This window comes from Eggerthella sp. 1_3_56FAA (assembly GCF_000185625.1).
GTDB classification, from domain to species: Bacteria; Actinomycetota; Coriobacteriia; order Coriobacteriales; family Eggerthellaceae; genus Eggerthella; species Eggerthella lenta.
Genome location: NZ_GL622581.1, coordinates 365601 through 479851, shown reverse-complemented (window position 1 = coordinate 479851; position 114251 = coordinate 365601). Strand labels below are relative to the sequence as shown.

Below are 114251 nucleotides of genomic sequence, written 5' to 3'. Positions count from 1 at the left end.
GCACGAGAAGACGGGCGACGAGCCGTTCTACGTGCTGTTGGGCGACGTGCTGGTGCCCGACAACAAGATGCTGCCGCGCATGCAGGAGGTGTCCGACGCACACGGCGGCGCCAGCGTCATCGCGGTCATGCCGGTTCCGGACGACCAGGTCAGCCGCTTCGGCGTCATCGCGGGCGCGGCCGTGGCCGACGACGTGTGGAAGATCGACGCGCTGGTGGAGAAGCCGGCGTTGGAGGACGCGCCGTCGAACCTGGCCGTGTTCGGCCGCTACCTCCTCAGCGCTCGCGTGATGGAGCTTCTGGCCGACGTCGAGCCCGGCGTGGGCGGCGAGATCCAGCTGACCGACGCGCTGGACGCCGTGCTGCGCGAGGAGGAGATGTATGCGCTGATTATCGACCCCGCCGACGGCTTCGACACCGGCACGGTGGAAAGCTGGCTGGAAACCAACAACGTGCTGTTCGGGCGCGCAGCCGAATAGCGAGAACAACCGTCGCCGAGCGTAACGGAGCGATTGCGAAAGCCTGCCGTCATCTGGCAGGCCTTCGAATAGTATAATGTCCTATGAGGCACGCGCGCGGCGAAAGAGGCATGATCGGGCTTGCGGCTGCCGTTGCCTCCGTGGTCATCGTCGCCGTTATAGGAGGAGCGCTGCTGGTCCACGCGTACTCGGACACGGTTCGCAATCTTACCCGCAAGGACAGCATCGGATACTTGGCTGATATATCCAGCCAGATCACCGAGAACGTGCGCACGGTCACCTCTCAGATATTCTCGGCGATGGAAACCATCGAACGCGGTCAGATGACGTTGGTGGAGAACGGCGCCACGCTCGACGAGCTGAACGGAGAAATGGCCGAGGATAGGGATCGGTGGAATCTGTCCCGTCTTGCTTATGTGGACGAGGACGGCGTGTGGTACTTCGCCGACACCACGCAGCGCTACACCAGGTCGCAGGACTATCTCAACAAGACGTTGCTTGAAGGCAAACGTTCCATCTCGGGTATCGAGACCATGGACGGCCAGGATGTGCTCGTGTTTTCAATTCCCGTGAACGCGGTCATCGATGGGCATCACATGAAGGCGCTTGCGGGCGTGTACGGGGTGGACGAGATGCTGCAGCTCCTGTCCATCGATTCGTTCGAAGGGAGAGGATACGCCTGCATCGTCAAGGACGACGGTTCGGTGGCGGTGCGTCCCGAGGATCAAACGGCCATCAGCGGCGAGTATAATATCGTGTCGGCTTTGGAGAGCCAGAACGCCGATGACGAAGAGCCGGTCCACGTTCTGCGGGCGGGGCTCAAAAAGGGGGAGCAAGGCGTCGTTCTTGCGAAGTACAACGGCGTCAGTTCGTATTTCTGCTATACGCCTGTGGGCGTGAGCGATTGGCATCTGCTGTCCATCGTTCCCAGCGATTACGTCGATCAGAGGACGAACAGCCTGTATCTGCTGACCGTGGCGGTGGGCGTTACGGTGGCGTTGGTGTTCGGCGTGATCATGCTGTTCATCGTGATCGTGCAGCATCGCAATCGTCGACGGTTGGAGGCCATCGCCTACGTGGATCCTGTTACCGGCGGAGACACGGCCGGCCGGTTTCGCGAGCGCTATTACGACGTCGTCCGAACGGATCCGCGCAACTTGGTGCTCGTGTACGCCAACATAGCCAAATTCAAGTCGTACAACGATCGCGAGGGCAAGGAGGGCGGAGACCGTCTGCTCAGGTCGGCGTACGACATGATAGAGCGGCAGCTGCGCGAAGGCGAGTTCGCGGCACGCGTCTCCGCAGACCATTTCGTCATTCTGTTGCGCGAGCCTGACGAGGCGTCGACAAAGGAGCGTCTAAACGAGTTCAGGCTCACATCCGAGAGCGTCGGCGAGCAAGTGCTCGTGTCGATGGACTTCGGCGCTTACATATTGGACGACGATGCGCTCGAGCAAGAGTTCACGCTTGTGACCGATGCGGCTAACTTGGCGCGTGCGAGCGCGGAGAAGCGGATGCTTCCAAGCGGCGCACGCGTTGGCTTCTATGATGATCGCCTCCGTCGGCGCTTCCTTCGAGAGAAGGAGCTCGAGGATCGCTTTCCCCATGCGCTTGCGAACGGCGAGTTTCATATGTATTTGCAGCCGAAGGTTGCGCTGCCCGAGCGCCGCATCGTCGGTGCCGAGGCGCTCGTGCGCTGGATCTCTCCGGAAGGTATGCTCTGCCCGAACGAGTTCGTTCCGCTCTTCGAGCGCGACGGCGTTATCGCCGAGCTGGATTTCTACATGTTTTGCCAGGTGTGCGCTTTGTTGAAGCGATGGGAGCGGGAGGGGAGGCCGCTTTTCTGCGTTTCCGTCAACGTCTCGCGCTCGAACTTCGACGTTTCGGATTTCTTCGCGCGCTACGAGCGCCATATCGCCGAGAACCAGGTTCCGGCTCGCTACCTGGAATTCGAGTTCACCGAGTCCGTCGTGTTCGATCGCACCGGCGAGATCAACCAAGTTATTCGGCGCATCCACGCGTTAGGCGCACGTTGCTCCATGGACGATTTCGGGAGCAGTTACTCCAGCCTCAACATGTTGCGTAGTCTCGAAGTGGATATCATCAAACTTGACCAGGGGTTCTTCCGCGGAGATACCGACATGGACAAGGCAAGGAGCATCGTCAACGGCATCGTGGGCATAGCGCGCGACATGCGTATCGAAACGGTTGCCGAAGGGATCGAGGATATGGGACAGGTGGATTTCCTCGAGAGCGTCGGCTGCAATGTGGTGCAGGGGTACGTGTTCGGAAAACCAATGCCTGCCGATGAGTTCCAGGATTTCAAACTAGACGATACGATGAGGCGAAACGGAGATCGCGGTGAAAGCGTTGAAGAGAGCCGGTAAGGCGGCGAAGACGTTCGCGTCGATCGTGCTAGCGGGGTCGCTGGTCGGCATCGGACTGGTCGGCTGTTCCGGCGAGGCTATGGGCAATGCGTCCGGACGCGACGATGAGATAGTGCTGACGGTATCGAAATGCCAGACCAAGGAGCTGCCGCAGGAGCTGTTGGACGAGATGACCAATCGCCACCCCAACCTGCGCTTCGAGTTCGATACGTATTCGAACAGCAACTATTCCGCGCAGATCGTCACCGAGCTCGAGCAGCGCGATATCCCCGATATCCTGATCAACACGCGCAATCAGGATCTGACCGAGGATTTGGAGCATAATCTGGTGGATCTCGCGGCGTACGATTTTTCCAGCGAGTACCTTCCCAGCGTTCTCGATCGCATGACCATCGACGGCAGTCTCTACTATCTGCCGGGTTACCTGACGCTTGCAGGGTTCTTCTACAACAAGGACCTTTTCGCCGAGCACGGCTGGGAGGCGCCTCAGTCGCTCGAGGAACTCATTGCCCTCAACGAGCAGGCGAAGGCGGAGGGCATTCGGCTTATGGCGTACTCGATGGAGCTGACGGGTCAGCGCTTCCTGCAGCTGACCAATATCGCTTCGGCGCAGTTTCTGCACACGCCGCAGGGGTCGTCTTGGGAACAGGATTATCTTGCGGGCGAAGCGAGCATGGTGGGCACGTTCGAGCCTTTCATGGACGAGTATCGGCTTTGGCTCGACAGCGGATTGATTTCGGCTGACGACCTTTCCCTGTCGAATTCGGACGCCGCGGAGATGTTCGCGAACGGTGACGTGGCCATGATCTACGGCGTTGCCAACAACGTGAAGACCACTGATTTCGACTTCGATTTGGGCCAAGCTCCGTTCCTTGCGAGAGGCGAGGGCGAAGATAACGGCTGGTACCTGTATGCGGTCAGCTCGTACTACGGTATTAACAAGAAGCTGGAAGAGCCGGGCAACGAGGAGAAGCTGGCCATAGCGCTGGAGATGTTCGACCTGATGAGCACCCCCGAGGGCCAGAGCATGTTCACGGATGGCGCGGAAGGGCGATATCCGGCCACGAGAAAGGCGGACGGCGAGCTCCACGCGCCGCTTTTGAGCGATTACCGCAACGTGGTCGACCGCAATAACCTTGTGGAGTTGGCGGCTTACACTGCTCCGCTCTTGCTGGGAGGAGAGGCGCTGGGCGGGTACATCGCTGGCACCGTCAGCGCCGAGGAAGCGTTGCAGGCCTGCGACGAGGCTATGAAGTCCAACAAGTCGGAAACCCAGATCGGCGACGTAGTGGCACATATCGAACGCGACCTGAGCCGGGAGGAGACCGTCCGATACTTCGCCGACGCGTTCAGGGAGTACGGGGGCACCGACCTGTGCCTTATGCTGCCTGGCGGCATGGCAGACGGGCAAATGCATCCTTATGGGATTTCCGGCAAGCTGTACGAAGGGGAGCTGCACGCCAATGAGCTGACCGTGCTCTTGCCCAATGCGGGGAAGCCGGTGCCCACGCTGGCCCCTGCGCGCATTTCGGGCGAAGACCTGCGCGCGGTGCTAGAGAGCGGGCGCACGTTCGAGCGGAAGGACGCGTCGAGGGAGGCCCTTGCTCCGTTCCGCTACGAGGTGTCGGGAGCCGAGGTGGACTATGATGCAGACCGCAAAGTGCGATCGCTCAAAGTGAACGGCGTTGAAGTCGCCGACGAAGACGTATTCACGGTGACGTATTTCGACGGGGCGGTCGAAACGTCCCGCTTGACCGATGCGGCGGTGTCGGACGTGAAGCCCGTCCCTGCGTTCACTGCTTGCAAGGCCGCGCGTTGATGCACTGCCGCCCGTCGTGCGACGGGCGGCAGAGTGAGGTGAAGCCGGGATGCCGCGGAAGCGGCCGGGTTCCGGGACGCAGTCGTACGTAGCCGTCTAATTCACAACGTTCTGCGGTGCACCCTCCACGAACGCGCCGACGTTAGCGGTCACGGTAGCCAGCAAGCGTTCGCGGGCTTCGTGGGTAGCCCAGGCAATATGGGGCGTTACGATGATGTTCTGGCCTTTCGCTTGCAGCAAGGGGTTGTCGGGTTGCATGGGCTCCACCGACACGACATCGGCTGCGAAACCCGCCAGCTTGCCGGATCGCAGTGCGTCCACCACGGCCTGCTCGTCCACCAGCGTGCCGCGCGCGGTGTTCAGGAGGTATGCGCCGTCCTTCATGCGGCCGATGGTCTGGGCGTTCATCATGCGGTCGGTTTCGGGCGTGGCCGGTGCGTGCAGGGTCACCACATCCGAAACGGCCAGCAGCTCGTCGAGGCTCACTTGACGCACGCCATCGCTTTCCAATTGGGGTTTTGCCGATCGATTCTCGAACACCACGGGCATGCCGAAAGCACGCGCGATGCGACATACTGCCTGCCCGATGCTTCCCATGCCGACGATGCCCATCGTCTTGCCTGCCAGCTCCACGAGCGGCGTGTTCCAGAACGAGAAGTCCTTGGCGCGCGTCCAGTCGCCTTCCATGACCAGATTGGAATGCTCTCCTACATGCAAGCACAGCTCCAGCAGCAACGCGAACGTCATCTGCGCCACGTCGGGCGTGGAGTAGGCGGGCACGTTCGATACGATCACGCCCGCATCGCGCGCTGCGTCGAGATCCACCACGTTGTAGCCGGTGGAGGTGAGTGCGATCATCTTGAGGCGAGGAGCCCAGCCGAGCGCCTCGGCGTTCCATTCCGTCTTGCTCGACACGACGATGTCGGCTTCGGCTACCCGAGTTTTCAGCTGGTCGCGCGACGTGCGGTCGTACACGGTGACGGTGCCGAACCGGTCGAGCGCGTCCCAGCTCAAGTCGCCGGGGTTGTTCACCTGTCCTTCGAGGACCACGATGTTCATAGGCGTTCCTTCCCGAGAAAAGGATCGGCCCGGGGAGAGGGGAGCTCCACCGGGCCACAAGGAGGGGATGATGCGGCACCTATTGGGTGCCGCTCTGCTTTAAGGGGTAAGCAGATGCAAACTGAAAAGGAGGGGAGCCTTTCGTTTGCTGAAGCTATTATAAAAGTTGACATTGAATATCATATGATGCACGAGTGCATGTTTTGTGAATTGGGGGCCTTGAAAGTAACAGATAGGTAAACATGACGCAAAACCCTAGGGAAAAACCCTGACGCGGAAGCTCGAGCTGATTGTCCAACGGAGCGCCGGGGGTTTGACGGCGAAAACGACGTCAAGCGGTAGGAATCGACCGGTTTGGCAATTCTGGCTAGGACCCGGCTGCGGCGCTTCGGGCTTGCCGAGCGCGATCGGAGGCGTTTCCCCAGCTCGGGTTCTCGAAACGTCAAGTGAAGCACTCGGCGGGATTACCAAACCGGTCGATTGCTGCCAAGAAGCGGGGGTCTTGCCGTCGAACCGAGGACGTCGCGGGCCTGTCGGGTTCGTGGTCGGGGATCGTCCGAAGCCGTGCGGTTCCACGTGGAGCTGCAGCCGGGATCCCGCCCCAAACCGTGGAGTCCCTCTTAGTGTTTCATGTGAAACGTTTGTACGCGCATGCTTGTTCGGCCGCACGGCTTCGCCATACGATGTGCTGCAAAAACGTCGGTTTGGCAGTCTTCGGCGGCCTTCGATCGCGCCCGACGCTCCTTCCCGAGGATCGGCGAGGCGTAATCCCAGTTCGCGCTTTGTCGCCGCCTCGGAACGCATCGCCAGATCGGGCCGGGACTGCCAAACCGGCGTTTTTACAGCACATAGGTTGGCGTTCGCTGTTAAACCGGGATTGACATAGCTCAGGTCGACCCGCCCCGCGAAAACTCGCCGGCGGCTCGGAAGCCCCCTTCGGCCATCGGCCGGACGCTCGCCTCGCCTGATCGCTAGCTGTCCGACAGAGGAAGCGGCATGCGGCGGTGCATGTCAATCCTGGTTTAGCAGCGTAGGTTGGCGAAATCGCGCGTTCGCAGCGAGGGACGTGACCGGGTGACGGCTCAGGCGGAGGTTCTGCCGCTCTGCCGTTCGGCTTGCGGCCGCTGCGTGGGCGCGGGCTCCATGCATTGTCTCGGCGGGTTCGACGAAGCGAGGGGCATGAAAACAGATCGGCCCGGGGAGAGGGGAGCTCCACCGGGCCACAAGGAGGGGGATGATGCGACGCTTGCGCATCGCTCTGCTTCTAAGGGGGTAAAGCAGAGGCAAACTGAAAGGAGGGGAGCCTTTCGTTTACAGCTGCTAGTATACGGGTCGTTCGCGCACATCGTATGATGCGGGCGTGCGCGTTTTGTGAAACGATGGGTCGCAGAGTAACGGTTCGTTAACAAGGATCAAAAGAGTCAGGAAAAGAAGTTTTCCGATAGGCGCCGCGCCGCAGAAATCTGGCGAGCGAAAGGTTGGCGAACGACATTGCCTCAAAGCGGCATCGACCTGAAGTAACATGTTCTACGATGATACGCGTTGGTCGATGATGCGGAAGCGGGCGTGTGCGGGTGCGAGAAACAGATCGGCCCGGGGAGAGGGGAGCTCCACCGGGCCACAAGGAGGGGGATGTGCGGCACCGAGGTGCCGCCACTGCTTTGTAAGGGGAAAAGCAGTACAAACTGAAAGGAGGGGATTCTTTCGTTTGCGAGACCAAGTATAAAAGTAAGCCTTGAAGAACACGTGATCGACTCATGTTCGTCCTGTGAAATGCCGCGAAGCGTCGGCGAGCGTCCATCCTCCTTCCTTCCGCCGCTCGAACTGCGCCGTTCGCGCGAGATGCTTCCGTCTCGGCGTGCGCGAGCGCATCGGCGCATTTCGACGGTCGCATGTCGGGGCTCTTTTCGGTATCATGGATCACCTGACGAAAGGAACTCCCCATGCCCGATATCGCGCTTCGTTTTCACAAGGACATGCTCGTGCTGTCCTCGCCGGTTGCCGTTGTACTGGCCCGGCAAGGGTTCGACGTGGAACACGATCTCGAATTCGCCAACCTTGTGGAGCCGGAGGCGGTGCGCGATGCGCTGCGCCTCAACAAGATGGCAGGCGCCCAGTGCCTCGTGGCGAACACGGAAGGCATCGCGCCTGCTCGTCTGGCGCATCGCGGCATGGAGGACCGCGCGGCGGAGATCGTGCGCACGGGCTTGTCCCTGGCGCGCGAGCTGAAGCCCCAGCACGTGCTGGTGGAGATCGGCCCGTGCGGCCTCCCCCTCGATGCCGCCAGCAAAAGCTCGCTCAACGAGAACCGCGACCAGTACGCCCGTGCCGCCCGCGCCTGCGATGGCCAGGAGTTCGACGCGTTCTTCCTCAACGGGTTCGCCAACCCAGCCGACCTCAAGTGCGCGCTCATGGGCGTGCGCCAGGTGAGCGGCGCGCCGGTGTTCGCGTCGGTGGACGTGGATGCCGACGGCATGCTGGCCGACGGTCGCCATACGCTCGAGGATGCGCTCGCCGTCATGGTGGACTACGAGGCCAGCGTGGTCGGCTTCGCCACGGCGGCTCCGCTCGATGCGGCCGTGACGTTCGCTCGCCGCGCCAGCGGGGCGGGGCGGCTGCCGGTGCTGGCTCAGCTGATCGTGCGTGAGCATAATCCGAAGCAAGGCGACGCTACGCACGAGAACCCGTATTACTGCCCCGATGTGCTGGTAGGGGCGGCCGTGCAGCTGCGTGCGGCCGGAGCCCAGTTCCTGCGTGCGGCCGGTGCCGCCACGCCGGCCTATGCAGGCGCGCTCGCGGCGGCCAGCGAAGGGTTCGACGTTGTGCGCTCGGATGTGGAGGAGTAGCATGGCAGGCTCTAACACGGTGCGCAGCCCGCATTACGGAGCGCTGCAGGATGTGGTGGATTCGCTGTACCTCGGGCTGGGGCCGAAGGAGAAGCTCCGCCGCCTCGACATCGTCGTGGCCGCCGAGGCCGCCGATCTTCCCGACGACCTGGCCGAGATCGTCAACCTGCTGCCGCCCGGCAGCTACACGCGCCAGCGCCTATGCGACCAGCTGAACTCGGCTATCGGCGGGCATGCGTGGGGGCAGGTGTACGGCACCGTCCAATAGCGCGTGGGGCGAGGCCGCAGCGACCGGCAGGGTGTCGGCGGTGCCGGGGCGCCCGTCCGACGCGAGGCTTCTCCACGCGAGGCGGCGGCCGACGCAACGTCTCTCGGGGGGCGTCCGCCCCGTCGGCGGCCGTAGGCAGGCTCCTCCTGCGTTCGCTCGCGGCACCCGTGGATATACTGTGAATCGCCCGCCGCGCCCCGTGTGGCCAATCGATACCCCCTTGCGCACGGCCTGCTCCGCTAGTACTATATGTTCACTTTCCTAACATCACCTACTACTACATATTGTGGAAAACATGGCGTAGATCGTGTGGAAACACTGCGCATAAACCAAGCGAAGCCACAGCTCGCAGCAGGAAAACGACGAAGCAAGAAGAAGCTCGAAGAGAGGATTGGCAGCATGGTCGAGACCATCATGAAGCGCGACGGCCGGACGGTGGAATTCAAGCAGGAGAAGATCGCCGAGGCGGTGGAGCGCGCTTTCCAGGCATGCGGGGCCATGCAGGATCGTGCGGCGGCCGAGGATATCGCGCAGCGCGTGGTGGACAAGCTGGAGAGCGGCGCCATCGAGGGCGCGCCCACGGTTGAGGGCGTGCAGGACCTCGTGGAGGAGACGCTCATCGAGTCCGGCTTCGTGCAGACGGCCAAGTCCTACATCCTGTACCGCGCCGAGCGCAGCCGCTCGCGCGACGTGAACAGCCGCCTCATCCAAACGCTCAAGGACATCACGTTCTCGAAGGCGTCGGACTCTGACATGAAGCGCGAGAACGCCAACATCGACGCCGACACCGCCATGGGCACCATGCTCAAGTACGGCTCGGAGTCGGCCAAGCAGTTCTATGAGATGTGCGTCATCGACCCGAAGTTCGCGCGAGCGCATCGTGAGGGCGACATCCACATCCACGACATGGACTTCTATACGCTCACTACCACATGCTGCCAGATCGAGCTGAAGAAGCTGTTCAAGAGCGGCTTCTCCACGGGTCACGGCGTGCTGCGCGAGCCCAACGACATCGCCAGCTACGCGGCGCTGGCCTGCATCGCCATCCAGAGCAACCAGAACGACCAGCACGGCGGCCAGGCTATCTGCGACTTCGACTACGGTCTGGCCGAGGGAGTGCGCAAGACGTACCGCCGCCTGTACAAGAAGCATCTGGCCGAAGCCGTTGATCTGCTGCTGGGCGATTCCGTGGACGACTCCCGCGCGTTCGCGCAGGACGCGCTCGCGCGCATCGAGGCGGAGACGGGCGTGTGGGCCAGCCTCGCCATGGACGAGGGCTTCGAGGCCGCCGTGCGCGCGGCGCTCGTGGAGGTCGGCGCCAGCGAGGAGGCCGCCGACAAGGCCGTGGCCTATGCGGCTAAGAACGCCCTGGGCGATACCGACCGCACGACGTTCCAGGCCATGGAGGCGCTCGTGCACAACCTGAACACCATGCACAGCCGCGCCGGCGCGCAGACGCCGTTCAGCTCGGTGAACTACGGCATGGACACCTCGCCTGAGGGTCGCATGGTGGTGAAGAACATGCTGCTGGCCACCGAGGAAGGCCTCGGCTCCGGCGAGACGCCCATCTTCCCCGTGCAGATCTTCCGCGTGAAGGAGGGCGTGAACTACAACCCCGAGGATCCGAACTACGACCTGTTCAAGCTGGCCATGCATTGCTCCGCGAAGCGCCTGTTCCCGAACTTCAGCTTCATTGACGCGCCGTTCAACGCGCAGTACTACAAGGGCACGCCCGAGACAGAGATCGCCTACATGGGCTGCCGTACGCGCGTCATGGGCAACGTGTACGATCCCGATCGCGAGATCGCTCCCGGCCGCGGCAACCTCAGCTTCACGTCCATCAACCTGCCGCGCCTGGCCATCCGCTCGAAGGGCGACCTCGATCTGTTCTTCGACCTCTTGGACGCGAAGCTTGCGCTGGCGGTGGGGCAGCTTGACGAGCGCTTCGAGATCCAGGCGCGCAAGCACGTGTACAACGCGCCGTTCCTCATGGGCCAGGGCGTGTGGATCGATTCCGAGAAGCTGGCGCCTACCGACGAGCAGCGCGAGGTGCTGAAGCACGGCACGTTGTCGCTGGGCTTTATCGGCTTGGCCGAGACGCTGGTGGCGCTGACGGGCAAGCACCACGGCGAGTCGAAGGCTTCGCAGAACCTGGGCCTCGAGATCATCGGCCATATGCGCAGCTACCTCGACCGCCTGTCGCAGGAGCGCGGGCTGAACTACGGCCTCATCGCCACGCCGGCCGAAGGCCTGTCCGGCCGCTTCGTGCGTATGGACCGTGAGCGCTACGGGTCCATCCCCGGCATCACCGATCGCGACTACTACACGAACGGCTTCCACGTGCCGGTGTACTACGACATCAGCGCCTTCGACAAGATCGAGATCGAGGCGCCGTACCATGCGCTGACGAATGCGGGCCATATCTCCTACGTGGAGCTGGACGGCGACCCCAGCGAGAACCTCGAGGCGTTCGAGGCCGTCATCCGGCACATGAAGGAGAGCGGCATCGGCTACGGTTCAGTGAACCATCCGGTGGATCGCGATCCCGTGTGCGGTTACAACGGCATCATCGGAGACGTGTGCCCCAAGTGCGGCCGCACCGAGGCGGAGCACGGCCAGTCGTTCGAGCGCATCCGCCGCATCACCGGTTACCTCGTGGGCACCCTCGACCGCTTCAACGATGCCAAGCGCGCCGAAGAAGGCGACCGCGTGAAGCATCAGATGTAACAGGTTGAACGTGACCCCTCCCGACACTATACGTCTTTACGGCACGGCTCCGGATTCCATCGTCGATGGGCCGGGGCTGCGCTATGCCGTGTTCGTGCAGGGCTGCTCGCACGGCTGTCCTGGGTGCCACAACCCCGACAGCCAGCCCTGCGCGGGCGGCACGGTGCGCGCCATCGCCGACGTGGTGGCGGAGATCGCTGCCAACAAGCTGGTGCAGGGCGTCACCATTTCGGGCGGCGAGCCGTTCGAGCAGGCCGCCGCGTGCGCCGCATTGGCGCGCCAAGTGCGCGAGCTGGGACTGGACGTGTGGACGTACTCGGGCTACCGCTACGAGCAGCTGGCGGAGGGCATCCCCGATCCGGCCGCGCGCGATCTGCTCGACCAGACCGACGTGCTGGTGGACGGCCCCTTCGTCCAGGCGCAGCATTCCTACCAGCTTCCGTGGCGCGGCTCCCGCAACCAACGGTTGATTGACGTTCCCGCCACCCGAGCCCGCGGTCGCATCGTTTTGTGGGAAACTCACGAAGACTTCCCTGTAAAGCCCCCATCGTGGTGAGGCGCCGTCTCCTTTCCTTGGCGACGGTATGGTCGACATGGTAGGATAACGGCATGGAACAGCTTCAAAACTACATCGACGCTATCGTGCGCACCGACTGGGTGACCACGGCCATCTCGGCGGTGGTCATTCTGGCGATCACGGCAGTCGTCGCGCGTCTGACGAGGCGCTTCCTGGGCCGCGTGCTTGCCATCAACGAAGAGCGCGATCTGCCCTCAAGCTCCATCTTCATCAACATCGCCCGCGGAGCCGTGTGGATCACCGGCGTGTGCATCATGCTGTCCACCTGCTTCCGCGTGGACGTGAGCGCCGCCATCACCGCGCTCGGCATCGGCGGCATCGCCATCTCGTTGGGCTTCCAGGACACGCTGTCGAACCTCATCGGAGGTTTGCAGGTCAGCCTGCTGCGCATCATCAAACCCGGCGACAACATCGAGGTGGGCTCGTCCACAGGCGTGGTGAAAGACATCACCTGGCGCCACACCACCATACGCAACGGCGCGGGCGAGGAAGTGCTCATCCCTAACTCCATCATCAGCAAAACCGCTCTCACGCACCTTCCGCCCACGAACCAAGTGAGCTTGGCCATCGTGGTCACCACGGAAGGCCAGCATCTCGACGAAGTGGCCGAGGCTATCGAGCGCAAGGCCGGCGAGGCGGCGGCCGGCATCGGCAAGGTGGTTAAACAGCCGAAGCTCACGTTCTCGGAGATCACCGCGCAGGGCTATGCGGGTTCCATCTCGTTCAGCATGGCCGACAGCCGTACCACGGGCCGTGCAATCGATGCGGTGCTGCGCGCCGTGGCGCCGCTGACCCGAACGGCGGCGCCCGATCGCGCGGAGCAGGTGCTGGAGGAGGCGCAGCAGGAAGCCGAAGAGGCCGCTGCGCAGGAAGCCGCCGGCCATGCGCCGACTAAGCCGAAGCCTAAACCGAAGCCGACTCCCAAGCAGAAGCAGAGGCCGAGCTTCCGCAAGCGCATGGCGCGGGCGCTGCGGCTTGGGAAAGAGGAGCAATCGTGAGCGAGGAGGCGATGAAAACCATGTCCGAAACGCGTTTGACCGAAGGCCCGCTGCACCACCTCGACGGCAAGCTCGCCGAATGCGGATGGGCCACGTCGCTTCTGCGCGCGTACGATCGCGACCGTATCAAGGCGCCGAAGCGCCGCATCAAAGAATGGGACTACTACCTGGTGAACGACGACGAGTTCGCTGTGGCGCTGACCGTCGCCGATATGGGTTACGTGGGGCTCATCTCGGCATCGGTGATGGACTTCGCGCAGGCCACGTCGCATACGGCCAGCGTGATCTCGCCGTTTCCGATGGGGCGCTTCAAGCTGCCCGCCACCTCGGCCGAGGGCGTGACCTCCTTCGAGAACAACCGCGTATCGTTCCGCTTCGAGGTTGCTGGCGGGCAGCGCCGCCTCAACGTGTGGTTCGCGGGCTTCGACGGCGGCGACGACCTGACGTTCGAGGCCGTGCTGGACGAGGAGCCGCGCGATTCGATGGTGATCAGCACGCCATGGGCCGAAGACCCGCTCGCGTTCTACTACAACCAGAAGATCGTCGCCATGCAGGCGAGGGGCAGTTTCAAGAAGGGGCTTTTGGTGCACGGGTTCTGCCCCGAGAACTCGTTCGGCCTGCTGGACTGGGGGCGAGGCGTATGGACGCGCGACAACACGTGGTACTGGGCCGTGGCGCAGGGTTGGCAGGACGGTCGTCGCTTCGGCCTCAACCTGGGCTACGGGTTCGGCGACACGTCGGCGGCTTCCGAGAACATGGTGTTCATCGACGGTGCTGCGCACAAGTTGCACCGCGTGGACTTCGGCATCCCCCAAAAGACGGGCGGCGCGCACGCGAAGAAGACGGCCGATCGCTACCAGCTCATGCAGCCCTGGCATATGACCGACGACGAGGGACGGCTCGACCTCGTGTTCACGCCGCTGCTCGACCGTGTGGACTGGATGGACTTCAAGCTGATCCGATCCGACCAGCACCAGGTATTCGGCCGCTTCGACGGTGCGGTGACGCTTGACGACGGCTCGACCCTGCCGGTGTCGAACCTGCTTGGCTCTGCCGAGGTCATCCACAACGTGTACTGATCAAGCACGGGACGGGCGCGCGAGAGCCGGGAATGAATCGGCGCGCGGAAGGCCGGGAAGGTTGCGTTCGAGCTTGCTTTTGCGCTGCCCGTTCGTATAATAGAGGCGAGCCGCAGGGAGCTGCTAACTCCCCACGGCTCTCGAATCGCTTCGGCGGTTTGGCTTCTTGTTACGGCTCCTTGTCCTTGCGGATCGGGAGCCGCTCCATTATCGCTGTCAAGAACCCCAGCAAACTGGAAGCGAACTCAAGGATCGCCGCTATCAAGGCCAAAACGGTCATGGCGTCCATTTCAGGCCATCGTAGCGGCTTCCGGCAAAGCGCACCATACGACCAGGCGCGCGCTCGCGCGCAACGAATCAGTGTAAAACAGCACATTTAGTGCTGTTTTTCCCTCCGTCGGTCCCTCTCTCGGGAGCATCTGGTGGAAAGGGGTGTGGTGCCGCGCCGCCTCTGCGCTTCGTACCTCTTAGTATAGCGACCGCGTATCATGCGCAGATGGCGCGCATCCAGCGCGGATCTTCCTCGATCTCGCGCGCTTCCAACGCGCTTCCAACGCGGATTCCATATTTCTTGCCAGTGTTTCCAACACGGTTTGAGCGTACGCCTGGCGTGGGTCTTGCGTCGATCTAGCGCCGGCACGAAAAAGACGGCCTCTCGAAACTTTACAGACTTTTGACCGGCATCCGACACGGTTCTGATGCTCCGTCTTCATCATGTTCCTTGCAGCGGGCCTCCGATGCCCGCGCTTCAGCGGAAAGCAATGCGCTCGCAAAGCGCATCGAAGGAAGGAAGAAGATGAAGAAGCGTTTGGCAATGGCGGTGAGCGCGGCGGTTCTGGCGCTGGGACTGTTCGGGCTGTTCGGCTGTGCGTCGGGCAACGGCGATGGTGCGAGCGGCGCAACCGACGGAGGAGCGTCGGCTTCGACCAGCCCGTCCGGCGAGGTCTCGGTCTATTCGCGCGAGGACGGCTCCGGCACGCGGGGTGCGTTCATCGAGCTGTTCGGCATCGAGGAAAAGGATGCCAACGGAGACAAGGTTGATCTGACCACTCCCACGGCCGCCATCACGAACTCCACGTCCGTCATGATGACGTCCGTGGCGGGCGACGCGAACGCCATCGGCTACATATCGCTCGGTTCGCTGAACAACACGGTGAAGGCGCTCAGCATCGACGGCGCCGAAGCTACGGCCGAGAACGTGAAGAGCGGCACGTACAAGGTGGCCCGTCCGTTCAATATCGTGACGAAGGACGGCGTGTCCGATGTGGCCCAGGACTTCATCGACTACATCATGAGTTCCGACGGTCAGAAGGTGGTCGAGGAGAACGGTTGCATCTCCGTTGCCGACAACGCGGGCTCCTATAAGGCTTCCGGCAAGTCCGGCAAGATCGTCATCGCCGGTTCCTCGTCCGTAACCCCGGTCATGGAGAAGCTGGCCGAGGCGTACAAGGCTCTCAATCCCGACGTCGCCATCGAGGTCAACCAGTCCGACTCCACCACCGGCGTGAACATGGCCACCGAGGGAACCTGCGACATCGGCATGGTCTCCCGCGAGCTCAAGGACTCCGAGAGCGGCGTGAAGGCCACGGTCATCGCCCAGGACGGCATCGCGGTTATCGTGAACCCGGATGCCTCCATCGACGAGCTTACGTCCGACCAGGTGAAGGGCATCTACACCGGCGAGCTGACCACGTGGGAAGATGTTGTTCCGTCGGCTTAACAGCCGCCGGAAGCGCTCGACGCTGCGAGGCGCCGATGCACCCCGCCTCGGCGCCTCTCGCTGACATAGCCAGACCAAGGAGTGTACATGTTCCACCTGCACATCAAAGAGGGCATAGCGAAGGCGCTGTTCGTGGCCGCCGCGGGGATATCGGTCCTCGCGGTGGCTCTCATCTGCGTCTTTCTCTTCGCGAACGGCGTGCCGGCCATCGCGCAGATCGGCCTTCCCGAGTTTCTTTTCGGCACTACGTGGCGTCCCGCCAACGATATCTACGGCATCTTCCCGATGATCGTGGGCAGCATCTACGTGACCGCCGGCGCCATCCTGGTCGGCGTTCCTACGGGGCTTTTGTGCGCCATCTTCCTGTCGCGGTTCGCCAGCGGCAAGATCGCGGCGTTCCTCAAGCCGGGCGTAGAGCTCTTGGCGGGCATCCCGTCGGTTGTCTACGGCTTCTTCGGCCTGGTGATGATCGTGCCGTTTATTCGCGACAATATGCCGGGCCGCGGCCTGTCGCTTCTGGCCGCTGCCGTACTGCTGGGCATCATGATCCTGCCCACCATCATCACCGTTGCGCAGAGCGCGCTCGATGCTGTGCCCAAGAAGTACTACGAGGGTGCGCTGGCGCTGGGTGCCGATCACGAGCGCTCGGTGTTCCGCGTTATCGTTCCCGCCGCCGTCTCCGGCATCATGGCCGGCATCGTGCTGGGCGTGGGCCGCGCCATCGGCGAGACCATGGCCGTCATCATGGTGGCCGGCAACCAGCCCATCGTTCCCGAGAGCATCTTCGAGGGCGTGCGCACCATGACCGCCAACATCGTGCTGGAGATGGGCTACGCGGCCGACCTGCACCGCGGCGCGCTCGTGGCCACGGGCGTGGTGCTGTTCGTGTTCATCCTGCTCATCACTATGTTGTTCAACGTTATCAAGAAGCGGGGTGAGACGAGGTAATGAGTCCCAAGCTGACGATCGCCTACGAATCGGTCGACGCCTCCCCGGCGCCCGCCGCCAACCCGGGCGATCGGATCGATGCGATGTTCGAAGCGGCGGAAGAGCGTCATCGCGCCGCACGCCGCGTGGTTTCCATGCTGCTGCGAGCGCTGGTGTATCTGGGCGCGCTGCTGACCACGGCGGTGCTGCTGTTCCTGGTGGGCTACATCCTGGTGAACGGCGTGCCGTACCTCACGCCCAGCCTGTTCGAGTGGGAGTACAACTCCACGAACGTCTCACTCATGCCGGCGCTGGTGAACACGCTGCTGATGGCGGCCCTCTCGCTGCTCATGGCGGTGCCGGTGGGCGTGGGATCGGCCATCTACCTGGTGGAATACGCGCCGCGCGGCAGTCGTTTCGTAGCTGTCGTGCGTACCACCGCCGAGACGCTGCAGGGCATCCCGTCCATCATCTACGGCCTGTTCGGCATGTTGTTCTTCGTGACGGCGCTGCATTGGAACCTGTCGCTTTTGGCGGGTGCCTGCACGCTGGCCATCATGGTGCTGCCCGTGGTCATGCGCACCACCGAGGAAGCGCTGCTGGCCGTTCCCGACGCGTACCGCGAAGGCGGGTTCGGTTTGGGCGCCGGCCGTTTGCGCACGGTGTTTCGCTGCGTGCTGCCTTCGGCCGTGCCCGGTATCCTGGGCGGCGTGATACTGGCGCTCGGCCGGTGCGTGGGCGAGGTGGCTGCGCTCATTTTCACGGCCGGCTCCATCGCCCAGATCCCGAACTTCGCCGGCGAGGGCGCCATGGCGGTGTTCGATTCCGCCCGCACGCTGGCCGTGCACATGTACGCGCTGGCCAGCGAAGGCCTGCACGTGAACGAGACCTATGCCACGGCGGTGGTGCTGCTGGTCATGGTGGTGCTTCTGAACCTCCTGGCCACGTTCGCCGCCAAGAAGATGAACAAGGGAGGCACCTATGACTAACGTCACGCTTGAGAGAACCGCTCCGACCCAGAACGCCCCGGCTACCTACATGCCCCAGGCGCAGGGTCAGGCGGCCGACCGCCGCATCAAGGAGAAGGCGCCCGTCGACGCGCCCGCCAAGATGGGCGTGCGCAACCTCGATCTGTACTACAAGGATTTCCACGCGCTGAAGGGCATCGACCTGCAGTTCCCCAAGAACCAGGTGACGGCGCTCATCGGCCCGTCGGGCTGCGGCAAGTCCACGCTGCTGAAAAGCCTCAACCGCATGAACGACCTGGTGGAAGGCTGCCGTATCGAAGGCGAGATCACGTTGGACGGCGAGGACGCCTACCGCTCCATCGACGTGAACAATCTGCGCCGTCGGGTGGGCATGGTGTTCCAGCAGCCCAATCCGTTCCCCATGAGCGTGTACGACAACGTGGCCTTCGGCCCGCGCACCCACGGCATCAAGAAGCGCGAGGATCTGGACGCCATCGTGGAGCAGAGCCTGCGCGACGCCGCCATCTGGGACGAGATGAAGGACCGCCTGAAGAAGAACGCGCTCGGGTTCTCCGGCGGCCAGCAGCAGCGCCTGTGCATCGCGCGCGCGTTGGCGGTGCGCCCCGAAGTGCTGCTGATGGACGAGGCCACCAGCGCGCTCGACCCCATCTCCACCGCTAAGATCGAAGACCTTGTGGGCGAGCTCAAGAGCAAGTACACGGTGATCATGGTGACGCACAACATGCTGCAGGCGCTGCGCGTGTCCGACAAGACCGCGTTCTTCCTGCTGGGCGAGATGGTGGAGGCCGGCTCCACCGACGACATCTTCACGAACCCGGCCGACCCCCGCACCGCCGACTACGTGGCGGGAAGGTTCGGCTAGGTCGGAGCGTTGTCATCCTGAGCGCAGCGCCGAAGTCGCGGCCTGTCATCCTGAGCGGAGGCGGCTAAGCCGCGTTCCCTCAGGATGACAAAGGGGCTTCCTTTCGGCTTTACGCAAATTTGACGTTGCCGCAAGCCCGTGGTTTTTCCTCCTGCTTTACAATAGGTTCGACGGCGGCGAAAGCGCGCTGCCGGCCGAAAGGACCAACCCATGATCTACTACGTTGAAGACGATACCAACATCCGCGACCTCACGGTGTACGCTCTCAAGCAGGCCGGATTCGAGGCGGCGGGCTTCCCGGCGGCGGGCGAGTTCTTCGCCGCGTGCAAGGAGCGCCTCCCCGAGTTGGTGCTGCTCGACATCATGCTGCCGGAAATCGACGGGCTCGAGATCCTCCATATGCTGCGCGAGAACCCGGCGACCAAGCATCTGCCCGTGATGATGCTCACGGCCAAGGGCACCGAGTTCGACACGGTGAGCGGCCTCGATGCCGGCGCTGACGACTATCTGGCCAAGCCTTTCGGCATGATGGAGCTGGTCAGCCGCGTGAACGCGCTCATGCGCCGCGCGTCGGCGCCTCCCGTCATGGCCGACGACGAGCTGTCTTGCGGTCCTATCGAGCTATGCGTGTCGGCTCACACCGTGCAGGTGGGCGGCGAGCCCATCACGCTCACGCTCAAGGAGTTCGACCTGCTGCACACGCTGCTGCAGAACCAGGGGCACGTGCTGTCGCGCAGCCAACTGCTGGAAGACGTGTGGGGTATGACGTACGTGGGGGAGACGCGCACGGTGGATGTGCACGTGCAGACGCTGCGCCAGAAGCTGGCCGCGGCGCAAGAAGGGGCCGACGCCCTCGTTCGTACGGTGCGCGGCGTGGGCTACTGCATCAAACCCTCCTCGTGAGCGCGCGCATGAGCCCGACGCATTTCAAGGTTAAGAGCCTGTCCGGCAAGATTTTCACGAGCGTGCTCGCGTTCACGTTGGCCGTCATCGTTGCGCTGTCCGTGACGATGACCACCATCTACTACCTGTCTTACGAGCACGACGCTGAAACCGAGCTTGCGGCCAGTGCCCAGGATGCGGCGCGCTATCTGAACGCCACTCCGTCGTCCGAGAATGCTCCCGCGCTGAAAGAGCAGTTCAGTGGACTGACGCGCTACACGCTCATCGATGCGGACGGCACGGTGCTGTTCGACAGCGCCGCCGACACCGATGCCATGGACAACCACGCCGACCGCCCCGAGGTGCAGGAAGCGGCAGACATGGGCGAGGCCGTCACCATGCGCTACTCTGAAACGCTGGGCACCGACACCGTGTATGCGGCGGTGAAGCTGGACGACGGCAGTATCGTGCGCCTGTCCGAGACGCGGCATTCGCTGCTATCGTTTCTCAGCGAGATGCTCATGCCCGTGCTCATAGCGCTCATCGTGGCAGTGGCGCTCGTGTTCCTGCTGTCGAAGATACTTACGAGCCGGATCATGAAGCCCATCGACGCGCTCGATTTCGCGAACCCCTTGGACAATGAGATATACGAGGAGATGGACCCGCTGCTCATCCGGATCGACGAGCAACAGCGCCAGCTCAAGCAGCAGAACAGCGAGCTGGCCGAAGCCGAGAACATGCGCCGCGATTTCTCCAGCAACGTGAGCCATGAGATGAAGACGCCCCTGCAGGTGATATCGGGCTACGCCGAGCTCATGAAGAACGACATGGTGCAGCCCTCCGACCGCCAGAAGTTCGCCGCGCTCATCTACGACGAGGCGCAGACCATGCGCTCGCTGATCAACGACGTGCTGACGCTGTCGAAGCTTGACGAGTCGGCCTTCGAGAACGACGGTGCGACGGCCATTAACCTGTACGCGGTGGCGCAGCGCGTGGCCGGGAGGTTGTCCAGCTTCGCGGACGACCAGGGCGTGCGCGTGCGGGTGGAGGGCGCGTCGGCGTGCATCGCGGGCAGCGAGACGTTGGCCGAGGAGATGCTGTACAACCTCATCGAGAACGGCATCCGCTACAACCACGAAGGCGGCCTCGTCACCATGAAGGTGGGCTCCGAATGCGTGGAAGGCGGGCTCGCGAACGCCGCGTACCAGACGGTCGTGCGCGTCAGCGACACGGGACCGGGCATCCCGGCCGAGTTGCACGACAAGGTGTTCGAACGCTTCTTCCGCGTGGACAAGAGCCGTTCGAAGGAAACCGGAGGAACGGGACTGGGTCTGGCCATCGTCAAGCATGCGGTTATGTACCACGGAGGCGTTATCGAGGTGGAGAGCGCCGAAGGGCAGGGCACCACGTTCGTGCTGCGTTTTCCCAGCGCTTGACCTCTCGGCTACTATCGAGCATGCACGGCTTTTTGCGCCCTCTCCGGAGGGCGCTGCCGTTCTTCTGGAGCTTGCGATCGGGCGCGCACGTTACTGAGAATATCGCTATACTAGGACGCAATACCAGTAACCGCGAAGCGCAAACGCCGGCATGTCCGTTACCGTGAACGAAGGCTCTCCATGGCTGAATACAACGACGATCTGAACTATCCCGATCCGTTCTACATCTCGGACATCGAGACGTACGAGCTTCTGCACGTGAACGAGGCGGGCCGCCGGCTTTTCAAGGTGCCGCTCGATGCCGATCTGGAGGGCGTCAAGTGCTACGAATTCCTGCAAGGGCGCGATGAGCCGTGTCCGTTCTGCACGAATCATCTGCTCAGCGTCGAGAAAAGCTACGTGTGGGAATTCACGAACCCTTTGACGAACCATCGTCATCTGCTGAACGATCGTCTGATCAACTGGGGTGGGAAGCTGGTTCGTCTTGAGGTGGGCTTCGACCTCACCGATCAAAAAGAAGAGGGTATGCGCTTTCGGAACCTGCATCGCAACGAGGAGGTCATCCTCGAGATCGCTAACGATCTGTATCGCGAGACCGATCCGGAGCGCGCGTCCGTGCGCATGCTCGAACGGTTGGGCGAGGAGCTTGGAGCCGAGCGTTCCTATCTGTTCTCGGCTCGCGGAGAAGGGTTCAGCAATACGCACGAGTGGTGTGCTGACGGCATATCCTCCCAGATCGAAAGCCTTCAGGATATGGACTACCGTTTGTTCGAGCGGTGGCTCGACCTGTTCGGTCGGGGGGAATGCGTGCTGATCGAGGATCTGGACGCCATCAAGGGCGTTGTCGATCCTCGGGAGTACGAAACGCTGCACGTGCAGGAGATCGCCAGTCTGGTCGTCGCACCCATCGAACGCGACGGGCGTCTCGTGGGCTTCCTCGGCATGGACAACCCTCCGGCCGACCAGATCCGCGACATCGCGCCGCTGCTGCGCACGTTGTGCTACTTCTACAGCATGACGTTGCAGCGTATCGAAAACGAGCGCCAGCTGGTGGCGATGAGCTATCACGATTCTCTGACCGGGCTGTACAATCGAAACCGCTACAACGAGGACGTGCGGCGCCTTGAGAAGCTGGCGCGCCCGTTCGGCGCGGTTTTTCTCGATGTCAACGGCATGAAGGAGATCAACGATCGCGGCGGCCATGCTGAAGGCGACCATCTGTTGCAAGCATGCGCTCAGACGATGCAGCGCGTTCTCGGAGAGGTTGCGCGGCTGTACCGTGTGGGCGGCGACGAGTTCGTGGCCACGGTCGTGGATACCGACGAAGCGGGCTTTCGGTCGCTTGTGGAGCGGCTGCAGAAAGCGTTCGACGAAGTTTCGTCGTGCGAGGTGGCTATCGGCGCGCAATGGACGCCGCGATCGAGTGAGATCGATAGAACGTTGTTCGATGCAGACGAGGCGATGTACCGCGATAAGCGCCGTTTCTACCAGAACAGGAGCACGTCGGACGTAGCGCCTTCTCGACGTGCTCGCGGCGACCGCTTCGACGAGCGCGAAAGGGCGAAGGCGCGAGATGTCGCGCAGGAAGGCACGCTCATGGAGCTGCTGGGCATCGGGTTTGCTCGTCATAGGTTGGATGAAGCTTTCACAACTCTCGAATCCAATGCTTGCTACAGTTTGGTGACGGGCGACGACGAGGAGGGGCGTCGAGCCGTCGGTGCGTTGGCCAAGGAGGCTCGCGAGGCGGGCGAGCGAGGCTTCGCCGGAACCGTGTGTGTGAATCGCGGCGGCGCTCCCGCACGGGTGCGAGTTTCAGGCGCTTTCGCAGAAGACGAGGCCGCGGGAGGTGCGGTGGCGCTCGCGTCCTACGTCGATGTCGAAGATGCGCTTGCGTCCATGGGAAAGGAAGCCTACAGGCCCTCGAACAGCTGACCCAGCGTCACGCCCAAGCCGAGCGCGACCTTCTCCATGAAGTCGATGGTGGCGTTGCGGTTGCCCGCCTCCACCTTGGCGAGGTACGACCGTCCTACACCCGTCATGAGCGCAAGCTGCTCCTGCGTCAGATTGCTCTCCTCGCGAAGCGCCCGGACGCGCTGTCCGAGGAGTATCCTGGTTGCTCGGGTCAAAAGGCTACAACCCTTTGAAGAATTCTTCCAAGGAAAGGCCGAGACCCTTGGAAATCTTCTCTATGCATTCGAGGCTCGGGTTTCGCTTCCCGCCTTCGATTTTTGCCAGGTAAGAGCGCTCGACGTTCACCATCAGCGCAAGCTTCTGCTGCGAGAGCTTCTGGCTTTTACGCAGTTCTCGGATTCGGTTGCCGACGAATGTTCTCGTTTCCTGTGACATGCAATCAGGGTATCCGGTGTCAAACACGCAATTGAGTTCTATGGAACCCAAAAGCGGACAATCGGGCTCGCCCTATGACGATGCGGATTGCGAAAAGAGAAGCCCTTGCTTGAAGTGCGCGGATAACCGCAGAGGAACATGCCGTTTACGAGCGTGGAAAAAGCCCTACCCCCGGCCAGAAGGATGAACCCACCTTAAAAGGTGGGTGCTCGCAGCCCGCTTCCTGGCTTTCGTGTCAACGGACACGAATCCCCATTTCACGCGCGATCTTGAGCTCCCTCATGTATCAGCATCGGTCCATCGCAAAGTATGGCTTCGAGGGCAGGACCTGCTTTTGAGTATATGGGTAGCATCGTTAAAATAAAGACTTGACATCCGGTTGTTTCGCCGATTACACAACCCGGTCTTCTACATGCCGAGCGGCTGCGGATCGAGCGACGGAATGCGAGGACGGGAGCGCGTTGTCGCCCGAAGGCCTCGTTTTCGGGCGCGATTCCGAGTTTTTCGGCCTACAATGCAACGTCCGCTAGGCAAACAAGCGTTCGCATGATACGATATATGGCATGGATACCTTATTTACCGAAATGGAAAACGAGCGGAAGTCGGAAGTGGCGCCCTTGGCAGTGCGCATGCGTCCGCGCACGCTTGAAGAAGTGGTCGGCCAGGACGAGGCGGTGGGCCCCGGCTCGTGGCTGCGCAACGCCATCGAGCAGGACCAGTTGAGCTCGGTCATCCTGTTCGGCCCGGCGGGCACGGGCAAGACCTCGCTCGCGCACGTCATCGCCGAGACGACGAAGGCTACGTTCGTGGAGGTGTCGGCCATCGGCGGCACGGTTTCGGATCTGCGCCGCGAAATCGATGCCGCCGACAAGCGCCTGTCGGCGTTCGGTTTGCGCACCATCCTGTTCGTCGACGAGATCCACCGCTTCAACCGCAGCCAGCAGGACGCGCTGCTGCACGCCGTGGAGGATCGCGTGCTGGTGCTGGTGGGAGCCACAACGGAGAACCCCTTCTTCGAGGTTAACTCGGCGCTGATCAGCCGCTCGCGCGTGGTGGAGCTGCACGGGCTGTCCGACGAGGAGATCGTCAGCCTCGTGGAGCGTGCGCTGGCCGACGAGCGCGGCCTGGGCGGCCGCTATCGGTTGGATGCCAAAGCGCGCGACGCCATCGTGCTGCTGGCGGGCGGCGACGGGCGCGCGGCGCTCACCACGTTGGAGCTTGCCGCTGGTATGGTGCAGCCCGGCACCTCGAAGAAGCCCGCGAAGATCACCGAGGACAACGTGCGCGCGGCCACGCCGCATCGCTCGCTGCCCTACGACAAGAACAAGGACATGCACTACGACGTCATCTCGGCGTTCATCAAGTCCATGCGCGGCAGCGACCCCGATGCCGCGCTGTACTGGCTCGCCCGCATGATCGATGGGGGAGAAGACCCGAAGTTCATCGCGCGCCGCATGTTCATCGCTGCGTCGGAGGATATCGGCAACGCCGATCCGCAGGCGCTGCTCATCGCTGAGGCCGCGTTCAAGTCGGCCGAGGTCATCGGCTATCCCGAGTGCCGCATCAACCTGGCGCAGGCTGCCATCTACCTGGCGCTCGCGCCCAAGAGCAACGCGGCGGAGGCGGGCATCGATGCCGCGCTGAACGAGGTGCGCAACGGGCCGTCTCGCAACGTGCCCGACCATCTGCGCGATCGGCACCGCCCCGGATCCGAGAACTACGGCGAGTACAAGTATCCGCACAGCTACCCCAGCGGCTGGGTGAGCCAGCGCTACCTGCCCGACGGTTTGGAGCGCGGCTGCTTCTACCGGTCGAGCGATCGCGGTTGGGAGGCCTACCGCAGCGACACGTTCGCGCGAGACCGTCTGGATTCCGGAGAAAACCCCACGTCGCGCGGAAGGTAACCGATTGTCTACTCCTGTGGAAGCAGGGTGAAAAGTTGACCTCGGCCTGTATATCATCCAAGGTGCTCGTGCTATAGTAATGGCTTCGGAAACAGGAGGCATACGGTGGATATCAGCGAAATTCTCAGCATAGCGTTGCCGGTGGTCTATGTGATCGTGGGCGCGGTGCTGGTGTGGCTCGTCATCGAGCTTGTCATGACCGTGCGCAAGACACGCAAGACGGTCGACGATCTGCAGAGGCAGGTCGAGCCTACGCTGGCAAGCGTGGAGCGTATCACGGCGTCGCTCGAGCCCGTCGCGGCGAAGGTGGATCCGCTGGTGGAGCGTGTGTCGCTGACGGTCGATGCCGCCAACCTCGAGATCATGCGCGTCGATCAGATTCTCGAAGACGTGAACGAAATCACCGACTCGGTGGCCTCGGCCGTCGAAGCGGTGGACACGGTGACCAATGCTCCGGTGGAATTGGTGAACAACGTGACCTCGCGTGTGCGCAACGCGTTCAAGTCGCGCCGCGCCAGCGACGAGTCGGTTGCCCTCGGCCAGGCGAAAGCCGAGCGCTCCGCCTCCCATGGTGCGAACGGAAACGGCACCGAAGTGCCCGTTTCGACCGCCGACGTCGTCAAGGGCGTGGTGACCACCTCGGTCGCGGCCGCGAAGGAGGCCGTTGCCGACCAGCGCGAGCAACGCGCCGAGCAGCGTGCCGAGCGAGACGAGAAGGCCGAAGCCAAACGCGTCGCCGCCGATAAGACGTCCGAAGTCGCCGCCACCATGGCCGATGCCGTGGCTACCGCCGCGAACGCCGATGCCGCAGCTGCGCAGCAGTACTTCACGTACGACGCAGACGAAAAAGCGAACCAGGGCAAGTAACGACAGCATACACGGCACGAAAGGGCGACTCGGTGGAGACTCCCAGCTCCGAAGCGACGAAAACCGACAAAGCGAAGCGAAGCTTTCTCATAGTCTGGACGATCGTGGGCGGCATTCTGCTCACGGGCGTTCTCGTTTACCTGTTCAATATCTTGAGCGTGCCTATCGGCATCGTCATCTGGTCCATCGTCATCGTATTCTGCCTGCGAGGACCGGTGAACAAGCTGGAGAAACTGGGCGTTCCCCGCGTGGCCGGCACGACGATCGCCTACGTCCTGATGTTCGTTGTTCTGGCTTTGGTGGGGCTTCTCATGTTCTCGCCGGCGTTCGGCGTGGGCGACCAGTTCACCAACCTCATCGAGAGCATTCCGGGCTACGTTCAGACCATCGCCGGGTGGGGCAACGACCTGTACACGCGCTACGCCGACGTGCTTCAGAACGACACGGTGCAAACGTGGATCAACAATGCGCTGGACGCCATCGTCTCATGGGCTTCGACGTTCGCCCGCGATAGCGCCAACGGCGTGGTCGCCATCGGGACGGGTCTGGTCAACACGTTCGTTGCGCTCGGGTTTGCGCTGGTGGTGGCTTTCTGGATCCTCATGGAGCTTCCGCAGCTTGGACGCGAATGCATGCGCCTCGTCAACCCGAAGCGCCACGAGGATCTGGAAATGCTGCACGTCACGTTCACGCGCGTCATGGGCGGCTACATCAAGGGCACGCTTTTGCAGTGCGCCATCATCGGCGTGGGCTGCGTCGTTCTGTTCGGCGCCATCGGCATCCCGAACTACGCGGCGCTCGGCGGTATCGCCGGCCTGTTGAACATCATCCCCATCGTGGGCCCGTGGCTCGGCGGTGCGCTTGCGGCCATCGTGGGCGTGTTCGTCAGCCCCTGGATCGCGGTCATCGCGCTCGGCGGCACCATTGCCATCCAGCAGATCGTCTATACGTTTATTTCGCCGAAGATCATGGCGAACTCGGTGGACGTTCATCCGGCGCTCACCCTCATCGCTTTGATGGCGGGCTCCGCTATAGGCGGCGCTATGAGCGGCTTCACGGGCTCGCTTGTGGGTATGTTGGCTTCCATTCCCGCCGTCGCGGTTGCGAAGTCGGTTTTCGTGTATTATTTCGAAAAGCGCATGGGGCGGCAGCTGGTAAGCGCAGACGGCGTGTTCTTCCAAGGCACCACCGCCTCGGACGGCACGCTCGATCCCATCGCCGATGCCACGTCGCCGCATCCCGACATCTCGGCGGCGTTCGAGCGCGTCGAGCAGCGCAAGGCCGAGGCCGATCAGAAGGCGCAGCATCGTAAGAAGCGTTGATCGGGCTTTGTTGGCCTGAGCGCGTGGGGGCGTGCGGGCGCACGTCGTTAGTGGAGCAGCGGGTCGTGCGAGGCGGCCCCCGAGGAGATAGAAAGACACGACTATGAAGTACATGACCAGCGCGGAGATCCGCGAGAAGTACCTGAGCTTTTTCGAGGAGAAGGGCTGCAAGCGCTGGCCCTCGTCATCGCTCATTCCCGACGACCCGTCGTTGTTGCTGACGAGCGCCGGCATGGTGCAGTTCAAGCCGTATTTCCTGCAGCAGAAGCACCTTGAAGCCCCCTACATCGGCACGACGACGGTGCAGAAGTGCGTGCGCACGAACGACATCGACATCATCGGCACCACGGGCCGTCACCAGAGCTTCTTCGAGATGTTGGGCAACTTCAGCTTCGGCGAATACTTCAAGGAGGAGATGTGCGCGTGGGCGTACGAATTCTCCACCGAGGTGCTGGGCCTGCCGGCCGAGCGCCTGTACTTCACCGTGTATCTCGACGACGACGAGACCATCGAGATCTGGAAGAAGCTGGGCGTGCCCGACGACCATATCTCGCGCCTGGGCGAGGATGACAACTTCTGGCGTGCCGGGCCTACGGGCCCCTGCGGCCCCTGCTCGGAGATCTACTTCGATCAGGGCGAGGACTTCGGCTGCGGCAGCCCCGACTGCGCGCCTGGTTGCGACTGCGACCGCTTCCTGGAGTACTGGAACCTCGTGTTCACCCAGTACGACGGACAGGAAGACGGTACGTTCGTGCCCCTTCCGAAGAAGAACATCGACACCGGCATGGGCCTCGAGCGCATCGCGGCCATCCTGCAGGGCGTCCAGTCCAATTACGAGACGGACGTGCTGCGCAGCCTCGTGGCGGTGGGCGAGAAGCTGACCGGAACGACGTACGGCGAGGACGCGGCCATCGACCTATCGCTGCGCATCATGGCCGATCACAGCCGTGCCGTGGCATTCATGATCGCCGACGGCATCCTGCCCTCCAACGAAGGCCGCGGCTATGTGCTGCGCCGTCTGCTGCGTCGCGCCGTGATGAAGGGCCATCTGCTGGGCCTCGACAAGCCGTTCCTCAACGATTACGTCGACGAGATCGTGAACCTCATGGGTCACGTGTACCCTGAGATCGTGGAGAACCGCGAGCTCACGCGGCGCGTCATCCTGTCCGAGGAAGAGCGCTTCGGCTCAAACCTGCGCCAGGGCCGCGCGTTCCTCGACGAGGCGCTGGCCGAGCTCGAGGGCGAGGTGCTGCCGGGCGACCGCGCGTTCACGCTGCACGATACGTACGGCTTCCCCGTGGAGGTCACGCGAGAGCTGTGCGACGAGCGCGGCATCGAAGTTGATATGGAAGGCTTCGGCCGCTGCATGGACGAGCAGCGCGAGCGCGCTCGCGCTGCCAATACGAAGGACGCCGAGGCGGCCTGGTCCACCTATGGCGGCGTGATGAACGAGATCCTCGAGGCCGTGGGTCCCACCGAATTCCTCGGCTATACGAAGAACGACGCCGAAGCGCGCGTGCTGGCGCTCGTGAAAGACGGCGTGCAGGTGGATGTGCTGGAGGCGGGCGACGAGGGTCGCGTGGTGTTGGACGCTACGCCCTTCTACGCTGAGAAGGGCGGCCAGATCGGCGACGCCGGCGTGCTTGCGAAGGACGATGCCATCGTGGCGGTCCTGGACACGAAGGAGCCCGAGAAGGGCCTGATCGCGCACACCGTGAAGGTGGAGAGCGGTCGCTTGAGCGCGGGCGATGCCGTGCATGCCGCCATCGACGTGCCGCGCCGCGAGCGTATCCGCCGCAACCACACCGCTACGCACATCCTGCATTGGGCGCTGCGCGAGGTGCTGGGCGATCATGTGAAGCAAGCGGGCAGCTACGTCGCCGACAGCCGTCTGCGCTTCGACTTCACCCACTTCGAGGCCATGACGGCCGAACAGATCGCCGAGGTGGAGCGCCTGGCGAACCAGAAGATCATGGAGAATCATCCCGTGCGCGCCTACGAGACGTCGCTCGCATCGGCACGCGAAGCCGGCGTCATGGCGCTGTTCGGCGAGAAGTACGGCGAGTTCGTGCGCGTGCTCGACATCGAGGGCTTTTCGCAGGAGCTGTGCGGCGGTACCCACGTTTCGGCTACGAGCGAAATCGGCTTCGTTAAGATAACCTCCGAGACCAGCGTGGGCGCGAACCTGCGTCGCATCGAAGCCGTGACCAGCTTCGACGCGCTTGCGTACATGAATCGCGTGGAGGCTGAGCTCAAGGAGGCGGCCGAGTCTTTGCGCGTGCCCCTGTTCGACGTGAGCGAGCGCACGGCATCGAACATGAAGACCTTGAAAGACCTGCAGACGAAGCTGAAGCGTGGGCGCGAGGCCGTGGCCGACGACGGCATCAACGCCTTGCTCGAGACCGCGCAGACGAGCGCTGCGGGCTATCCGGTAGTGTTCGGCCGCATGCCGGAGGCCGATGCGGGTCAGATGCGCAATATGTGGGATGTGCTGCGCGCGCGTCTGGGCCAGCCGGGCGCCGCGGTGCTGGCCACGGAGAAAGACGGCAAGCCCACGCTGTTGGCGGCCGGCACGCCGGAGGCGGTGGAGGTGGGCTTCGACGCAGACGCCGTCATCAAGGCGATCTCGGGGAACATCAAGGGCGGCGGCGGCGGAAAGGCCGCCATGGCGCAGGCCGGCGGCAAAGACGCCTCGGGCATCGACGCGGCCCTTCAGGCTGCGCGCGACATGCTGCTGTAGGGTTGTTGGCTGGGCGCCGTGCCGAGGGGTGCGGCGCCCAGGCGGTCCCGAGCTCGCTCGAAACGTCCACAGGACGTTTCGACTCGATGGGTGCGGCGTCGCGAAGCGAAGCGTGACAAGTCCCCGAAGGGGGAATCTCGCGGCGCACCCCTCGGCACGGCGCCCGAGGCGGTTCTTCCGCTGGGGGCACCGGCTCTGCGAGCGGCGCTTCAACCTGCGGGGCGTCTTTTTCGGCGGCTTCTCCGTGAATCGGAGAAGCCCTTTTTTCATCCTGGGGAGTGATCATGCTGCCTCGCTTGCCTCTTCGGGACGCGCGTGACCGTCTTGTCGTCTTCGTCAACCTGGGGCGTGCGAAACGGATCGAGAAATCCTATTCGGTCGTTTGGCGGGTTGATTTTGGCAAGAATTTCGAGGTAGGTAAAAGTTACATATATCTAACTTGGCTAAAAGCGAGCGTGTGAGAAAACCGACCAGGTGTTTTGCGCATAAGTTACGATGCAAAGACGGTCTTCTGGCGTCCCACATTCACCTAGCTCAAAATTTTTGCCATATTCTCGCACCTCGACGACAAGCCGCCGTCTATCGACCGTGCGATTTTCTCAAAAGAGGTTGCGAGCATGCTTGCGCTCTTCGCCAGGTTGCCGCATTGACGTACAATAGGCTGAAAGCGGAAAGCCGCGCGTATCCGCCGGTAACATGAAAGGGCTCATCATGCGAATTATGGCTTTGGATATTGGGGAGACGCGCGTGGGGGTTGCGGTGAGCGATCCGGGGGAGCGGGTGGCTTCTCCGGTGGCCGTGCTGCCCGCCTCGGAAGTGCTGAACTGCGCGAAGCCGTTCCAGCGAGCGCTTGAGGATTGGGAGCCGGAGCTGCTGCTGTGCGGACTTCCCTACACCATGGCGGGCGCGGAGGGGCCTCAGGCCGCGCGCATTCGGAAAGCGGCGAAAACCATATCCGACGCCTGCGGCATCCCTTACGAATTCGCTGATGAGCGGTTAAGTTCGCAGGAAGCCAAACGGAGTTTGCGTGAAAAGGGCATGACCGAGAAGGCCATGCGCGGCAAAATAGATATGATAGCCGCAAGTTTGTTTTTGCAGGCGTGGCTTGACGCGCGCCGTGAGGCTTGATGGAAGAAGAGGATCAGTTCCATGCCCCAGCACAGGAAGCAAGTCACCTATTCTCAGCGTCCGAACCATGCAGCTCGCTCGGCTCATGCCCGGGGCGAGCGCCAGTTCCGTACGTACGATACCAGCTATATCCGCCCGAAGAAAAGCAAGGCTCCTGCTATAGTCGCCGCCGTTTTGGCCGTTCTTGTCGTCGGAGGTTTGGCGTGGGGCGCGCTCACCCTGTTCAACAGCTGTTCCGCGCAATCGGTCGAGCTTCTGGCCGAGGGTCAGGAGGCCACGATCACGGTGGCCGAAGGTGCTGGTGCCAAGGTCGTCGGAGAGCAGCTTGCGGAAGCCCGTCTGGTTTCCAATGCGGGAGACTTCACGAAGCGCGTCAACGAGATGGGCGTTGATTCCCAGCTCAAGCCCGGTACCTACACATTCGCGGGCGGTATGTCGCTCGACGCCATCATCAACCAGCTGACGGCCGGTCCGGTGGCGAACGCGCTCACCATCCCCGAAGGAAGCACGCTCGAGGCCGTTGCCCAGAGCGTGGCAACCTTCACCGAGAATCGCATCACGGCGGACGCGTTCACGGCCGCTGCGTCGGATGCCAGCTCATACGCGGCCGACTACGACTTCCTGGCCGACGCGGGCACGAACAGCCTGGAAGGCTTCCTGTTCCCGAAAACGTACGAGATCGGCGACGATGCCACGGCCGAGTCGGTAGTGCGCATGATGCTCGACCAGTTCAAGACCGAGACGTCGGGGCTCGATTGGTCCTACCCGCAAAGCCAGGGCCTCACCATCTACGATGCCGTGAAGCTGGCTTCCATCGTTGAGCGCGAGTCGTCGGGCGACGAGCAGATCCGCGCCCAGGTGGCCTCGGTGTTCTACAACCGCCTGAACAACTTCGGCGATCCGAACTACGGCTTCCTGCAAAGCGATGCGACCACGGCTTACGAGCTGGGTCACGACCCCACCCCCGAGGATATCAAGAATCCAACACCGTTCAACACCTACACGAACACGGGTCTGCCTCCCACGCCCATCTGCTCGCCGGGTCTCGATTGCCTGCAAGCCGTGTGCAACCCTGCGCAGACGAACTACTTCTTCTTCTACTTCGCGCCTGATGAAAGCGGTACGATGCAGTACTACTTCAGCGAAACGTACGAAGAGCATCAGCAGACGTTCTCCTAGGCCGTTAGCGACAACGCCATGGCTTTTCTCGAACCCGACCGCTACTTTGCGCGCATCTCGCGCATCGATATCGACCGCGACCTGCTGGCGCTGGACTTTCGCAACGTGCTGCTGGACGTGGACAACACCATCCTCACGCGTGACACCCACGAAGTGCCGCGCGATGTGGGGTTCTGGCTGGCGAAGGCGCGCGATGCGGGCATTACGTTCTGCCTTGTGTCCAACAACTGGCACGAAGGGGTGTACCAGCTGGCGAACCGTCTTTCGCTGCCCATCGTGGCGAAGGCCGTCAAGCCGTTGCCGCCCGCGTTCCTCATGGCTTTGCGCAAGCTGGGAGCGAAGCGTTCCGAGACGGTGGTCATCGGCGATCAGCTGGTCACCGACGTCATGGGCGCGCATTTTCTGGGCATGAAGGCGTATCTGCTGGCTCCGCTGGTGGAGCAGGATCTGCCCCATACGCTGCTGCTGCGCAACTTCGAGCGCGTCGTCATGGGCGAGCGTAAGCCGGAGGGCGCCGCATCGACGTCGCAGAACGCCGTCCCCTGCGAGGATGAGGAACCCGACGCGCAGGGCGTCTGATGTGAACGAGCGAGCGAAAGGATCGTTATGACCGACACGCAAGCCGAACGGCCGGCCGAGAGCCTGTACCTCTTGGGACATCCCATTGCGCACTCTTCGTCGCCCGCGATGTACAACGCCGTGTACGAGCGCTTAGGATTGCCGTGGCGCTACGGTTTGGCTGATTGCGCGACCGAGGAAGAGGCGCGCTCGTTCGTGGAGGCGCGCGGCTTCCTGTCCATCAACATCACCACGCCGTACAAGCCGCTCGCGTTCGAGGCCGCCACGGCGAAGGCTGCCACGGCGAAGCTCGCCCAGGGCGCGAACGTGCTGGTGAAGAAGGGTGACGCGCTCATCGGCTTCAACACCGACGGCCAGGGCTGCGTGGCGTACTTGGAGCGCACGGGCTTTTGCTTCGCAGGCAAGCGCGTGGCCGTGTGCGGCACGGGCCCCACGGCGCTGTCCATCCTGCACGCATGCGCCATCGCCGGGGCGGACGTGGCCATGCTGGTCGGGCGCGACAAGGAGCGCTCCCGCAAGGTGCTCGAAGGCTACGTCGAGCGGTTCGGCCTGTTGGCAAATGCCACGGTGGACCTGCCGGCAGCGCAGGCGCACCATCGCAGCTTCCGCACGGCTTACGAGCGCACCACGTTCAAGTTCGGCAGCTACACCACGTCCACGAAGGCGCTGGCCGCCGCCGATCTCGTGGTGAACGCGACGCCGCTCGGCATGAACGAGGGCGACGGCTCGCCGTTCGACGTCGAGCTTCTGAGCGCGGGGCAGACCGTGTTCGACGCGGTATACGGCCACGGCGAGACGGCGCTCGTGCGCGCCGCGCGCGAAGCGGGATGTACGGTGCACGACGGCGCCGGGATGCTGGTAGCGCAGGCGGTGGCTACCGTGCACGCCGTGTGCGACCTCGCCGAGGTCGACGTCGCCCTGTCTGACGACGAGCTGTTCGCCTTGATGGCGGAAGCGGCAGGGTTCGACCTGTAGACTTCCGTCATCCTGAACGGAACCGACTGGTTGCTTCGTCATCCTGGGCGGAGCGCGTAGCGCGGAGTCGAAGGATCCCGTGAGGCGCCAGCTGAAAGCGTCTCGGTTGGCACCGTACGGGATCCTTCGCGTCCCCGCTTCGCGGAGCCTCCCTGCGCTCGCTCCGCGTGCTCGGGAGTTCGACAGTCCACTGGACTGTCGAATGCTGTGCTCGCTCAGGATGACGAGTACGTGAGCCATAGGGATGGGGTTGATGCCTCATTCGATGCGGATGCGGCGTGCGACCTGCTTTTCGCTAGCCTTGCCTGAACGGTAGGGTACAATACGATGCGAACCATTCGTATCAGCGCGGAAAGCGACAGACTATGCGATACCTAACAGCAGGCGAGAGCCACGGTCCGTGCCTGACGGCCATCGTCGAAGGCGTGCCCGCGGGCTTGAAGATCTCCGAATCGCAGATCAACACCGACCTTTCTCGTCGTCAGTCCGGTTACGGGCGCGGCGGCCGCCAACGTATCGAGCGCGATACCGTGGAGGTCGTCTCCGGCGTGCGCTTCGGCCGCACGCTGGGAACTCCTATCGCGCTCGTGGTGCGCAACCGGGACTGGGAGAACTGGACCGATCGCATGGCCACGTTCGGCGAGGCTCCGTCCGACCTCGCCCGTGAGGTCACGCCACGCCCCGGCCACGCCGACCTCGTGGGGGCGCTCAAAACCGACACGTCCGACTGCCGCAACATCCTCGAGCGCGCAAGCGCCCGCGAGACGGCTGCGCGCGTGGCGGCGGCCGGCATCGCGCGCGAGTTCTTGGCCGACCTGGGTGTGGAGGTGTTCTCGTACGTCACGTCCATCGGAAGCGCGTCCTTCAAAGAGGACGACGCGCTCATGAACGCTCCCGACTACAAGCCGCTGGCTATCGAGACGAGCGAGGTGCGCTGTCCCGACGAACAGGCGACGGAGGCCATGAAGGCCGAGATCGACCGCGCGAAAGACGCGGGCGAGAGCCTGGGCGGCACGTTCCGCGTCGTGGTGACGGGGCTCGTGCCGGGCGTGGGCGGCTACGCTACGGCGGACGATCGTCTGACCTCGCGTTTGGGAGCGGCGCTGTTCTCCATCCCTGCCATCAAGGGCGTCGAGTTCGGTCTGGGCTTCGAAGCGGCTCGCCGCGTGGGCTCCGAGGTGCACGACCCCATCGCGCTGGACAAGCAGGTCGGCTTCGTGCGCACGTCGAACAATGCGGGCGGCCTCGAAGGCGGCATGACCACGGGCATGCCCCTCATCGTGAGTGCGGCCATGAAGCCCATTCCCACGCTCATGACGCCGCTCGAGACGGTGAACCTCGACACGTTGGAAGTCGAAGAGGCGTCGAAGGAGCGCAGCGACACGTGCGCCGTTCCCGCCTGCGCCGTGGTGGCCGAGAGCGAGGTGGCGTTCGTGCTGGCCGAGGCGTACCTCGAGAAGTTCGGGCGCGATAACATGGCCGACATCAAGGCGGCCGTGAAAGCGTACCGCCAGCGGCTCAGGACGATGGCGCGATGAGGCACGAGGCTTCGAGACGACCTCGCGTGGTGGGGGAGCTTGCGCGCCCCGTGTTCTTCGTGGGATTCATGGGCGCGGGGAAGACGTCGGTCGCGCGACGGCTGGCGCGCACCTGCGGCGTGGCCTCGGTGGACATGGACACGTACCTCGAGCGCCGCGAGGGCAAGCGCGTGAAGGAGATCTTCGCGCAGGCGGGCGAGGACGGCTTCCGCGCCATCGAGACGGACGTGCTGCGCGAGCTGGCCGGCAAGGAGCCGCTGCTCGTGTCGTGCGGCGGCGGCGTGGTGAAGCGCGATGAGAACCGCGCCATCCTGCGCGATGCGGGGTTCGTCGTGTACCTGAAGGTCACGGCCGACGAGGCGAAGTCGCGCATCAGCGACACCTCCACGCGCCCTTTGTTCCAGGACCTCGATGTCGCGCGCAAGACGTCCGAGGAGCGCCTGCCCCTGTACGCCGAGGTGGCCGACCTCACCATCGACACCGCCGGCAAGAACGTGGCTACCATCGCGCGCGAAGTGCAGAGCGCGCTCGAGAAGGAGGGCATCCTGTGCCTGCAACGAAAGTGATCGTCAACATCCCCGGCGAAGAAGCCTACGACGTGCGCATCGGCGGCGGCGTGCTGGCGAATCTGGGCGCGCATCTGCGCAAGCTGCCGGTGTTCGCCGAGTCGGACCGCGCGCTCGTCGTCACCGACGAGAACGTTGCGCCGCTGTATCGCGCCGACGCGAAGGAAGCGCTCGCGCAAGCCGGGTTCCGCGTGAGCGACATCGCCGTGCCGGCGGGCGAAGGCTCGAAGTCTGTCGAGGTGGCGGGAGAGATATGGGAGGCCATGGCCAGCCTTGCGCTCGGCCGCGACTGCGTGGTGGTGGCGCTCGGCGGCGGCGTGGTGGGCGACCTCGCCGGGTTCGTTGCCGCAACCTATATGCGCGGCGTGCCGGTGGTGCAGGTTCCCACGACGCTGCTATCTATGGTGGACTCCTCGGTGGGCGGCAAGACCGGCGTCAACCTGGCGGCCGGCAAGAACCTCGTGGGCGCGTTCAAACAGCCGGCGTACGTGTGCGCCGACACGGCCACGCTGGCCACGCTCGACGAACGCGAGTGGGCCTGCGGCTGCGCGGAGATAGCGAAGTCCGCGGTCATCGACTCGGACGACTTCTTCTTCTGGCTGGTCGACGCGGCGGGCGCGCTGGCGGCGCGCGACGAGGTGGTAGTAGAGGAGGCCATCGCGCGCTCGGTGGTGTTCAAGGCCGACGTGGTGGCTGCCGACAAGTCCGAGAGCAAGGGCGTGCGCGAGTGCCTGAACTACGGCCACACGTTGGGACATGCGGTCGAATCGCTGGCGGGGTACGGCGCGTTCTCGCACGGCGCGGCCGTGGCCGAGGGCATGCGCTTCGCCGCGCGCATGGCCGTGTCGCTGGTGGACGCGCCGCTCGATTTGGTCGAGACGCAGGACAGCCTGCTCGACCAGCTGGGCCTGCCCGCCCTCGACTGGTCGGCCGAGCCGGAGGCCATGCTGGAGGCCATGAAGCGCGACAAGAAGGCCCGTCGCGGCCAGGTGCGCTTCGTGCTGCCCCGCGACGTGGGTTCCTGGCAGCTCGCCGACGTCGACGACGCCACCATCCTCGACCACCTGAACGCTTGGGCTCGCTCGAAGGCATAGGGGAGGAAGCCGATTATGAAGAAGATTCTGGTGTTGAACGGGCCGAACCTCAATTTGCTGGGAGTCCGCGAGCCCGACGTGTACGGCACGGTGACGCTTGCCGACATCGAGCGCGAGGTGACGGAATACGCGGCCGAGCGGGGTGCGAGCGTCGACTGCTTCCAAAGCAACCATGAGGGCGCGCTCATCGACAAGTTGCACGAGGCGCGCGGCGCGTACGACGGCATCGTCTACAATCCCGGTGCGCACACGCACTACTCGTACGCGCTGCGCGACGCCGTGTCGTCCATCGACGTGCCCACGGTGGAGGTGCATCTATCCGATATTTCCGCGCGCGAGGAGTTCCGCCGCATCTCGGTCATCGCGCCGGTATGCGTGGCGCAGATCAAGGGCAAGGGCAAAGAGGGCTACAAGGAGGCCGTCGATGTGCTGCTCGCCCGATAGCGCCGCGCTCGCTGCGGCTGCCGGGCCTCGCCTCGATCGTCTCCGCGCCGCCTGCGCCGATGCGGGCATGGGCGCGTTCTTCGTGCGCGACACCTCGAACATCGCCTGGCTCACCGCGTTCGACGGCGTGTTCGACGACGAGGACGCGCACGCGCTGCTGGTTACGCCGAGCGATGCCGTGCTGCACACCGACTCGCGCTACAGCGAGGCAGCGCGCGCGGCGGCTGCCCGCGAAGGTGCGGTCGCGGTCGACGACGCACGGGTCGCCCACGCGAAGTTCGTCGCCGAAACCTTCGCCGCCCGCCATGCCGACCGGCCGTCGGTCGAGGCCGAAGCCATCGCGCTCGGCATCGAGGACTCCATGTCGCTCGCCGGCTTTCGCGCCCTCGAAGCCGCCTTCGCGGAGGTTCCCGAGCGTCCGAAACTGCGAGAAACGTCTGACTTCATCGTGAACCTGCGCGCCGTGAAAGACGTGCAGGAGATCGCGCGCATGAAGGCGGCCCAGGCCGTCACCGACGCCGCGTTCGCGCACATCGTGGGGTACATGCGTCCCGGCATGACCGAGCGCGAGGTGCAGATCGAGCTGGAGGACTTCATGCGTCGCCACGGCGCCGAGGGCCTTGCGTTCCCGTCCATCGTAGCCGCGGGCGCGAACGGCGCGAGTCCCCATGCCATTCCTGGCCAGACGGTGCTCGAGGCGGGTCAATGCGTCGTGCTCGATTTCGGCGCACGGGCGCACGGGTACTGCTCGGACATGACGCGCACGGTGTTCTTGGGCCAGCCGTCCCAGAAGATGCGCGATGCCTACGCGGCCATCCGCAGCGCGAACGAGCAGGTGGAAGCCGTGCTCAAGCCGGGCGTGACGGGCAAGGCCATGCACGAGCTGGCCGAGCGCGCGCTCGCGGACGCGGGTTTTGCCGGCAAGATGGGCCACAGCTTGGGCCACGGCGTGGGCATCGACATCCACGAGCAGCCCGCGCTGTCGCCGCGCAACGAGCAGCCCCTCGTGCCGGGCAACGTAGTGACGGTCGAGCCGGGCATCTACCTGCCGGGCGAATTCGGCATGCGCCTGGAAGATTTCGGCGTGATCACGCCCGACGGCTTCGAGGTCTTCACCCGATCAACCCACGATCCGGTGATCCTGTAGCCGGCGGGCTCTCATCGCCGTTCTCACGCGCGTGCACCTTCCCAGAGGTTCTCGAGCAGCTGCTCGCGCAGCTCAAGGTGCTTGCGGGTGAACTCGGGGTCGTGGTAGCGCAGCCGCTTGCCTGTAAGCTTCGCCACTTGCCGCGCAAGGCGATTGAAGGTTCCGCTATCCGTGATGTGGCCGGGGAAGACCGTTATCACGGTGAATCCAAGCGCGATGAGCGTGCTGCGCCGTCGCGCATCGCTGCTTTGTCGGCCTGGCTCGGAATGATGGAGCCGCGAGTCGTACTCTACCGCGAGGTTTGCTTCCGGCCAGCAGAGGTCGCAGAGGCAGTAGCTGCGGTCGGCAAGTTCGCGCAAGCTAGCCGGTGCGTCAACGCGGTAGTTGAGCTTCGGCTTCTTCAGCCCGTAGCCGCCCAGATTGTTCGGCAAATACAGCAGCAGGGCGAGCAAGGTTTCCATAGCAGAGGCCGAGCCGTCCAACAGGTAGCGCGTTGCGCGCAACGCCGTGGCTCGCCCGGGTGCGCCCGCTGCGGCTTCGACGAAGGCTCTCAGCTTGGCGGCTGTCGTGAGCGGGGCTTCGCGCGAGATCGCGGGTCCGTTTTCGGCCAATGCGTACGTTCCGCATAGTTCGAGTCCAAGCTGTACGAGTTGGGCGACGGTCATCTCGCGAGCCATTTGCAGGAAGCAGAACTCCGGCGTGCTGACAAGAAATCCCTGTCCTGCATCGACAAAGGAGCTTGCCGGCAGGCTCGTCCACTTATGGCTGACCAGGCTCGCTGTAGTCGTTCTGGCTTCGGTTGTGCCGACGATTGCGCGAACGGGCAGCTTGCATCCGGCCGGTCGGCGGTTTCCTTGCGCAAGCCGCGGCTTCGAGGGGCACGACAACGCTTTCGTCGCGCGGCGCGTTGCGGTCCTTCGTTCTTGATATCCGCGCAGGAAGCCAGGGCCGACCAATCGCCAGTATTCAAGAGCGGAGCGATATCCGATAAGTATATCCATGTCGGCCACTATAGAAGAATCTGGCAGAAAAATCGAGATAGGCAAATTGAACAGCAAGGAATGCCCCTTCGCGTATCGAGGGCAAGAACAAAATGCCAGATCACGTCTTTCGTAAGCTGTCTTTGAGAGCGGTTGCCCGTATGGAAATTTACTTACCTCGATTTTTTTGCCGTAATCGGGGATGCCGGCGACCGCGTGCGCAGGTTGGCGACCGCGTGAACAGGTGGGAGGCGGTGTGCGCATGCATCGTCAAGGCGCCATGCCCTGATTTTTTTCTGATACGGTTGATGTGCGCACGCAAGGTTTGCCCGACACGCTATAATGTACCGGTTTGAACGCTGATCGGGCCCCGCGGCGCGCAGCGGATCGCCCGTGAACGAAAGGATTACCGAGTATGGCTATCTCTACCGCCGATTTCAAGAACGGCATGTGCATCGAGTTTAACGGCAAGCTGTGCACCATCGTCGAGTTCCAGCATGTGAAGCCCGGCAAGGGCAGCGCCTTCGTCCGCACGAAGCTGCGCGACATCAAGACTGGCCGCATCATCGACAACACGTTCAACGCCGGCGTCAAGGTGGAATCCGTGCGTCTCGAGACGAAGAAGCTGCAGTACCTCTACAACGACGGTGCCGATTTCAACTTCATGGACAACGACACGTTCGAGCAGATGGCCATCTCGACCGAAACCGTCGGCGATGCCGCGAAGTGGCTCAAGGAGAACGACGAGGCGTCGCTGCTGTACGCTGGCGACGAGCTGATCAGCATCGAGCCCCAGATGTTCGTCGAGCTCGAGGTCACGCACACCGAGCCCGGCTTCAAGGGCGACACGGCCACTAACACGACGAAGCCCGCCACGCTGGAGACCGGCGTCGAAGTGCAGGTTCCCACGTTCGTCGAGATCGGCGACGTTCTGCAGATCGACACCCGCGACGGCCGCTTCATCAAGCGCGTGTAGCAAGCGCGAAACCCCGACTCGGCTCAATGGAAACGAGGGCGCCCGACGGGCGCCCTCGTTTTGTTCGTCTACATACGCGCGTGGTTGTCGGGCAGGGGGAGGGGATAGTCCTCCAGCTTGTAAGCGGCGAGATCGAGCAGCTCGCCGGGGTTCACGTCGAGGGCGCGGGCCAGCTTCACGATGTCGGAGAGGCGCACGTCCACGAGGCCGCCTTCGAGGTTGCTGATGCGAGGATGCTTCGTGCCCACCATCTCGGCCAAGGTGTTTTGGGAGAGTCCTTCGGAGGTGCGCACTTCGAGAAGCCGGCTGCCCAAGTCGGCAGACAGGCGCTGGACAAGGGGATCCTTGCGCGCCATCTTCTCGTTTTTGCTCATCTCGCTCATACAGAAAGCGTAACGGCGCGCAAAACCCAAGCCGTCATCCAGCGATTACAATGCAGCGTCTTTTTGATGAGCGTGCTGCATACGTATGGCCGCCTCGGCCTCCCGCCGCTCGAAATCTGTTGCTTGTCGGTGAATTTCCCCGGTCATGGCTATCGCGGCAAGGGGTTACTCTATAATTCTTGTTTCGATCTTTGACTAACTGCAAACCGAAGGGGGTGTGAGTTCATGCCAAGGCTTCAGATCATGGATACCACCATCCGTGACGGCCAGCAAAGCCTCTGGGCCACGCGTATGCAGATCGGCGACATGCTGCCGATCCTGCCTAAAATGGACCGTGTCGGGTACTGGGCCATCGAGGCGTGGGGCGGTGCGACGTTCGACACGTGCATGCGTTTCCTCGACGAGAACCCGTGGGAGCGGCTGCGATCCATCAAGGCGCAGACGCCGAACACGCCGCTTGCCATGCTGTCTCGCGGCCAGAACCTCGTGGGGTACAAGCATTATTCGCGTGACATCTGCAATCACTTCATCAAGGCCGCGAAGCGCAATGGCGTGCATGTCTTCCGCGTGTTCGACGCGCTCAACGACATCCGCAACGTCGTCGACAACGCCGAAGCCATCAAGGAATGCGGCGGTCACTTCGAAGGCGCCATCTCCTACACGATGTCGCCTGTGCACACGCTGGACAGCTTCCTCGACTACGGCCAGAAGCTCAAGGACCTCGGTGCCGACTCCATCTGCATCAAGGACATGGCGGGCATGCTCACGCCCTACCGCACCGAGCGCATGGTGAAGGCGTTCAACGCCGAAATCGGTTTGCCGTTGCACATCCACTGCCATTACGTCGGCGGCATGGCGCCCGCCAACATCCTCAAAGCCGCCGAAGCCGGAGCCGCCATCGCCGACACGGCTCATGCGCCGCTGGCGTTCGGCAACTCGCATCCGGCCGTCGAGATGATCGTGGCTGCGCTCCAGGAGAGCCGCTACGACACCGGCCTCGACCTCGACCTCCTGTTCGAGATCGCCGAATACTGGGAAGACATGCGCAAGCGCGGACACTACAAGCGCGGCGTCTCGTCGCTCACGCACATGCAGGTGTACTCGCACCAGGTGCCGGGCGGCATGATGTCGAACCTCGTGTCGCAGCTTGAGATCCAGAACGCCGCCGATCGCCTGCCCGAGGTGATGCGCGAGATTCCGAAGGTGCGCGCCGAGGTGGGCTATCCGCCGCTCGTCACGCCGTTGTCGCAGATCGTGGGCACGCAGGCTGTGTTCAACGTGCTCACCGGCAAGCGCTGGAGCGTCGTGTCCAAGGAGATGAAGGACTACATCTGCGGCTACTACGGCAAGGCTCCGGGCCGCATGGACAAGGACATCGTGGCGAAGGTCGTGGGCAACTCCGAAATGCTGCCGCCCGACGTGGCGCCCGGCTCGCTGGTCACCACCACCTACGCTCAGGTTGAAGAAGAGATCGGCGACCTCGCGAAGAGCGAGGAGGACGTGCTCATGTACGCCCTGTTCCCGAACGAGGCGCGCACGTTCCTGAGCAAGCACCGCACATCGGAGAAGGTCGATTTCCTCATGGAGCAGGAGTCGAGCCACACCAAGGAGGACGATTACGTGGACATCAATCAGATTCGCGAGCTGGTTCGCGTCGCCGAGGAAAGCGGCGTCGGCGAGATCGTAGTTGAGGAAGAGGGCACCCGCATCGCCGTACGCATGCCGGGAACGATGTCGGCCGAGGCCGCTGCCGTGGCCGCTGCGGCCGCGCCGGTTGCCGCCGTGGCTCCGGCTCCCGCCGCCGCTCCGGCAGCCGCTGCCGACGACGTGGAGCGTCCGAGCGATTGGTACGCCGTCACGGCTCCCATGGTGGGCACGTTCTATACCTCCCCGGCACCCGGCGAACCGCCGTTCGTGCAGGTGGGGGACGAGGTTGCCGCCAACCAGACGCTGTGCATCGTCGAGGCCATGAAGCTCATGAACGAGATCGCCGCCGAGGAGATGGGCACCGTCCGCGAGGTGTGCCTCGAGGACGCCACGCCCGTCGAGTTCGGCACGGTGCTGTTCTACATCGAGCCCCACGGTGCCCCGGCTCCGGCTCCGGAGACGGCATAATGTTTAACAAGATTCTCATCGCGAACCGCGGCGAGGTGGCGCTGCGCATCATGCGCGCCTGCAAGGAGCTGGGCGTGAAGACGGTCGCGGTCTACTCGACCGAGGACGCCGACACCTATCCCGTGCAGTACGCCGACGAGGCCGTGTGCATCGGCCCCGCTCAGGCGAACAAGAGCTACCTCATCATGGCCAACATCATCGCCGCGGCGAAAACCACCGGCGCGGAAGCCGTGCATCCCGGCTACGGCTTCCTCGCCGAGAACGCCGACTTCGCCCGCGCCTGCGCCGATAACGATCTCGTGTTCATCGGCCCGGCTCCCGAGTGCATCGAGCGCATGGGCGACAAGAGCTCCGCGCGCGAGACGATGAAAGCGTGCGGCGTTCCCACCGTTCCCGGTTCCGACGGCTGTATCGAGACGGCGGCCGAGGCTAAGGCGTTCGCCGACAGCGTGGGCTATCCGGTGCTCATCAAGGCCACGGCGGGCGGCGGCGGCAAGGGTATGCGCGAAGTGCACGACCCGGCCGATCTCGAGGCTCAGTACCAGGCCGCGCGCACCGAGGCCGGGGCAGCGTTCGGCAACGACGGCGTGTACCTGGAGAAGCTCGTGCTGCGTCCGCGCCACGTGGAGATCCAGGTGCTGGCCGACGACTTCGGAAACAACGTCGCCCTGTGCGAGCGCGACTGCTCCGTGCAGCGTCGTCATCAGAAGCTCATCGAGGAAGCGCCCTCGCCGGCCCTGACCGAGGATCTGCGCCGCGCCATGGGCGTGGCGGCCATCAAGGCCGTGCGCGCCGTGAACTATAAGAACGCTGGAACCATCGAGTTCTTGCTCGACGAGCGCGGGTCGTTCTACTTCATGGAGATGAACACGCGCGTGCAGGTGGAGCACCCGGTGACCGAGCAGATCACCGGCACCGACATCATCAAAGAGCAGCTGCGCATCGCTTCTGGCGAGCCCATGAGCTGCGCTTCCCGTGCGCCGTTCTCGCCTGCGGGCCATGCTATCGAGTTCCGCATCAACGCGGAAGATCCGCAGCACGGCTTCCGCCCGTGCCCTGGCACCATCACGAAATTCGAAGCCCCGGCCGGCCCCGGCGTGCGCGTGGAAAGCTACGTGCGCACGGGTTCGCGCATCTCGCCGTACTACGATTCGCTGGTGGCGAAACTCGTGGTATACGGCCAGGATCGCGAGGAAGCGCTTGCGCGCGGTCGCCGCGCCCTCGACGAGTTCGTGATCGAGGGCATCGAAACCACGATCGCCTTCCATCGCCGTGTGCTCGATAACGCGATGTTCTGCTCGGGCGATGTGACCACCGACTTCATCGAAACCCAGATGGGAGACGTACTATGACAGAGCTTAACGTCGACGGCATGGCGCTTGCGCCGGGCGTCGTCGAAACCATCGTGTCCATCGCGGCCAACGAAGTGGAGGGCGTGGCCTGCATCGGCCCGTCCACCACGAGCGGCCTGCGCTCCGTGTTCGGCAGCAAGCCCTCCACTCAGGGCATCGACATCACGGTGGACGAGGAGGACAAGCTGCACATCTCCATTCGCGTGGACGTGTACTACGGCTATGTGCTGCCCGACCTCGCCGCCAACATCCGTCAGGCTATCTCCGACGCGGTGACCAGCCAGGTTGGCATTCCGGTAGGCTCTGTGGACGTGTACATCGACGGCATGCAGTTCGCCCGCTAAGCGTCCGGAGGCTTTAAGAATCTATATGGCTGCTAAACGACATGAACGAACCAGCGCGCGCCGTGCCGCGCTCCAAGTGCTGTACACCAGCGAGATAACCGACGAGTCGCCCGCGGCAATCGCCGAGGGCGACCGTCGCCTGGAAGAAGACGGTCCGCTGCCCGAATACGCGTTGATGCTGGTGCGAGGCGTGGAGTCGCATCGCATCGCTATCGACAACCACCTTGCCGCCACGTCCGAGAACTGGTCGTTGGCCCGCATGCCCATCGTCGACCGCTCGATTCTGCGGTTGGCCACGTTCGAGATGATGTACATCGACGACGTGCCCACCTCGGTCACCATCAACGAGGCGGTTGAGCTGGCGAAGGACTTCGGTGGGGAAGACGAATCCCATCGCTTCGTCAACGGCATTCTGGGTCGTATCGCCAAGATGCTGGAGGGGGAGGAGGGCCAGGAGGCCGATGCCCCTTCTTCTTGCGACGCGGATGCCGCTGGCAACGAAGAGCCTCTGGCGATGCGGGAGAACGAAATCGCGGAACCCGAAAGCGAGCCCCTCGCGGCTCAGAAGTGCGGGTCGCCGGAGCAGGAGGGCGAGTCGCCGGAAGGAGCCTCCTCCTATGGCGCTTGAGTCGTATGATAGCTTCGAGGCGGTAAAGTCCCGCCTCGAAGAAATCGTCGACGCGGTGAGCAGCGACGAGCTGGAGCTTGACGCTGCGCTCGCCTTGTACGAGGAAGCGGTAGGACTCGGGCTTCGCGCCAGCGATTTGCTCGAGGAGAACATCGAAGCGCAGCAGGGCGTCGAGGAAGCGGGCGAGCGGTCTGCCGAGTCGTCCGACGAGGCGTCTGCGCAGGAGACGGGTGCGCCGGTTTCGGCGTAGCCCCTGTTGAAGGATGCATATGGATAATCGTATTCTCGATATGGTGTCGTCCCCTGCCGATCTGAAACTGCTCACGAACGAAGAGCTGTCCATTCTGGCGCAGGAGGTGCGCGAGGAGATCGTGACGACGGCTTCTCAAACCGGCGGTCACGTTGCGTCATCGTTGGGCGCAGTGGAGATCATCCTGGCCTTGCACAGCATGCTCGATTGCCCGCACGACAAGATCGTGTTCGACGTTGGGCACCAGGCTTATGCGCATAAGCTGATCACCGGCCGCCTCGATGATTTCGGCACGTTGCGCACCTACGGCGGCCTGTCCGGGTTTCCGAAGCCCGACGAGAGCCCCTACGACGTGCATCCGTCGGGTCATGCGTCCGACTCGCTGTCGGTGGCGCTCGGTCTGGCGCAGGCGCGCGAACTCTCGGGCGGCGACGAGAAGATCGTGGCCGTCATCGGCGACGCGGCCCTGTCGGGCGGTATGGCGTTCGAAGCGCTCAACCACATCGGCCAGGCGCAGACGCCCATGGTGATCATCCTCAACGATAACGAGATGTCCATCTCGCGCAACGTGGGCGCGCTCATGAAGCACCTCGGTTACATGCGAGCCACGCCTCAGTATCGTCAAACCCGCGACTCCGTGCAGGAGGCGCTCGAGAGCAGCGGGGCTTTCGGCAGCGCGCTTGCGAACTTCGGACGCAACGTGAAGGAGTCGATGAAGCAGTTCGTCATCCCGCGCTCGATGATTTTCGAACAGCTGGGCATCCTGTGCACGGCGCCCATAGACGGTCATGATATCGGCCTGCTCAAAGAGACGTTGGCGTCCGTGATGAACACCGACGTTCCCGTGCTCGTGCACGTGGTCACGCGCAAGGGCGCGGGATACGCGCCGGCGGTCCAGAACCCTGAGAAGTTCCACGGTATCGCGCCGTTCGATATCGCGACGGGGGATGTGAAGAAGAAAGCGGCATCGGCGCCGTCGTACACGAGCGTGTTCGGCAAGGCGCTGGCCGCCGAAGCGCGACGCGACGAGCGTATCGTGGCCATCACGGCCGCCATGAAGGGCGGTACCGGCTTGGACGCGTTCGCCGAAGAGTTCCCCGATCGGTTCGTGGATGCCGGCATCGCCGAGGAGCACGCGGTGGGCCTGGCCAGCGGCTTGGCGACGGGCGGCAAGAAGCCGGTTGTGGCCATCTACTCAACGTTCTTGCAGCGAGCCATCGATCAGGTCATCATCAACAACGCGCTGCCGGATCTCGACGTTGTGTTCGCCATAGACCGCGCCGGTATCGTGGGCGAGGACGGCCCGACGCACCATGGCATGTTCGACCTCGCCTACATGCGCATGATCCCGCATATGAGGATGCTGGCTCCTTCCAACGAGGCCGAGCTCGTGCATGCGCTGCATACCGCGCTCGCGCTGGGCGGGCCTTTCGCCATCCGCTACCCGCGCGGAGCGGCCGAGGGCGTAGCCTTGCCCGACGAGCCGCAGGTTTTGGAAGAGGGGAAGGCGCGCGTGGTTCGCGAAGGCGACGACGTGGCCATCCTTGCGTTCGGGCGTATGGTGCCGCGCGCCGAAGCGGCGGCCGAGCTGCTGTCCGAGAACGGCATCGAGGCGCGCGTGGTGGACATGCGCTGGGTCAAGCCGCTCGATGCGGAAGAAATAGCCCGTGCGGCGCAAACGAAGCTCGTCGTGACGGTGGAGGGCGGCATCATCTCCGGTGGCGTAGGCGAGGCCGTGCTGGGCGAGCTGGCGCGCCAAGGCCTCGCGGTCCCCGCGCTGACGTTGGGCATCCCCGACACGTTCGTGCCCCAGGGTTCCACGAACCAGCTGTTGCACGACCTGGGCTTGGACGCCGAAGGCATCGCCGCTTCCGTGCAGGAGCGTCTCGCGCGGTAAAAACGATCGTTCTTGGCATGAAGGCGCCGGCTGCAATTGTGCAGCCGGCGCCTTTTCTTTACATTCGGCGCATCCTTCGCGCGCGTGTGACAAGCGATTTTACCTAAACTTGATCTTTCCGTTGCCTGATCCTGACATTGCATCCCTATCATTGCTCCGAGTGCTTTGTCTTCAACGTTCGGGTTCGGAGGAAACCGGCATGAGCTATGATCTGGGAGCGTTCGCCGCGGCGCTCATGGGCGACCCGGTGCTCGCCCTCATCGTCGTCCTGACGCTGGGCGCCACCGTGGTGAACGGGGCTACCGACGCCCCCAACGCCATCGCCACCGTGGTGGGCACGAAGGCTATGAGACCCGGTCCCGCCATTGCGATGGCGGCGGTATGCAACTTCGTGGGGTTGGCCGCCATCACGATGGTGTCGTCGGCTGTGGCGCTCACCATCTTCAAGATGGTCGACTTCGGCGGCGACAACCAAGCCGCCCTCATCGCGCTCGCGGCGGCCATGGTGGCCATCATCGTCTGGGGTGTGACTGCGTGGTACTTCGGCATCCCCACCTCTCAAAGCCACTCGCTCATCGCCGGCATCACCGGCGCGGCCATCGCCCTGCAGGGCGGCCTGACGGGCGTGAACGGCGACGAGTGGGTGAAGGTCGTCTACGGCCTGGTCATCTCCACATTCCTGGGCTTCGGAACTGGCTGGCTGTTCACCAGGCTCATCAAGAAGCTGTGCTGCCGCGCTTCGCGCGCGAAGGCGAACTCGTTCTTCAAATGGGCGCAAATCATCTCGGGCGCGGGCGTGGCCGTGCTCCATGGGGCGCAGGACGGCCAGAAGTTCATGTCGTTGTGCATGCTGGGTATCATGATCGGTATGAGCGGCGCGGTGGACGCGAACGTCGAGTTCCCGTTCTGGCTGATCATCCTCGTGTCTGCCACCATGGCTTTGGGCACGGCGGTGGGCGGCAAGAAGATCATCAAGTCCGTGGGCATGAACATGGTGAAGATGGAGCAGTACCAGGGCTTCGCTGCGTGCCTGTCGGCTTGCTTCTGCATCGGTCTGGCCACGTTCACCGGCATGCCCGTGTCCACCACGCACACGAAGACCACCGCCATCATGGGCGTAGGAGCCGAGAAGAGCATCCGCACGGTGAAGTGGGGTCTGGCCGGCAGGATGGTGCTCACCTGGGTGCTTACCTTCCCCGGCTGCGGTCTGCTGGCCTTCGCGTTCACGCACCTGTTTCTGATGTTCATGTAAGCGTTCGATCGGGCGGGGCTTTGGTTTGCCGCTCGGAAATGCTGCGACCCCCGGATCGGGGGTCGCTTTCATGCGTTAGTCCTCTTCCACCACTTCGGCTTCGGGCGCGTTCTTCTTGACGCTCTCGATGCCCTTCTTGCAGGAATCCTTCGTCGTGTACACCTGCGACGTGGCGATGACCTCGCCGTTGTCGGCCTTCAGCACGAAGTGGCATCCCGCGTCGGTGGTCTTGATCACGAACTTTCCCATATGATCGCACCTTTTCTCGAGTCCTTTGCCGGTACGTCGATCATACCTCGTGCAAAGTGCGACGTTCGTCCTATTCGGGAGACTAAACGTAGGGTTGAAGGTGACTCGCCGCTACCGGAGTGTCTTTCGTTTTTCCGGTTCGTCGCAGTCAAGCTCATCGATTTTGGCACGAATTCACGGTTTGGGCAGAAGGTTTAGGACTCGGAAAACTCATGAACTGGCATTATGCTGTTGCACTTGCCATGCGCTCGGCAAAATAGATGCAGATTCGTGCCCGAACCGTGAATTCGTGCCAGATTCGAGGGGCGCGACCGAAACGTTGCTGAAGCAGATGGGGGCGCGGCGGGTTCGCGCACGGATGCCGACAACGGTAGGTCGGGGTGCGCGCGGAAGCGAGGCGGTGGCAGGACGCTCGTGTCCGCAGGGGCCGCGCGAGTTCGCGAACCTGCGCGCTCGGCGCTCCGTCCACTAGCGCTCGACGCGCTTCTCCATGATGTAGTCGTCCATGACGAAGCCGTTGCCGATATCGGTTTCCACCGCGTCGATGGTTTCGAAGCCCTTGCCGAGGTAGGCGCGGATGCCCAGGTCGTTGCGCTTGTTCACCGTGAGATACATCGCGTCCAGCCCGCGTTCGCGGCAGAGGCGCTCGTAGAAGGCGATGGCCCGCGAGGCGAAGCCCTTGCCGCGCTCCTCGGCGCGCAGATACACCTTCGAGATGAAGAAGCGGTTCGTCTCGGGCTCCACGCATCCTCCCGTGTATCCCGCGATGCGCCCGTTGTCTTCGGCGCGCATGAACCAGTACTCGTAGGCGTGCTCGCGCATGTCGCGCTCGATGGCCTCCAGGCTTTGGAAGTTCTCCACCATGTAGTCGGTCTGCGCGTCGCCGATGAGGGCGGGCCAGTACTCGTGCCATATCTCGTCGGCCAGCGCGGCGAGGCGCTGTCGGTCGTCGGCGGTGCGGACGGGGTCGAATGCGATGCTCATGGAACTGCAACCTTTCGCGGATGGCGGTCGTGCGTGTTTCCCTATTGTAACGCGGGCGCTTCGTGTTTGTTACAAGACCTTTCCCAGCGTGTTAACAGTGCTCGCCGCGGCGCAATGCCAGGTCAAAGCGTGGGATCATCGAATATGTTCTCGACAAGCAGCACGACGATAAGGAGGTAGATGCGTATGTTCGACGCAGGATCGACGGGCTTCATGCTGGTTTGCGCGATGCTCGTCTTGCTGATGACGCCCGGCCTGGCGTTCTTCTACGGGGGTTTGAGCCGCCGCAAGAACGTCGTGAACACGATGATCATGTCGTTTGCGGTGATCGGCATCGTCGGCGTCACATGGACGGTGTGCGGCTGGTCGTTCGCCTTCGGCGGCGACGGCTCGATTCCGTTCTTCGGGGGCTTCGATCAGATCGGCCTGCAAGGACTTGTGGCCGGCATCGTGAGCGAGGCGCCCGAAGCGCTGAGTCACGACGCGTATCCCGCGATGGCCGACGTGGTGTTCCAACTGGCGTTCTGCATGATCACCACGGCCATCATCACCGGCGCGGTGGCCGGTCGCATGAAGTTCGGCGCGGTGTGCGCGTTCGTGGCCGTATGGACCGTCGTGGTGTACCCGCCGCTCGCTCACATGGTGTGGGGCGGCGAAGGCAGCCTCGTGGGCGACACCATTGGCGCGCTCGACTTCGCGGGCGGCGACGTGGTGCACATCTCGTCCGGCCTCACGGGGCTCATTCTCTGCCTGATCGCGGGCAAGAGGCGCGGGTTCGGCATGGTGAGCTACCGTCCCCACAACGTGCCGTTCGTGGCGCTGGGCGCGACGCTTCTGTGGTTCGGATGGTTCGGCTTCAACGCGGGCTCCGAGTTCGCCCCCGACGGCGTGGCGGCGCTCGCGCTGGCGAACACGGTGGCGGCGTCGGGCGCGGCGCTCGTGTCCTGGATGCTCATCGAGCGCGTGCGCGCAGGCAAGCCCACGCTCGTGGGCGCGGCGACGGGGCTGGTGGCCGGCCTCGTGGTCATCACGCCGGCGGCGGGCTTCGTGGAGCCGTGGGCCGCGGTGGTCATGGGCCTCGTCGTGTCGCCCGTGTGCTACTTCGCCGTGTCGTTTCTCAAGCGGAAGCTGGGCTACGACGACGCGCTCGACGCCTTCGGCATCCATGCCGTCGGCGGCGTCACGGGCGGCGTGCTGACCGGCTTGTTCTGCGTGCCGGAGCTGTCGTGGACCGACTTCGGCGGCCTCGTCTACACGGGAGATCCCACGCTGCTGGGCGCTCAGGTGCTGGGCATCCTCGTGACCGTGGTGTTCGTGGGCGTGCTCGACGTGGTGCTGGGCTTCGCCGTGAAGGCGTGCTTCAAGGGCAGCCTGCGCGTGAGCGAGGCCGAGGAAGCGCAAGGCCTCGACGTGGCCGCGCACGGCGAGAGCGCGTACCCGGCCTACGTGGGCCTCGACTAAAGAAGGAGTGCGACTATGAAGAAGATCACGGCCATCGTGCGGCCCGAGAAGCTGGAGCCGCTCAAGGAAGCGCTGTTCGCCGCGCAGGTGTCGGGCATGACCATCTCGCAGGTGCAGGGCTGCGGCAAGCAGCACGGGTGGAAGGAGTACTACCGTGGCACCGAGGTCATGCTGAACATGATCCCGAAGGTGAAGTTCGAACTGGTGGTGGACGACGGCGAGGTGGGCCCGCTCGTCGACCTCATCCGCGCTACTGCGCGAACCGGGGAAGTGGGCGACGGCAAGATATTCGTCTTCCCCGTGGAAGACGTCGTGCGCATCCGCACCGGGGAAACCGGAGAGGATGCCGTGTAGAAGATGCGGGGCTGACCGCCCCTACGTCGCAATGCGTGACGGCTCCGTAGGGGCGGCCTGCTGGCCGCCCGTCGCTTCTCGGCGCCTCAGGGCCGGGATCCCCTTCACGGCAGTGGTTTTCGTGATCCCGCGTAGCCGAACCGGCCGTTTCTGGCGAGCGCATCGCAAGCGCCGGGCAATCGGCCGAATCGGGCCGGTTTGTGGACGTTCGCGGGAACGCGGCGGCCGTTCGTGATGTGTGCTTGTCTTTCCATACTAATGATATATAATCCTAATTAATCAATAGTATGGGTTAGACATGCGAACGGCAGGACTATTATGGCTACGGAAAAAGCAGAGCGCGCCACGACGCGCAACACTATTCAGAGAGCGCTCGTCTTGGAGGCGGTGCAATCACTGCATAACCATCCCACCTCGGCAGACGTGTACGAGGTGGTGCGCGCGCGCCACCCCAATATTTCGCGTGCCACGGTGTACCGCAACCTCGGCGTGCTGGCGAACCGCGGGGAGGTGCTGCGGGTTGAAGTTCCCAACGGCGCCGACCGCTACGATTTCCTCAACAAGCCGCACTACCATGCGAAGTGCCGCATATGCGGCGGCGTGTTCGACATCGACATGCCCTATCAGGACGATATCGTATCGCAGGTTTCCGATGCGCACGGCTTCACCATCGAGCATCACGAGATCATTTTCGACGGTGTGTGCGCCCACTGCAAGGCCAGTGCCGAGAACTGATCGAGCCTTTTCTGCCGTGCGGAGAGAGTCGAAATTATCGTGAGGGTTCGTTAAAATGAGCACAGCGGCCGGGTGCCGCTGTGCTATACTACTATGGCTTATAGCACGGAAGCTGTAAGCATACGGTAATGTAGGCCCCCGAGACATGTTTGTTACACCGCTGCACGGGCAAGTTTCTTGCACAAGCGAACATGGTAAAGTAGCAAGTAATCATGACGAAGGGTCCCCGATTAGAAAGAATTGAAAGGGGTCCGTTTTGACCGACATCAAAAACACGTCCGTCATCGACTTCGAGGACATCTCCGACGAGCAGATGAATGCGATGATCGACGGCACGCTGACCGAGTTCGACGAGGGCGACCTGGTCGACGGCACGGTCGTCAAGATCGAGCACGACGAGGTGCTCGTCGACATCGGCTTCAAGAGCGAGGGCGTCATCCCGTCGCGCGAGCTGTCCATCCGCAAGGATGCCGATCCGTCCGACATCGTGGAGCTGGGCGAGAAGATCGAAGCCCTCGTTCTCCAGAAGGAAGACAAGGACGGCCGCCTGATCCTCTCCAAGAAGCGTGCCGAGTACGAGCGTGCTTGGATTCGCGTCGAAGAGAAGTTCAAGGCCGGCGAAGTGGTCACGGGCGAGGTTATCGAAGTCGTCAAGGGCGGCCTCATCCTCGATATCGGCCTGCGCGGCTTCCTGCCGGCATCGCTGGTCGACCTTCGTCGTGTCAAGGATCTCGACATGTACCTGGGCACCGAGATCGAAGCCCGCGTCATCGAGATGGACCGCAACCGCAACAACGTCGTGCTGTCCCGCCGCGTGCTGCTTGAGGAAGGCCGCAAGAACGAGCGCGCCGAGATCCTCGCGAAGCTGTCGAAGGGCATGCGCCTCAAGGGCACCGTTTCCTCGATCGTCGACTTCGGCGCGTTCGTCGACCTCGGCGGCATCGATGGCCTCGTGCACATCTCCGAGCTGTCCTGGAACCACGTCAACCATCCCTCCGAGGTCGTCAAGGTCGGCGACGAGGTGGAGGTCGAGGTTCTGGACGTCGATCTGCAGCGCGAGCGCATCTCGCTCGGCCTCAAGCAGACGACGGAGGATCCGTGGGTCAAGCTCGTCGAGAGCTACCCGGTGGGCACCATCGTCGACGGCAAGGTGACGAAGATCGTGCCGTTCGGCGCGTTCATCGAGCTGGGCCAGTCCATCGAGGGTCTGGTGCACATCTCCGAGATGGCCATGCGCCACATCGACACCCCGGCTCAGGTCGTGAAGGCCGGCGACGAGGTGAAGGTGAAGGTCATGGAGATCAACCCCGAGCGTCGCCGCATCTCCCTGTCCATGAAGGCCGCCGCGGCCGACCTGGGCTTCGAGATCGAAGTGGACGAGTCCATCCAGGTTGAGGAGAAGCCGGCCAAGAAGAAGGCCGAGAAGGCTGACGCTCCCGCCGAGGAAGCCGCCGCTCCCGAGGCTGCCGAATAGCCTAAGCGTCCATAACGCGTATATGAAGGCCGGTCGCAAGACCGGCCTTCTTTTGCTATTGGAGCCGACGACGCAAGTGCCGGCTCTTTTCTGAACGCAGACGCTTCTATGCGAAGATGAACGAAGCCAAAAACGCTAGGGCGGCTACCCACATAAGGGGCTTCACGTCGCGGAACTTGCCTTGGGCAACCTTGATGATGCAGTAGGAGATGAAGCCCAAGCCGATGCCGTTGGCGATGGAGTACGTCATGGGGATGCCCACGATGGTAAGGAATGCCGGGAATGCAGAAGCGATGTCGCTCCAATCGATTTCGCCGATCTCGGTCATCATGAGGTATCCCACCACCACAAGGGCTCCGCAGGTGGCCGAGCTGGTTACCATGCCGATAACCGGCGCGAGGAACGCGCAAGCCACGAACGCGATGCCGATGACGATGTTCGACAGGCCGGTGCGGGCACCGGCTGCCGCGCCGGAGACGGATTCCACGAACGACATGATGGAGCTCGCTCCGATGAAGCCGCCGGCTGCCGCCGCGGCCGAATCCACGATGAGGATAGGCTGCACGTCTTCGACATCGCCTTTCTTGTCCACGAAGCCAGCGCGGCTGCCTACGGCCACCACGGTTCCCATGGTGTCGAAGAAGTCGCTCATGAGCAGGCTGAATACGAACAGCAGTAGCACGGGCTGCACGATGACCTGTGCGATGGCCAGCGTGCCCTCGGGCGTGACTTGGAACGGAGCTGCGAATGCGGAGAAGTCGGGCGCGAACGAGAAGTCGGTGACAGGTGGAGTCACGCCCATCGGAATGCCGATGATAGTGGCCGCCACGATGGAGATCAGCAGGGCGCCTTTGAGATTGACGGCGGTGAGCACCACGGCCACGATGATGGAGATGGCGGCCACAATGGCGGTCGGGCTGGTGAGATCGCCCAGCGCAAGGAACGTGGATTCGTCGGCGGCGATGAATCCACCGCCCTTCAGCCCGATGAATGCGATGAACAAACCGATGCCGATGCCGATGGCGCGTCTGAGAGATACGGGGATGGCATCCATGACGGCTTTACGCAAGCCGCAAAGCACCAGCAGCAAGATGAGGATGCCTTCCAGGAACACGACGGCCATGGCCACGCGCCAGTCCACGCCGAGGCCGAGGCACAGCGAATAGGCGACGATGGCGTTGATGCCCATCCCGGAGGCGAGCGCGATGGGACGGTTCGCGAACAGGCCCATCGCGACCGTCATGATGGCGGCGCCGAAACAGGTCGCGGTCAGTGCGGCGTTGAACGGGATTCCCGCCGCCTCCATCATCGCCGGATTCACCGCGATGATGTACGCCATGGCGAGAAACGTCGTAAGGCCGCCAATGACTTCGTTGGAGACAGTGCTGCCTCGCTCGGATATCTTGAAGAACTTGTCTAGCATGTAGAAACCCCCTCGTTGTTCGCGTGGACCTGCGTAGCAGGATTCCCATCGTTTGTACATTGCCGCTTTCGCATTGTACAAGTCCGATTACGAAACGGGAAGGGTATAAGCGCCTTTCGAAGATGCTTCAGGCTGGCGGCGAGGGTTACTCTCGGGGCTTTAGATTGTTCGCCGCGTTCGCGGCGAGCGCGCGCACGGTGTCGGAGGAGGCTTTCTTCGCGTTGTCGGCAGCCAGTTCGAGCGGCGACTTGACCACAGCGGCTTCGTCGCTTTCGGCGTGGACGGGCAGCAGCGGTGCGACGGCATCGTGGACGAGGCCTATGTAGGCTCGCGCGCCCTCCTCGGTGAGATGGGTGCCGTCTCCGTCGAAGTACTCGTCGTGGCCGGCGCTGGCGGTGTACCAGTCGATCACGTGTACGTTGTCGTGGCGGTCGACCGCGTCGAACATGGCGCCGTTGGTCTGGCCCACCCACGATTGCGGGCTGCGGGTGTTCACGAAGAACACCTGGCGGCCGGGCCCGGCCGCTGCCACGAGTTCGTCGATCTGCTCGTCGGTGGCCGCTCCGTTCGTGCCGAGGGCGAACACCACCACGCCTCCCACGATATCCTGGTCGTTATAGTAGTCGAACGTCTCCTGGCCGGCGTACAGCTGGCGGTTCACGGCGGCGTCGATCGCGCCGTAGGGGAACGTCTCTTCGAACTGGGGGATGGCGCGCACCGAGACCGAGTCGCCGATCATAAGCACGTCGAGCTTGGGCGACCCGGCCGCTGCGTCGTCGACGGGCAGCTCGGGCATCTGCGAGGTGTGGGCCTGCTCGTCCTTCAGCAGGTCGGCGGCGCCGATGGCGGAGATGGGAGGCACCACGATAAGGCCGATCACGGCCACGATGGTCACGGCCGACCCCGCTAGGACGGGAACGACGTGGTGCTTGAGCCATGCGGGCGGATCGATTTCTTTCGAGCGCACGCCTTTCACGAACGCTCCGATGGCCCCCTTGCGCAAGGGGTTCTCCACGAAGCGGTACGAGAACGCGGCGCAGGCGAACACGACGGCCACCTGCACGAGATACATCCACCACGGCGTCTCGCCCGTGAAGTTGCGCGGGTTCATGAGCAGGAACAGCGGGTAGTGCCACAAGTAGATGCCGTACGAACGCAGGCCTATCCATACAAGCGGCTTCGTTCCGGCGAAGCGCCCGAGCAGGCTCGCAGGATGCACCATCACCGCGATGACGACGGCGGTGAGCACGGAGGCCAGCAGGATGCCGCCGCGGTAGAGGAACGGCGAGAAGCCGTCCACGAACACGATGAGGCCCAGCAGGGCGACGAGCGCGACGATTCCCACGCCGTCCAGGACGTTGCGCACCTGCTTCGTAAGGTGCACGCTCTTCTGGGCTCCCAGCATGTGCGAGGGCCACACGAACGCCAGCCATGCGCCGATAAGCAGCGAGAACGCGCGGGTGTCGGTGCCGTAGTACACGCGGCTCGGGTCGTCCAGCGGGTTGTACAGCAGCGCCATCTCCAGCGCCGACAAGAGGGCGACGATCAGCGTGGCATTGCGCATAGTGGTGCGCTTCACGCCCGTTTTGTGGGCGACCAGCAACACGACCGGCCAGACGAGGTAGAACTGCTCTTCGATGGCGAGCGACCAGAAGTGGGTGAGCGGCGAGGGAGCGCCCAGCGCGTCGAAATAAGAAGCATCTTGGAAGATGTACCACCAGTTCGTCACCCAGAGCAGCGCGGCCCACATGTCGTCGCGCAGCTTCGTGAGCAGGCTGTGGTCGAACAAGGCGCAGAGTGCGGCGGTGCATACGATGATCAGCACGATGGCCGGCATGAGCCGTCGCACGCGTCGCAGCCAGAATTGCGGCAGGTTGATGGTTTCGGTGTTGTCCCACTCGATGAGCAGCAGGCTGGTTATGAGATAGCCCGACAGCACGAAGAACACCGTGACGCCCAACAGGCCTCCAGGAGCCCATTGCATCCCAAGATGGTAGGCGATAACGGCGAGGACGGCGAACGCGCGCAGTCCGTCGAGTGCGGGAATATAGCGTGATTTCGTCCCCGACATGCGAGCCTTGCCCTCCCTTCGATTCTTCGCGCCCCTCGGGCGCGAATTGCCAGTATAACAATGTTTCTACATCTCGTCCGCAACATAAAGAGGGCGAGAGATTCTTCATACGCCATTCAACGAAGCGCTGAAGCAAGGCTTCGGCGATCGTGTGTTAAGAGGTCGGATCGTCTACTCGATCTTCTATCGCCGTGGGATAATCGCGGAAAGACGCGATTTCCCGATGAGCGCATCGGGGCGACAGGAGGAGTGCCGGAAATGAATGCGAGCGGGCGCATTGCGCTCGGAATGAGCGGCGGGGTGGACAGCGCGGTTTCTGCGGCGCTGCTCATGCGCGCCGGGTACGAGGTGGTGGGCGTCACGTGCCGCTTTCGCGACAACGCTGCCACCGAGCGCGCGGCGGCCGATGCGGCGGCCGTGTGCTCCCAGTTGGGCATTCGCCACGAGACGCCGGAGTGCGTGGGCGAGTTCGAACGCTGCGTGGTGGAGCCGTTCGTCTCGTCGTACGCGGCGGGCCTCACGCCTAGTCCGTGCGTGGGTTGCAACGCGCGGTGCAAGATGCCCGCGCTCGTGCGGGTAGCCGACGAACTGGGGTGCGACCGCATCGCCACGGGCCACTACGCGCGCATTGCCCGTCTGTCCGATTCGGGGCGCTTCGTGGTGAAGCGAGCCCTGGACGCGCGCAAGGATCAAAGCTACATGCTTTCGCTGTTGAGCCAGGAGCAGCTGGCGCGCCTCGTGTTGCCGCTGGGGGCCATGACGAAGGCGGAGGTGCGTGTGATCGCGGCCGATCTGGGCCTGGTCGTGGCCGAGAAGGCCGAAAGCCAAGACAACTGCTTCATCGAGGGCGACTACCGTCCGTTTCTGCGCGCGCGTGGCGTGGAAGACGCGCCTGGGGACATTGTGGATCGCATGGGGAATGTGCTCGGCTGCCACGAGGGGCTGGCGAACTACACGGTGGGACAGCGCAAGGGCATCGGCGTGGCAGGCCCCGAGCCGTACTACGTGGTGGAGAAGCGCGTCGAAACCCGCGAACTCGTGGTGGGTTTTGCCGACGAGACGCTCATCGGCTCCGTCGTGGTGGGCGGGATGAACTGGCAGGCTTATCCAGCGCTTGGAGAATCGTACGACGCGATGGTGAAACTTCGCTACCGGAGCCGCCCGTGTGCGTGTATCATAGAACCGGAAGACGACCAGCGCGTATCGCTCGCGCTGCGGAGTCCGCAGCCAACCACGGCGCCGGGCCAATACGCCGTTCTCTACGACGGCGACACCGTATTGGGAGGCGGCATGATTGAGGAGGTAGTGCACGCATGAAGAAGCTGTTCATCATCGGCGGCATGGGAGCCGGCAAGTCCACGGCCCGCAAGGCGCTGGTCGAGCAAGGTTTGCCGAACATCGATCTCGACCAAGTGGGCCACGACGTCCTTCTGTGGGACACGGTGAAGTCCGAGCTCGTGGAAACGTTCGGCGAGGACATCCTGGGAGCCGACGGCGAGATCGACCGCCGCGCACTGGCTGCCAAGGCGTTCGTGAGTCCGGCCGAGACGCGCAAGCTCAACCGCATCACGCTGCCGCGCATCGAAGAGGCGTTCACCGACCGCGTGGCCGAGCTGGAGGCTGAAGGCCACAAGGCCGTCGTGGTGGAGCATTCGGTGTTCAAGAACCGCCAGACGTCGCTCGCCTACGACGCCGACGTGGTGATCGCCGTCCTCGCGCCCATCGACCTGCGTATCGAGCGTGCGGTGAAGAGCGGTTGGGACGAGACCGACGTGCGTCGTCGCATCGCCCAGCAGATCACCGACGCGGATCGCATCGAGGCGTCCGACGTGGTGTTCAACAACGACGGCACTCCCGAGGAGATGCGCAACAAGGTGCTGGCCTGGTGGGGAGAGTATTCCAAGGACCTGTAGGTCCTCGCGTTCAACCTGCGGGGACGGGTCGTGGGCGAGGGGTCTGCAACTCAGACAGTCCTGCTCGCACGAACAGCCCGCTGGGCTGTTCGGCTCGTGCGGAACTCGTATCAGACCCCTCGCCCACGACCCGTCCCTGGTAAAGCTGCGGGCTTCGGTTCTTGGCCGGAGCCTGTTTTCGTTGTTGAGGGCGTTGTCATCCTGAGCGGAGGCGCGAAGCGCCGGAGTCGAAGGATCCCGTGCGACGTCAGCGGTGGCTGCTACCACAATCCCAAGACGTGCTGCATTCCCAGGCTGACGGCGGCGATGGCCACCCAGCAGCAGAGGCCCATGAGGATGGGCTTGCCGCCCGACTTCACGAGATGCACGATGTCGGTGTTCAGGCCGATGGCGGCCATGGCCATCACGATGAAGAACTTCGACAGCGTTTTGAGCGGCTCGAACACGGCCGCGTCGATGCCGGCGGACACTGCTATCGTGGTGATGACGGACGCGGCCAGGAACAGCAGGATGAACACGGGCAGCGCGCGACGCAGGCTGAAGCCTCCCAGCTTGCCTGCGGGCTTCACCACGCTGTGCCCCTGCACTTCGAGCGCGATGGGGTCGCGGCTTTCGCGACGCGCCACCCAGATGCCCAGCACCAGCGTGATGGGGATGATGGCCAGCGTGCGGGTGAGCTTCACGATAGTGGCCTGGTCGAGCGCGTTCGAGCCGGGATGCATGCCGTCCCATGCCGCGGCGGCTGCCGTCACCGACGAAGTGTCGTTCACGGCGGTGCCGGCGAACAGGCCGAAGCCTTCGTTGCTCATGCCCAGCGCGTTGCCCAGCGAGGGGAAGATAAGGGCGGCCAGCACGTTGAACAGGAAGATGACCGAGATGGCCTGGGCAACGTCCTTGTCGTGCGCCTTGATGACGGGCGCGGTGGCCGCGATGGCCGAACCGCCGCAGATGGACGAGCCCACCCCGATGAGCGTCGAGATCTCCGAGGGCATGCGCAGCACTTTGTGCAGCAAAAACGCTGTGATGAGCGCGGTGGCGATGGTGGAGCCGATGATGGGCAGCGACATCATGCCCACCTGGGCGATCTGCGCGAGGTTCAGCCCGAAGCCCAGCAGCACGACGGCAGCCTGCAGCACCTTCTTGCCGCTGAACGCGATGCCGGTCTGCACGCGGCCGCGCGTGGGCTGCTTCCAGAACACGGCGATAGCCATGCCGGCCAGGATGGCGAACACGGGCGCGCCGATGATGGGGAACCGCTGTCCGACGAACCAGCACGGCAATGCGAGGGCGAGGCATACGGCCAGGCCGGGTATGTTCTTCAAGGCGTTGGTCACGGTCGATCCTTCTGCTATCGAACGGGTGCGCGCTCCGTATGCGTGAGCGACGGCGTCAGAGTATACCATTGCCGTGTGGCTGTCGCGGTTATCGAACTCGCTACAATACTGAAAATTTACGAACATATGTTTGTAAATCTGTGATATGATGCTAGCATCATAAAAGAACCAGTGCAAGTGCTTGCCGGTCTGCGTGCTCGGCCGGATGCCCATAGAGGCGGCGGCTGTTCCGCGCCGCCCGTACCATGCTTGCAAGATCCGCAGGATCCTCTCAGATCATCGGAACAGATAAAGAGAGGTGCATGCCGTATGTCTGATCGTGCGACGATCAACGCGCAAGGTATCGAAGTGACGTTTTATAAAGGCGATGCCTATGCTGATTACGTTTCGCTTACCGATATTGCGCGCTATAAAAGCCCCAAGCCGAAAGATGTGATAAAGAATTGGATGAGGACTCACGATGTTATCGAATATCTGGGTCTTTGTGAAACCCTGTACAATCCAAGCTTTAAAGGGGTCGAATTCGACTCCTTTAAAGCTCGTTCGGGCAGCAATTTGAACCGGGCGGCGCGAGAGCAGCTCTCGCTGCTGCTTCGGTCGAGCGCAGCCGACGGGTTGGAGGGCGGAGAGCTAGGCTCGGGGCGTGCGTTGCCCTCCGCTTCGTAACCGTTTACTAACGAACATCTGTTCATGTTACAGATGCTGTGATACACTGGATTTCCTGCGAAGTTTTACGTTGCGCGGCTCCGACGCGTCGGTGCTCCGCTGTTGTTCGGAAGGAGCAGCATGGCTCATCTTTCCAATATCGAAGGCATCGAGATGGAGGGCAAGCTGCCCGAGGTTCGTCTTGCCTCCACGCCGTTCAAAGTGGTGTCTCCGTACGAGCCGGCGGGCGATCAGCCGCAGGCCATCGAGAAGCTGGCGACCGGCGTCAAGGAGGGCTTGCGCTATCAGAACCTGCTGGGCGTCACCGGTTCCGGCAAGACGTTCACCATGGCGAAGGTCATCGAGGCCGTGCAGAAGCCCACGCTGGTCATGGCTCCGAACAAGACGCTGGCGGCGCAGCTGGCCAGCGAGCTGAAGGAGTTCTTTCCTGACAACGCCGTGGTGTACTTCGTGTCGTACTACGATTACTACCAGCCCGAGGCGTACGTGCCCTCGTCGGACACGTTCATCGAGAAGGACGCGTCCATCAACGAAGAGGTGGAGAAACTGCGTCATGCGGCCACGTCGGCTTTGCTGTCGCGGCGCGATTGCATCGTGGTGGCGTCGGTGTCGTGCATCTACGGCATTGGCAGCCCGATGGACTACGCCGGCATGGCCGTGTTCGTGGACAAGCAGAAGGACATGGATCGCGACCAGGTCATCCATGAGCTCATCGATATCCAGTACGACCGCAACGACTACGAGCAGAAGCGCGGCACGTTCCGCGTGCGCGGCGATGCGCTCGATGTGTTCCCGCCTTACGCCGACCATCCGATCCGCATCGAGTTCTGGGGCGACGAGATCGAGTCCATCACCGAGATCGACAACGTGACGGGCGAAGTGCTGAGCGAGTTCGAGGCTCTGCCTATCTGGCCGGCCTCCCACTACGTGACCGCGCGTCCGAAGATGGATCGCGCGCTGGGCACCATCCGCGACGAACTGCGCGAGCGCTTGCAGCAGTTCAAGGAGGAAGGCAAGCTGCTGGAGGCGCAGCGCCTCGAGATGCGCGTGAACTACGACCTCGAGATGCTGGAGACGATGAACTTCTGCTCGGGCATCGAGAATTACTCGCGCCACATGGACGGACGCGAGCCGGGAGAGCCGCCCTACACGCTGATCGACTATTTCCCGAAAGACTTCTTCTGCATCATCGACGAGAGCCACGTGACGGTTCCGCAGATCCGCGGCATGCACGAGGGCGACCGCTCGCGCAAGATCACATTGGCCGAGCACGGCTTCCGTCTGCCCAGCTGCCTGGACAACCGTCCGCTGCGCTTCGACGAGTTCGAGGATCGCATCCCGCAGTTCGTGTACGTGTCGGCCACGCCGGGCGACTACGAGCAGAAGGTGTCGCAGCAGCAGGTGGAGCAGATCATCCGCCCCACCGGCCTGCTGGATCCCGAGATCATCGTGCGCGGCTCGGCATCGCAGATCGACGACATCATCGACGAGTCGAAGGAGCGAGCTGCGCGCGATGAGCGCGTGCTCATCACCACGCTGACGAAGAAGATGGCCGAGGACTTGACGGATCACCTGCTGGACCAGGGAGTGAAGGCTCGCTACATGCACTCCGACATCGCCACGCTCGAGCGCGTCGAGATCCTGCGCGATTTGCGCCGCGGCGAGTTCGACGTGCTGGTGGGCATCAACCTTTTGCGCGAGGGCCTGGACCTGCCGGAGGTATCGCTCGTCGCCATCTTGGATGCCGACAAGGAAGGTTTCCTGCGCAACCACCGCTCGCTCATCCAGACCATCGGGCGTGCGGCGCGAAACGTTTCGGGTCAAGTGATCATGTATGCCGACAAGATGACGGATTCCATGGCGCTGGCCATCGACGAGACGAAGCGCCGCCGCGCCATCCAGATGAAGTATAACGAGGAGCACGGCATCGAGCCGCAGACCATCCGCAAGGCCATCAACGACATCATGAGCTACGTCACCGACGAGATGGGCGGCACCACGGCCGAGCAGGTGAACAAGGAGCTTGCCGAGCTGTCGCGCGAAGAGGTGCTGCGCATCATCCAGTCGATGGAGGACGACATGGCCTCGGCATCCCAAAGCATGGACTTCGAGGAAGCCGCCCGCCTGCGCGACCAGGTGGTCAAGCTGCGCGTCCAGGTGGAGGGCGGCAGCGAGGACGACGTGTTGAAGGATCTCAAGAAGAACGCCCGCAAAGGCAGCGCGTACGGCAATCGAAAGAACGCCGCATACGGCAGCGCCCGAAGGTCGTGAGGTTGCCCGAGAGGCCGCTCGTCGCGTGAAGCGCGCCGCTCGACGCGATCGCTTCGGGTGGAAAAGCCGCTGGCCGAACACGTCTTTGAGTTCTCAGGGCGCGATAGCATGCCCGCATGCGCGCCACGGTACCATACGGGGCAGGCTGTGCAGGCGAATCGAAGGAGAAAGCATGGACATGGGCTTGAAGGACAAGGTGGTGCTGATCACCGGCGGTGGCGGCGGTATCGCTCGGGGTATCGAGCGCGCATTCGCCACCGAGGGTGCGAAGTTCATCCTCACCGACCTGTTCCCCGGCGGTCTGGAAGCGGCAAAGGAGGAGCTTGAGCGCGATTTCGGCTCCGAAGTGTTCACGATTCTCGCGAACGGATCGGTGGAAGAGGAGGTGCGTGCGGCGGTCGAAGCGGGCGCCGAGCACTTCGGCGGGCGCATCGACGTCCTGATCAACAACGCGCAGGCGTCGGCGTCGGGATTGACGCTGGTCCAGCATTCGGAGGAGGACTTCGACCTGGCGGTTCGATCCGGCCTGTACGCGACGTTCTTCTACATGAAGCATGCCTACCCTTACCTGAAGGAGACGGCGGGATCCGTCATCAACTTCGCTTCCGGCGCGGGCATCGGCGGCAATCCAGGACAGAGCTCCTACGCTGCGGCGAAAGAGGGCATCCGAGGCATGAGCCGCGTGGCCGCATCGGAGTGGGGCCCCGACAACATCAACGTGAACATCGTATGCCCTATCGTCATGACGAAGGCGCTCGAGGAATGGCGCGAGCGCGAGCCCGAGATGTACGAGAAGAACGTGAAGGCGATCCCGCTCGGACGCTTCGGCGACGCGGAGAAGGACGTAGGACGCGTGTGCGTGTTCCTGGCCAGTCCCGATGCCTCGTTCGTAACGGGCGACACCATCATGGTGCAGGGCGGCTCCGGCATGAAGCCGTAAAGCTGCACCAAACGCCAACCCTCCCTAACTCGGCGAAAACGGGGGCTGCTCGACAGTGTCGGACAGCCCCCGTTTCGATGTCTCGAGCAAAAGAGAGCCGCTAGCCCTCTTCCGAGACTGCTCCGATCTCCGCGTTCGCCTCGGCCGCGCTGTCGCGCAGGACGTGCGGCTCGTCATGATCGAGGGCGCGCACGCTCTTGAACAGGTACACGGTCAGTCCCAGCGCAATGCATACGAGGCCGTCCGCCACGAAAAACGCTGCTACGCCCATAGCTTCGGCGGCCACGCCGCCGATGGCGATGCCCACGGGGGAGGCCAGTCCCATGGCGGCCATGGCCAGGCCCAGCGCGCGGCCCGTCTTCTCCTCGGGCACGTTGCGCTGGATGAGCGTGATCAGCGGTCCGTTGAACCAGGAGCATGCCAGTGCCATGACGGCGCACAACGCTACGAACGCCCAGAACATGGTGGGGGCGAGGAATCCGCACGCCGTGGTGGTGACACCCACGATGAGGGAGGCCACCGCGATGAGTCCGGCCAGGCGCTTGCCGCCGCCCCAGGCCATGAGCACGATGGACCCCGCGATCATCCCTACGCCGAACGCGGCTTCCACGACGGACGCCATGTAGCCGTCACCGCCGAAGTGGTCGTACGTCATAAGCGGGAAGATGGCGCCCAGCGGGGCGAACGCCATCATGCCGATGGTGATGCCGGCGATGAGGATGACGAGCCCGCGGGTTGCCGACAGCGCTTTCCAGCCGTCGCGAAGGTTCGCCAGCACGTGCTGGTTCTCGGCGGTCTCATCGGCGACGGTGGGGATCTTCGCCAGCGCAAGCCCCGCCACGGCCACGAGTGCTCCGGCGAAGTCGAGGAACATCACGGAGTGGAACCCGATGGTGGTGTACAGGAAGATGCCGAACGCGGGGGCGCCGATGGACGCGACGGACATGAGCAGCTGGTCGAGCGTGTTGATGCGCAGCAGGTGCTTCTCGGGCACGAGCAGCGGCATGGCGGCCATCATGGCGGGGCCGTGGAAGGCCTGTCCGATGCTGCGCACGATGACGAGGATCATGAGCAGCGGAAACGATACCTGCCCGAACAGGATGACGATGCCCAGCCCCAGCGACACGATGCCCACCGAGAGGTCGGCCACGATCATGACCGTCTTGCGGTTGTGCTTGTCGGCGATGACGCCGCCGAAGGGCGACAGCAGTCCTTGCGGCAGATACGCGCAGATGGCGGCCGCGGCCAGCATGATGGCGCTGCCCGTAGTCTCGGTGATGTACCACACCACGGCGTATCCCGCGGCGTAGCTGGTGATCATGGAAGCGGCTTGTCCGCCCCAGATGGTGGCGATGATCGCAAGCCAGCGCTTCGGCAGCTCGCGACCGGCTGCGCTCAGGGGCGCGGTCGATGCAGTCATGGATAGCTCCTATAGAACGAGATGGTCGGATGAACGTCAGTGTGAGGTAGCGAACGCGGTTGCGCTACCAATTCTAGATGGAAGAAGGCCGCCGAAGCGGCAACTATGCGTTGCGCGAACGCGCGGCGCGGGGATGAATCGCAAATCGACTGAGCGATTTAGCGGAAAAGGCGACCAGCCATCGAGCATGCTCCTCATGATTTCGAGCGAAAAGTGACGGCCAGTGTATCACGAACCGATGAACGTGCCAAGGGCGGGTTTTACTTCGCGGGCGGCAGCAGAAGGTTGAGGTCGACGGCGGTGCCGATGCCGGCCACGGAACCGCCGTTGGTGTACTGCCAGATGGCGAAGTCGAACTGCGCGTGCGGCTCGGCAGCGTCGTACTCGGCGAACCAGACGGGACGTCCGCCCAGATCGGCGCGGTCGTAGCGCGCCATATCGCCGCTGTTGCCGTAGATCATCGTCTCGTAGCCGCCCTGCTCGAGGCGTTCGCAGAACGCCCGCGCGCACGCGGTGAGCGTTTCGCGGTCCATGTTGTTCGCACGACCCGCGCCGTCGGCGACGGGCTCGTGGTCGTACGCCACGGGCAGCGCCAGGTAACGGCCGGCCAGCAGCCGCAGCACGAACTCGGCTTCTTCGCGCGCCTCTTCGACGCTGACGGCTTGCGAGAAGAAGTACGCGCCCACATCGAGGCCCGCGCTCGTCGCATTGTCGATATTCTCGGCGTATCGGGTATCGGCGTACAGCGCGCCCTCGGTGTAGCCGCGGTTGCCCACGCGCACGAAGGCGAAGTCCACGCCGTCGCTCGCCACAGCGCTCCAGTCGATGGCGCCTTGATGGTCGGACACGTCCACGCCTAACTGGGAGCGCACCTCGCCGTTCTCGCGGAAAGCCAGGCGGTCGCCCGAACGTTCGAGTCCGCTCCAATCGTAGGGGCTCACGTATGCCTGCGCCGCGGGCTCCGCTGCATCTTCGGGGCCGCATGCCGCCGTGAAGCCGAGCGATCCCAGCAGGGCGACGGCGGTCAGGGCGGCTGCAACGGTGGTTTTGAATCGTTTCATGCGGCTTATCCTACCAAAGCCCCCGTCGTCCGTGCGCGCGAACCCGTCGGCGCTACGACGACTACAGAACCTGCATGCAAGGCGTGCACCGCTCTGACGCGGTGTTCGGCGCGAGCGGATCGATGGGACGGCGCGTCATGCGGCCAGCGCGCGCAGGTTTCCCAGAATGTGCTGTGCTGCGTCCTGCCCGAGGTAGTCGTAGGATACGAGCTTCCGCAACACTTCCTGCTGGCGCTCGCGCGCGAGGCCAGGGTTCTGAGACAGCGCGTACACGCTCGGCGCGTTCGGGATGCCGGCCAGCAGCGTGCATTCGTCGGCATCGAGCGCGCTGGGGGCTTTGCCGAAATAACCCCAGCTCGCACTGCCGATGCCCTCGTAGCCGTCGCCGAAGTAGATGGAGTTCACGTATAGCTCCAGGATAGTGCGCTTCGAGAAGTGCTGCTCCATCGTCAGCGCCATGAACACTTCGGCTATCTTGCGCTCGACGGTCTGCTCTTGGGTGAAGTACTGGTTCTTCGCCAGCTGCTGGGTGATGGTGCTGCCGCCTTCCACGATGGCGCCCGCTTTGAGGTCGTTCACGAGGGCGCGCGCCGTGGCGATGGCATCGAAGCCGGGATGGGCGTAGAACCGATGATCCTCCACGGCCACGACGGCCTGCAGGTACAGGTCCGGCAGCTCGTCGATGGGCGTGAACGACTCGCTGCTCTGGATGGATGCGGCCATCTCGTCGAGGCCGGCTTCCTCGATCGCTTCGCGGTACAGGTTGAACCCGCGTGCAAGAAAGTACACTTCCACGAGCACGACGAGGATGAGCGCCGCCAGGGCGAGGCGCCCGATGAACGTGATGGCTGGATGCGCCGTCGATGCACGATGCGCCGTTCCTTTCATGGTTTCCACCTTTCTGTAGAGGAAAACTCCCCACTACGTTATACCAAGCGGTTCTTAACGCCGCCTTACCGACCGCTTGCCCCATCCTTACATTCCTGCAAGAAAGGCGTGTTCTATCAGGTAAACGATGGGCTATACTTTTGAAAACGACACGAACGAGAAGGGTGCGGCCGTCGCGTGCGGCAAGGCCGGTAACACCATCGAAGGACGGTGCGACGAACATGATGATATCGACACGGGGACGCTATGCGTTGCGGCTCATGATCGACATCGCACGACAAGGGGAAGCCGGCGCGCTGGTCACCATGCGGCAAGCGGCCGAGCGGGAGGATCTGTCCGTCAAATACCTCGAACAGCTGGGCGGGGCGCTGGTGAAGGCGGGCGTTCTCAAAAGCGTGCGCGGCGTGAGCGGCGGGTATCTGTTGGCGCGTCCGGCTGATCAGATCACTGCGGGAGACGTCTTGCGCGCCACCGAGGGCAGCTGCGCGCCGGTGTCATGCCTCGAAGACGGCGCGGAGGCGTGTCCGCGCCGCGATCAGTGCGTGGCCATCAATTTCTGGCGTGGGCTCGACCAGGCCATCGAGGATTACGTGGACAACGTGACGCTGGCCGATCTGGTTCAGATGGGCTAGAGGTCGCGCGTCGCGTACCCGCGAACCGCCGCGCGCTCCGATACGACGTACAAGGCGAGCGCCGCCGCCGTGACGCATCCTCCCACGACGAGCGCGCCGCCCAGCGACTGCGCGGCGACGACGATCCGGCCCACGAGGGGAAGAAACGCGTCGAAGTTCATGGAGCGGAATATGTAGATCCAGCCCATGAGGGCGAGCATGAAGGCGAAGGGGATGTAGCTGGCGAGCTTGCGGTGGCTGTCGGCGAACATGAACGGCAGCAGCACGCTGAACATGGCGATGGTGAGGGCGAACGTGCCGGCCGCGAACGATACGACGCCCGCAGCGTCGAAGCCTACGGCGAAATGGCGGACAAGGGGAAGCCCCGGCACAACGGCGTTGACGATGCAAGCGGTCGTATACGCTGCGACGCCGAGAGCGACGCATCCGGCGACGACGACGGCGATGCTTGCGTAGCGTCCCGCCACTACGTTTGCTCGCGAAAGCGGCAAAGCCTGGCGAAAGGCGACCCAATCGCGCCGCTGGTCGCGCAGCAGCATGGGCATGAGCACCATGTGGGACATGGGGAAGCCGGTGAGCAGGATGATGGGAGTCGCGTTCCCCGCTGCCAGGCATATGCCCGTTGCAAGGAGCGCCCACAGCGCCACGTTCTTCGGCAGCGATTTCGCCAAAGCGAGGAAATCGGCAAGCATCATGGTCTTCATGGGGCGCTCCTTTTCCGTCCGCTAGAGCTCGCGCTTCTGGTACAGCTTGGTGGAGATTACGGCTGAGATCGCGTAGACGGCGGCCGTGATCGCAAGAACTCCGGCAGCGATGGCGATGGTGCCCGCGGGCGACTCCAACAGGTTCAGCACGTTCGCGACGAACTCGGGCGGCGGCCCGTTGCCGTCGAGCTGGAACGCGAAGAACACGCCGATTATGATGAGCAGCGGCAGGTAGCGGACGCCCTTCGTCATGCCGAACCGCGAGAACAAGGGCATCGTGACGGACAGCATGACCAAGATGATGGCCAATCCGGCGACGGACGCGAAGAGCATGGTCTGCCACGAGAAGTTCCCCATGAGGTCGGCTAGCTGGGGAACGCCGGGGGCGATCTGCGCGACGGCGACCATCACGAGCGTCACCAGCAGGCCTGCCGCGATGCCCAGCAGCGCCAACAGCGCGAAGCTGACGTAGCGGCCTGCGATCACGTTCGATCGCGACATGGGCAAAGCCAGACGGAACTGCTGCCAGTTGGCGCGTTCGTCAAGTGCGAGGATGGTGATGGTCAGCGAGAAGGGGATCATCACGCCCACCATGGGAGCGGCGACGTAGAGGTTGCCTATCATGACGGTTATGAAGATGCCCACGGCGATGGAGACGCCCAGCTGTTGCAGCAGGTATTTCTTCGCGATCAGAAGATCGGACATGATCATGGCTTTCATCGGACCTCTCCTTTCAGCATCATGCCCATGTAGACATCGATATCGGCCTTGTCGACGGCGATGTTCTTGAAGTTCTCGGCGAACGCGAAACGGTCGGGAGCCAGTACGTCGATGCCGTAGGGGTGGCGCATGCTGCGCAGCTCGCCGGGGGCGAAGAAGCCGCTCTCGGCGATGCGCTCGTAGTCGGTCGCGCGGCAGTGCGCGATGCCGGCCAGATCGGTGATCGTGTCCTTCTCGACGGCGAACACGATGCGACCGGCGTCGATGCACACAATGTAATCGGCGATCTTCTCGAGGTCGCTCGTGATGTGGCTGGACATGAGGATGCCGTGGCGCTCATCGCGCATGTAGCCGCGCAGGATGTCGAGCGCTTCCTCGCGGGCGAGCGGGTCGAGCCCGGCGGTGGCCTCGTCGAGGATCAGCAGGTCGGGGTCGTGTGCCAGCGCGCAAGCCAGCGACAGCTTCATGCTCATGCCGCGGGAGAGGTCCTTCACCGTCTTGCTCTTAGGCAGCTGGAACTGTGCCAGGCGCTGCTCGAAGTCGGCAGGGCTCCAGGAGTCGTAGCTGTACGACATGAGCTTGCCCACCGAGGCGACGGTCATCTCCTCGGGGAACGAGCAGGTGTCGAACACCACGCCCGTGCGTTGCTTGGCGTCCTTGATCGCCTTGCTGCCGGCATGTTCGCCGACGTTTTGGCCGAGCAGCTCGATGGAGCCGGCATCGGGGTATATGAGGCCGAGGATGGCCTTGATGGTGGTCGTCTTGCCGGCGCCGTTCGAGCCGATGAAGCCGACGACGCTTCCGGCGGGCACGGTGAGGTCGACGTTTCGGAGGTCGAAGCCGTCATAGTGCTTCGACAAGCTGCGTATGCGGAGGAGGTCGTTCATCAGTCGTCACTTTCTGCGATGAGGTCGAGCATGTCATGGAGCTCCGGGATGCCGACGTTCGCGCCGCGCGCTTCGTCGACGGCCTGGACGAGCAGCTCCTCGATGTGCCGAAGGCGCTCCTCGCGAAGAAGCTCGAGGTTGCCGCCGGCCACGAAGCTGCCCTTGCCGGGCACCGTCTCGATGAAGCCTTGGAGCTCCAGCTCGGCGTACGCGCGCTTGGTCGTGATGACGCTGATGCGCAGGTCGCCGGCCAGTGCTCGGATGGAGGGCAGCTGCTGCCCTTCGCCCAGCTCACCCGTCAGGATGAGGGCCTTCATCTGCGAGACGATCTGGTCGTAGATGGGCTTGTCGCTCGCATTCGAGATGATGATGTCCAACTCAGGCTCCCTTTCGTGGTTTCGTGCGCGAGCGCCGGGGCGTCCCCCTGCGCTCGGGTGGCGCGTCGCGGCGTCCCGCTTCGCGCCGGGAGAGGCCAAGCACGTTCCTCGTCCCCTCCGGCCGGGCATCGTCCACTCCGTAACGTGTAGAGTGTATATACCCGATATGCACACTATAAACAATAGATACGGAAGCGTCAAGACAGCGCATGCGATCAACTGCCGTCATTGACGTAATACGGTATTGCGCATCTATGCTCGATGAAGCGAAAGGAGCGTGTCATGGTTGCCGTCATCGACAACGAAGAGCTTCCGAAAGCTTTCCCCTCGCTTGAAGACCTAAGGAGCGGGCATCGTGCATTGACGCCTGAGCGAAAGGCGGAACTGCGGGAGCTTATCCGTTCGACGACGCTTGAGGCGCCCGACGGCTGGGGAGAGCGGTCGTTCAAGGAATTGCTTGAACGAGGCTAGGGAGGAGCGTTATGCGCGCTTGGGAGCTTTCGCGAGGACGGGGTTGACGTAGCGGCCGCGACGCTCGGTCTTCGCACCGTACTGGATGGCGTTCACGGGGCAGCGGTGCAGGCAGGCGAGGCACTGCGTGCAGCCCAGCTCGGCCCAGCGGGGCGCGCCTTCGATGATCGTGATGGTGTTGGTGGGGCAGAGGTCGGCGCACTGGCCGCAGCTGATGCAGGTGGGCAGCGCGAAGAACTCCGAGGTGGATCGCGGCTTCTCGTCCTTTTCGGTGAACTTGGACAGCACGATGCCTAGGGGATTGCGGTGCTCGGCGCGCACGTGCTCGCGGGCTGCGATGCGATTTGCCGTCTCGCGCGCGGCAAGTTCCGCGCCGGCAAGCAGGCGCTTGCGCTTCTCGCCTTGGGCGGGCGCGTACAGGTATGTGCAGTTGCCCACCGATTTCACGCTGAACGAGGCGTCGAGGTTGATGCCCTGCGCGTCCAACAGGCGCTTGCCGAAGACGCGCGCCGTGCTGCCCACGAACGCGCCGCAGCTGATCACGGCGAAGCAATAGTCGGGCGTGAAGGTTTCCTTGTTGCCCGTGCGGAAGCGGGCTCGCTTGAGGAACGCATCGATGATGGGCGGCGTGGTGTAGTTGTAGACGGGGAAGACGAAGCCCAGCTGCTCGCCTTGCGCGAGCGTGAAGTCGAAGTCCTTGTACTTGTAGGCCGCGCCGATGTCGACGAGCAGGTCGTCCGTTGCGCGCGCGATGGTCTGCGCCGCCGCGAGCGAATTGCCGGTGCCGGTGAAGTAGAAGATCATGAGCCGCCTTTCCGTCTGTATGCCTTCAGTATACCAAGCCGAGCCTGCGCGAACGATGACCCTTTTGCAACCGAAGGCGGTTACGATGTTTCACGTGAAACATTTGTACGTTTGATCGACGTGCGCGTCTGCTTCGCCTCGGACGTCCTTCGCCGTTTCCGGCAGGATCGAAGCGAGCGAATGTTTCACTTGAGACATTCCGCCGCCGAGGCATGCGGCGCCCGTTCGCTTCGCTTTGCGGCTGCTTGAGGCCGCTCTGGTATGATGAGCGGGATACGAAGGCTGCAACGCGAAGGAGAAACCCATGGCGGACGTGCTGTTCATCGAATATCCGAAGTGCTCCACTTGCAAGAAGGCTAAGGCGTGGCTCGACGCGCACGGCGTGGCGTACGCTGACCGCCACATCGTGGAGGACAACCCGACGTCCGACGAGCTGGCCGCTTGGCATGCGAAAAGCGGACTGCCGCTGCGCCGTTTCTTCAACACCGGCGGCATGCTGTACCGCGAGCGCAACGTAAAGGCCCTGCTGGATGCCGGCATGAGCGACGCGGACGCCTACGCGCTGTTGGCCGAGAACGGCATGATGGTGAAGCGCCCGCTGGTGGTGGGCGACGACTTCGTGCTGGTCGGCTTCAAAGAGGTCGAGTGGGAGCGGGCGCTGCTCTAGCGCGACAGCGCGCCGGAGCATCGTCGCATCGTCGCGCTAGAGCGCGTCGGTGTCGAGCCACAGCGTGAACGGACCGTCGTTGGTCAGGCTCACGTCCATGTAAGCGCCGAAGCGCCCCGTTTCCACGCGAGGCACGTCGCGGCGCGCGCGTTCGACGAACCATTCGTACAGCCGGTTCGCCTCGTCGGGCGCGCCCGCCTCGGTGAACGAGGGGCGGTTGCCTCGTCTGCAGTTCGCGAACAGGGTGAACTGCGACACGACCAGCACTTCGCCGCCCACGTCGGCTAGCGACAGGTTCGTCTTGCCCTCGGCGTCCTCGAAGATGCGCAGGCGCGCGATCTTGCTCCAGAGGCGTTCGGCCTGCTCCTCGCTGTCGTCGTGACCCACGCCTAGCAGGATGAGCAGCCCGCGCCCGATGCTGCCCGCCGTCGCGCCGTCGATATCTACCCGCGCGTTCGACACGCGCTGAACCACCGCTCGCATAGAAGCCTCCTCGCTTGCAGGGCGCTTGCGCCCGTTGGATTCTCTCGTTTCAGTATAACGGGGTTTACAGCGGGGTCGGACGGGCGTATAACAAGCTGATTCGAATGCGGCGCCCGCGCCGAGGCATGTAGGGAAGGAACGCTTATGAGCTACGCGATCGTGTACGACAGCCGCACCGGGAACACTGAGGCATTGGCGCGGGCGGTGGCCGCCGCGCTGCCGAGCGAAGGGCGCCTTGCGTTCGGTCGGGTGGACGAGGTGGATCGCGCCGCCGTCGCGCAGGCCGACCGCGTGTACGCAGGGTTCTGGACGAACCGTGGCGATTGCGGCGACGAGTTGGCCGAGGTTCTGGCCTCGCTCGCGGACAAGGACGTGTTCCTGTTCGGGACGGCCGGGTTCGGAGCCGACGAGACGTACTTCGCGGGCGTCATGGCGCGCGTGGCGGTGCATCTGCCCGAATCGGCGCGGATCGTGGGCACGTTCATGTGCCAGGGCCGCATGCCCGCCAGCGTTCGCGCCCGCTACGCGCAAACCGCCGAGGCTAAGCCCGAGCAGGCTGCGCGCATGCATCAGCTCATCGAGAACTTCGACGAAGCGGCGAGCCATCCCGATGACGATGATCTCGCGCGTTTGCGCGAAGCTGTCCAAGCGGCGAGCTAGCATGGCGAAGCCGGCGAGCCTTCCCGGCATCGGCTTCCATGCCGCGTTGCGGCTGTCCGATGCGGGCGTCGTAGCGCGTTAGCCCTCGGCGGGTTCCTCCAAGCGCGACCTGAGCAGCTGGAGCCCGCCGACCACGGCGCCGCCGATGAGGAAGAACACGATGCTGAACGTGTCGAGGCTCATGGCCGGCTGCGGCTCGCTCAGCGTGAGCGGCCCTTGCGTGATGGAGAACAGCGACCCCAGCATCATGCCGATGATGGCGTAGATGGTCTGCGAGCGGAAGCGCTCGAGGCACATTCTGATGAGTCGGACGAACAGAAGCATGCCGCATGCGATGCCCGCCGCGAACACCATCAGAATAGGCAGGTAGGACAGATCGAGCCCCATCGTCGCGCGCACCGCACCCATGATGGGCACGTACAGCCCGAAGATCAGCAGCAGCGTGGAGCCCGATATGCCCGGCAGCACCATTGCGGAGATGGCCGCCATCGCCGCCAGGAACACGTACGCCACCAGGCCGAGGTCGAGGCTCTTCGCCGCAACGTCGATGCCCTCTCCGCTCACGGGGCTCAGCAGCGTCACTGCCACGACGAATGCGACGCCCACGACGGCGAACGCGAGGTACGGCAGCCGTTTACGCAATGCGTCCAGCTCCTCGCGCACGACGATGGGGATGGCGAACACGATGAATCCCATGAACAGCGAGCTGACCTCGTAGATGTGCGTATCGAAGAAACTGGTCAGCACGAGCGCCGACAGCCCGAACCCGATCGCCCAACCTGCGCCCAGCTTCAGCAGGAAGCGCACGGCTGCGAAGCGCGCAGCCCTCGCGCCGTGGAACAGGTCGTCCAGCGAGCCGATGAACCGGTCGTAAAAGCCCAGCAGGAAGGCGACGGTGCCGCCCGACACCCCGGGCACGCTGTCGGCCAGGGCCATGCAGAACCCGCGGACGGAGTTGACGATGAGTTCGGTAAAGCCCTTCACGGATGACTCCCTTTCGGTTTCCAATGTGAACAGCATGGCGTATTCGCAGGGGAATCCTCGAGTCGTACACCGATCGATGGAGGATATTCAGACCGCTTAAGATTCGGTAAAGCCCGTGTAAAGGGAAGGTAAAGCCGCAGCGTTTTCGACGAATCGGGTCTGATGTGCAAGACGACCAAAAAAAGCCCGGGGCCGTAAGCGGCCTCGGGCTTCGCGGTGATCGCAATCGTGCGCGCTCTAGATATGGATGTTCCCGAACGTGATGACCGAGTAGATAAGGCCGGCGATGCCGAGCGCCAGCACCACGGCCAGGATGACCTTGTCCGACCGCTTCTCGAACAGCTTCGCCTGTCGGTCGTGCTGGCGCACGCCCACGATGTACAGCGGCAGGCCGATGGCGTACACGATGCAGGCCACCATGAGGTAGTTCAGGCCGGCCGCGTAGATCAGCCACAGTCCGTACAGCGAACCGGCCGCGCCCGTGAACACGGCCATGCCGCGGCTGGCGAAGATGCCGGACGGGTACTCCTTCTTGACGGCGATCTTGAACAGGAACAGCGTGCAGAAGAAGTAGCACGGAAGCGCCATGACGCTGGTGATGCTGATCATCGTGGTCCAGGCGTTGTTGCCTATGAAGAACGAGATGATGAGCACCACCTGCACGACGATAGTGGTCCACAGAAGGGATGTGGACGGCGAGCCGTTCTTGTTCTCCTTCACGAACATTTTGGGGAAGATGCCGCTTTTGGAGGCGGCCAGCGGCATCTCGCCCAGCATGAGCATCCAGACGAGCCAGGAGCTCAGCACCGAGACGATCACGCCGGCGTTCACCATGATCTCGCCCCATTTTCCGAACGACTTCAGCATGATGGCCGCCATCGACGGGTCGGCCATGCTGCCGACTTCCGCTTGCGAGTACACGCCGAGGGGCAGAAGCGACACGACGATGTAGAGCGCCAGCGTGACGAGGAAGCCGATGGTGGTTGCTTTGCGCACTGCGGCCTGCGATTTCGCCTTGCCCGACACGACCACGGCGCCCTCGATGCCCAGGAACAGCCACAGCGTGACCAGCATCGTGGACGAAACCTGAGGCATGACGTTGCTGAAGTCCAAGGTCAATGCCACGCCGTCTTTCATGCCCCAGAAGCCTTTCATGAACACCGAGAACTTGAACACGGTGGCCACGGCCAGGATGAAGATGAACACGGGCAGCAGCTTGCCGATGGTGCCGATGATGTTCAGGAAGCTGGTGGACTTCGCGCCGCGCAGGGCCAGCAGGTACATGATCCACGTGATGATGGAGCCGCCGATGATGGACGGAATGTTATTGCCGCCCGTGAAGTCGGGCACGAAGTAGTTCAGCGTGGCCATGACGAGCACTGAGTAGGCAACAAGCGCGAAGCAGTTGCAAATCCAGTAGCCGTACGCCACGAAGAAGCCGATCAGCTTGCCGAAGCCTTTCTCGGCGTACGTGTACAGGCCGTTCGTGAGCTCGGGTCGCGCGGCCGACAGGATGCGGAACGTGTTCGCGATGAACCAGATGCCGATGCCGGTGACGACCCAGGCGATGATGATGGCTCCTGCGGAGGCGTCTGCGGCCATGTTCTGGGGGAGGTTGTAGATGCCTCCGCCGATCATGGCGCTGATGACGATGCCTACCAGGCCGATCAGGCCAACTTTTTTCGAGCTGTCCTGGGCCGATGATCCGCCGGAACCGGAAGCGGTTTTGTCTGCCATGTTTCCAGTCCTTGTCTAAACGTGATCGAGCCGCCCGGGGGTTGCCTGGACGGCTCGATCAGGGGGATACCGTCGGTTACGCGATGTCCGTGAGCGGCTCGAAGTCCATTTGCTTGAGCCAGTCGGACAGGTGCAGGTTGTTGAGCGAGGCGAATCCGGTAGCGGGCACGGCGTTGCGGGCCAGCGTGACGTAGGGACCCACCGTGATGGCGTTGCCGATCTCGCCCGGCTTCATCATGCGGTGAGCGAAGCCCACGTAGGTGCGGTCGAACAGCACGTTCTGGTCGCGGCCGCACTCGACGACGGACCAGACGATAGCTTTGCGATGCTGCTCGAGGAACGCGATCATGTCCTCTTCGTTGTCGTTCTCGGTCCACACGCCGGCATCCTCGATGAACAGGTCGGCCGCGAAGTCGCGATCGGCGGAAAGGGAGATGGCGATGAAGGACCACACGCCGTAGCCTTTGCCCTCCTTGAGCGGGCGGTCGGTCTTCGGGCGGTAGGCGACGACGCCCTTGTTCGCGCAGATGGTGTGCGCGCCCGGAATGGGATGGTAGCGGCGGTTCTGCTCGGTGCCGAACAGCTCCACGCCTGCGCTCAGCAGCGGGGCGGCGTCGTACACTTCCAGCTCGCGGCCGTTCCACTGCTTCTCGGTGAACAGCGGCTTGCTCTTGCCGTTGTCGACCGAGTCGTGGCGGGCGAGGTCGTAGCCCCACACCTGTCCGGCCATGCCGCAGAACGACGAGGCGGTCAGCATGTTGATCTGGCCGACGTACGCATCGGCGGCCTCGGCCTTGTCGTACGTGACGATGCGGTCGACCAGCTCGTCGTTGGTCTTCTCCACCGTGCCTGCCGAAACCTTCAGCACGGACACGTAGCCGTTGCCGTAGGCGCCGGGCATGCCGTATCCGTCGCAGTAGTCGTCGTACGGACTGATGGCCGTCTTGTCGATATGCGGCGCGCGCATGGTTGCATGGTGGTTTGCCTCGCGAGCGATAGTGCGGTTGCGTCGCTCCTCAACGTTCTTCATGGATGGAACTCCTTTCGTATGCGAACGATTTCAGCGCCGATTGTAGGACCCCTCGTGCGTGTGGAATTTCGCAGGGGGGTTTCGATGGCGAGCCGTGCTTTGCCCGACGATGCGCCGTCACGAAGATGAAAGGAAGGTGTTGCCGGGATTCGTCGCATCTCTTGACGGTGCTGTTGACATACCGTATATTACAAACGTTATATAACGGTTGTAATATACGGGAGGGTGAGGATGCCGGAGCAGAAAGTGGGGCGCGAGACGGTGCTCGATGCTGCACTGGGCTTGCTGCGAGAGAGGGGAGAAACGGCGCTGAGCGCACGGACGGTGGCCGAGCGGGCGGGCTGCTCGGTGCAGCCGATCTACAGCTTGTTCGGCGACATGCGAGGACTCGTGCGCGCACTGTACGACCATGCGCGCGCGTGGGTCGCGGCGTACAACCGCGAGCATGTGGACGACGGCCGCAATGCGTTCGAGGCGAACGGGTTGTCGCATCTGCGCCTTGCGCGCACGGAGCGTCATTTGTTCCAATTCCTGTACCTATCTCCGCACATGGAGGCGACGAGCTTCGCGGAAGTGTACGAGAGCGTGGCCGTCGACGGCGTGCAGCAATGCATCGAGGAGCTGGGGCATCTGTCGCCCGCGGCGGCGCGCGCGCTGTACCTGCACATGATCGTGTACACCCACGGTATGGCGGCCATGCTGGTTGCTGGCGCGCAATTTTCCGACGAGGAACTGGGCGAACGCTTGAACGAGGCCTTCACGGGTCTGCTGACGTTGGTGAGATGAGGGAAACCATGGAGGAGTCGGAGAGAAATTGTGCGAGCGATGTTTCACGTGAAGCATCGGGTGTTTCAGAACACATGTTGCATGATGTCGTTTCGGGCGTGACGCGAGTGGAGGAACCGAATGATCCGGCGCGAGGCGGGCGAGGACGTGTTGGCGCGCGGTCGGCCGACAAGGTGCGCGGGTCGGCGGTGCGATCGGCCGACGAGGTACGCGCGCAGCGCGAGCGGGGAAGGAAGCGGCAGAACGCGCGGCAGTTGGCGCTGCTCGTGTCGTTCCTGCTGTTCCCGGTCATCATCTTCTACTTCTCACCGGCGCTGATCATCGAGGGCGCCTTGGAAGGGGCGGTGGCTGCCAGCATGCTCGTGTTCTGCCTGCAGTTCTTGTTGGCTATCGTGCTGCGTCGCGCGTGGTGCGGGTGGTTGTGCCCGGCGGGCGGCCTGCAGGAGCTTGAGGCGACCGCCGTAGGCAAGCCCGCGAAACTGGGGTGGAGGGCGCGCGTCAAGTATGTGATCTGGGTGCCGTGGGTGTGCTCCATCGTAGCGTGCGCATGGATCGCCGGTGGTTTCACGACGGTCGACCCGTTGTACGGCATACCGGGCGGCGTGTCTATGAACAGCCCTTTGGGATTGCCTATCTATTTCGGCATCGTGGCGCTGTTCTTCGTTCCCAATCTGTTCTTGGGGTGTCGCGCCATGTGCCACTGCATCTGCTGGATGGCGCCGTTCATGGTATTGGGCGAGAAACTGGGTTCGGCGCTGCGGGTTCCGCAACTGCGCATCGAGGCCGATCCGAATGGCTGCATCGGCTGCGGGAAGTGCGACCGCGCGTGTCCGATGAGCCTGCCGGTGCAAGACCTCCTGGCCGGCGGTGCCGTCGCCGACGCCGAATGCATCCAGTGCGCCGCCTGTGCCGACGTATGTCCCAAGGGCGTGCTGCGTCTGCGCATGGGCCGCATGCGGTAAGCGAGCCCGAATCGGAATGTTTCACGTGAAACATTAGTACTGTTTGTCCACTTCGATCAGCACGTGCCCTTCTTTCGAATAACGTCTGGCGAGGGGAGCGCCGCGCAACCTCAATCCGGTCGAAAAAAATTGCACGCGTCTGTTGACCCTCACGTAACGTGAGGGTGTACGCTGGTTGCACGCAGGAAAGGAGGCGCTCATGGAACGGGAACGGGCGGGCGGCGGGTACACGGTGCACGAGTTGGCCGAGCTGTCGGGATGCACGGTGCGCACGCTGCATCATTACGACGAGCTGGGGCTCGTTCGCGCGCAACGCGCCAGCAACGGGTACCGGCGCTACGGCGCGGCCGAAGTCGACCGGCTGCATCAGGTGCTGCTGTACCGGGAATGCGGCATGCCGCTTGCTGCCATCGGGCGTTTGCTGGACGACCCCGCGTTCGATGCGCGCGACGCGCTGGCCGGCCACCTGCGCGAGCTGCACGCGCGCAAGCAGCGTCTCGACGGATTGATCGCGAGCGTGGAGAAGACGCTCGCCTGTATGGAAGGTTCTGCAACTATGGAAGACGAAGAGAAGTTCGAGGCGTTCAAACAAGGCCTCGTGGGCGAGAACGAGCAGCACTACGGCAAGGAGGTGCGCGAACGCTGGGGCGACGATGCGGCCGATGCGAGCAACGCGAAGCTCATGGGTATGAGCGTCGAGCAGTACCGCCAAACCCAGAAGCTGGAGCAGGGCGTCAAGGATGCGCTGGCGGCAGCGATGGCTGCGGGCGATCCGACGGGCGAGGACGCGCACCGCGCGGCCGACCTGCACCGCCAATGGCTGTGCGAATTCTGGAAGGACGGAACGTACTCAAAGGCCGCGCACCTCGGCCTGGCCGAGATGTACGTGGCCGACGATCGCTTCAAGGCCTACTACGAAGCTGTCGCCCCCGGCGCTGCGGAATTCCTCCGCGATGCCATCAAGGCGTACTGCGCATAGGAATGTGCGCCCCGCCGCCTTTCGCGGCGGCGGGGCGCCATCTTCGCTCGCAAAACACGCCTCGGCTCCCAACGCGTGTTTTACGAGCGAAGATGCTTAGTTTTGCCGGAGCGTGATTATTCTTCTTCGCTTGCGAGCAGGCAGGTTGCTTCTAAGGCTTGCGACAGCTCCTCCTCGGTTGGCAGGCAGAGCACGTACTGCGATGCGAAGATTCCCTTCTTATCGGCGAGGACGGAATACTTGGCCACCGCTTCGTTGCGATTCGCGCAGAGGACGATGCCTATGGTGGGATTGTCGTCAGGCTGGGTGCACTGGTCGTCGAATAGGCGAACGTAGAAGTCCATCTGCCCGACATCCTGGGGCGTGAGCTTCCCGGTTTTCAGGTCGATCAGGACGAAGCATTTGAGGATGTAGTGGTAGAACACGAGGTCGATGTAGTAGTGGTCGCCATCGGCGCTGACTCGCTGCTGGCGCGCGACGAACGAGAACCCTTTTCCCAACTCCAATAGAAATTGCTGGAGTTTGTCCATGAGCGCTTGCTCTAAATCCGTTTCCAGGTAGTTCGAGTTGCCACCCAGATCGAGGAAGTCGAGTACGTAAGGGTCTTTGAGGATGCCGTCGGCTTTAGTTGGCGGCTCGAGGTTCTGGATCTCTTGTCGAACCTCGTCTTTTCCTTCTGCGCGAGTGGCCAAAAGTCGTTCGTAGTAGAACGAGTGGATCTGCCGGTCGAGCTGCCGCACCGTCCAGCGCTCTTCGACGGCGGAGCGCACGTAGAAGTCGCGACGGACGGGATCATCTATGCGTATGATCAGGCGATAATGAGACCAACTCAATTCCGCACACAGTGTGTGCGGAATTGGGAAAGCTTGATAGAATTGCCGCATAGCTTGAAGATTTCGTTCCGTGAACCCCTTTCCGAATTCGGCTGTCAGCCGTTCGGACAGGTATTCCATCAGATGCTGGCCGTATTCGGCGCGGTCGCCCTGCGCTTCGACGATTTGCCGGCCGATCTCCCAATATGCGGAAACCATCGCGTCGTTGACTGCCGCCGCCGCTTTCGTGCGCGCGGTTTCGAGTGCGGTGCGAACCGATTGATAGACGGCTTCGTCCGGGGAAGGATCGTAGATCTGCGCCATGGACAGCCTCCTTTCGAGAAGGCGGCTGTCCTTTGCGGGAAAGTTAGGGTAGCACCCAACCAGTGAATACGATGCGCTTCATTATACAGAACATCAGTTCGTTTATCAAGCCTCGTCTTCCGTCAGATCCAATCGGTTGATGCGGTCGGCCAGGTCGGCGCCGCGTTCGTAGAACAGGAGGTCTTCGTTGTGAGCGAAGTAGCGCTCGCAGCCGTGGTCGTTGATGAAGGCCATGCCGTAGCGGTTCACGGACAGGTCGGTGACCAGCAGCAGCATCTCCTGGCCATTGCGGAACGCGTCCTCCACGAAGCGGAAGGCGTTGTCCAAAGCGCTCGACACGGCCGCGATGCGCGCGTCCAGCGCATCGACCATTTCCCCGAACAAAGCTTTCACCTGCGAGAACGGCACCCCGCCGCCCGCAGCGTCGCAGCGCAGCGCGCGGTCGATCAGCGCAAGCGCGCGCTGGTAGGCCACGTACTTCTCGTCCGACAGCAGGCCCGCTTTGCGCTCGGTGTCCAAGCGTGCTTGGAGCGAGGCGGCTTCTTCGCGCAGGAGGGGCAGCGCGTTCGCGTCGTCGACGGTCAGCGCATCCCGCATCGCCGCCAGCCGTCCGTGCGCGAACTCCACCGCGCGCTCTTCCATCACGGCGTCGCGCAACCGTCCGCCCAAGGCGTCCGTGATCAGTCCCATGAGCGATACCCGTTCGTCGAACGCCGCCTCGCGGGCGCGTTCGACCACGCTCTGTTCCGCGGAGCCTTCCAGTATGCGTTCGATCTGGTAGTCGGCGCGGTACTTCGTGAACAGGTCGTAGTACACGCTGAAGCGCTTCGCAATCTCACCGTTCTGCACGTACTGGCCGATCAGCAGCTCGTCCACCGGGATGTCCTGCTCCTCGTACAGCTTCATCATGGCGGAGAGGTCGTCCCAGCCGCGCGCCGTGACGAACGACTTGCCGTCCACGGTGGTCTCCACGCGGTAGAAGTGATCGCGCTCGATGTCGAGGTACGTGAGCACGGCGGGGTGCACGCCCGTCTCCACGGCGAAGTCGCGCCAGGCGGCGAAATCAGGCTCCACGTCGATGCGCTTGAGGCGGTCCCAGGTGGCGATGTCGAAATCGTGCGCCGTGCGGTTGTACTCGGGCGGGTTGCCGGCCGTAACCACGATCCATCCGTCAGGCACGCGGTGGCGTCCGAAGATCTTGTACTGCAAAAACTGCAGCATCGCGGGCGTCAGCGTTTCCGACACGCAGTTGATCTCGTCGAGGAACAGGATGCCCTCGTGCTTGCCGGTGGCCTCCATCGCGTCGTACACGGCGGCGATGATCTCGCTCATCGTGTATTCGGACACGTCGTATTCCACGCCGTCGTACGTCTTCTTCGCGATGAACGGCAAGCCGAGCGCGCTTTGGCGCGTGTGGTGCGTCATCGAATACGACACGAACCCCACGTCGAGGTCCTGGGCGATCTGCTCCATGATGGCCGTCTTCCCGATGCCGGGCGCGCCCAGCAGGAACACGGGGCGCTGCCGTTCGGTGGGCAGACGGTAGTTGCCGAACTCGTCCTTCGAAAAGTACGCCAGCATGGCGTTTTTGATCTGCTGCTTTGCCTGACGGATGTCCATGATTCCTCCTGACGGCTTTCCGTGGCGGCCGCCTAGCCGCTCACCCCCTCGTCGCTTTCGCACACGACCCGGCCGCTCGGCCGGGAAATGTGTTTGCGAACAATTCACCGGATTGTTCGCTAGCTCAAGCTCCTCGGCGCTTCGTGGCTATGCGACTCGCCACGGAAACCCTGTTCCTCCATTGCTGACATTTCTTCCAATACGACGGTTTCGTCGAGCTCCACTTTCATGGCCCACGCAGGGACGTTCGGACTCGCGGCGGCCGAGGCGTCGTCGACGAAGACGAACGCGGTGTCGTAATCGGGCTTGCGGGCGGGATAGGTTCCCTGCCCGTCGGTGAAGTAGATGAGGCCGCCCAGGTTCACGAGGTCGCCGCGCTCCACGGCGTCGTCCACGTAGGCGAACACGGGGCGGAAGTCCGTGCCGCCCAATCCTTTGATCTCGAGGCCGTCCAGGTAGTCGTCCAGATCGCGCAGGTTCGAGATGCGCGCGACGTCCGTGATGGCGGCGTCGCATTGCACGATGAGCACGTTCATGTCGGCGAAGAAGCTGGTCTCTTGGCTGAGGATGGCGTACGTCTTCTCGATGAAACGGCGCACGAGGCCGTCCTTGGTGGAGGCCGAGGTGTCGATGGCGATGACGAAGTCGCGGATGCGCCGCTCTTCCACGTATTCCAACGGCTCGATGAGCGGGAGGTTGCCGTAGCGCTTGAGCCCGTAGCAGTAATAAACGTAGTCGAACTCGTCGTCGTTCACGCGGATCTGCTCGCCCATCCGGGCGAACTTGCGCAGGAACTCGCGATAGTCCTGCTTCTCGCGCGTCACGGCGCGCAGGTTCATGGCAAGGTTCGCGCCCTCGACGCCCCACAGCTTCGCGTAGGCGTCAAGCTGCACGCCCATCTCGTAGGCCGCGCTCTTCCACTGCTCCTTGGACCGATCTAGGTTCACCGTGTCGGCGAAGCGGTCGTCGATGGAGCGTCCTACCTGTTCGGGAGCCTCTTTCTGCACGATGTCGTCCTGGCTGACCGCCTGGTGCGACTTGTGGTTCGGCTTCGCCTGGTCGGCATCGGACGGCATCTCCATGTCGGTTCCGCTCGTGGCGGATTGGGCCGACGCGGCTCCGTCCTGCGCGTCCGCCCCCTCATCGCGTTCGCCCTCTTCCGAATTCGTTTTGCGGGCCTCCTCTGCGGCTGCGAGGCGGTACCAGGGCTCATGGTCGTCCATGTAGAACGGTGCGCGCAGATCGGCCAGCTCGGCATCGTCGAGCCCCTCATCCTGCAGGTACCGGTACACGGTTTCTGCGGTTGCCAGCGGCAGCGCCGCGTCGATGCGCGCGAGGGTCGCGCGCTGGCGCTCGGCGCGAGCGGTGCGGGTGGCGGGCAGGTCGAGTTCGGAGATGGTGCGTTCCACGACGATGTCGCATGCGGCGTCCCAGCGCGCAACGTCCACGTGCGGGCCGGGGTAGAGGTGCAGGAACACGTTGTGCAGCACGATGTGCAGATAGGCGCGAGTGAGTTCGGCCGGTTCCGCGGCGTAGAGGCGCGCGAGCGTTGCGGGGTCGAAGCGGATGTGAAGGCCGTCAGTGGCCAGCGTGGCATCGCGCACGGGGAAAGGGCGCAGGCGCGCGAACGCAGCGTTCATGAAGCGCAGGTTCACGAGCAGCGCGTTTTTCGCAAGGTCGAGCGCTTGGCGGGCAAGCGGCTCGACGGCTTCGACGGCCATGATGCTCCTTTGAACGAATGTGCGTGCGCGAAGCGCGTGCTTGCTTCGCGGCGGCTCTTGCCTTCGTCGCTTCCCGCAGTGTAGCATGGGGGAAGCCAAGGGTAAACAGGCTCGTTGCCGAGAGGTTTTTGGGAGGTAGCACAATACTATGATGGAGAACACGCTGGTCTATCATGGTGCTCATGCGCCGATCGAAGAATTGCTTGATCATGCGATCAAGAATCCGGTGCGCCTCGACGCGCGCGATGTGGAGGTTGTCGAGGCTGCGCGGGCGGTGGAGGGCGAAGTGTGGTCTCCGCAGCTTCCGGCTTATCGGGCCTGGGCTGCCGAAGGGGAAGCCGGCGACGTCGCGGGCGGTGCGGGTCGCGAGGGGGATCTGTATTCCGCAGGCGCGCTGTGGATGGGCGAGTTCGACGAGCTGCTTGCCCAGGCGGCCGAACGCGATGCCGCCGACGCGCAGGAGACGCCGCGCGCTCGTATGGAGGAAGGGCTCCGCGGAGCCGTGGGGGTGCGGCAGGTGCCCGGCGGATATGCCCTGACCGCGTTCGATCTGCGGAGATTCGCTGCGGCGGTGGGGCAGAGCGACGATTTGGCGGTTCTGCTGCCCGCGTACGTGGACGGGATCCCCGTGGTGCGCGTGGCCGTGGAAGCGTTCGCGCGCCGCTTCGTGCAGGGCGTGGGGGTGCTGCTTCTGGTGGTGCCCGACACGGTGGAGCATATCGCTGCGAACGCGTTCGCAGCGATGTCGGCGCAGCGGATCCATATCGGGCGCGGCGTAAGCCAGCTAGGAGAGCAGCGCTGCGATTTGGCGGGAGTCTCGCCGCGGTTGGCGCGCCGGGAGTATTCGGTGGATGCCGGAAACGCGAGCTATCTGGCGCGCGAGGGCAACCTGTTTTCGGACGGCGGACGGGAGCTCGTGTTCTTGGCCTCTCCGTACGGCGAGCGCGTGAGCCTGCCCGATGGGGTGGAGCGCGTGGCTTCGTCGGCGTTTGCGGACGGTTGCGAGCCCCCTGCGGTGGTGGACTGCTCGGCGGCGCTTGCGCGCGTTGACTCTCGCAGCTGGGACGACGCGGTCTGGCGCTGCCCGGTCGAGGCTCCCGCGTACCGCGCGCTTCGCAAGCGCGGCGTCCGTCTGGCGGGGCCGGCAGCCGTCGAGTTGGAAGGATGCTGGTACGACTTCGACGCGGAGGGCGCGGTGCTGGTAGCGGGGCCGCCGAAGCCGATATCGGTGTCGCGGCGCTTCGCCGAGCAGGCTGCGGTGCGCGCCGTGGCCGTGCGCGGCAAAGACGAGGTTGCAGACGATGCCGACGTCTGCGCGCTTTCGCCCGCTGCGGCGGCTGCCGAGGCGGCCACGGAGTTCGCGGCCTCGGGGGAAGCGGGCTCCACCGTGGGTTACGTGTCGGCCAGCGCGAGCGACGTGCTGGCGCTTCCGCGACAGGTGGAAGGGCGGCCGCTCGTGCGCATCGGCGTAAGGGCCCTGCCGTTCGCGCCGGCCTCGGTGGTGGTACCCGAAACCGTGCGCATCATCGAACGCGACAACGCATGCCGCGGCACGAAGCGCCTGATCCTTCCCGAAGGGCTGGTTTCCATCGGCGCGCACTGCTTCTGGTCGCGTAAGCTGGAGGGGCCCGTGCTTATCCCGGCGAGCGTGCGCTCGGTCGGGGAGGGCAGCTTCGAGTACGCGGTGTGCCGCCTGTCGCACGTGGGGGCGATCGTGCACGTGTCGGCCGATCAGCTGCTCACCTGCTTTCTGACGGACGCCTCCGACGGCGTTCCGTTCGACTTCGGGCGCTACGACGAGCTTCTGCGGTCGGGGAAAAACCTGCCCGATCGTTTGGGCGCGCTGCTGCACCGGCTGGCCGTACCCTACCGGCTCGCCGACGACATGCGCTCGGTTCTGGTGTCGCACCTGCGGGGCTACGGGCGCGAGGCCCAGGAGCGCATCGCGCGCGAGGGAGATCGGAACATGGTGGAAGCTCTGGTCAAGGCCGGTTTTATCGACGATGCCTCGTTCGATCGGCAGATCGAGCTTTTGCGCGCTTGCAACCGCACCGACTGCGTGGCGTACCTCATGGAGCATCATCGCGCCCAGGCCAAGCCGACGAGCGCGAAGGAGCGGTTCGCGCTGTGAGCCACGGCGCGTAACGCGCGTCGGAAAGGCGTGGACCCTGCGCTAGGTTTAAGCGGTTTGAGCGACTGGGCGAATCCGCTTCGGCGGCGCGCCCTCGCGCTGCTATACTTGATGGCTCTGGAACGAACGAGGCTGTAAGAGGTGCGCGATGATCGACGAGATCCAAGTTGAGAACCTGGCGCTGATCCGCGAGGCGACGCTGGTGCCGGCGCGCGGGCTGACCGTGCTCACGGGCGAGACGGGCGCGGGCAAGACGGCGCTGCTCTCGGCGTTGAAGCTGCTCATGGGTGCGCGCGCCGACAAAGACGCCGTCCGCGACGGCGAGGAAGCCCTCTCCGTGTCGGGGAGGTTCTACGGCGCCGTCTTTTCCGGCTTTGCGTCTTCCGACGATCTTGCGGGCCGGTCTTCCGCTGACGCGGTTGAAAGCGGGGAGGCGGACGACGGCGTTCCCGTCGAGCTGGTCGCCATGCGCCGCGTAACCTCGGACGGGCGTTCGCGCGTGTCCATCGACGGCCGCATGGCCAGCGTCGGCGAGCTGGCTCGCGCCATTGCTCCCACCATCGACTTGTGCGGTCAGCACGAGCACCAGCAGCTCATGAAAACGTCCCAACATGTTCGTATGCTCGATGCCTGGGCGGGCGACGCGGTGGTACAGGCGCGCACCGCCTACGAGGAGGCGTTCGCGACGGCGAACGCGGCGGCGGCCGAGCTGACGCGCGTGCGCGAGGCGGGCGAGGCGTCCTCGGCCAAGCTCGACGAGGCGCGCTTCGTGCTGCAGCGCATCGACGCGGTGGATCCGCGCGAGGGCGAGTACGACGAGCTGCTGGACGACCTCGCCCGCGTGGAGCATGCTGAGGCATTGGCTGTCGCTGCGAACGGGGCGCATGAGGCGCTTGCGGGCGAGCAGGGGGCCATCGACGCGCTGGGCAGCGCGGTGGCGGCGCTCGACGGTGCGGCGCGTTACGATGCCAAGCTGGGCGAGTTCGCCGACGCGTTGCGCGAGGCGGGCTACGTGTTGGAGGACATGGCGCGCGAGACGCGCGACTACCGCGAGGGCGTGGAGTTCGACCCCGAGACGCTGGCGCAGCAGCAAGAGCGCATGGCTTCGCTGCAAGGGCTCCTGCGCACGTACGGTCCGCGCATGGAAGACGTGCTGGCGCGTCGCGCCGAAGCGGCCGACCTCGTATCGCTCGTGGACGATGCCGCCGAGCGCGAACGCGCGGCGCAGCGGGAGCTCGACCTGGCCGAAGAGGCGCTCGCGCAGGCGGCGTCCGCGCTGGCCGACGCGCGCGCCGAGGCCGCCCCGCGGTTCGCCGAAGCCGTGACGGCGCAGATGGATCGCCTGGAAATGGGCGGGGCGCAGCTGGTGTGCGACCTCGCACCGCTCGAGCGCGTTCAGTGGACGAAGGCGGGCCCGCAGGCCGTGGAGTTCCTGTTCCGACCTGGCGCCGGCATGCAGGCGCGTCCGCTCGCGCGCATCGCATCGGGCGGCGAGGTCAGCCGCGTCATGCTGGCCGTGAAGGTGGTGCTGGGCGAGGTCGACGACGTGGACACGCTTGTGTTCGACGAGGTGGATGCGGGCGTGGGAGGTTCGACCGCCGTGGCGCTGGCCGACGTGCTGGCCGATTTGGCGCGCACGCACCAGGTGATCGTCGTCACGCACCTCGCGCAGGTGGCCGTCCGAGGCCAGGCGCACTACGTGGTGCGCAAGGCTGCGGGGGACGAGGGGGCCATGCCCGAAACCGACCTGCGGCAGCTGCCCGAAAGCGAGCGTCCCGCCGAAATCGCGCGCATGCTGTCGGGCGATGCTACCGAGACATCGCTTGCGCACGCGCGCGAGATGCTGGCCCGAGCGGCCGGATAGCCCAAGCGGGCGACTCGTTTTTCTTGCGTTCCGCGCCGTTCGCTGTTAGCGGCGATCCCCGTTGCGTTGTCTGCCGATGGCGGTTGTGCTGGAGATTTCCCCTGCGGTGCACAAAAAGATGCGACGTTTGACGCACGGGGCTGAGAAAAGGCGCGACAAAACGAAAGCGCGCTCCCTTGTTGGGAAGCGCGCTTCCTTGACCTGCTGTTTTCTTCGGCTGCTCGAATTGCTGCTGCAAGCTGCGACCGCGAAATATCAAACGTCGCGTCTTTTTGTGCAAAAAAGGACGCGTTTCGTGCAAGGACCCGCCGTGCTGGCGCTCGACGTGCCCTGTCCGTTGCCGGTGCCCTCTCTCGTTGGCTACGAGCGGTTGCTCCGCTTTTTCCGCGTGATCTGCATGGCGATCGCGCAGGTCAGCGTTACGCCGCCGGCGAGAAGCGCGATGCCCAGCGCAATTTGCGGCAGGGGCGCATCGCCCGTCGCGGCGAGTGCGGCGGCGTTCGCCGGTGCCTGCTTGGAGTCGGTCGTGCTTGGCAAGGGCTTGGGCGCATCGGGCTTCGACTCCGGCTTCGGTGCTGGAGTCTCGGGTTCCGGAGCGGGCGCCGGCGTGTCCGGCGTTGGGGGAACCGGGGGCGTGGGAGCCGCCGCGCCCTGCGCCGCGAGGAGCAACGGCCCGGTGACGACGCTCTTCTTGATCGCGATCGCGCCGGTGGCCGGGTCGTACGTGTAATCGGTGCCCGCGGCCAGTGCGAGCGTTTGCCCGTCGGCCGCCCCGCAGCGCACGTCGATCGCGTCGGGCAGCAGGTAGCCTTCGTTCGCGCTCAGCTGGTAGAGGTTCGCATCTGCGCCGTCCTTCTCGAACGCGGCGGTCAACGCGGCGGACGGTTCCGCCGGGAAGCCTGCAGCCGTGTTCTTCGGCATTGCGCTGGGTACCGCGGCAATGGACAGCCCGGTCAGGTTCGCGCGCAGCGGATACGCGCACGAGGTCACGGTGCCGCCCTGGTCGCTGATGACGTTCTCGAAGATACCGCCTTCGATGACGCCTCGGTTGGTCACGTCGCTAAGGAACGTGCCGCCTGCGATGGTTCCGTGGTTCGTCACGCTGCCGTTGAACGTGCCGCCCGTCAGGACGGCGTTGTTGTAGTCGGGGTCGGGATCGCCGTTGGTTACGGTGCCGTCGAACGTGCCGCCGGATATGGTGCCGCCGCCGGTGGTGGTGTCTTCGTCGTTGCTTGTCACGGAGCTGGTGGAGGAGAACGCGCCGCCCGCGATGACGCCCCTGCTGAGAATCTTGCCGCTGAACGTACCGCCTTCGATGGTTCCGAAGTTGTCTATTTCATCCGAGTTGAACGTGCCGCCTTTGATGGTGCAGGATCGGTTCTCGTCGGGATCGAACCTCATGTATCCGTTCTGCACGTATGCGTTGAATACGCCCTGACCTTCGATGGCTCCGCCGTTGTCCACTCCGATGTTGAACTCGCCGCCGCGTATCGTGCCGTCGTTGGTCACGTTGTTGTTTTCGCCGCCGTCGTTGAACGTGCCGCTCGAAATCACGGCGCCGTCGTAGTTGTTCACGTAGCCGTTGAACGTGCCTCCCGCGATGGCGCCGGCGCCGGCGTTGTTGGATGCGTTTTGCACGGTTCCGTGGAACACGCCGTCCTCGATGGTTCCCTGATTCTGCATGCGGCCGTTGAACGTGCCTCCGCAGATGGAGCCGCCGAGGTTGGAGCTGTTGCCGCTGTTCACCTCTCCGTTGAACGTTCCGCCGTTGATGGCGAAGCCTTTGAATATGTTCACGGACTCGTTGAACGTGCCGTCCTCGATCGCGCCGCTTCTCATCCCCATGACCATGCAGTCGAACGTGCCGCCCGTGATGGTGCCGGAGGAGGTGCTCACGTACGATTTTGTGGGATCGTTCGGGTCGCTGTTGAAGGTTCCACCTGCGATGATGCCCGCGTTTCCGATGCTTGCGGTGAACGCGCCGCCCCTGATCACGCCGCCCGCTTCGTTGCGCACGGCGAAACCGGACGTCTGCGACGCATCGACGAACGTGCCGTCCTCGATGACGCCCTTGTTCCGAAGGAGGTTCTCGCTCGAGACGTTGAGCGCGTGGCCCGTGAACGTGAACGCGTGCCCCGCGCCAAGCGTGAGCTTGCCGTCGGCGTACGTCCAGCCTTCTCCCGACGTGCCGATCGGCGCGCCGTCGGCGCCGATTTCGATGGTGACGGGAACAGCGCTCGCGAATGCGACGTTTGGGTCGAGCAGGCAGACGAATGCGAGGGCGGTAGCAAGAGCGATCAGGCGTTTTCTCATGGGAGTTCCCTTCGGGCAGGTTAACGCTCAGATGCTAGCATGCAAGGGGAGTCTGTAGGCGACCGCTGCGAAAGCGGTGGGATGCGCTGCGAAAAAAGACGGCAGCCAAGCGGCTGCCGTCTCAGGGGAGCGAAAAGGGAAGGGCGCGTTAGATGGACGATGCCATCGCTTCGTCGTCGGGGAGCGCGGCGGCTTCCTCGGAGCGCTCCAGTTTCGACGCCGCTTCGGCGTCGCGCTCGGCCAGGTACTGCTGCATGGAGTAGTGCGTGATGTCGGAGCGGTTGATCACGCCCACCACCTGGCCCTCGTCCAGCACGGGCACCTTCTTCAAGTGGTTCTCGCCCAACACGCGACACACTTCGGGAAGGTCGGCATGCACGTCCACGCCGATGATGCCCTTCGCGCCGATGCTCTTCGCCGGCATGCCCATGAGCTCGTCGAGCTTGCGGGCGAAGTCCTGGTTGCCGCCGTCGGCGTCCACGGTCTGCATGATCATGACCACGGGGTCCATCAGCATCTGCGATCGCTTCGACAGGTAGCGCATGATATCGCCGTCGGATACGAAGCCCACGGCCTTGCCCTGTTCGTCTACCAGCGGGGCGGCGCTGATGTGCCGGTCCATCAGCACCTGCATGGCTTCGGCCACGGTGGCGTTGGCGGGCAGCGTGTACACGTCGCGCTTCATGATGGACTCCAGCACCGTGCGGCGGGAGTTGTCCCGATCCTTCTCGGCGGCCTCGCCCGGTTTGTTCTTCACCAGCGCCACGACCATGACGAAGCCGACGAGGCACAGCGCGCCGGCTAGGGCGAACGCCACGTCGATGCCGAAGATGCTGGCTTGCGTGGGAGTCATCGTCCGGGAGCTCATGTTCGTGGCGATAGTGGAGGCCGAAACGATGATGGCGGTGCCCAGCGAGCCCGCCACTTGGCGGAACGTGTTGTTCACCGAAGTGCCGTGGTTCACCAGCTCGTTGTCGAGCGCGTTCATGCCCCAGGTGGTGATGGGCATGTTCACCAGCGACAGCGAGAACAGGCGCACGGTGTACAGAAGGGTCAAGGTGATGATGCCGGTTTCGGTGCTCAGGAATGCGAAGCAGAACGTAGTCAGCGTGAGCACGCCCATGCCCACGAGCGCCAGCACGCGCGGTCCGTGCTTGTCGAACAGACGGCCGGCGATGGGCCCCATGGCACCCATGATGATGGCGCCGGGCAGCAACACGAGGCCGGACACGGTGGCGGAGTAGCCCATGAGCGACTGCAGGTAGATAGGCACCAAGATGCCTGCAGCCAAAAGCGCGCCTTGCACCAACATGCCGATGATCGTGGCGATGAGGAACTTGCGGTTCTGCAGCACGCGCACCTGCAGCATGGGCTTCTCCATCTTCAGCTGGCGTCGGAAGAAGAACACGAGCGCTACCGCGCCAACGAGCGTGCCGGCGATAGCGTCGGCACGCAGGCCGTAGGAGCCGATGGTGGACAGGCCGTACAATAGGCCGCCGAAACCCAGCGACGACAGGATGACGGAGGGCACGTCGAGCGTGACGTCCTTCTTCGTTTCGCCGCCCTTCTGCAGCACGAACGCGCCGATAAGCACTACGACGGCCGACAGCGCGGTGATGATGTAGAACATATCGTGCCAGGTGTAGCGGTCGATGATGACGCCCGCCACGGTGGGGCCGATGGCGGGGCCGAACGCGATGACGATGCCGAACAGGCCCATGGCCGTACCGCGCTTGTCCACGGGGAACGTCCACATGAGCACCGTCATCACAAGGGGCATGAGGATGCCCGCGCCGGCGGCCTGCACGAGCCGGCCCAGCAGCAGCACGACGAAGCTGGGACCCCAGCCCGCAAGGAAGCTGCCCAACGTGAAGATAACCATGGACACGAGGAAGAGCCGCTTGGTGGTGAAGCGGTCCGTCAAGAAAGCCGTGATGGGGATCATGATGGCGTTCACCAGCGTGAAGCCGGTGGTGAGCCACTGCGCCATGGAGGCGTCGACGCTCATCTCGGTCATGACCGACGGCAGCGCCGGGGCGACGACGGTCTGGTTCAGAACCGTCACGAACGTGCCGAACACCAGCACGGCCAGCATGACGATCTGCTTGCGCGTTAAACCCATATACCTGTTCCTTCCGAATGTGCGCTGCGAACAAAAACGCCTTTGAAGGGGAGCTTGCAGCTAACCCGACTTCAAAGACGCCCGTTGTCATGCGGTTGACGTGATTTACACTCAGTATAAATATTCATTCGGTAGATGAAAAGTGCTCGGCAGTAAAGTTGTGGTACCCTGCACCGAAACGGCACATCGCGGCGATGAAAGGGTGCGCGCAACGTGGAACAGACAAAGCCGTCGGCGGAAGGCCTGCGGTATCGTAAGAAGCTCAAAGCCAGGCTTTCGGTGGAGCGAGCGGCGTTAGAGCTGGTCATCGAACGGGGCTACGACGGCGTGACGGTAGAGGACATCTGCGCCCGTGCCGAGATCTCCAAGAAGGCGTTCTTCAACTACTTCCCATCGAAAGCGGCCGCCATCATGGGTCGTCTGGACTCGTTTCCCGACGACGAACAGCTGGTTCGCATCCTCGAAGAGCATAGCGAAGCCTGCTACCTCGACGTGTTGGTCGGCGTAGTGGGAACGGGCGCCGCTTCGGGCGTGGACGAGGGCATTGTGAACCTGCGACGCGAAGCGCTGCGCTCCATGCCTCAGCTGTTCTTTCAAGGTCAGCGCGACATATTGGCTATTCAGCGCTCCATGGCCGACGCTTTGCGCGCGCATTTAGCCGAGTGCCCCGAACGGCGTATGCTGACGGATCGCTCGGTGGAGGAGGAGGCGCTTGTGGCGTCGTCGACCGCTATCGGCCTCGCCCGCACTCGCTCAATGCTGACCGTGTGCGGCGATTTGGAGCCGTCGGCGGCCGAAACGCGCCGCCTTGTCGCCGCGTACCTGTCGGCCGGCGACAAGGCGTGTCAAGGGGACGGGTGATTTGACACGCTTTGATGGTATCAAGGGAATGGTGCCAAAGGGGCGTGTGTCAAGACACCCGTCCCTTTGGCACGCCGGACACGTCCGACGGATGCTGTGAAAAACTTCTTGACAGCTTTTCCTAACACTGTGCTATAGTTTGCGCCACAACTTAATACCTTGAAACCGATGAGGCGAAGGTCAAGCCGTCATGAGCACTCACAGAGAGCGGGCGCAGCTGGGATTCCCGCAGTAAGCTGGATGGTAAATGGATCGCCGAGGGAAAGGGGAAAGGAAGGCGCGGCGCGCAAGCGGCCGGGCTGACCGAGTATCTGGACCGTGAGCCTGCGTTAAGGGCAGAACATGTGTTGGCATGTTCGTGAGAGGGTTCTGCATCGCGGAATCAACTGTGAAGGTGGCACCGCAGGTTTACAAGACCTGTCCTTCGATGAGAAGGACAGGTCTTTTTCATTGCGGGGGCGCACAGCGCCGAGGCCATGAGGTTGATTGCGCGGAGTGATCCTCGTCCGCGAAGTTCGTGCCGGCAAACCAGACGCCCCGGGAGGGGCACGCGACCGGCGGGGACTCCGCCAAGAGAGGATTGAGGAACATGGAACAGCAGATCAAGCGCGAGGTTGCGACGCAAACGGCGACGGCAGGCGAGGCGTCAGCGCCGCGCAAGCGCGAAGTGGCGGCGGCGCCGAGCAGGGCGGGCCTGTCCACGCAGGACCTCATCCTCATCGCCGTGCTGCTGGCCGCGGGCGCGGTGCTCAAGCTGACGGTGGGCTCGCTGCTCTCGTCGATGGGCATGAAGCCGAACTTCATCATCGCGATGTACTGCCTGGCCATCATCCTGACCCGTCCGAAGCTGGGACAGGCCCTGGTCATCGGCCTGCTGGCCGGCCTCATCTGCCAGATCCCCCTGTTGAACGCCACGCCGCTTCTGAACATCCCCTCCGAGGTCCTGGGCGCGCTCGCCTGCGGCTTGCTGATCAAGGTGCCCCTGCGCATCGGCGGCAAGCTCGACCTCAACCCGCTGGTGAACACGTTCGTCTCCACGGTGGTGTCCGGCGGCACCTTCGCCCTGCTGTCCGTCTACATCAACGTGGTGTCCACGGGCGGCGACGTCATGGTGGCCCTGGCCACGTACGCCGCCATCGTCTTCGGCACCGCCACGTTCAACTGCATCCTCGTCCAAGTCCTGGCCATGCCGCTGAAGAAGGTGCTGAAGCGCTAGGGTTTCGCCGTTCTCCGAACGGCGAAACAGCCCGCCTCGCTGACTCACTACGCCAACCTGCGACCCCAGAAAGACTCTTTCATGATCAAGATACGCGACTTCACGTTCCGGTACCGCGAGGGCGACCGCCCGGTGGTCAGCGGCATCGACCTCGACATTCCCGACGGCGCGTTCGTCGGGATCACCGGGGCGGCCGGCTCGGGCAAATCCACGCTGACCTACGCGCTGAACGGCATCATCCCGCATTGCTATCCGGGCGACTTCTACGGCTCCGTCGTCGTCGACGGGCTGGACACCTGCGAAGTCGCGCTCACCGACGTGTCGCGGCTGGTGGGCAGCGTCTGCCAGGACGTCGACAGCCAGTTCGTCACGTCGGTCGTGGAGGACGAGATCCTGTACGGCCTGGAAAACTTCGGCGTGCCGCGCGGCCAGATCGAGGATCGCGTGGCGCAGGCGCTGGCCGACATGGGCATCTCCGAGGTGCGCGACCGCGTGATCTCGTCGCTGTCGGGCGGGCAGAAGCAGAAGGTGGCCATCGCGTCCGTCCTGGCGCTGAACCCGCGGGTGCTCGTGCTGGACGAGCCTACCGCCGAACTCGATCCTCTGAGTTCGCGCACTGTGTTCGACCTCTTGGCGCGCTATGCGCGCGAGCATGGCGCCACCGTCGTGGTGGTGGAGCAGAAGATCGCGCTGTTGTCCCAGTACGCCGATATGCTGGTCGTCGTCGACGAGGGGCGGATTCGCTTCGCCGACGCCCCCGCGCAGGTGCTGGAACATTCGGACGAGCTGAAGGCCATCGGCGTGAACTGCCCGCGTTCGACCACGCTCATGAACCGCCTGCGCGCTGAAGGCCTGTACGCCGGCGCGCCCGTCCGTAACGTGCGCGAGGCGCGCGAGGCGTTGAAGGAGGTGCTCGCATGATCGAGTTCCGCGACGTGCACGCGTCCTACGACGGGTCGGCTCCCATCCTGAAAGGCGTGAGCTTCACCATCCGCGACGGCGAGTTCGTCGCGTTCGTCGGCACGAACGGGGCGGGGAAGTCCACCACGATGCGCCTGATGAACGGCCTGCTCAAGCCCGATGCCGGCCAGGTGCTCATCGACGGCGTCCCCACGAGCGACCTGCGCACCAGCGAGCTGGCCCGCCGCGTGGGCTTTTTGTTCCAGAACCCCGACAGCCAGATCTGCTGCAACACGGTGCGCGAGGAGCTGCTGTTCGGCTTCAAAGCGCTGGGGCTGGACGGACCGGACGCCGACTCGCGCGTCGACGCGATCGTCGAGGAGTTCGCCTTCGACCCCGACGACGACCCGTTCCTGTTGAACCGCGGCGCCCGCCAGCTGCTGGCGCTGGCGTCCATCGTGGTGCTCGCGCCGCCGGTGGTGGTGCTCGACGAGCCGACCACCGGCCTGGACTATCGCGAGTGCGTGAAGGTCATGGACATCATCCGCCGCATCCACGAGCGAGGCACCACGGTGGTCATGGTGTGCCACGACATGGAGGTGGTGGCCGATTACGCGGCGCGTTGCATCGTGATGAGCGGCGGCGAGGTGGTGGACGACGCTCCCACGTTCGACGTGCTGCGCAACCGTGAAACGCTCGAGCGCGCCTCGCTCGTCCCGCCGCAGATCGTGGAGCTGTCGCTTGAGCTGGGCCGCGAGATGCCGCACCTCGCGGACGGGCCCGTCGGCCGCGCCAACACGCTGGACGAGATGGCCGCGGCCGTCATGGAGGAAGTTCGGACGAGCGAAAGGAGCGTGTGCGCATGAGCTCGTTTCTGGAATACGTGCCCGGCACCAGTCCGCTGCATCGCATGAACCCGGTGGCCAAGCTGGCGGCGGCCGCGGCGTTCGCGCTCGCGTGCTTCTGCTCCAGCAACCTCGCGTTCTTGGCCGTGCTGCTGGCGGCAGGCTTCGCGCTGGCCGCGACGTGCGGCATGGTGAGGCCCGCCATCGGTCTGGCGAAGGCGGTGTTCGCGTTCTCGCTGATCTTGGCTGTAGTGCAGGTGCTCACGACGCCCAGCGGCGCGGTGCTGGTAGAGCTGCCGTGGGGCTACGTCGGCACGGGCAGTCTGCTGGCGGCGTTGACCACGGTGGTGCGCCTCGTGGCTGCGGCCATCCCGCTGTTCCTCGTGTTCTACGTCACCAAGATGAACGACATCACGAACGCCGTGGTGAAGGTGCTGCACGTGCCGTACAAGTACGCGTTCACCTTCACATCCACCATCCATTTCATCCCGATGTTCATGAACGACATGAAGGGCATCATGGAAGCGCAGACGGCGCGCGGCGTGGAGTTCGACGCGGGCGGCATCGTGCGGAAGGTGCGCCTGATGGTGCCGCTGTGCGTGCCGCTGCTGGTGTCGTCGGTGCGCAAGACCAACAGCGCCGCCATAGCCGCGGAGGTGCGCGGCTTCAACCTGCGCACCGCGACAAGCGGCTACAAGGAGTACCCGTTCGTCGCAGCCGACGTGGCCGCGATGGCGGGATCCCTCGCGCTCGTTGCGATCGCCGTGGCCCTGGGAGTGCTGCTGTAACGGCTGCGGAAGCGGTTCGCTAGCCTGGAACTCCAGAGATAGAAGTGGCGGAGAAAAACCTCCGCCTTCCCGTCAGGCCCGGATCTTTCGACCAGCCCGAATGCCTACATAATACAGGTTGGAGCCAGCAAGCGCAATCGAACAAACGGTGGAGATTCATCAACCGCTCAGGCATCGATGTCCTTGCACGCGAAGTACGAGCCGATGATGCTGATGAGCGCCCAGGCTGCAAAGACGACCATGGTGGCGGCGAATGCGAGATCGCCGTCGAAGAGGATGCCGCAGACGATCATGAGGATGCCGGCGGGGATGGACGTGCGCGCGCCGAAGCGCTGGCCTTTCTGCCACGCGGCATCGCTTTTCTGGGTCCACGGCAGGCGAACGCCGAAGGCCGAGTTGCGGGTCGCTTTGGGCATGAGGTAGCCGAGGAACAGCAGCGTGGCGCCGATGACGAAAGCGGCGATCTTCGACATGCCGGCGTCGGGAGCGCCGAGGGAGATATCCGAAACGTCGTGCGACAGGATGTTCAGGGATGCGAACACCGTCACGGCGATGAAGATCGCCTGCATGCCGACGGTCAGCTTCATCATGGTTGCGCGGTTGCCTTCGTCGCCGAACCTCGTAAGCAACATCATGAACAGGCCGAACGCAAGCGCGAGAGCGGGCGCGGTGAAGCTTTCGAACCTGCTGCCGATGCGGTCGATCTCGCCGCCCGTGAAATGGACCGGCACCTGGTCGGGCATGATCGCCACGAACGCCGCCGTCACGGCGACGTCGATAGCGAACAGAACGCCGACGGCGATGTAGCCCTTCTTCATGATGCGTCCTTTCGGTTCGCTCCCTTTCAGCGGCTCTCTCGCCTTCCAGTATAGATCGTCCGGGGGGGGGGTCGGTCAACGCGGGGTTTTCGGCGGCTTGCCGCGCGCGTCGGGCGAACCTTGCAGACGACCGACACTATCGCAGACCGTACGGCCGCTTCGCCGCCGCTCGGTCGGATTGCGCTCGGCTGCACGGTTCTTCAACGGCCTTCCAACAAGTGGGTTCAGCGACGCTCGCCGGTGCCGCGCGGCGACGGCCGGGCGCTACGATGGCGGGAAAGCTCCCTGATCGGAAGGATCTCGCCACATGTTCACCATCGGATGCCACCGGGCTCGCGCGAACGCGTAGAACCTGCGACATTGCACACGAGCCGTTCGGTCCGGCGCTCCTATATGCTACTATGTGCGTCACGATTAAACCATCGGAAAGGATGCGGGCATGTTCACCATCGGCTGCCACCTCTCAAGCGCGAAGGGCTATCTCCACATGGCGAAGGACGCCGTGTCCATCGACGCCAACACGTTCCAGTTCTTCACGCGCAACCCGCGCGGCGGCCGTGCGAAGGCCATCGACCCGAAAGACATCGCGGCCTTTGCCGCCTATGCGCCCGAGCATGGCATCGAGCGCATCCTGGCGCACGCGCCTTACACGCTGAACCCCGCCTCCGACAAGCAGCAGACGCGCGATTTCGCGCTCATGGTGCTGGCCGAGGACCTCGGCCGTATGGAGGAGACGCCGCATCAGCTGTACAACATGCATCCCGGCAGCGCTGTCGGCCAGCCGTGCGAGGTTGCCATCGCCAAGATCGCCGACGCGCTGAACCAGAGCCTGCTGCCGCATCAGACCACCACGTTGCTATTGGAGACGATGGCGGGGAAAGGCAGCGAGATCGGCGGCACGTTCGAGGAGCTGGCGGCCATCATCGCGCAGGTGGAGCTGGAGAGCCACGTGGGCGTGTGCCTGGACACGTGCCACGTGTGGGATGCGGGCTACGACATCGTGGGCGACCTCGACGGCGTGCTGGAGGAGTTCGACCGTGTGATCGGGCTCGACCGTTTGCATGCCATCCACCTCAACGACAGCATGAATGCCCGCGGTTCGCACAAGGACCGCCACGCCCGCATCGGCGAAGGCGAGATCGGCTTCAAAGCCCTGGCCGCCGTGACGAACCATCCGAAGCTGCGCGACCTGCCGTTCTACCTGGAGACCCCCAACCCGGATCTCGCAGGCTACGCCGAAGAGATCGCCGCGCTGCGCAGGGCGCATGAATAGGCGAGCGTTCGCGCGGCCGCTTATTCGATGACCACGGCTTGCGCGCCCAGTTCGTAGTAGCGAACGGCGAACTGCTGGAGATCGTAGCTCACCTGGCCGGCCAGCGAGTCGCTGACCAGCACGAGGCCTTCGTTCAAATCGTAGCCGCTCACCACCACGCAGTGGCTGTTCGCGTATAGACGGTAGGTGCGGCCGTTTTCGCGCGCCGTCCGGTAGGCGGCGCCGGGCGGCTCCAGCCCTATGGTGCACCAGGCGATGACGGGGTTGCCGCCGGCCACTTGATCGAGTACTTGGTCGAGCGACGAGCCGGTTATGTCGGTCGCCTCCAGGGAAGATCCTTGCGCGGCCAGATAGGCGTCGGCGGTTCGGACGATTGCCGGGGCCATGCAGCTGTGGCCGTCGGTCGAATGCGGGTCGCCCATGAACGCCGTCACGAAGTCGTCTTCGCTCAAAGGAAGCCAGTTGTCGGCGATATCCGTTTTTCCCAGGTTGAACCCGAGCGATAGCAGCGCGTTCGTTAGCGCCACCGACTCGCAGCCAGTGGGCAGCTCGGGGTTCTGCGCTAGGGCGGGCACCTCCAGGGAGGCGGAGCGTTGCGGATGCGAGACGTCTTCTTGCAACGAAGCAACGTCCTGCGCCGCGCGCTTCTCTGCGTCTATATCGGCTGCGGCCGGGGGAAACGACAGCATGGAAAACGAAACCGCGCCCGCCAACAACGCTGCCGCGCCGAAAAAGCACAGGCGTGCGGCGGTCCAGCGTCCGCGCCTTCGCCTGAAAATCGGGCGCTCGCGGCTGGCGAGCGGATTTGTCTGACGGGCGAACAGCCGGCGTCGGTAGGCGGCGGTTCGAATGCGCGAGGCGCGTCTGCGGGGCGATTGTGCAGCCATGCTCGCACCTTTCTCTTGGGTCGGCCTGCTTCTAGCTTATCGGCGGATGTTGAAAACAACCTGAAAGAAATTCGTGAGAAAGCCCTTCGCTTCAAACACGTCAGTCGTTGACGAATTGTTTCACGAGTCGCAAAACCTCCTCATGTTACTCAAGGCGTGCATGCCGCATCGCTGCGATCATGGAGCGGCATTCCCGAATCGGAGTGGCTCACCGAGATCCAGGTGCCGGTGGAGAAGAGGTAGCTCTCGGCAATTGCTTTCCATGTGATAACATTTCAGCCGAGAGACGAGAGCCCCTCCCCGTCGGGGGAGGGGCGGCGAACGATAGGAGCGGCCATGCTGCATGCGGTGAAGGTGAAGCCCGACGTGTACTGGGTGGGCGGCATCGATTGGAACGAGCGTAACTTCCACGGATACACGACGGATCGCGGTTCCACGTACAACGCCTACCTTATCATGGACGAGCAGGTGACCCTTATCGATACCTGCAAACCGGCTTTCGCCGGCGAACTTATCGAGCGTATCAGCGAGGTGGTCGATCCGGCCTGTATCGAGCACGTCATCGTCAACCACGTAGAGCAAGATCACTCCGGCGCGGTTCCTGCCATTTCCTACCTCGCTCCGCGTGCGAAAATTTACGCCAGCGGTCCTCACGGTGTGAACGGTTTGACCGCCCATTACGGCGACCGCGGCTACGTGCCGGTCAAGACGGGCGATACCCTGCGCATCGGCAAGCGAACGCTTTCCTTCACTCAGACCATGATGGTGCACTGGCCCGACAATATGGCCACGTATTCCGAATACGACCGCATCCTGTTCTCCAACGACGCGTTCGGCCAGCATTTCGCGTCGTCGAAGCACTTCGACGACGAGGTGGGCCTGCCCGAGGTGCTGGCGCAGGCGAAGAAATACTACGCCAACATCGTCATGCCGTACTCGCGCCATGTTCAAAAGGCGCTCAAGTCGTTCGAAGGGTGCGAGGTCGACATGATCGCTCCCAGCCACGGCGTCATCTGGCGCAGCCATGTGGCCGAGATCCTGGGGGAGTACGGGCGGTGGAGTTCGCTCGCCCCCGATGACAGCGCTATCGTCGTGTACGATTCCATGTGGCACACCACCGAGGACATGGCGCTCGAAATCGTGGAGGCGTTCATCGAGTGCGGCGTGCCCACCCGGCTGTTCGACCTCAAGGCGAACCATATCTCGGACATCATGACCGATCTTTTATCGGCGAAGTTCGTAGCCGTAGGGTCGCCAACGCTGAACAACGGCATGATGCCCACGGTTGCCGCGTTTTTGTGCTACCTCAAGGGCCTCTCGCCGAAAGCAGGCTGGGAGGGGCGCGTGGGCATCCCGTTCGGTTCCTACGGTTGGGGGACCAACGGTCCCGACGAGGTTGCTGCGGCGTTGGAGGCGTGCGGCTTCGACTTGCCTCTGGGCACGCTGAGCCACCAGTGGATCGAGGACGAGGATCACCTGGCTCGGTTGCAGGAGACCATCAAGCAGGGCGTGGCAGGCTAAGGGCGCCGTTTCTGAAGGTGTCGCGTTCTTTGCATTCGCGCTTGCGCCCGTCGCAGCGCGAGCGGCGCGTGCTTCGGATGCGATCAGTCGTCCAGCAGCTCGAACCCGTAGCAGTCGGTGTCTTGCATCGTGTGGAACACGCGACGCACGGTAAGCGTATGGGCATCGTAGGTGTAATAGATCCAGTAGCGCTTCACGAGTACGCGGCGATACCCCTGATGATCGAGATCTTCGTCGAAGAACGGTTGGCCGAGTTCGGGAAGCTCGGCGGCTCTCTCGATTGCGGCGAAGATGGCATCGGCGGTATTTCGAGCGGCTTGCGGCGACTTCAATGTAAGTGCGATGTATACGAGGATGCCATCGAGATCGACGCTGGCCCGCGGCCTGAACTCAATCGTGCGCACCGAGATGCTCCGCTGCTTCGATGAGCTGATCCACGCGCGCCTTCACTTCGTCGTACGAGACGGCGGCGGGTCGATACTTCTCTTCTATCTCGGCTTCGCGCAGCTTGCGCACGGCGCGCTCGTGATGCAGATGCTCGTCATAAGCGTCGCTATCGATGACGATGAGCGAGGCGGTGCCGTTTTTCGTCATGATGATGGGCTCGCGCGACTCGCGAGCGAGGTTCTCGATATCGTTCAAACGAGTGCGCAGATCGCTGATGGGCCTGATCTGGGGCAAAGCGGCTTGCATAACCATACGTGCCTCCTAGCAAAATTTGTTATATATTTATAACAAATTTTATATCTAATTTTTGATTATCCGTATAAACACTATACTTTCAAATATTTTGAAGTATAGAAAAGCACTCATTTTACCACGAATTTACCATAATTAAACGAGCCTTGATATGACTATAAATAACACTAAAAAGACCTCACACCTAAACGGTGTCTTTTTTAAAAGCAGTCAATCATAAGACCAACTGCTTTGTAAATATAGATATTAAATTGTTAAGCTGAGATTTTACTTAGATTTATCTTTCACTGGTTTGCTATTTTCATCATTTTCTCCTTCAAGCCATGCCATTATGCCAAAGTTACAAAATGGATAAATTATTACTTCTTTATAAACTTCTTGCTCACAACGAGGGCAGATGACATATTCTTCACCTTTTACATTTTTTAATTACCGAAATGCCCTTTTTTATTTGCAAATTACATGTCTTATAGCTTACCATGTTTTTCGTATCTTGCGACTCTTGATATTTTGTTATCCTCATCTACAAATACTACTTTAGGTGGATTTTTCTTTACCTCTTCTGGAGTCATCTGTGCATAGCACATTATGATTATCTTATCACCTGTCTGAACACATCTTGCAGCAGCTCCATTGAGACATATCATTCCGCTGCCTCTTTCTCCTGCAATTGTGTATGTCTCAAATCTGTTCCCATTATTTATATCTACGATACTTACCTTTTCATACTCCAAAATTCCGGCACTGTCAAGTAAGTCTTCGTCTACAGTGATGCTTCCTACATAATCAAGTTCTGCTTGAACTACTGTAGCTCTGTGTATCTTCCCCTTTAACATTTCAAATGTCATATTTAACCCCCGTTTAACCTTCGTAAATAAAGTTGTCAATCAATCTGGTTTTGCCGATATAAACTGCCATGGCAACTAGTACTGGTGCTGTCATCTCCTTGACCGGTTTAACTGAAACAGCGTCTACAGCCTGAACATAATCTATTTTCGCCATAGGCTCAGTTTCAATAAGCTTAATCATTTCTGATACAATTTTATCTGTATCTTTTTCTCCTGCTTTTGCCATATCTTCTCCGAGCTTAACTGCTTTGCTTAAAATTAGTGCCGCCTTTCTCTCATCTTTGCTTAGATATGTATTTCTTGAACTCTTTGCAAGACCATCCTCTTCTCTAACTATAGGGCAGCCCACAATTTCGATATCAAAGTTCAAATCTCTAACCATTCTTTTTATAATCGCAAGCTGCTGTGCATCCTTTTGACCAAAGTAAGCTCTGTCGGGATTTACAATATTAAAAAGTTTAGATACTACTGTGCCTACACCCCTGAAATGTATTGGTCGTGATTTTCCACAAAGTTCCTCTGAAAGACTTTCTATGTTTACATATGTTGAAAAATCGTCAAAATACATATTTTCCGGCTCAGGATTAAATATTAAATTAGCACCTGCCTCCTCACATAGCATAGTATCCCTTTCCAAATCCCTCGGATAGCTTTCCAAATCTTCCCCTACTCCAAATTGAGTCGGATTTACAAAATCACTGACAACAACTCTATCGTTTTCTGAAACAGCCCTTGTAATTAAACTCTTATGTCCTTCGTGCAAAAATCCCATAGTAGGAACAAGACCTACTGTAAGACCTTCTTTCTTCCATTCTTTGACTATAACTCTCACTTCATCTACGGTTTTTACTATTTTCATCGTTCTATCTCCTAATATAACTTGTTAATTACATCTTCTGAAATTTTAAATGTGTGTTCAGGTGCTGGAAAGCTTCCCTGTTTAGTTTCTTCTATATATGCAGCAAAGGCTTCTTTCATTACATCTCCTACCTTTGCGAATTGTTTTACGAATTTAGGTGTAAAGTCAGAGACCATTCCAAGCATGTCCTGATAAACGAGAATCTGTCCATCGCAGCCAGATCCTGCACCTATTCCTATTGTAGGAATATTAATGCTTTCAGAAATAATTTCCGCTAATTTTGCAGGTACGCATTCCAAAACAATCGCAAATGCTCCTGCTTCTTCAACAGCTTTTGCCTCTTCAATGAGTTTCTTTGCTCCCTCTTCACTTTTTCCCTGAACTTTAAAGCCTCCAAAAACGTTCACTGACTGAGGTGTAAGTCCAATATGTGCCATAACAGGAATTGAAGCAGCTGTAATAGCTTTAATCTGTGGACAAACAGAGGCTCCACCTTCTAGCTTTACTGCTTGACATCTTCCTTCTTTCATAAGTCTTCCTGCGTTATACATGGCCTCTTCAACTGAAACTTGATATGACATAAACGGCATATCTCCAACTACTAAGGCATCTTTGGCACCTCTTGTAACTGCTCTTGTATGGTGAATCATATCTTCCATTGTTACCGGCAAAGTATTTTCGTATCCGAGCATAACCATGCCAAGAGAATCTCCAACGAGAATACCGTTAATACCTGACTGGTCCATCAATTTAGCTGTCGAATAGTCATAGGCTGTCAGCATTGTAATCTTATCGCCCTTAACCTTCTGTTCTTTAAAAGTGGATACTGTGTTTTTCATTTTTAATTACCTCCGTCATCTTCAAATAGTCACTGTCTAAATGTTTTTCCTGTGCAATACTGAGAAGCTTTTCTGAAAGCAAAAGATATATCATCTCATATCCCACCTTTTCCTCAGACTCGTTTATCCATGCTGCCTTAATAGCTTCAATGTGTTTTGTGATAGTCGACAAATCATTTCGCTCAACAGGACCTGTGAGGGCAGCCGCAACCCCTTTTTCTGCCAATGTGTCGGCATTTCCAGTAAACAAAGGCACTAAGGCTTTCTTTGCATCTTTTTTATCAAAGCCGCATTTTACAAGCATTTCAGCCCCCACTTGAAAAAGTCCGTTTACGAGATTGCTTACAACTACTGCACCGCAGTGGTAAAGAGATTTATTTTCCGCTCCCATTGCGATTACCTTATTTCCTGCTCGCTCAAAGATACTCTTAATCTCATCTAGATTCTCTGCCGAACCCTCCACAGTAAAATAAGCCTTATTCAAGTGTTTCCATGATTCGCACTTATCACTTATTGCATATAGGGGATGTACCGAATAGATATTTGCACCGAGGTTTTCACCATCAAAAAAAACGGTTGATGAAATCGAACCGCTGCAATGACAAATATTTTTATTTTTAATATCCAGATTCTTCATATAATCCCATACTTTGCTTATCTGTCCATCAGGCACAGTAATAAACAGGGTATCACTGTCACTTAAGATATTCTCTATACTCTTATATAGTTTTGTGTTAGTAAAATCTGCTGCTGATTTAGCTGATTCCGGTGATTTGCTGAAGTAACCCGTAATCTCTACGCCGTTTTCCTTCAGGTATTTTCCAAGGGAAAATCCTACTTTCCCCGCTCCGATAAATCCTGCTCTCATATCGATCACTCCTTTCTGGGAAGTGACAATCATGAAAATCTGCATGGATGAGGTCTCGTTCAAACTGATATAATCCTCATGGTTTACTTAAAATTTTATACCCTTGTGCAAGAAGGAGCGTACGGAAATCGCAACCGGCTACGCCGTGCGTCGCGCATAGCCGGTTGCGTGGGGCGCGTTTAGCGCATCAACATGCGCAGCAGCTTGATCTTGTCGCCGAACGGGGGGTTGCGGATGGGCATCTCGATCCAGGTGCCCTTCTTCAGCGTCGACTTGTAGTGCGTGAAGCAGTCGAAGCCCACCTTGCCGTGGTAGGCGCCCATGCCGGAGTTGCCCACGCCGCCGAAGCCCATGTGGTTGTTCGCCAGGTGGATGACCACGTCGTTGACGGTGGCGCCTCCGAACGGCAGCTCGCGGATCACACGCTGCTGCACGGCTTTGTCGTCGCTGAACACGTACGTGGCCAGGGGTTTCTCGAACGTGCGCACGATGGCGAACGCCTCGTCCAGCGTCTTGTACGTGATGACCGGCAGCACCGGTCCGAATATCTCCTCGTTCATGACGGGGTCGTCCAGCGTCACGCCGCGCAGGCACGTGGGCTCGATGCGCAGCGTGCCTGCGTCGCCGCGCCCGCCGAACGCCACCGTGGCATCCGGGTTGCGATGTTCGATCAGCCCCATCACGCGTTCGAAGTGGCGTTGGCTGATCATGTGCGGCCATTCGTCGCACGCGAGGATGTCCTCGCCGTAATACTGGTGGAAGCACGCGTCCAGCTGCCGCACGAAGTCGTCCGCCACGCGCTCGTGCACGAGAAAGTAGTCGGGCGCGACGCACGTCTGCCCGCAGTTGATGCCCTTGCCCCAGGCCACGCGCTGCGCTGCGCGCTTCACGTTCGCCGTTTCGTCCACGATGCAGGGACTCTTGCCGCCCAGCTCCAGCACCACGGGCGTGAGGTGCTTCGCCGCCGCCTCCATGATGGCATGGCCCACGTTCGGGCTGCCGGTGAAGAATATCTGGTCCCAGCGCACCTCCAGCAGCCAGTCGTTCATCGCGCCGGAGCCGGGGAAGCCGCAGACGAACTCGGGCGGGAACACGTTTGACAGGATATCGAGCAAGAGCTCGCTCGTGTGCTTCGACGTGCGCGAGGGCTTGAGCGCCACGCAGTTGCCGGCCGCGATGGCGTCCACCATGGGCACGAGCGCCAGCTGCACGGGGTAGTTCCAGGGGCTCAGCACCAGCACCACGCCCAAGGGGCTGGGGTGCACCTTCGACGTGGAATGGAAGTGCACGATGGGGGTGGGCACGCGGCGCGGCTTCGACCAGCTGTTCAGGTGCTTGAGGCAGGTGTTGATCTCGTCGTAGACGAGGCCCAGCTCGGTGGCGTAGCCTTCGAAAGGGGCTTTGCCGAGGTCGGCGGTCAGCGCGGACAGGATGCGCTCTTCATTCGCCTTGAGGTACGCCTTCAGTTTCGCGAGCGCCTGGCGGCGGTAGTCGACGTCCAGCGTGGCGCCGGTCAGGAAGAAGTCGCGCATCTTCTGCGCGGCGGCCTCGACGTCGGCGATGCTCTCGTAGGAGGGGGTGGCGGTCATGCGGGCTCCTTCGCTTGCTTTAGTAGGCGGCTTCAAGGACGGCCATCGCGTCCTCCAGCGTGATCTCGGTCTCGTTGTACAGCGCGGCGCCGTCGTAGCGCGCCTGCTTGGCCACGGCGGGCAGGTCGTCGCGCGACACGCCCAGCTCGGACAGCGTGAGCGGCACGCCGTACTCGCGGTGGAACAGGTCGTTCAAGGCGGTCAGCTCGTCGAGGAACGCGCGATCGAGCGCTTCCGGCGCCGCGCCGGCGCCCAAGGCCGCGGCGCGAGCGGGCGCGAGGACGTCCAGCAGCTGGCCGTAGAGTCCGGCGTGGATGCCTCGATCCAGGTTGAACCGCACGCAGTGGGGGAGCAGCATCATCATGGCCTGGCCGTGCGGGATGCGGCAGAGGCCGCCCAGCGAGTGGCCGATGGCGTGCACGATGCCCACCATGGCGTTCGAGAACGCCGCGCCCGCCATAAGCGAAGCCAGCGCCAGGCTGGTGCGCGCTTCGGTGTCGGCGCCGTTGCGGCAGGCCGTGGGCAGGTTCGCCGCGATCAGCTCGACCGCCTTCGCGGCGAACGCGTCGGACACGGGGTTCTTCTGGATGGACGTGTGCGCCTCGACGGCGTGGGTGAGCGCGTCCATGCCGGTGGTGGCCGTCAGCTTCGGCGGCAGCGACGAGGTGAGCGCGGGGTCGAGGATGGCCACGTGCGGCACCAGCTTGTACGAGGTGAACGACAGCTTCGCATGCTTGTGCGTGTCGGCCACCACGGCGACCAGCGTCACCTCGCTGCCGGTGCCGGCCGTCGTGGGCACGGCGATGAACGGCGGCAGGTCGGCCTTCAGAATCTCCGAGCCTTGCAGCGTGGCGAAGTCCACGCCCTCGCAGGCCAGCGACGCGGCCGCGCCCTTCGTCGTATCGATGACCGAGCCGCCGCCGATGGCCACGAACCCGTCGCAGCCGCGTTCGGCGTACAGGCGCGCCACCTCGTTTACCACGTCCATCGACGAGTCGGGAGGCACCTGGTCGAACACCTCGTAGGGCACGTCGGCGGCATCCAACACGCCGGTCAGCTTCGCGGCCACGCCCAGCTTCACGAGGCCCGCGTCGGTCATCACCAGCGGGTGCTTCATGCCGCGGTCGGCCACCTCGTCGGGCAGCTTGTCCAGCGCATGCGCGCCACAGACGATTTTCGTGGGGCAACAGAATTCGAATCCTTGCATGGGCTTCTCCTTGCAGGTTGGATAGCGCTAGGCGCGCGGGGCGGACGGTGCGAGCGGCTTCGGCGTGCGGTACGCGGCGCGCCAACCGAAGAACAGCTTCAGCAGCGCCGTGAACATATAGGTGAGGGCCACGCCCGTGTTGTTGGGCCCGCGCGTGGAGAACGCACGCTGCGCGAGCGCCGCCTTCAGCGTCACGCCGCCGGTGAAGCAGGCGAACGCATAGGCCAGCGACCGGAACGCGATGACGTAGTCGACGGTGAAGGCCTGCGCGTCGGCGCTGGCCAGGCCGCTGCCGGGCTCCACGTCCGAGGCGATGGCGGCGGGAGGAACGCGCTTGAACGAGCCGGATGCGGTGCGGCGGCATGCGCACGCCAGATCCGTCCCGTTCACGGATAACATGAACGTATAGCCCGGCTCGAGGTAATCAACCTCCGCGCGGATCTTGGGCGACACGTGCTTGAAGACGTTGATCAGATGCGGCAGCAACCGCAACAGCACGCGGACGTACAGGGATTGGAACCATGTTCCCGCGCTGCGGCGCGGTCGCGGCGATTCAGCCATGCGATCTCCTCCGACGGCATCGTTGTTCGTTCGTATCTTACATGCGCCGCCTGCTTCGCGTAGCAAAGTTCTTCGGAAAATCGGCTGTTCGGGCGGCATGCGTCGCTCGCGTGCGCCTGCGGGTGTACAACTCGGTTGCGTTCCGTACACCAAATGGTGTAATTCCATGACGCAAAGGTGACATTTGCTCGCAAGCGTCTCTGATCTGGGAAGGAGCGTGCTAAGGTGACGGCATTCAAAAATGAAAAGCTTGGCGATCATAGACCAGCACGAATCGAAGGAGCGTGAAGCACATGACCGATACGCATGGCAGCACCCCCGGCAACGGCCCCGTGCCGCCGACGCAGGGCGACGAGCATGCCCAGCATGCCGCCCCCATGGGGCAGCAGCCTTATTATCAGCAGCAACAGCAGTACTATCAGCAGCCTCAGCACCCGCAGCATCCGGCAGGAGGAGTGACCGTCGAGAAGAAGTCGCACGGCGGACGCACGTTCCTGCTCGCCTTCTGCGGTGCCGCCGTCGCCTGCGCCATCGGTTTGGGCGGCTTCGGCATCTGGCAAGCCACTGCGGGCGGTAACGATTCCGGATCCTCTTCGTCTGCGACGCAGCTGGGTTCGCAAAACTCCGGCAGCATCAACGCTACCGACGCCGAGTCCGACCAGACGCTGGCAGAGGCTGTCGCGCAGAAGGCGCTTCCCTCCGTGGCCGCCATCGATGTGTACACGAACCAGTCCAATGCGGGCGGCATGTACGGTTTTGGGGCCGGCAACGGATCTGAAGCCGGCACGCTGACGAAGTCCTCGCTGGGAAGCGGCGTCGTGCTCACCGCCGACGGCTACATCATCACGAACAACCACGTCGTAGAAGGCGGCAGCGCGTACAAGGTCACCATCGCGGGCGAGACCTACGACGCCGAGGTCGTGGGCAGCGATCCCAGCTCCGACGTCGCGGTCATCAAGGCCAAGGATGCCAGCGGCCTTACGCCCATCGAGATCGGCGACTCCGACAAGCTCGTCATCGGCGAGTGGGTCATGACCATCGGCAGCCCGTTCGGCCTCGAGCAGTCCGTTGCCACCGGCATCGTGTCGGCCACGAGCCGTTCTCAGATCGTGAACGCCTCCACCGATCAGTACGGCAACAGCACGGGCGAATCCACCATCTACCCGAATATGATCCAGACTGACGCCGCTATCAACCCCGGTAACTCCGGCGGCGCGCTCGTCGACGCGGACGGCAAGCTCATCGGCATCAACACGCTGATCACGTCGTACTCCGGCAACTACTCCGGCGTCGGCTTCGCCATCCCGGTGAACTACGCGGTGAACCTCGCCCAGCAGATCATCGACGGCAAGACCCCGACCCATGCGCAGCTCGGCGTGTCCCTCTCCACCGTGAACGCGCAGAACGCCAAGCGCTACGGCCTGTCCGTTGACGAAGGCGCCTACGTGGCGGCCGTCAGCGAAGGCTCCGGCGCGGCCGAAGCCGGCTTGCAGGAGGGCGACATCGTCACGAAGTTCGACGGCAAGGACGTCGCATCCGCCAGCGACCTCATGCTGGACGTGCGCTCCAAGAACCCGGGCGACAAGGTGACGCTCGACGTGAACCGCAACGGCGAGACCAAGCAAGTCGAGGTCACGCTCGGCTCCGATGAAAGCTCCCAGAGCGCGTCGACCCAGCAGAACAGCGCGCAGGAGTCTATGCTCGAGCGCCTGTTCGGCGGCGGCTCCGGCAGCTCCCAGCAGGACGCTGCCTAGCCTGCGCGACACGCACCATCCCCTCTCCTAGCCGAAGGGCCGCATCGAGCAAGATGCGGCCCTTCGCGCGTTGGATCCGCGACTTCGCGCTTCTGCGCGTCCCTGCGGCATCTTTCGTCCCTGTCATCTTTTCCCTGCAGCGCCTCCCCCGCCTTTGCTCTGCCTTCGCGCTTCTGCGCGTCCTGTCGCCCTCGTCTTTCCCGTCTCTTAGCGGCGCTCTTGCGCGCGTGTCGCACTTTTTCGCCCTGTGCGGTAGAAATCGATCGGTTGGGTAATTCGGCCGGACCGTCTTCGCCGATCGATTTTTCCGCCACCTGGGGTTATGCTCCGTTTGCTTTCACGCGTCGCTCTCGGGCGCGCTTTTCCTAGGGTTCGAGATTGCCCAACCGTTTCGTTTTTACCATCAGACGGGGATTTTCCCCTCACATGGCAACCGTCATGAAGGAGGAGCCCAGCAGTTCGCCGTGCAGCTCGTGCTGTTTGGTGCGCCACGCTTGCTGGTCGCATCGCGGACGGAACCCGAGCTGCCTCGACAGGGTGCGTGCGATATGATCGAGCTCGATGAGGTTTCGGACCGTTCTTGTTGTGACGGTCAAGACGGAGACGCCGCGGTCGAGCAGGTTGTTGCGCCGTGTCGCGTCGTCGGCCATCTTGTTGACGGTTCCATGGTGCTCGCGGCCGTCGTATTCAAGCGCGATGTTCGCGTTCGGCCAGATCAAATCACAATAGTAGCATTTGTCATCGACTGCGAGCCTCGATCGCCCTCGAGGGTTCACGGCGTGGTTCATACGCGGTTGGGGAAGCGCGTACCCGCCCATGCGGAGCGGGAGGCAGAGCAGCATGGCCATGGTCGTTTCCATCGGGGAGGCGGAGCCTGCGACGAGGTGCTTGAGGGCTTTTCGGGCTTTGACGGTTCCCGGCATGTTCGCGGCTTTGTCCAGGAAGCGCGCGAGGCGGGCGGGAGTGGTGAAGGGGCGCTCGAACCGGAAGTCCGCTTTTCCAACCGTTGCCACTCCATATGTGCCGCACAACTCGAATCCAAGCCTGATCAGCGCGGGAAGCGACAGCTCCGAAGCCATTTGCACGAAGCAGAGCTCGGGCGAGCTTGCAAGCACGTTGCGGGCGATGCGTACGAACGATCCTCTGGGAAACATTGCGGAGCTCACGTGGCAGGCGACTTTCCCGCATCTGCTGCGTGCCGCTTGGCTCGGCACGATGACGTGCAGGGGGAGCGCGATGCCCTCGAGCTCCGGCATTCTGGCAAGCTCGCGGATCAGGAGTTCGGTGACCTTGCATTCTGAGGGCAGCGGTTCGTCTTTTCTCCAGGAAGGGCTTCTGGAGTCCTGACAGCGCGCGAGCGCACCCGAGCTGATTTCGAAAGACGACCAGAACGTCAGCGACGAACTATGACTCAGATAGATATCCATGAAGTGAAAAATAACATGGGGGATTCAGCCTCATCGACCGGGAGACGATGCTGTTTACCAGGCGTAACGAGATGTGGAAACCGCATGGAAAACGCGTTGGATCTGCGTTGGTTCCGCGCCAAATTTGCGTAAGAACCGCGTTAGAATTGCGCTAGATCGGGGTAGCGTCGACCGTCTATCGCAAAAGGCCGCTGGCCGCAGGCCGTCGCCGCGCGCTGAGGGCCGTGCGCGCGGGGCGACGGTCGGAAGGGAAGGAGCGAACATGGACGAACTCGAGCTTCGGCATGCGGAGGCCCACTACGCGGAGATGCCGCGCGACGGGTACAGCGGCAGGTGCGAGATGCTCCTGCCCGAGGATCTGCGCGGCATGCGCGTGCTGGACCTGGGATGCCGCAAC

Annotated in this window: 102 protein-coding genes (1 of these 102 only partly in view); 63 read left to right on the top strand and 39 right to left on the bottom strand. The window is 62.9% G+C overall.

The genetic code is table 11. From position 1 onward, the window contains the following. The 3 genes from HMPREF1023_RS12330 to HMPREF1023_RS12320 all read left to right on the top strand — a co-directional run. A protein-coding gene (locus tag HMPREF1023_RS12330; RefSeq protein ID WP_009306698.1) for a UTP--glucose-1-phosphate uridylyltransferase crosses the window boundary here: on the top strand, positions 1 to 478 show its 3' portion. Its footprint begins 335 nt before the window's first position; the window shows 478 of its 813 coding nt (coding positions 336-813); its start codon lies beyond the left edge, outside the window; it ends in the stop codon at positions 476 to 478. A 110-nt stretch (positions 479 to 588) separates the two neighbouring features. Continuing rightward, a complete protein-coding gene (locus HMPREF1023_RS12325; protein WP_009306697.1) occupies positions 589 to 2865 on the top strand; it encodes an EAL domain-containing protein in 2277 nt (758 codons plus the stop codon). Beyond that, positions 2840 to 4684 (top strand): extracellular solute-binding protein, encoded by a 1845-nt coding sequence (locus HMPREF1023_RS12320; protein WP_035579005.1) that lies wholly within the window; start codon positions 2840 to 2842, stop codon positions 4682 to 4684. Before HMPREF1023_RS12325 ends, HMPREF1023_RS12320 begins: the two co-directional genes overlap by 26 nt. A gap of 96 nt (positions 4685 to 4780) precedes the next feature. On the opposite strand, the gene HMPREF1023_RS12315 is transcribed toward HMPREF1023_RS12320, so the two are convergent. Then, positions 4781 to 5743: a D-2-hydroxyacid dehydrogenase gene (locus tag HMPREF1023_RS12315; RefSeq protein ID WP_009306695.1), complete on the bottom strand. Its 963-nt coding sequence runs from the start codon at positions 5741 to 5743 to the stop codon at positions 4781 to 4783. Positions 5744 to 7686: 1943 nt separating this feature from the next. Between HMPREF1023_RS12315 and HMPREF1023_RS12310 the strand changes: the two genes are divergently transcribed. The 13 genes from HMPREF1023_RS12310 to HMPREF1023_RS12250 all read left to right on the top strand — a co-directional run bounded on the left by HMPREF1023_RS12310 (position 7687) and on the right by HMPREF1023_RS12250 (position 22986). Then, positions 7687 to 8589: a homocysteine S-methyltransferase family protein gene (locus HMPREF1023_RS12310; protein WP_009306694.1), complete on the top strand. Its 903-nt coding sequence runs from the start codon at positions 7687 to 7689 to the stop codon at positions 8587 to 8589. A gap of 1 nt (position 8590) precedes the next feature. After that, positions 8591 to 8857 (top strand): hypothetical protein, encoded by a 267-nt coding sequence (locus HMPREF1023_RS12305; protein ID WP_009306693.1) that lies wholly within the window; start codon positions 8591 to 8593, stop codon positions 8855 to 8857. Positions 8858 to 9256: 399 nt separating this feature from the next. Beyond that, entirely contained in the window at positions 9257 to 11584 is a 2328-nt protein-coding gene (locus tag HMPREF1023_RS12300; protein ID WP_009306692.1) for an anaerobic ribonucleoside triphosphate reductase, read from the top strand. Between the two features lie 10 nt (positions 11585 to 11594). Continuing rightward, entirely contained in the window at positions 11595 to 12140 is a 546-nt protein-coding gene (gene nrdG / locus HMPREF1023_RS12295; RefSeq protein ID WP_009306691.1) for an anaerobic ribonucleoside-triphosphate reductase activating protein, read from the top strand. Positions 12141 to 12193: 53 nt separating this feature from the next. Beyond that, positions 12194 to 13159, top strand: coding sequence for a mechanosensitive ion channel family protein (locus HMPREF1023_RS12290; protein WP_009306690.1), 966 nt, complete (start codon positions 12194 to 12196; stop codon positions 13157 to 13159). Beyond that, entirely contained in the window at positions 13156 to 14238 is a 1083-nt protein-coding gene (locus HMPREF1023_RS12285) for a DUF2804 domain-containing protein (protein ID WP_009306689.1), read from the top strand. Before HMPREF1023_RS12290 ends, HMPREF1023_RS12285 begins: the two co-directional genes overlap by 4 nt. A 796-nt stretch (positions 14239 to 15034) precedes the next feature. After that, the gene (locus HMPREF1023_RS12280; RefSeq protein ID WP_009306688.1) at positions 15035 to 15958 is read left to right on the top strand and encodes a substrate-binding domain-containing protein; all 924 of its coding nucleotides are present in this window, start codon (positions 15035 to 15037) and stop codon (positions 15956 to 15958) included. Between the two features lie 87 nt (positions 15959 to 16045). Then, entirely contained in the window at positions 16046 to 16906 is an 861-nt protein-coding gene (gene pstC / locus HMPREF1023_RS12275; RefSeq protein WP_009306687.1) for a phosphate ABC transporter permease subunit PstC, read from the top strand. After that, complete coding sequence (gene pstA, locus HMPREF1023_RS12270) at positions 16906 to 17874, top strand: phosphate ABC transporter permease PstA (protein WP_009306686.1); 969 nt, start codon at positions 16906 to 16908, stop codon at positions 17872 to 17874. The genes pstC and pstA overlap by 1 nt, the downstream gene beginning before the upstream one ends. Positions 17875 to 17995: 121 nt before the next feature. Continuing rightward, positions 17996 to 18736: a phosphate ABC transporter ATP-binding protein PstB gene (gene pstB / locus HMPREF1023_RS12265; protein ID WP_035577806.1), complete on the top strand. Its 741-nt coding sequence runs from the start codon at positions 17996 to 17998 to the stop codon at positions 18734 to 18736. Positions 18737 to 18946: 210 nt separating this feature from the next. Beyond that, entirely contained in the window at positions 18947 to 19639 is a 693-nt protein-coding gene (locus HMPREF1023_RS12260; protein WP_009306684.1) for a response regulator transcription factor, read from the top strand. 8 nt (positions 19640 to 19647) lie between these two features. Continuing rightward, positions 19648 to 21054 carry an ATP-binding protein gene (locus HMPREF1023_RS12255; protein WP_009306683.1) on the top strand — a complete coding sequence of 469 codons (1407 nt, stop codon included), beginning with the start codon at positions 19648 to 19650 and terminating at the stop codon, positions 21052 to 21054. A 180-nt stretch (positions 21055 to 21234) separates the two neighbouring features. Then, on the top strand, positions 21235 to 22986 hold the full coding sequence (locus HMPREF1023_RS12250; RefSeq protein WP_009306682.1) for a sensor domain-containing diguanylate cyclase: 1752 nt from the start codon (positions 21235 to 21237) through the stop codon (positions 22984 to 22986). Here HMPREF1023_RS12250 and HMPREF1023_RS12245 read toward each other — a convergent pair. Both HMPREF1023_RS12245 and HMPREF1023_RS12240 read right to left on the bottom strand, forming a co-directional pair. Beyond that, on the bottom strand, positions 22965 to 23180 hold the full coding sequence (locus HMPREF1023_RS12245; RefSeq protein ID WP_009306681.1) for a helix-turn-helix domain-containing protein: 216 nt from the start codon (positions 23178 to 23180) through the stop codon (positions 22965 to 22967). The genes HMPREF1023_RS12250 and HMPREF1023_RS12245 overlap by 22 nt on opposite strands. A gap of 4 nt (positions 23181 to 23184) precedes the next feature. Then, positions 23185 to 23400, bottom strand: coding sequence for a helix-turn-helix domain-containing protein (locus HMPREF1023_RS12240; RefSeq protein ID WP_009306680.1), 216 nt, complete (start codon positions 23398 to 23400; stop codon positions 23185 to 23187). A 563-nt stretch (positions 23401 to 23963) separates the two neighbouring features. On the opposite strand from HMPREF1023_RS12240, the gene HMPREF1023_RS12235 reads away from it, so the two are divergent. The 13 genes from HMPREF1023_RS12235 (at position 23964) to HMPREF1023_RS12175 (ending at position 38883) form a co-directional block, all read left to right on the top strand. Next, positions 23964 to 25304: a replication-associated recombination protein A gene (locus HMPREF1023_RS12235; RefSeq protein WP_009306679.1), complete on the top strand. Its 1341-nt coding sequence runs from the start codon at positions 23964 to 23966 to the stop codon at positions 25302 to 25304. Between the two features lie 105 nt (positions 25305 to 25409). After that, positions 25410 to 26171, top strand: coding sequence for a hypothetical protein (locus HMPREF1023_RS12230; RefSeq protein WP_009306678.1), 762 nt, complete (start codon positions 25410 to 25412; stop codon positions 26169 to 26171). A 32-nt stretch (positions 26172 to 26203) separates the two neighbouring features. After that, positions 26204 to 27493: an AI-2E family transporter gene (locus tag HMPREF1023_RS12225; protein WP_009306677.1), complete on the top strand. Its 1290-nt coding sequence runs from the start codon at positions 26204 to 26206 to the stop codon at positions 27491 to 27493. Positions 27494 to 27596: 103 nt separating this feature from the next. Continuing rightward, positions 27597 to 30233, top strand: a complete 2637-nt coding sequence (alaS, locus tag HMPREF1023_RS12220) for an alanine--tRNA ligase (protein ID WP_009306676.1) — start codon at positions 27597 to 27599, stop codon at positions 30231 to 30233. Positions 30234 to 30944: 711 nt separating this feature from the next. Then, on the top strand, positions 30945 to 31361 hold the full coding sequence (gene ruvX, locus HMPREF1023_RS12215; protein ID WP_009306675.1) for a Holliday junction resolvase RuvX: 417 nt from the start codon (positions 30945 to 30947) through the stop codon (positions 31359 to 31361). A gap of 21 nt (positions 31362 to 31382) precedes the next feature. After that, complete coding sequence (gene mltG, locus HMPREF1023_RS12210) at positions 31383 to 32540, top strand: endolytic transglycosylase MltG (protein WP_009306674.1); 1158 nt, start codon at positions 31383 to 31385, stop codon at positions 32538 to 32540. Positions 32541 to 32558: 18 nt separating this feature from the next. Further along, a complete protein-coding gene (locus HMPREF1023_RS12205; protein ID WP_009306673.1) occupies positions 32559 to 33119 on the top strand; it encodes a YqeG family HAD IIIA-type phosphatase in 561 nt (186 codons plus the stop codon). 27 nt (positions 33120 to 33146) lie between these two features. After that, the gene (locus HMPREF1023_RS12200) at positions 33147 to 34094 is read left to right on the top strand and encodes a shikimate dehydrogenase (protein ID WP_009306672.1); all 948 of its coding nucleotides are present in this window, start codon (positions 33147 to 33149) and stop codon (positions 34092 to 34094) included. A gap of 365 nt (positions 34095 to 34459) precedes the next feature. Further along, the gene (gene aroC, locus HMPREF1023_RS12195; RefSeq protein WP_009306671.1) at positions 34460 to 35632 is read left to right on the top strand and encodes a chorismate synthase; all 1173 of its coding nucleotides are present in this window, start codon (positions 34460 to 34462) and stop codon (positions 35630 to 35632) included. Further along, complete coding sequence (locus tag HMPREF1023_RS12190) at positions 35629 to 36198, top strand: shikimate kinase (RefSeq protein ID WP_015761253.1); 570 nt, start codon at positions 35629 to 35631, stop codon at positions 36196 to 36198. Before aroC ends, HMPREF1023_RS12190 begins: the two co-directional genes overlap by 4 nt. Then, positions 36180 to 37292: a 3-dehydroquinate synthase gene (aroB, locus tag HMPREF1023_RS12185; RefSeq protein WP_015761252.1), complete on the top strand. Its 1113-nt coding sequence runs from the start codon at positions 36180 to 36182 to the stop codon at positions 37290 to 37292. The genes HMPREF1023_RS12190 and aroB overlap by 19 nt, the downstream gene beginning before the upstream one ends. A gap of 15 nt (positions 37293 to 37307) precedes the next feature. Beyond that, positions 37308 to 37736 carry a type II 3-dehydroquinate dehydratase gene (gene aroQ, locus HMPREF1023_RS12180; RefSeq protein ID WP_009306668.1) on the top strand — a complete coding sequence of 143 codons (429 nt, stop codon included), beginning with the start codon at positions 37308 to 37310 and terminating at the stop codon, positions 37734 to 37736. Next, entirely contained in the window at positions 37717 to 38883 is a 1167-nt protein-coding gene (locus tag HMPREF1023_RS12175) for a Xaa-Pro peptidase family protein (RefSeq protein ID WP_009306667.1), read from the top strand. Before aroQ ends, HMPREF1023_RS12175 begins: the two co-directional genes overlap by 20 nt. Before the next feature lie 23 nt (positions 38884 to 38906). Here HMPREF1023_RS12175 and HMPREF1023_RS16020 read toward each other — a convergent pair whose 3' ends face one another. Continuing rightward, positions 38907 to 39941, bottom strand: a complete 1035-nt coding sequence (locus HMPREF1023_RS16020) for an endonuclease domain-containing protein (protein WP_227101198.1) — start codon at positions 39939 to 39941, stop codon at positions 38907 to 38909. Between the two features lie 337 nt (positions 39942 to 40278). On the opposite strand from HMPREF1023_RS16020, the gene efp reads away from it, so the two are divergent. Then, on the top strand, positions 40279 to 40839 hold the full coding sequence (gene efp, locus HMPREF1023_RS12165) for an elongation factor P (protein WP_009306665.1): 561 nt from the start codon (positions 40279 to 40281) through the stop codon (positions 40837 to 40839). A 68-nt stretch (positions 40840 to 40907) separates the two neighbouring features. Here efp and HMPREF1023_RS12160 read toward each other — a convergent pair whose 3' ends face one another. After that, complete coding sequence (locus HMPREF1023_RS12160; RefSeq protein WP_021410692.1) at positions 40908 to 41213, bottom strand: helix-turn-helix domain-containing protein; 306 nt, start codon at positions 41211 to 41213, stop codon at positions 40908 to 40910. Between the two features lie 234 nt (positions 41214 to 41447). Here HMPREF1023_RS12160 and accB point away from each other — a divergent pair, with 234 nt between their 5' ends. From accB to HMPREF1023_RS12125, 7 genes are all read left to right on the top strand, one after another. After that, positions 41448 to 43337, top strand: a complete 1890-nt coding sequence (gene accB, locus HMPREF1023_RS12155) for an acetyl-CoA carboxylase biotin carboxyl carrier protein (protein WP_009306663.1) — start codon at positions 41448 to 41450, stop codon at positions 43335 to 43337. Beyond that, entirely contained in the window at positions 43337 to 44689 is a 1353-nt protein-coding gene (gene accC, locus HMPREF1023_RS12150) for an acetyl-CoA carboxylase biotin carboxylase subunit (RefSeq protein WP_009306662.1), read from the top strand. The genes accB and accC overlap by 1 nt, the downstream gene beginning before the upstream one ends. Then, entirely contained in the window at positions 44686 to 45033 is a 348-nt protein-coding gene (locus HMPREF1023_RS12145; protein WP_009306661.1) for an Asp23/Gls24 family envelope stress response protein, read from the top strand. Before accC ends, HMPREF1023_RS12145 begins: the two co-directional genes overlap by 4 nt. Before the next feature lie 25 nt (positions 45034 to 45058). Continuing rightward, on the top strand, positions 45059 to 45661 hold the full coding sequence (gene nusB / locus HMPREF1023_RS12140) for a transcription antitermination factor NusB (protein ID WP_009306660.1): 603 nt from the start codon (positions 45059 to 45061) through the stop codon (positions 45659 to 45661). Next, positions 45651 to 45911: an exodeoxyribonuclease VII small subunit gene (locus HMPREF1023_RS12135; RefSeq protein WP_009306659.1), complete on the top strand. Its 261-nt coding sequence runs from the start codon at positions 45651 to 45653 to the stop codon at positions 45909 to 45911. The genes nusB and HMPREF1023_RS12135 overlap by 11 nt, the downstream gene beginning before the upstream one ends. Before the next feature lie 19 nt (positions 45912 to 45930). Then, positions 45931 to 47808: a 1-deoxy-D-xylulose-5-phosphate synthase gene (gene dxs, locus HMPREF1023_RS12130; RefSeq protein ID WP_009306658.1), complete on the top strand. Its 1878-nt coding sequence runs from the start codon at positions 45931 to 45933 to the stop codon at positions 47806 to 47808. A 199-nt stretch (positions 47809 to 48007) separates the two neighbouring features. Further along, a complete protein-coding gene (locus tag HMPREF1023_RS12125; RefSeq protein ID WP_009306657.1) occupies positions 48008 to 49060 on the top strand; it encodes an inorganic phosphate transporter in 1053 nt (350 codons plus the stop codon). Between the two features lie 75 nt (positions 49061 to 49135). On the opposite strand, the gene HMPREF1023_RS15305 is transcribed toward HMPREF1023_RS12125, so the two are convergent. After that, complete coding sequence (locus tag HMPREF1023_RS15305) at positions 49136 to 49309, bottom strand: YegP family protein (protein WP_009306656.1); 174 nt, start codon at positions 49307 to 49309, stop codon at positions 49136 to 49138. Between the two features lie 468 nt (positions 49310 to 49777). Continuing rightward, entirely contained in the window at positions 49778 to 50293 is a 516-nt protein-coding gene (locus HMPREF1023_RS12120) for a GNAT family N-acetyltransferase (protein ID WP_009306655.1), read from the bottom strand. A gap of 186 nt (positions 50294 to 50479) precedes the next feature. Here HMPREF1023_RS12120 and HMPREF1023_RS12115 point away from each other — a divergent pair, with 186 nt between their 5' ends. The 4 genes from HMPREF1023_RS12115 to rpsA all read left to right on the top strand — a co-directional run bounded on the left by HMPREF1023_RS12115 (position 50480) and on the right by rpsA (position 54317). Next, positions 50480 to 51754 carry an ammonium transporter gene (locus HMPREF1023_RS12115; RefSeq protein ID WP_009306654.1) on the top strand — a complete coding sequence of 425 codons (1275 nt, stop codon included), beginning with the start codon at positions 50480 to 50482 and terminating at the stop codon, positions 51752 to 51754. A gap of 15 nt (positions 51755 to 51769) precedes the next feature. After that, entirely contained in the window at positions 51770 to 52108 is a 339-nt protein-coding gene (locus HMPREF1023_RS12110; RefSeq protein WP_009306653.1) for a P-II family nitrogen regulator, read from the top strand. A 318-nt stretch (positions 52109 to 52426) separates the two neighbouring features. Further along, entirely contained in the window at positions 52427 to 52843 is a 417-nt protein-coding gene (locus tag HMPREF1023_RS12105; RefSeq protein ID WP_009306652.1) for a Fur family transcriptional regulator, read from the top strand. A 256-nt stretch (positions 52844 to 53099) separates the two neighbouring features. After that, positions 53100 to 54317, top strand: a complete 1218-nt coding sequence (gene rpsA / locus HMPREF1023_RS12100) for a 30S ribosomal protein S1 (RefSeq protein ID WP_009306651.1) — start codon at positions 53100 to 53102, stop codon at positions 54315 to 54317. 106 nt (positions 54318 to 54423) lie between these two features. Here the strand turns inward: rpsA and HMPREF1023_RS12095 are convergent, their stop codons facing one another. Together HMPREF1023_RS12095 and HMPREF1023_RS12090 are read right to left on the bottom strand one after the other, a co-directional pair. Further along, entirely contained in the window at positions 54424 to 55740 is a 1317-nt protein-coding gene (locus HMPREF1023_RS12095) for an NCS2 family permease (RefSeq protein ID WP_009306650.1), read from the bottom strand. A gap of 145 nt (positions 55741 to 55885) precedes the next feature. Further along, positions 55886 to 57811 (bottom strand): acyltransferase family protein, encoded by a 1926-nt coding sequence (locus tag HMPREF1023_RS12090; protein ID WP_009306649.1) that lies wholly within the window; start codon positions 57809 to 57811, stop codon positions 55886 to 55888. Between the two features lie 258 nt (positions 57812 to 58069). Here HMPREF1023_RS12090 and mnmA point away from each other — a divergent pair, with 258 nt between their 5' ends. Beyond that, positions 58070 to 59128 carry a tRNA 2-thiouridine(34) synthase MnmA gene (gene mnmA, locus HMPREF1023_RS12085; RefSeq protein WP_009306648.1) on the top strand — a complete coding sequence of 353 codons (1059 nt, stop codon included), beginning with the start codon at positions 58070 to 58072 and terminating at the stop codon, positions 59126 to 59128. Continuing rightward, positions 59125 to 59724 (top strand): dephospho-CoA kinase, encoded by a 600-nt coding sequence (gene coaE / locus HMPREF1023_RS12080; protein WP_009306647.1) that lies wholly within the window; start codon positions 59125 to 59127, stop codon positions 59722 to 59724. Before mnmA ends, coaE begins: the two co-directional genes overlap by 4 nt. A gap of 260 nt (positions 59725 to 59984) precedes the next feature. Here the strand turns inward: coaE and HMPREF1023_RS12075 are convergent, their stop codons facing one another. Further along, entirely contained in the window at positions 59985 to 61058 is a 1074-nt protein-coding gene (locus tag HMPREF1023_RS12075; RefSeq protein ID WP_009306646.1) for a YeiH family protein, read from the bottom strand. Between the two features lie 309 nt (positions 61059 to 61367). Between HMPREF1023_RS12075 and HMPREF1023_RS12070 the strand changes: the two genes are divergently transcribed. The 3 genes from HMPREF1023_RS12070 to HMPREF1023_RS12060 all read left to right on the top strand — a co-directional run bounded on the left by HMPREF1023_RS12070 (position 61368) and on the right by HMPREF1023_RS12060 (position 64935). Then, positions 61368 to 61724 carry a KilA-N domain-containing protein gene (locus HMPREF1023_RS12070; protein ID WP_009306645.1) on the top strand — a complete coding sequence of 119 codons (357 nt, stop codon included), beginning with the start codon at positions 61368 to 61370 and terminating at the stop codon, positions 61722 to 61724. Positions 61725 to 61844: 120 nt separating this feature from the next. Beyond that, a complete protein-coding gene (uvrB, locus tag HMPREF1023_RS12065; protein ID WP_009306644.1) occupies positions 61845 to 63995 on the top strand; it encodes an excinuclease ABC subunit UvrB in 2151 nt (716 codons plus the stop codon). 172 nt (positions 63996 to 64167) lie between these two features. Next, positions 64168 to 64935 carry an SDR family NAD(P)-dependent oxidoreductase gene (locus tag HMPREF1023_RS12060; RefSeq protein ID WP_009306643.1) on the top strand — a complete coding sequence of 256 codons (768 nt, stop codon included), beginning with the start codon at positions 64168 to 64170 and terminating at the stop codon, positions 64933 to 64935. A gap of 100 nt (positions 64936 to 65035) precedes the next feature. Here HMPREF1023_RS12060 and HMPREF1023_RS12055 read toward each other — a convergent pair whose 3' ends face one another. The 3 genes from HMPREF1023_RS12055 to HMPREF1023_RS12045 all read right to left on the bottom strand — a co-directional run bounded on the left by HMPREF1023_RS12055 (position 65036) and on the right by HMPREF1023_RS12045 (position 68304). Then, positions 65036 to 66355, bottom strand: a complete 1320-nt coding sequence (locus HMPREF1023_RS12055; protein ID WP_009306642.1) for an MFS transporter — start codon at positions 66353 to 66355, stop codon at positions 65036 to 65038. A 260-nt stretch (positions 66356 to 66615) separates the two neighbouring features. Beyond that, positions 66616 to 67416, bottom strand: coding sequence for a glycoside hydrolase family 25 protein (locus HMPREF1023_RS12050; RefSeq protein WP_009306641.1), 801 nt, complete (start codon positions 67414 to 67416; stop codon positions 66616 to 66618). A gap of 135 nt (positions 67417 to 67551) precedes the next feature. Continuing rightward, positions 67552 to 68304, bottom strand: coding sequence for a biosynthetic peptidoglycan transglycosylase (locus HMPREF1023_RS12045; protein ID WP_009306640.1), 753 nt, complete (start codon positions 68302 to 68304; stop codon positions 67552 to 67554). Between the two features lie 221 nt (positions 68305 to 68525). Between HMPREF1023_RS12045 and HMPREF1023_RS12040 the strand changes: the two genes are divergently transcribed. Beyond that, on the top strand, positions 68526 to 68936 hold the full coding sequence (locus tag HMPREF1023_RS12040; RefSeq protein ID WP_009306639.1) for an Rrf2 family transcriptional regulator: 411 nt from the start codon (positions 68526 to 68528) through the stop codon (positions 68934 to 68936). On the opposite strand, the gene HMPREF1023_RS12035 is transcribed toward HMPREF1023_RS12040, so the two are convergent. The 4 genes from HMPREF1023_RS12035 to HMPREF1023_RS12020 are packed head-to-tail and all read right to left on the bottom strand — an operon-like array spanning position 68933 to position 71624. Then, a complete protein-coding gene (locus HMPREF1023_RS12035; protein ID WP_009306638.1) occupies positions 68933 to 69640 on the bottom strand; it encodes an ABC-2 transporter permease in 708 nt (235 codons plus the stop codon). The genes HMPREF1023_RS12040 and HMPREF1023_RS12035 overlap by 4 nt on opposite strands. A 21-nt stretch (positions 69641 to 69661) precedes the next feature. Next, the gene (locus HMPREF1023_RS12030; protein WP_009306637.1) at positions 69662 to 70360 is read right to left on the bottom strand and encodes an ABC-2 transporter permease; all 699 of its coding nucleotides are present in this window, start codon (positions 70358 to 70360) and stop codon (positions 69662 to 69664) included. Beyond that, positions 70357 to 71247: an ABC transporter ATP-binding protein gene (locus HMPREF1023_RS12025; protein ID WP_009306636.1), complete on the bottom strand. Its 891-nt coding sequence runs from the start codon at positions 71245 to 71247 to the stop codon at positions 70357 to 70359. Before HMPREF1023_RS12025 ends, HMPREF1023_RS12030 begins: the two co-directional genes overlap by 4 nt. After that, positions 71247 to 71624, bottom strand: coding sequence for a GntR family transcriptional regulator (locus tag HMPREF1023_RS12020; protein WP_009306635.1), 378 nt, complete (start codon positions 71622 to 71624; stop codon positions 71247 to 71249). Before HMPREF1023_RS12020 ends, HMPREF1023_RS12025 begins: the two co-directional genes overlap by 1 nt. 282 nt (positions 71625 to 71906) lie before the next feature. On the opposite strand from HMPREF1023_RS12020, the gene HMPREF1023_RS12015 reads away from it, so the two are divergent. Continuing rightward, complete coding sequence (locus tag HMPREF1023_RS12015; RefSeq protein WP_009609382.1) at positions 71907 to 72095, top strand: hypothetical protein; 189 nt, start codon at positions 71907 to 71909, stop codon at positions 72093 to 72095. A 9-nt stretch (positions 72096 to 72104) separates the two neighbouring features. On the opposite strand, the gene HMPREF1023_RS12010 is transcribed toward HMPREF1023_RS12015, so the two are convergent. Then, positions 72105 to 72899 (bottom strand): EFR1 family ferrodoxin, encoded by a 795-nt coding sequence (locus tag HMPREF1023_RS12010; RefSeq protein ID WP_009306633.1) that lies wholly within the window; start codon positions 72897 to 72899, stop codon positions 72105 to 72107. 304 nt (positions 72900 to 73203) lie between these two features. Between HMPREF1023_RS12010 and HMPREF1023_RS12000 the strand changes: the two genes are divergently transcribed. Next, positions 73204 to 73566: an arsenate reductase family protein gene (locus HMPREF1023_RS12000; protein WP_009306632.1), complete on the top strand. Its 363-nt coding sequence runs from the start codon at positions 73204 to 73206 to the stop codon at positions 73564 to 73566. Positions 73567 to 73602: 36 nt separating this feature from the next. Here HMPREF1023_RS12000 and dtd read toward each other — a convergent pair whose 3' ends face one another. Continuing rightward, positions 73603 to 74049 (bottom strand): D-aminoacyl-tRNA deacylase, encoded by a 447-nt coding sequence (gene dtd / locus HMPREF1023_RS11995; RefSeq protein WP_009306631.1) that lies wholly within the window; start codon positions 74047 to 74049, stop codon positions 73603 to 73605. 144 nt (positions 74050 to 74193) lie between these two features. Here dtd and bilS point away from each other — a divergent pair, with 144 nt between their 5' ends. Further along, a complete protein-coding gene (gene bilS, locus HMPREF1023_RS11990) occupies positions 74194 to 74709 on the top strand; it encodes a flavodoxin family protein BilS (protein ID WP_009306630.1) in 516 nt (171 codons plus the stop codon). Positions 74710 to 74787: 78 nt separating this feature from the next. Here the strand turns inward: bilS and HMPREF1023_RS11985 are convergent, their stop codons facing one another. From HMPREF1023_RS11985 to hdcA, 3 genes are all read right to left on the bottom strand, one after another. Further along, complete coding sequence (locus HMPREF1023_RS11985) at positions 74788 to 75693, bottom strand: DUF368 domain-containing protein (protein ID WP_009306629.1); 906 nt, start codon at positions 75691 to 75693, stop codon at positions 74788 to 74790. A 237-nt stretch (positions 75694 to 75930) separates the two neighbouring features. Continuing rightward, on the bottom strand, positions 75931 to 77430 hold the full coding sequence (locus tag HMPREF1023_RS11980) for a basic amino acid/polyamine antiporter (protein WP_009306628.1): 1500 nt from the start codon (positions 77428 to 77430) through the stop codon (positions 75931 to 75933). Between the two features lie 76 nt (positions 77431 to 77506). Then, entirely contained in the window at positions 77507 to 78460 is a 954-nt protein-coding gene (hdcA, locus tag HMPREF1023_RS11975; RefSeq protein ID WP_009306627.1) for a histidine decarboxylase, pyruvoyl type, read from the bottom strand. 231 nt (positions 78461 to 78691) lie between these two features. Between hdcA and HMPREF1023_RS11970 the strand changes: the two genes are divergently transcribed. The 3 genes from HMPREF1023_RS11970 (at position 78692) to HMPREF1023_RS11960 (ending at position 81187) form a co-directional block, all read left to right on the top strand. After that, the gene (locus tag HMPREF1023_RS11970) at positions 78692 to 79246 is read left to right on the top strand and encodes a TetR/AcrR family transcriptional regulator (protein ID WP_015761222.1); all 555 of its coding nucleotides are present in this window, start codon (positions 78692 to 78694) and stop codon (positions 79244 to 79246) included. Between the two features lie 188 nt (positions 79247 to 79434). After that, positions 79435 to 80208 carry a 4Fe-4S dicluster domain-containing protein gene (locus HMPREF1023_RS11965; protein ID WP_232228721.1) on the top strand — a complete coding sequence of 258 codons (774 nt, stop codon included), beginning with the start codon at positions 79435 to 79437 and terminating at the stop codon, positions 80206 to 80208. Between the two features lie 199 nt (positions 80209 to 80407). After that, positions 80408 to 81187, top strand: a complete 780-nt coding sequence (locus tag HMPREF1023_RS11960) for a MerR family transcriptional regulator (protein ID WP_009306624.1) — start codon at positions 80408 to 80410, stop codon at positions 81185 to 81187. Positions 81188 to 81303: 116 nt separating this feature from the next. Here the strand turns inward: HMPREF1023_RS11960 and HMPREF1023_RS11955 are convergent, their stop codons facing one another. From HMPREF1023_RS11955 to HMPREF1023_RS11945, 3 genes are all read right to left on the bottom strand, one after another. After that, a complete protein-coding gene (locus tag HMPREF1023_RS11955) occupies positions 81304 to 82323 on the bottom strand; it encodes a YhcG family protein (RefSeq protein ID WP_009306623.1) in 1020 nt (339 codons plus the stop codon). Positions 82324 to 82428: 105 nt separating this feature from the next. Continuing rightward, positions 82429 to 83943, bottom strand: a complete 1515-nt coding sequence (locus HMPREF1023_RS11950; protein WP_009306622.1) for an ATP-binding protein — start codon at positions 83941 to 83943, stop codon at positions 82429 to 82431. A gap of 119 nt (positions 83944 to 84062) precedes the next feature. Then, positions 84063 to 85664, bottom strand: a complete 1602-nt coding sequence (locus HMPREF1023_RS11945; protein ID WP_009306621.1) for a VWA-like domain-containing protein — start codon at positions 85662 to 85664, stop codon at positions 84063 to 84065. Positions 85665 to 85812: 148 nt separating this feature from the next. Here HMPREF1023_RS11945 and HMPREF1023_RS11940 point away from each other — a divergent pair, with 148 nt between their 5' ends. Together HMPREF1023_RS11940 and recN are read left to right on the top strand one after the other, a co-directional pair. Beyond that, positions 85813 to 87795 carry a leucine-rich repeat protein gene (locus HMPREF1023_RS11940; protein WP_009306620.1) on the top strand — a complete coding sequence of 661 codons (1983 nt, stop codon included), beginning with the start codon at positions 85813 to 85815 and terminating at the stop codon, positions 87793 to 87795. A 148-nt stretch (positions 87796 to 87943) separates the two neighbouring features. Next, positions 87944 to 89659, top strand: a complete 1716-nt coding sequence (recN, locus tag HMPREF1023_RS11935; RefSeq protein ID WP_009306619.1) for a DNA repair protein RecN — start codon at positions 87944 to 87946, stop codon at positions 89657 to 89659. Between the two features lie 360 nt (positions 89660 to 90019). Here recN and HMPREF1023_RS11930 read toward each other — a convergent pair whose 3' ends face one another. Next, positions 90020 to 91972: a hypothetical protein gene (locus tag HMPREF1023_RS11930; protein WP_009306618.1), complete on the bottom strand. Its 1953-nt coding sequence runs from the start codon at positions 91970 to 91972 to the stop codon at positions 90020 to 90022. A 148-nt stretch (positions 91973 to 92120) separates the two neighbouring features. Then, positions 92121 to 94094, bottom strand: coding sequence for an MDR family MFS transporter (locus HMPREF1023_RS11925; protein ID WP_009306617.1), 1974 nt, complete (start codon positions 94092 to 94094; stop codon positions 92121 to 92123). Between the two features lie 213 nt (positions 94095 to 94307). Here HMPREF1023_RS11925 and HMPREF1023_RS11920 point away from each other — a divergent pair, with 213 nt between their 5' ends. The 5 genes from HMPREF1023_RS11920 (at position 94308) to HMPREF1023_RS11900 (ending at position 98704) form a co-directional block, all read left to right on the top strand. Then, entirely contained in the window at positions 94308 to 94955 is a 648-nt protein-coding gene (locus tag HMPREF1023_RS11920; protein WP_009306616.1) for a TetR/AcrR family transcriptional regulator, read from the top strand. Positions 94956 to 95544: 589 nt separating this feature from the next. After that, on the top strand, positions 95545 to 96171 hold the full coding sequence (locus tag HMPREF1023_RS11915; RefSeq protein ID WP_009306615.1) for a tryptophan transporter: 627 nt from the start codon (positions 95545 to 95547) through the stop codon (positions 96169 to 96171). A gap of 81 nt (positions 96172 to 96252) precedes the next feature. Next, positions 96253 to 97092, top strand: a complete 840-nt coding sequence (locus HMPREF1023_RS11910; protein ID WP_009306614.1) for an energy-coupling factor ABC transporter ATP-binding protein — start codon at positions 96253 to 96255, stop codon at positions 97090 to 97092. Further along, positions 97089 to 97937 (top strand): energy-coupling factor ABC transporter ATP-binding protein, encoded by an 849-nt coding sequence (locus tag HMPREF1023_RS11905; RefSeq protein ID WP_009306613.1) that lies wholly within the window; start codon positions 97089 to 97091, stop codon positions 97935 to 97937. The genes HMPREF1023_RS11910 and HMPREF1023_RS11905 overlap by 4 nt, the downstream gene beginning before the upstream one ends. Continuing rightward, a complete protein-coding gene (locus HMPREF1023_RS11900; protein ID WP_009306612.1) occupies positions 97934 to 98704 on the top strand; it encodes an energy-coupling factor transporter transmembrane protein EcfT in 771 nt (256 codons plus the stop codon). Before HMPREF1023_RS11905 ends, HMPREF1023_RS11900 begins: the two co-directional genes overlap by 4 nt. A 167-nt stretch (positions 98705 to 98871) precedes the next feature. On the opposite strand, the gene HMPREF1023_RS11895 is transcribed toward HMPREF1023_RS11900, so the two are convergent. Beyond that, positions 98872 to 99522 (bottom strand): SdpI family protein, encoded by a 651-nt coding sequence (locus HMPREF1023_RS11895; RefSeq protein WP_009306611.1) that lies wholly within the window; start codon positions 99520 to 99522, stop codon positions 98872 to 98874. 439 nt (positions 99523 to 99961) lie between these two features. On the opposite strand from HMPREF1023_RS11895, the gene HMPREF1023_RS11890 reads away from it, so the two are divergent. After that, the gene (locus tag HMPREF1023_RS11890) at positions 99962 to 100795 is read left to right on the top strand and encodes a deoxyribonuclease IV (protein ID WP_009306610.1); all 834 of its coding nucleotides are present in this window, start codon (positions 99962 to 99964) and stop codon (positions 100793 to 100795) included. A 20-nt stretch (positions 100796 to 100815) separates the two neighbouring features. Here HMPREF1023_RS11890 and HMPREF1023_RS11885 read toward each other — a convergent pair whose 3' ends face one another. Continuing rightward, a complete protein-coding gene (locus tag HMPREF1023_RS11885; RefSeq protein ID WP_009306609.1) occupies positions 100816 to 101682 on the bottom strand; it encodes a C39 family peptidase in 867 nt (288 codons plus the stop codon). A 336-nt stretch (positions 101683 to 102018) separates the two neighbouring features. Between HMPREF1023_RS11885 and HMPREF1023_RS11880 the strand changes: the two genes are divergently transcribed. Continuing rightward, the gene (locus HMPREF1023_RS11880; protein ID WP_009306608.1) at positions 102019 to 103203 is read left to right on the top strand and encodes an FprA family A-type flavoprotein; all 1185 of its coding nucleotides are present in this window, start codon (positions 102019 to 102021) and stop codon (positions 103201 to 103203) included. Positions 103204 to 103286: 83 nt separating this feature from the next. Here HMPREF1023_RS11880 and HMPREF1023_RS11875 read toward each other — a convergent pair whose 3' ends face one another. The 9 genes from HMPREF1023_RS11875 to HMPREF1023_RS11845 form a co-directional block, all read right to left on the bottom strand. After that, positions 103287 to 103607, bottom strand: coding sequence for a type II toxin-antitoxin system RelE/ParE family toxin (locus HMPREF1023_RS11875; protein ID WP_009306607.1), 321 nt, complete (start codon positions 103605 to 103607; stop codon positions 103287 to 103289). Then, positions 103594 to 103902: a type II toxin-antitoxin system Phd/YefM family antitoxin gene (locus HMPREF1023_RS11870; protein ID WP_009306606.1), complete on the bottom strand. Its 309-nt coding sequence runs from the start codon at positions 103900 to 103902 to the stop codon at positions 103594 to 103596. The genes HMPREF1023_RS11875 and HMPREF1023_RS11870 overlap by 14 nt, the downstream gene beginning before the upstream one ends. Positions 103903 to 104369: 467 nt before the next feature. After that, entirely contained in the window at positions 104370 to 104750 is a 381-nt protein-coding gene (panD, locus tag HMPREF1023_RS15300; RefSeq protein ID WP_004847071.1) for an aspartate 1-decarboxylase, read from the bottom strand. Between the two features lie 13 nt (positions 104751 to 104763). Then, positions 104764 to 105609, bottom strand: coding sequence for a pantoate--beta-alanine ligase (gene panC / locus HMPREF1023_RS11865; protein WP_004847070.1), 846 nt, complete (start codon positions 105607 to 105609; stop codon positions 104764 to 104766). An 11-nt stretch (positions 105610 to 105620) separates the two neighbouring features. Next, a complete protein-coding gene (gene panB / locus HMPREF1023_RS15295; RefSeq protein WP_004847068.1) occupies positions 105621 to 106448 on the bottom strand; it encodes a 3-methyl-2-oxobutanoate hydroxymethyltransferase in 828 nt (275 codons plus the stop codon). Continuing rightward, the gene (locus HMPREF1023_RS11860) at positions 106423 to 107361 is read right to left on the bottom strand and encodes a Rossmann-like and DUF2520 domain-containing protein (protein ID WP_004847063.1); all 939 of its coding nucleotides are present in this window, start codon (positions 107359 to 107361) and stop codon (positions 106423 to 106425) included. Before HMPREF1023_RS11860 ends, panB begins: the two co-directional genes overlap by 26 nt. Positions 107362 to 107495: 134 nt before the next feature. Beyond that, complete coding sequence (locus HMPREF1023_RS11855) at positions 107496 to 108905, bottom strand: aldehyde dehydrogenase (RefSeq protein ID WP_009306602.1); 1410 nt, start codon at positions 108903 to 108905, stop codon at positions 107496 to 107498. A 19-nt stretch (positions 108906 to 108924) separates the two neighbouring features. After that, positions 108925 to 110112: an iron-containing alcohol dehydrogenase gene (locus HMPREF1023_RS11850; RefSeq protein ID WP_009306600.1), complete on the bottom strand. Its 1188-nt coding sequence runs from the start codon at positions 110110 to 110112 to the stop codon at positions 108925 to 108927. Between the two features lie 27 nt (positions 110113 to 110139). Next, a complete protein-coding gene (locus HMPREF1023_RS11845; RefSeq protein ID WP_009609320.1) occupies positions 110140 to 110673 on the bottom strand; it encodes a hypothetical protein in 534 nt (177 codons plus the stop codon). Positions 110674 to 110966: 293 nt separating this feature from the next. Here HMPREF1023_RS11845 and HMPREF1023_RS11840 point away from each other — a divergent pair, with 293 nt between their 5' ends. After that, positions 110967 to 112427 carry a S1C family serine protease gene (locus tag HMPREF1023_RS11840; protein WP_009609330.1) on the top strand — a complete coding sequence of 487 codons (1461 nt, stop codon included), beginning with the start codon at positions 110967 to 110969 and terminating at the stop codon, positions 112425 to 112427. 422 nt (positions 112428 to 112849) lie between these two features. Here the strand turns inward: HMPREF1023_RS11840 and HMPREF1023_RS11835 are convergent, their stop codons facing one another. Next, positions 112850 to 113593 carry a hypothetical protein gene (locus HMPREF1023_RS11835; RefSeq protein ID WP_227101308.1) on the bottom strand — a complete coding sequence of 248 codons (744 nt, stop codon included), beginning with the start codon at positions 113591 to 113593 and terminating at the stop codon, positions 112850 to 112852. Between the last annotated feature and the right edge of the window lie 658 nt (positions 113594 to 114251).

Coding starts and splice junctions, on each gene's coding strand:
- ruvX (WP_009306675.1), top strand. CDS start 30,945: ATGCGAATTATGGCTTTGGATATTGGGGAGACGCGCGTGGGGGTTGCG.
- nusB (WP_009306660.1), top strand. CDS start 45,059: ATGGCTGCTAAACGACATGAACGAACCAGCGCGCGCCGTGCCGCGCTC.
- HMPREF1023_RS12160 (WP_021410692.1), bottom strand. CDS start 41,213: ATGAGCAAAAACGAGAAGATGGCGCGCAAGGATCCCCTTGTCCAGCGC.
- HMPREF1023_RS11870 (WP_009306606.1), bottom strand. CDS start 103,902: ATGGTTATGCAAGCCGCTTTGCCCCAGATCAGGCCCATCAGCGATCTG.
- HMPREF1023_RS11930 (WP_009306618.1), bottom strand. CDS start 91,972: ATGAGAAAACGCCTGATCGCTCTTGCTACCGCCCTCGCATTCGTCTGC.
- HMPREF1023_RS11910 (WP_009306614.1), top strand. CDS start 96,253: ATGATCAAGATACGCGACTTCACGTTCCGGTACCGCGAGGGCGACCGC.
- HMPREF1023_RS12145 (WP_009306661.1), top strand. CDS start 44,686: ATGACAGAGCTTAACGTCGACGGCATGGCGCTTGCGCCGGGCGTCGTC.
- HMPREF1023_RS11880 (WP_009306608.1), top strand. CDS start 102,019: ATGCTGCATGCGGTGAAGGTGAAGCCCGACGTGTACTGGGTGGGCGGC.
- HMPREF1023_RS11905 (WP_009306613.1), top strand. CDS start 97,089: ATGATCGAGTTCCGCGACGTGCACGCGTCCTACGACGGGTCGGCTCCC.
- HMPREF1023_RS12280 (WP_009306688.1), top strand. CDS start 15,035: ATGAAGAAGCGTTTGGCAATGGCGGTGAGCGCGGCGGTTCTGGCGCTG.
- alaS (WP_009306676.1), top strand. CDS start 27,597: ATGAAGTACATGACCAGCGCGGAGATCCGCGAGAAGTACCTGAGCTTT.
- HMPREF1023_RS11840 (WP_009609330.1), top strand. CDS start 110,967: ATGACCGATACGCATGGCAGCACCCCCGGCAACGGCCCCGTGCCGCCG.
- HMPREF1023_RS12300 (WP_009306692.1), top strand. CDS start 9,257: ATGGTCGAGACCATCATGAAGCGCGACGGCCGGACGGTGGAATTCAAG.
- HMPREF1023_RS11980 (WP_009306628.1), bottom strand. CDS start 77,430: ATGGCAGACAAAACCGCTTCCGGTTCCGGCGGATCATCGGCCCAGGAC.
- HMPREF1023_RS11940 (WP_009306620.1), top strand. CDS start 85,813: ATGATGGAGAACACGCTGGTCTATCATGGTGCTCATGCGCCGATCGAA.
- HMPREF1023_RS12190 (WP_015761253.1), top strand. CDS start 35,629: ATGAGGCACGAGGCTTCGAGACGACCTCGCGTGGTGGGGGAGCTTGCG.
- HMPREF1023_RS11950 (WP_009306622.1), bottom strand. CDS start 83,943: ATGGACATCCGTCAGGCAAAGCAGCAGATCAAAAACGCCATGCTGGCG.
- HMPREF1023_RS12310 (WP_009306694.1), top strand. CDS start 7,687: ATGCCCGATATCGCGCTTCGTTTTCACAAGGACATGCTCGTGCTGTCC.
- HMPREF1023_RS12240 (WP_009306680.1), bottom strand. CDS start 23,400: ATGTCACAGGAAACGAGAACATTCGTCGGCAACCGAATCCGAGAACTG.
- HMPREF1023_RS12050 (WP_009306641.1), bottom strand. CDS start 67,416: ATGAAACGATTCAAAACCACCGTTGCAGCCGCCCTGACCGCCGTCGCC.
- HMPREF1023_RS11850 (WP_009306600.1), bottom strand. CDS start 110,112: ATGCAAGGATTCGAATTCTGTTGCCCCACGAAAATCGTCTGTGGCGCG.
- dxs (WP_009306658.1), top strand. CDS start 45,931: ATGGATAATCGTATTCTCGATATGGTGTCGTCCCCTGCCGATCTGAAA.
- HMPREF1023_RS12260 (WP_009306684.1), top strand. CDS start 18,947: ATGATCTACTACGTTGAAGACGATACCAACATCCGCGACCTCACGGTG.
- coaE (WP_009306647.1), top strand. CDS start 59,125: ATGAAGAAGCTGTTCATCATCGGCGGCATGGGAGCCGGCAAGTCCACG.
- HMPREF1023_RS11960 (WP_009306624.1), top strand. CDS start 80,408: ATGGAACGGGAACGGGCGGGCGGCGGGTACACGGTGCACGAGTTGGCC.
- HMPREF1023_RS12200 (WP_009306672.1), top strand. CDS start 33,147: ATGACCGACACGCAAGCCGAACGGCCGGCCGAGAGCCTGTACCTCTTG.
- aroQ (WP_009306668.1), top strand. CDS start 37,308: ATGAAGAAGATTCTGGTGTTGAACGGGCCGAACCTCAATTTGCTGGGA.
- dtd (WP_009306631.1), bottom strand. CDS start 74,049: ATGCGAGCGGTGGTTCAGCGCGTGTCGAACGCGCGGGTAGATATCGAC.
- HMPREF1023_RS12315 (WP_009306695.1), bottom strand. CDS start 5,743: ATGAACATCGTGGTCCTCGAAGGACAGGTGAACAACCCCGGCGACTTG.
- bilS (WP_009306630.1), top strand. CDS start 74,194: ATGAGCTACGCGATCGTGTACGACAGCCGCACCGGGAACACTGAGGCA.
- HMPREF1023_RS12095 (WP_009306650.1), bottom strand. CDS start 55,740: ATGCTAGACAAGTTCTTCAAGATATCCGAGCGAGGCAGCACTGTCTCC.
- recN (WP_009306619.1), top strand. CDS start 87,944: ATGATCGACGAGATCCAAGTTGAGAACCTGGCGCTGATCCGCGAGGCG.
- HMPREF1023_RS12235 (WP_009306679.1), top strand. CDS start 23,964: ATGGATACCTTATTTACCGAAATGGAAAACGAGCGGAAGTCGGAAGTG.
- HMPREF1023_RS11895 (WP_009306611.1), bottom strand. CDS start 99,522: ATGAAGAAGGGCTACATCGCCGTCGGCGTTCTGTTCGCTATCGACGTC.
- HMPREF1023_RS12250 (WP_009306682.1), top strand. CDS start 21,235: ATGGCTGAATACAACGACGATCTGAACTATCCCGATCCGTTCTACATC.
- HMPREF1023_RS12120 (WP_009306655.1), bottom strand. CDS start 50,293: ATGAGCATCGCATTCGACCCCGTCCGCACCGCCGACGACCGACAGCGC.
- HMPREF1023_RS11890 (WP_009306610.1), top strand. CDS start 99,962: ATGTTCACCATCGGCTGCCACCTCTCAAGCGCGAAGGGCTATCTCCAC.
- HMPREF1023_RS12060 (WP_009306643.1), top strand. CDS start 64,168: ATGGACATGGGCTTGAAGGACAAGGTGGTGCTGATCACCGGCGGTGGC.
- panC (WP_004847070.1), bottom strand. CDS start 105,609: ATGAAAATAGTAAAAACCGTAGATGAAGTGAGAGTTATAGTCAAAGAA.
- hdcA (WP_009306627.1), bottom strand. CDS start 78,460: ATGAAGAACGTTGAGGAGCGACGCAACCGCACTATCGCTCGCGAGGCA.
- HMPREF1023_RS12110 (WP_009306653.1), top strand. CDS start 51,770: ATGAAGAAGATCACGGCCATCGTGCGGCCCGAGAAGCTGGAGCCGCTC.
- HMPREF1023_RS12090 (WP_009306649.1), bottom strand. CDS start 57,811: ATGTCGGGGACGAAATCACGCTATATTCCCGCACTCGACGGACTGCGC.
- HMPREF1023_RS12255 (WP_009306683.1), top strand. CDS start 19,648: ATGAGCCCGACGCATTTCAAGGTTAAGAGCCTGTCCGGCAAGATTTTC.
- mnmA (WP_009306648.1), top strand. CDS start 58,070: ATGAATGCGAGCGGGCGCATTGCGCTCGGAATGAGCGGCGGGGTGGAC.
- HMPREF1023_RS11945 (WP_009306621.1), bottom strand. CDS start 85,664: ATGGCCGTCGAAGCCGTCGAGCCGCTTGCCCGCCAAGCGCTCGACCTT.
- HMPREF1023_RS12125 (WP_009306657.1), top strand. CDS start 48,008: ATGAGCTATGATCTGGGAGCGTTCGCCGCGGCGCTCATGGGCGACCCG.
- HMPREF1023_RS11860 (WP_004847063.1), bottom strand. CDS start 107,361: ATGCAGATTTTCATGATTGTCACTTCCCAGAAAGGAGTGATCGATATG.
- HMPREF1023_RS11970 (WP_015761222.1), top strand. CDS start 78,692: ATGCCGGAGCAGAAAGTGGGGCGCGAGACGGTGCTCGATGCTGCACTG.
- HMPREF1023_RS11900 (WP_009306612.1), top strand. CDS start 97,934: ATGAGCTCGTTTCTGGAATACGTGCCCGGCACCAGTCCGCTGCATCGC.
- accC (WP_009306662.1), top strand. CDS start 43,337: ATGTTTAACAAGATTCTCATCGCGAACCGCGGCGAGGTGGCGCTGCGC.
- HMPREF1023_RS12305 (WP_009306693.1), top strand. CDS start 8,591: ATGGCAGGCTCTAACACGGTGCGCAGCCCGCATTACGGAGCGCTGCAG.
- panD (WP_004847071.1), bottom strand. CDS start 104,750: ATGACATTTGAAATGTTAAAGGGGAAGATACACAGAGCTACAGTAGTT.
- HMPREF1023_RS12030 (WP_009306637.1), bottom strand. CDS start 70,360: ATGAAAGCCATGATCATGTCCGATCTTCTGATCGCGAAGAAATACCTG.
- HMPREF1023_RS15305 (WP_009306656.1), bottom strand. CDS start 49,309: ATGGGAAAGTTCGTGATCAAGACCACCGACGCGGGATGCCACTTCGTG.
- HMPREF1023_RS11955 (WP_009306623.1), bottom strand. CDS start 82,323: ATGGCGCAGATCTACGATCCTTCCCCGGACGAAGCCGTCTATCAATCG.
- pstB (WP_035577806.1), top strand. CDS start 17,996: ATGGGCGTGCGCAACCTCGATCTGTACTACAAGGATTTCCACGCGCTG.
- panB (WP_004847068.1), bottom strand. CDS start 106,448: ATGAAAAACACAGTATCCACTTTTAAAGAACAGAAGGTTAAGGGCGAT.
- HMPREF1023_RS11855 (WP_009306602.1), bottom strand. CDS start 108,905: ATGACCGCCACCCCCTCCTACGAGAGCATCGCCGACGTCGAGGCCGCC.
- pstC (WP_009306687.1), top strand. CDS start 16,046: ATGTTCCACCTGCACATCAAAGAGGGCATAGCGAAGGCGCTGTTCGTG.
- HMPREF1023_RS11845 (WP_009609320.1), bottom strand. CDS start 110,673: ATGGCTGAATCGCCGCGACCGCGCCGCAGCGCGGGAACATGGTTCCAA.
- HMPREF1023_RS12025 (WP_009306636.1), bottom strand. CDS start 71,247: ATGAACGACCTCCTCCGCATACGCAGCTTGTCGAAGCACTATGACGGC.
- efp (WP_009306665.1), top strand. CDS start 40,279: ATGGCTATCTCTACCGCCGATTTCAAGAACGGCATGTGCATCGAGTTT.
- HMPREF1023_RS12290 (WP_009306690.1), top strand. CDS start 12,194: ATGGAACAGCTTCAAAACTACATCGACGCTATCGTGCGCACCGACTGG.
- HMPREF1023_RS12325 (WP_009306697.1), top strand. CDS start 589: ATGATCGGGCTTGCGGCTGCCGTTGCCTCCGTGGTCATCGTCGCCGTT.
- mltG (WP_009306674.1), top strand. CDS start 31,383: ATGCCCCAGCACAGGAAGCAAGTCACCTATTCTCAGCGTCCGAACCAT.
- HMPREF1023_RS12105 (WP_009306652.1), top strand. CDS start 52,427: ATGGCTACGGAAAAAGCAGAGCGCGCCACGACGCGCAACACTATTCAG.
- HMPREF1023_RS11925 (WP_009306617.1), bottom strand. CDS start 94,094: ATGGGTTTAACGCGCAAGCAGATCGTCATGCTGGCCGTGCTGGTGTTC.
- HMPREF1023_RS12000 (WP_009306632.1), top strand. CDS start 73,204: ATGGCGGACGTGCTGTTCATCGAATATCCGAAGTGCTCCACTTGCAAG.
- HMPREF1023_RS12035 (WP_009306638.1), bottom strand. CDS start 69,640: ATGAAGACCATGATGCTTGCCGATTTCCTCGCTTTGGCGAAATCGCTG.
- HMPREF1023_RS12040 (WP_009306639.1), top strand. CDS start 68,526: ATGATGATATCGACACGGGGACGCTATGCGTTGCGGCTCATGATCGAC.
- HMPREF1023_RS11885 (WP_009306609.1), bottom strand. CDS start 101,682: ATGGCTGCACAATCGCCCCGCAGACGCGCCTCGCGCATTCGAACCGCC.
- HMPREF1023_RS11915 (WP_009306615.1), top strand. CDS start 95,545: ATGGAACAGCAGATCAAGCGCGAGGTTGCGACGCAAACGGCGACGGCA.
- HMPREF1023_RS12015 (WP_009609382.1), top strand. CDS start 71,907: ATGGTTGCCGTCATCGACAACGAAGAGCTTCCGAAAGCTTTCCCCTCG.
- HMPREF1023_RS12115 (WP_009306654.1), top strand. CDS start 50,480: ATGTTCGACGCAGGATCGACGGGCTTCATGCTGGTTTGCGCGATGCTC.
- HMPREF1023_RS12070 (WP_009306645.1), top strand. CDS start 61,368: ATGTCTGATCGTGCGACGATCAACGCGCAAGGTATCGAAGTGACGTTT.
- pstA (WP_009306686.1), top strand. CDS start 16,906: ATGAGTCCCAAGCTGACGATCGCCTACGAATCGGTCGACGCCTCCCCG.
- HMPREF1023_RS12055 (WP_009306642.1), bottom strand. CDS start 66,355: ATGACTGCATCGACCGCGCCCCTGAGCGCAGCCGGTCGCGAGCTGCCG.
- accB (WP_009306663.1), top strand. CDS start 41,448: ATGCCAAGGCTTCAGATCATGGATACCACCATCCGTGACGGCCAGCAA.
- HMPREF1023_RS12045 (WP_009306640.1), bottom strand. CDS start 68,304: ATGAAAGGAACGGCGCATCGTGCATCGACGGCGCATCCAGCCATCACG.
- HMPREF1023_RS12175 (WP_009306667.1), top strand. CDS start 37,717: ATGTGCTGCTCGCCCGATAGCGCCGCGCTCGCTGCGGCTGCCGGGCCT.
- HMPREF1023_RS12135 (WP_009306659.1), top strand. CDS start 45,651: ATGGCGCTTGAGTCGTATGATAGCTTCGAGGCGGTAAAGTCCCGCCTC.
- uvrB (WP_009306644.1), top strand. CDS start 61,845: ATGGCTCATCTTTCCAATATCGAAGGCATCGAGATGGAGGGCAAGCTG.
- HMPREF1023_RS12205 (WP_009306673.1), top strand. CDS start 32,559: ATGGCTTTTCTCGAACCCGACCGCTACTTTGCGCGCATCTCGCGCATC.
- aroC (WP_009306671.1), top strand. CDS start 34,460: ATGCGATACCTAACAGCAGGCGAGAGCCACGGTCCGTGCCTGACGGCC.
- HMPREF1023_RS12010 (WP_009306633.1), bottom strand. CDS start 72,899: ATGATCTTCTACTTCACCGGCACCGGCAATTCGCTCGCGGCGGCGCAG.